This window comes from Streptosporangium sp. NPDC002721, assembly GCF_042888905.1.
In the GTDB taxonomy this organism is placed as follows: domain Bacteria; phylum Actinomycetota; class Actinomycetes; order Streptosporangiales; family Streptosporangiaceae; genus Streptosporangium.
Map to the genome: position 1 here is coordinate 1 of NZ_JBIAQI010000038.1, position 82896 is coordinate 82896.

Below are 82896 nucleotides of genomic sequence, written 5' to 3' on the forward strand. Positions count from 1 at the left end.
TCGTCTTGCCGGCTCCGTTGGGACCCACCAACCCGACGACGTGGCCCGCCGGGATGTCGATGGTGCACTCACGCAGCGCCCAGCGCTTGCCGTACCTCTTGCCCAGTGCCTGGGCGTGTAGGACGGGAGTCACGCTATGTCCTCCTGAGAGGTGGTCCGAAAGGTGGTCATGAACAGCGCCTCGATGCTCTCGTCGTCGAGGCCGGCCCGGCGGGCCTTGGCCAGCCAGCGCCGCAGGTCCTGGCGCAGCGGGCCGTGCGCGGCCAGCGAGGCGTCGGCCAGCGTCTTCGTCACGAACGTCCCCACGCCCGGCCGGGCCGCCGCCAGGCCCTCGTGCTCGAGTTCCCGGTAGGCCTTGAGAACGGTGTTGGGGTTGATCGCCAGTTGCGCCACGACCTCCTTGACGGTCGGCAGCTGGTCGCCCTCGCGCAGCAGGCCGAGCCGCAGCGCCTGCCGTACCTGCTGGACGAGCTGCAGGTACGGCGAGATCCCCGATCTGCCGTCCAGATGGAACTCGATCACTGGTTTCTCCATTTATCTAGCTTGCTAGTACTTTAGACCACTCCATGTTAAAGGATCATAAAGATCGCCGCATCGGCCGTCGGGATCGAGGAACGGGCGACCGTGGCCCGGGGGCCGCGCAAGGCGTGCGGGAGCGAGGTCGTACTCATCGGCGGGGGGGAGACCCGCCGATGGCGGTGGATCTCCTGCGACCACCCGGGGCGGGGGCGGGCGAAGCGCCCGCGGGTCGCCCGGCCGGTCCGGCCCGGCCGAAGCGGCGCCGTCCTGCCCCGGAGGCACGCGCCGCACGCAGGACCTCGCCACGGCGCCGCCCGGCCGGCCGCGGACCAGCTTCCCGGACGAACCCGGACGAGCCCGGTGAGCCTGGACGAGACCACGCGGACTCACGCCGATCGGTTACCCGTGGGCGCGCCCGGCGTTCACGACGCGAGCGTGATCTCGGCCAGCTCGCGCCAGTCCCGCCGCCGGCCGGCGCGGGTCTCCTCGGCGAACACGGTCTCACCGAGGCGGTCCATCGCGCCGGTGGCGATCCTGGGGACGTCCGGGTGCGAACGATCGGGCGTACCGCGCACGCCGTCGCTCGCCGCGAGCAGTCGCGCGGCCTGTTCGTACTGTCCCCGGCGCAGCGCGAGGTCCGCGATCCCGATCAGCACCTCGGCGATCAGCGGCGGATAGGCGTACTCCACGACCGCGCGGAACGCCTCGGTCCGGTACGCGCGGACCTCGTCGAGATCCTCGGTGAGGTAGCCGTACAGGTCCAGGGTCCTGGCCTGGACGGAGTCGGCGCGTTCGGCCCGCGCGGCGGCCAGGTGCCGGCGTGCCTCGTCCGGCTCGCCGCGCCAGCGCGCCAGCTGCGCCTTCGACAGCGCCAGTTCGGCGAGCGCGTCCAGCCAGGTGATCCCGCCCGCGCACCGCTGCGCCTCCGCCATGGCGGCGGCGCTGGACCGCTCGTCGCCGAGCAGCCAGTACAGCTGGGCCTGCCGCGCCCGCAGGCCGACCACGTCCTCGGCCGCGCCCACCTCGACCAGCGCCGCGACCGCCTCCTCGTGGTGCTCGCACGCGCGTGCGAGCTCGCCGCGCATGGCGAGCCGGTCGGCCAGGAAGGTGAGCGCCATCGAGATCCCCCACCGGTCGCCCAGCGTGCGGAACTCGGCGAGGGCGATCTCGGTGTCGGCGTCCACGTCGGTCGCGTCGCCGCCGAGCGTGAGCCGCAACCGGCCACGGGTGAGCCTGGCCTGCGCGCGCACCCACGGGTCGCCGTCGGCGATGAGCGGCTCGAACGCGGGCAGGAAGTCCGTCGGCTCCCGCAGCATCCGCTCCAGCGGCCCGACGAACCCGAGCAGCGGGTTGCGGTACTCGCCGCGCCGGGTGAGCCGGTGCGCCTTGTCGATCCACTCCCGTGCCTGGTACTGGTCGCCGACCCCGGAGGTCATGAATATCGTCACGACGGTGTACGCCATCGCCCGCACCTCGTCGGACACCTCACCGGGCAGCGAGGCCGCCGCGACGCTCAGCTCGGTGCCCTTGGCCCGGTACCCGACGAGGAACCAGTACCAGCCCACGGCCCCGACCAGCCGCATCGCCTCCTGTGCCCATCCCTCGGCGATCGCCCCGCGCAGGCCCGCGTCGATGTTGTCCTTCTCGGCGTCGAGCGTGGACAGCCACTCCATCTGCTCGGCCCGGCGCAGGTGCGGGTCGGCCGTCTCGGCCAGCTCGATGAAGTAGGCCAGGTGCGCCCGGCGCGCCCGCTCGCCCTCCCCGGCCTCGGCGAGCCGGTACGCCGCGTACTCCTTGATGGTGTTGAGCATCCGGTAGCGAGGCGCGCCCTCGCCGTCGGCGATCAGCAGCGACTTCTCGATCAACGCGGTCAGCACGTCGAGCGTCTGCTCCCCGGCGGACGCCTCGTTCCCGCACACCCGTTCGGCCGCCTCCAGGCTCGCCCCGCCGGAGAACACCGACAGCCGCCGCAGCACGCTCCGCTCGGCCTCGGTCAGCAGGTCCCAGCTCCAGTCCACGACCGCGCGCAACGTCTTGTGCCGGGGGAGCGCCGTACGGCTGCCGCCGGTCAGCAGGCGGAACCGGTCGTCGAGCCGGCGTGCCAGCTGGTCGACGGACATGGTGCGCAGCCGTGCCGCGGCCAGCTCGATCGCGAGCGGCATCCCGTCGAGCGCCCGGCAGATCCCCGCCATCGCCGACAGGGTGTGCGCGTCGGAGCCGATGTCCTTGCGCACCAGGTCCGCGCGGTCGCGCAGCAGCCGCACCGCGGGGGAGGACCCGGTCACGGAGGGGGGCGCCTCCTTCGCGGGCAGCGCGAGCGGCTCGACCTGCCACAGCACCTCCCCGGTGATGCCGAGCGGTTCCCTGCTCGTGGCCAGGACGCGCAGGCTCCGGCACTCTCCCAGCAGCCGGTCCGCGAAGGCCGCGGCCGCCTCGATCACGTGCTCGCAGTTGTCCAGGATCAGCAGGATCGCGCGCTCCCGGACCGCGGCGACGAGCCGGTCCATCGGTTTCCCGCCCCGCGCGCCGCCGAGCAACGCCTGCTCACGCAGGCCGATCGCGGTGAGGGCGGCCCGCGCCAGGTCATCGCCCGCCCGTACCGAGGCCAGCTCGACCAGCCACGCCCCGTCGGGCAGCCCGGCGAGCATCGCCCGCGCGGTCTCGGTGGCCAGCCTCGTCTTTCCCGAGCCGCCCGGCCCCGTCAAGGTGACCAGCCGGTGGTCGGCAGCCAGGGCGGCGACAGTGGAGACGTCGTCGTCCTTGCCGACGAAACTCGTCAGCTCGGCGCGCAGGTTCGTCCGGCGGTTCTCCGCCCGCTCGCCCAGCTCGCCCCGCAGCAACGCGGTGTGCAGCGCGGAGAGCTCGGCCGACGGGTCGGCGCCCAGCTCCTCGGCGAGCCGCTCTCGCGTCCGCTGGTAGACGGTCAGCGCCTCGGTCCCGCGCCCCGCCTCGGCGAGCGCCCGCATCAGGGCCGCCACGAACCCCTCCCGAAGCGGATGCGTGGCGACCAGCCCGGTCAGCTCGGAGACGAGCTCCGAGCCACGGCCGAGGCGGATGTCGGCGTCCACCCGGTCCCCGAGCGCGGCGACGTGGAGGTCGTCCAGGCGCGCGACGGCGGCGTCGAACACGTCGCTGTCGCGCAGCGCGATGTCCGCCATGGCCGTGCCGCGCCACAGCGCCAGGGCCGAGCGCAGCAGCTCCGCCCGCGCCGCGGGCTCGGCGGCGCGAGCCTGGGCGACCAGGCGCTCGAACCGGCACACGTCCACGGCGTCGGGAGCCACGGCCAGCCGGTAGCCGCCCGAATCCGCCTCGATCGCACCGTCCGGCAGCACCCTGCGGAGCCTGGACACCAGCGCCTGCAGGGCGTTCACCTCGTCCGCGGGCGGCCGCCGCCCCCAGATCCAGTCCACCAGCCTCCCGCGTGAGACGCTCCGGCCGGGTTCGAGGGCGAGCGCGGCCAGCAGCGCGCGCAGCCGGGTACCGGGAACCTCGACCACGGCCCCGTCGGCGTTCCGGACCCCGAACGGCCCGAGCAGTTCAACTCGCACACCAGTCATTGTGCCGAACCACGGCGACGGCCCGAGCCGCTCGCCGGGCAGGCCCGGCCCTCCCGAACGATCATGGGGCGCCGGGCCGGGCCGCCAGGTTCGATCCCCGTCGGTCTCCGGCGCGGGCGCGTCGCAGGACGGGGGGGCGCCGGCGAATTCGATGCCCGTCGGTCTCCGGTGCGGGCGCGTCGCCGGGCGAGGGGCGCCGGCGAATCGGTGATCATGAACGGCGGGCGCGCCTGCGCGCGAACGCGCGCAGGGTGAGCAGCGCGACGACGGCCACGACCTGCCCGCCCAGGATGATCCTGTTGTAGTCGATCGCGGGCTGCCAGCGGACCTCGCCGTCCTTGATGACGTAGACCCCCGCCGGGACCGCGCCCGCGCCGAACCCGCCGCCGGAACCCTCGGCCGGGTTCTCGCCGCCCTCCTGCCTGCCGCCGCCGCCTCCGCCGCCCCCGCCGACGCGGGCCACGGGGATGACGGTGACCCCGTCCTGCGTGATCGGCTCGCCGAACACGCGGCTGACGGTGGCGGAGTCGCGAACCTTGTCGATCATTCCGATGATGTCCATGTCTTCCCTTCGTCGCGGTGACGGCCGCGGCCGCCGTGGGATCCGAGGCTTTCACCCCCGCCGGACCCGGCGGGCGGAGGGGGCCCGGTGATCTCGCTTGACCTTGACACTGTGACAAGGCCTTCACTGGGGTCAAGGAGGTGGTCCCGATGACCATGTCGGAAATGTCAGAAATGTCGGAACAGGACGAGGGTGTGACCCGGGCTTTCCGGGGGCTGGAGGACGGCCGCCCGTCGGTGCGGCTGCGGGCGGCGCTGGCGGCCGGCACGACCCCCGACCCGCGCTTCGTCGGCAAGCTCGTCGAACGGTGCGCGATCGAGCCCGAATTCTACGTACGCGACATGCTCACGTGGGCGCTCACCCGCCACCCGGCGCCGCTGACGGTCCCGAGGCTTCTCGACGAGGTCCGCTCGGAGCGCGCGCAGGCCCGGAGCCAGGCGCTGCACACGCTGTCCAAGATCAAGGACCGGCGGGTGTGGCCGGCGATCACGCGGGCGCTGCTGACCGACGCCGACGAGGAGGTGGCGCGGAGCGCCTGGCGGGCGGCGGTCGTGCTCGTGCCCGAGGGCGAGGAGCCGCGGCTGGCCGCAGTATTGTCGACACAGCTCGGGCGTGGTGGACGCGAGACGCGGTTGAGCCTCAGCCGGGCGCTGGTCGCGCTCGGTGAGGTGATCTCCCCGGCTCTGCGCGCCGCGACGACGGCTCCGGACCCGCGCGTGCGCGCGCACGCGATCGCCACCGAACGGTTGCTGCGCGACCCGGACGCCGGATTCGAGTTCGCGATCGAGGAGGCGAAGCGCGTCGTGGCCCTCGGAGGGAGCGGCCGGGAGGAGTGACGGGCAGTGTTGATCGGTGATGTGGCACGACGGTCCGGGGTCAGCGCCCGCATGCTCAGGCACTACGACTCGCTCGGCCTGGTGCGCCCGACGGGCCGTACCGTCGCCGGCTACCGGGAGTACTCCGAGGAGGACATCCGGCGCATCTTCCATATCGAGAGCCTGAGGTCACTGGGGCTGTCGCTGCGCGAGGTCGGGCGCGCGCTCGACGACCCCGGCTTCGCGCCCTCGGCGCTCGTCGACGACCTCATCCGCCAGGCGCGGGAACGCATCGCGGCCGAGACGGAGCTGCTCACGCGGCTCCGCCGGATCGGCGCCGCGGAACCCGCGGGCTGGGAGGACGTCCTCCAGGTCGTCGCGCTCCTGCAGGCGCTGGGCTCGAAGAGCGCGGGGAGGCGCCAGAGCGCGGCCCTGTCCTCGGGAGAGGAGGTCTCGATGCCGGTGGAGGCGCTGGTCGAGGCGGCGCTGAGCGAGACGGACCCGCACGTCGCCGGAGCCCTTCGATGGGCCCTGGCGCGGTCGGGCGACGACGGGCTGGCGCTGCTGGCGGAGGGCCTCGGCTCACCGGCGGCCGAGGTGCGCGAACGCGCCGTCCGGTCCATCGCCGAGATCCCGGACGGCGAGGCGACCGCGCTGCTGCGCGGCGCCCTCGCGCACCCCGACCTCGTGGTCCGCAGGTACGCGGCCCTGGCGCTCGGGGGGCGCGGAGGGGCCGACGCGGTCCCGACGCTCGTCGACATGGTCGTCGAGGGGGCGAACGACGTCGACGCGGCCGACGCGCTGGGCGCGCTGGCGGACCGTTCCGCGTCGGCGGACCGGATCGCCGCCGAGCTCGTCGATCGCCTCGCCCGCGACACCGTCGATTCGCCCGCGCGCCGGCGACTGACGCAGGCGCTCGCGGACATCCCGGGAACCACGGCGTCACGCGCCCTCGCGGATCTGTCGCGCGACGAGGACCGCGGCGTCGCGCTCACCGCGACGTACATCCTCGGGATGCGCGACACGCGGTGACGGATCCCCGCCGGGGGCCGACCGGCTCCGCCGGGTTCCAAGGGCCGGCAAAGCGGAACAAGAAGATCTTGAAGGGGAGTTGCGTCACCACGCGGAGTGACGGCGAGGTGAGCGGGCATCTGTCCGGTGGGCAGTCCGGCCGCGCGGGGGCCGCGCCGATCGGCGCCGTCGTCGCGCCGGAGCCTGACCGCCACCGTCCAGTGAACGACGATCCCAGGAGAAGCCCATGGCCAACGTGCCCAAGCAGCCCGTCACCGACGACAGCATCGTCGTTCGCCAGCTCAGCCACTACCAGTTCAGCTGGGTCGCCGGTGAGCCGGGCCGGCCCGGTGCCTACACCCTGCAACTCGTCCTGGACCAGGGCGCCTGGGAGGAGGTCCTGACGCTGGACCCCGACGACGCCGACAATCTCCAGGAACTGCTTTCCAGCGCCGGGACCGTCTTCTACGACGTCCGGCGGCGCACCCTGATGTTCGGCACCACTCCCGTCGGCCGAGGCTGAGCGCGATCCGCCGCCGGCTCCCCGGCGCGTCCGGGGCACGGCCACCGGCGATCCGCCCTCGGGGCTCGCCCCGGGGCCTTTCCGGAACACCGCGGGAGCGCGGCACCGCGCCCGGCCGGCTGAGGAAGGCCGGGGGCGGTGCCGCGCGGGAACGGCGGATCAGGCGACGGCACCGATCCGGTACCGGCCGCCGTCGCCGCAGCAGAACTCGTAGTCCCGGGTCACGTCCCCGTTGATGGTCTGGCCTCCGATGACGTCGTCGGGGTCGAGGTCGTCGACCTCGACGAGGCGGAGCTGGGCGCCGTTGGGGACGCACTTGTCGACCTCGACCCGCTGGTTGACGGCCATCGAGACGTAGGCCGAGCCGGCCGGCCAGATCTTCACGCCGTTGCTCGTGAGGAACACCTCGTCGCGGCCGCTCTCGGTGACCGCGAGGGCCCGGATGCCGTCGAGGAACACGCCGGCGCCGCAGGTGAGCGCGGCCTTCCCCTGTGCCGGGGTCGCCTCGGCGACCGCCGCCGAGGTTCCGGCCAGCGCGAGGCATCCGGCCATCGTGGCCGAGGCCGCGAGCCTCGACAGTTTCCGCCAGGTACGCATGTCGGTTCCCTTCTGTCGCTTACGGAGTTCTCTTCGACTCGCACTCGTGTGCGCTTTCCGTTCCGAACGCCGGTGACGCGCGTTCGCGCCGCGCGTACCCTCCAGTGCCGGTGGCCGCGTGGCCTTGCTTGCTCGCACCAGATCTACGGCACGGTCGCCGGCGCGGACCACGACCGAGCACGCTCCTGTCGGTAACCCTGGAGTTCGTGTCCGTTTTCGACAGGGTGCGCCCCCTGGACAGGCGGCCCTCTCCGGCTCCCGGGGCGCTCGGGAAGGACATTTGTCCCGGGGCGTTCGGGATCGATGGATCTGCTGGAGCGGCCCGTCCGCTGACAGCGTGGAGGGCATGAGACGGATGACGACGAGTGCCGCGATGGCGGCGACGGTGCTGGTGCCGGCGTGCACGGGCGTGCCCGCGGGGCCGGCGCCGGACAGGAGCGACGAGAGCGTGGTCCGCACGGACGCGGGAGCCGTACGGGGAACGGCGACGGGGGAGCACCGGATCTTCCAGGGGATTCCCTACGCGGCCCCGCCGGTGGGGGAGCTGCGCTGGAGCTCGCCCGCGCCGGTGAGACCCTGGACCGGGATCAGGCGGGCCACCGAACCGGGCAGCGTGTGCCCGCAGGTGGGAAGCGACTACGCGAAGGTGACCGGCTCCGACGAGGACTGCCTGTTCCTCAACGTGACGGCGCCACGCACGCCGGGGAGGAACCGGCCGGTGATGGTGTGGATCCACGGGGACGGGGCCCTGGGCTCCGGCGACCTCGGCGACGTGCGCCGGATCGCCACCCGTGGGGACGTGGTGGTGGTCACGATCAACTACCGGCTCGGGGTGTTCGGGGGATTCGGGTACCCGGGACTCGGGGGGTCGGGCACGTACGGCCTGCAGGACCAGCAGGCGGCGCTGCGCTGGGTCCGCCGCAACGCCGCCGCCTTCGGCGGGGACCCGGCGAACGTGACGGTGTTCGGTGTCTCGTGGGGCGCGCTGAGCATCAGCGGGCACCTGACCTCGCCGGGCGGCGAAGGGCTGTTCGACCGAGCCGTCATGCAGAGCGGCGAGGGCATGATGGACATGCTCGCCGGCAGCATGGGCGAGGGCGTCCCCGCCTACCCCTCCTACGCCTGGCGCACGGTCGCGGAGGTCGAGCAGATGGGGACGCACGTGGCCCCACGGCTTGGCTGTAAGGACCTCCGCTGCCTGCGGGCCCTGCCGGTGGAGAGGATCCTCGAGGTGCCGCAGATCATGAACATGTTCCAGACGTACGCCCACGGAGGCGAGACGCTGCCCGGGTCACCGGCCTCGCGGATGCGGGCGGGCCGTTTCCACCGGGTTCCGGTGATCTCCGGGGCGACTCGCGACGAGCACCGGATCTTCGTCGGGCTGTTCCACGACGTGGCGGGCAGGCCGGTCACCGTCAAGCGGTACGGCGAGCTGCTGAGGACCGCGTTCGGCAGGGACGCGGCGAAGGTGCGCGCGGAGTATCCGGTCTCCCGGTACGGCTCCCCGGGGCTGGCGTGGGCCGCCGTGCTCACCGACCGCATGTGGGCCAGGGCCACCTTCGAGCAGAACCGGCTGATCGGCGCGAAGGCGCCGACGTACGCTTACCAGTTCGCCGACCGCCGGGCCCCGATGTTCCTGCCGTTGAAGACGGACTTTCCCTGGGGCGCCTACCACGCGGGCGACATGCCGTACCTGTTCACCGAGAAGGCGGTCACGTTCACCCCGGCCCAGCGGAGGCTGTCGGACCGGGTGATCGCCTACTGGACCAACTTCGCCCGGACCGGCGACCCCAACGGGAAGGGGCTGCCCCGCTGGGAGCGCTTCGACCGGACCGCCCCCGTCCCGTACACCCAGTCGCTGGAGCCGGACGCGATCGGGCCGGTCGACTACGCCGCCGACCACAACCTCGCCTTCTGGGGCCCGGCCGCCTCGGCCGGGCGCGCGACGGAATAGCGGTCCGGTACCGCCGCGAGGGCTGCGGCACCTCGCCGACATGTCGATACCGAACGTTCTATCTGCTAAGCTCCCGGTAACGGCGACGAACACTGGAGGTCAGGTGTCCGAGGCACGCGCGCGACTGCTTGGAACCGCCACCCGGATCTTCTACGCGGAGGGGCTCCACTCCGTGGGAATCGACCGGATCGTCGCGGAGGCGAAGGTGACCCGCGCGACGCTGTACCGGCACTTCCCCAGCAAGGACGAGCTCGTCGTCGCGTATCTGCGGGGAGCCGACCAGGCCATCCGCGACCGGGTCGGCGAGGCCCTCGGCAGCGACCTGCCGGCGGCCGACATCGTGCGAGCCGTCGCCAGGGCGATCGCCGAGGACATCGCGTCGCCCGGGTTTCGCGGATGCGCCTTCCTCAACGCCGTGGCGGAGTATCCGAACCCCGAGCACCCCGTGCACAAGGCCGTCCTCGCGCACCGCGAGTGGTTCCTGCGCACCGTCGTCGACCTGCTCGCGCGAACCGGGGAGACGCCGCCCGAGCCCGCGGGCCGGCATTTCGTCATGCTGCGGGACGGCGCGATGGTGGCGGGCTGCCTGGCCGACCCGGCGGCGGTCCGCGAGACGTTCCTGCAGGGCGTCGAGGGCATCCTGCGGTTCCGCGCGGGCTCCCTGGCCTCCTGACGTCGAGGAAGCGGGCGATGTTCTCCAGGCGGCCGCCTCGGCGACGTCGCCTTCGAGGGCGCGTACCGCCAGATCAAGATCGATGAGGCCGCGGGCGTCCGTCTCACCGCGATCGACGGCGACGGCGACGGCGACGGCGACGTCGGGGTCGGGGTCGGCACCGGCCACGGCCGCGTCAGCAACGCCCTCAGGAACAACGGCGCCGTCGAACCCGACATCCGCGCCACCACCTCCCAGGGCGACATCATCGCCCGCGGCCTCTGAAGGAGCAGGACCATCGCCGAGATCCCGCCGGACCGTCGCCGACGACCCGGCGGCCCGGTCCGGGAAGGGGAGGCCACGTCATGACCGCGGCCACGCGCGCCGGTGCCGACCGGGCACACACCTGATCCGGGAACGGGGAGGTGAGGCCCGGTTCTGTCGGAGCCGATCTCTACGGTGTGCGACATGACGACACCTCCCCCCGTGAGCGGGGCCTGGCCGGGCGTGCGCGCGGCCGTCACCGCCGGCGACCCGGCCCTGGTCGCGGACGCCGTACTGGCCCTGGACGAGACCGGGCGCCGCGAGGTGGCTCGCGAGCTGCCCGGCCACATCGGCGTCGCCAGGAAGGTGAGCGAGGAAGACGACCGGCGCCGGGGCGTGTGGACCGGCGGCGAGGAATGGATCGAGCCCGTGCGGGTCGCCGGCGCGGGCGCGCTCGGCGGGGCGGCGGCCGTCGCGACCTGGCTCTACCGTCGCGACTTCACCCGCTGGCGGCCGCCGCTCGACTCCGGGCCGCTGCTGCGCGTGATCGCCGCGCGACCGCCGGAGTGGCAGGCCGACCTCGCCGTACGGCTGGCCCTGCGGCTGCGCGGCAACCGGGCCCAGGCCAGGGACGACAGCATCCCGCTGGCCCTGGAACTGCTGCGCCGCACCGGCGCCGTCCCGCCCGGGCACGACCCGCTCACGACCGCCTGGGTGTCCCAGCCGCCGGATCTGGAGCACGACCCGCTGGCCGGGCACCTGGTGCCCCGGCTGTTCGAGGCCGAGGGCGTGGGCCGGGCGCTGCGCGAGGACAACGTCGACCCGCCCTCGTGGGACACCGGTCGCCGCACCTGGCTGGGAGCGCTGCGCGCCGAGGTCGCGGCCGGCCGGTTGGCTCCCGAGCCGCTGGTCGACGGCTGCCTGCGCCGGTTGCTGCGCGGTGGCAGCGCCACCGACCTGCGTTTCTTCGCCCGCCTGCACGAGATGCTCGCCCCGGCGCCGAGCGGCGAGCGCACCCGCGACTATCTGCGGCTGCTGCCCGCCGCGCCGGGACCGGTGGCCGAGCTGGCGCTGCGGCAGCTGCGCGGCGCGGGCGGGCTGAGCGGCGAGGAGGCCGGCGAGGCGGTGTCGGCGCTGCTGTTCCGCCCCGAGGGCAAGCTGGTACGGGCCGGGCTGACCCTCCTGGACCGGGCCGTACGCGACGCGGGCAGCGACCCCGGCGACCCCGGCGACCTCGACGAACTGGCCGCGGCGCTCGCCTCGGCGTTCCTGTGCGAGTCCTACGAGGTGCGCGAGCGCACGGTGGGCCTGGCCGTCAAGCACGCCCGGCGCTTCACCCCCGCCGGGGCCGAGGCCGTCCGCGAGGCGGCGAGCGTGCTGCCCCCCGAGCTGGCGGCACGGCTGTCGCAGGACTACGGCGTGGTGGTGGCGGCCGAGCCGGAGGCGGCCGACGACTTCGAGCCCGTGCCGTTGCCGCCGTTCGAGCCGCTCGCCCGCGAGCCGTTCCCGCCGGCGCTGGAGGATCTGACCGCCACCTACAACCAGGTCGGCGACGTCGTCACCTTCGAACGGTGGCTCGACGGCTTCGTCCGCGACCCGTCCAAGCGGCCACGCCCCGGCCGGGGCCGCATCTACGAGCGGCGCCACTGGGTCCACCTCGAGGAGTGGACCGAGGCGCTGCTGCGCGAGGCCGCCGACCCCGGGCAGGAGCCGCCCGTCCCCGAGCCCGACCGCCCTTACGAGTACGCCAGGCACGTCATCGGCGTGCGCGTCGCCGAGGGCGACGGCGAGCGCGACATCGAGGTGGACTTCGGCCGGTTGCCCGCCGAGCTGAGGGAGAGCATCGCCGCGGGCCTCAGGAAGAACGGCACCCCGCTGGGCAACCTGGAGCACTTCACGGAGGGGCCGCCGCTCGAAGCGGAGATCCTGGGCGTGTCGATCATGTCGTCGGGCAGCTGGAGAGGCCGCGACGAGGAGCGGGAGGAGACGCCGGGAGATCGGCTGCCGGACCCGCGTCACGTCTCACCGCCGCACCACGCCCTGCTGGCGCGCTGCGCCGAGGTCCACGCCGCGCTGAAGGCCGGGACGCTGCCGCCGTATTTGCTGGCCACCCCGACCCTCACCTCCGGCCGCCTCGACCCCGCCGAGCTGGTGGCCCGCCTGGAGGGCTACGAGCGGGCGGGCGTCCAGGCTCTCCCGGCCGACCTGGGGCAGGCGCTGCTGCGGCTGCCGCGCGAGGTGGACCCGGAGGTGATCGACCGTGCCGGGAAGCTGACCTCGCGGGAGGGCGCCACGCTGGCGCGCTGGCTGGCCGACCGGCCGGAGCCGCGACTGCGCGTGGACTGGGCACATGCCAACGGCGCCTACACGCACGACCGGCAGAAAGGCGAGCACGCCCCCCGGCTGCACCCCCGGATCCAGATGGAGCCGACGGGATCGGCGCTGATCGACGCGCTGCTGTCGGACCCGCGCCCCTGGACGGGCGAGGGCGACGGCGTGTACATGGAGTCCTGGCGGCTCACGCTCCCCTCGGACCGGGAGGCGGTGGCCATGCACCTGCTGCCGTACCTGCTCGGCATCTGGGAGCGGCCCGGCCACTTCCACCAGTACGTGGCCGCGCTGTTCTCCCAGGACGGGCCGGTGGGGGAGGCGACGGCCCTGCTGATCGCCGTCCAGCTGGCCGAGCTGAGCATGTTCGCCTGGCCCGAGCGCGGCCGGCGGCTGCTGCTGGGCGCGGCCGCCGCCGGCTGCCTGCCCGCCGTGGAGTGCGGGCGGCAGCTCGGGCTGTCCCTGCGCAGGGACGTGACCAAGCCGGGCCCCGTACGCTCGGCGCTGGAGGAGTGCGCGAGACAGGGCGCGCACCGGCAGGTGTGGGAGATCATGACCGGGCTGCTGCCCGTCTACCTGCCAGGACCGGACGAGCGACCGCATTCCGGGCACACCCAGGCGCTCTCCTTCGCGATCGACGCCGCCCGCTGGGCCGGAGCGTGTGACCCGGTCCCCGCGGTCGCGGAGGCGGCGGCCCGCAAGGGGACGAGCGGCTTCGTGCGCGCCGCCCGAGCCCTGCACGAACACCTGCTCGGCCGGCGGGGGCGGGCCACGACGCCGGCGCACGCCACCGGCGGCGTGGCCCGGCCCGGGTAGGGCCGCGAGGAACCAGGCCGCTCCGGCAGGGGGCAGGCGGAACGAAAAAGTACGCTGAGACCGTTCATCCAGCTCGGAACGGGCGGGCGGGGCCGCGACCGCGGGGCGGGGGCACGCGTGCGCGTCCGTCCGGGCGCCTGATCGGATCGGATCGCGGCGGTCGGGTGCGGCCGGGGTTCCTCCGGCAGGGTTGTCATCGAAAGGAGGCCTCGTGATCTCGGCGCTCAACCGGCTTGTCGATCTCGTGGAGAAGCACCTCGCCGAGGAGCTCGACGTCCACGGCCTGGCCAGGGAACTCGGCACGACCGAGTACCACCTGCGCCGGATGTTCTCGTCGCTGGCCGGCATGCCGCTGTCGGAGTACGTGCGCCGCCGCCGCATGACCGTCGCCGCCACCGACGTCGTCCGGGCCGAGGACGACCTGCTGGGCATCGCCGTCCGGTACGGATACGGCTCGACCGAGGCGTTCGGACGTGCGTTCCGCGCGGTCCACGGCTGCGGTCCCGGTGACGCGCGCCGCGACGGAGGCCCCTTGCGCACACAACCACAGCTCAGGTTCCGCCTGACCGTCGAAGGGAGCATCCCCATGGACACCCGCCTCGTCGACCGCCCCGCGTTCCGGCTGGTCGGACACGCGGCCCGCGTTCCGCTCATCCACCAGGGCGTCAACCCGCACATCCAGCGGCACGTCACCGCGCTGCCGCAGGAGGAGCATCTGCGGCTGAAGGCCATCGGCGACACCGACCCGGGGGGCCTGCTGCAGGTCTCCGACGACCTCGACCCCGACGGCGCGGAGGGGAGCGAGCTGACCTACCTGCACGGGGTCGCCGTATCCCGGGACACGCCGGTCCCCGACGACCTCGACGCCATCGAGGTACCGGCGGGCATGTGGGCGGTCTTCCGCACCGCGGGGCCGCACCCGCAGGCCCTGCAGACGACCTGGGCCGCGACCGCGACCGAGTGGTTCCCCTCCAACCCGTGGCGTCTGCGGCAGGGCCCCTCGATCGTCGCGGTCCTCGAGCGCGCGGACGACTTCAGCACCGCGACGTGCGAGCTGTGGCTGCCCGTCGAACCGGCGTGACGGGCGGCGGTCGCGAGATCGGCCCGAGGTGACCTCAACGGCGCTCGGGAGGCGGCGGGAGTCCGCCGTCACGGTCACTCCCGGCGGTGACCGCTGCCCGCCGGTTTCCCGACTCCGCTAACGTGCCCCGACCGCGTCGGACCGGTGAAGGTCCCGGCGGCGGCCGGGGCCGCTGTGTCGTGTCGGCGGCCGTGTCAGCGGCCGTGTCAGCACGGCGACGGCCCGGTGTCAGCGCGGGCGGCGACAGTGACCGCCATGAACGACTCGGCGATCGCGGCCCGGGTCCCGCCGATCACGTGGTCGCGGGACCGGCCCCGCCGGTGGCCCGGCGGTTACCGCCGTCCGAGCCTCCGGGCGACAAGGGACGGCACCCTCCCCCCCGCGCGCTGCTCGTCAGGATCGAGCGGCTCGGTCTCGTCGGCGTGGAGAAGGTCCCGTCCGAGACCCGCCGGCCTGTTCGAGCGGAGCGCGGCGGGCGGGACCCCGATCCGCGAGACCGCCGGGGTCGCGTCGATCGGGCCTGTCCGGCGGGAGTTCCGAATTCGACGCGGCTCCCGAATGGTTCCTGACACGTAATATCGCGAGAAGAGGAAAGGGTCATGAACGAATCCCTCCACACCGTCACGACGATGCCGACCGAGCGCCGGCCCGGCTGTCCCTTCGACCCGCCCGAGGAGCTGATCGAGGCGCGCGAGCACGGCCCGATCAGCCGCTTCCCCTTCCCCGACGGGCACCAGGGCTGGCTGGTCACCGGATACGACCTGGTCAGGGCGGTCCTGGCCGACCCGCGGTTCAGCTCCCGCAAGGAGCTCATGCGCCACCACCCGACCGTCGACATGGGCGACTTCGAGGTCCCTCCGGCGCCGCCCGGCGAGTTCCTCCTCATGGACGAGCCGCAGCACGGCCGCTACCGCAAGCCGCTGGTGGGCAAGTTCACCGTACGGCGGATGCGGCTGCTCACCGAGCGCGTCGAGCAGATTACCGCCGAGCACCTGGACGCCATGGAGGAGGCCGGACCGTCGGCGGACCTGGTGACCGCGTTCGCCAGGCCCATCCCCTCCATCGTCATCTGCGAGCTGCTGGGCGTGCCGTACGAGGACCGGGGCTCCTTCCAGGAGAACATCGACAAGTTCCTCGGCGGGGAGGCCGACGACGCGGAGCTGATGGCGGCCTACACCGCGACCCAGCGGTATCTCGCGGGGCTGGTGGCCGCCAAGCGGGCCAACCCCACCGACGACGTGCTCAGCGACCTGCTCGACAGCGACCTGACCGACGAGGAGCTGCGGGGGATCGCCCTGGTGCTGCTGTCGGCCGGGTTCGACACCACCGCGAACATGCTGGCGCTGGGCACCTTCGCGCTGCTGCGCAACCCGGAGCAGCTGGCGGCGCTGCGCGCCGATCCCACGCTCACCGACCAGGCCGTGGAGGAACTGCTGCGCTACCTCAGCGTCGTCAAGACCCTCATGAGAACGACACTGGAGGACGTCGAGCTGGGCGGCCGGACCATAAAGGCCGGTACGACGGTCATCCTGTCCTACAGCACCGCCAACCGCGACCCCGAGCGCTTCACCGACCCCCACGTGCTCGACCTGCGCAGGCGGGACGGCGGGCACCTGGCCTTCGGCCACGGCATCCACCAGTGCCTGGGCCAGCAGCTGGCCCGCGTCGAGATGCGGGTCGCCTTTCCCGCGCTGATCAACCGCTTCCCCACCCTGCGTCTGGCCGTACCGGCGGAGGAGGTCGCCCTGCGCCCGGAGATCGCGGACGTCTACGGGGTTAAGAGCCTGCCGGTCACCTGGGACGTGTGACGGGACCTCGACGTGTGATCCGGAGGAGCGGCCCGCGAGTGTGAACGGCGGCCGGGGAGGCAGGCATGGGCGAGGCCGGTACGAGCGAGGCCGGGCCGCGCGCCACCTCCCGCCACTTTCATTTTGTACCAGATCCGTGCGCCTCATGAGACATCGAGAAGTGCCCCATACTTGCCCGTTGCGAACCGACCCGACGAAGGATGGGGCGACGGAATTGGGTTACGTGCTGGGTTTCGAGGAGATCGACTCGACGAACATCGCGGACGTCGGAGGAAAGGGGGTGCACCTGGGAGAGCTCTCGCGAATCGACGGCGTCCGCGTGCCGGACGGCTTCTGCGTCACGACGGAGGCCTTCCGGCGGATCGTGGCCGGGGCGCCGTCGATCGACGCCCGGCTCGACCTGCTGTCGCGCGTGGAACCGGACGACCGCGAGGCGATCCGTACCCTGAGCGCCGAGGTCCGCCGCGCCATCGAGGAGGTCGCCGTTCCCGACGACCTCGTGGCGGCGATCGGCGAATCGCTCGCCCGGCTCGGGGAGCGGGGGCTCGGGGAGCGGGGGCCCGGGGAGCGGGACTCCTACGCGGTGCGTTCCAGCGCGACGGCCGAGGACCTGCCGACCGCGTCCTTCGCTGGCCAGCAGGACTCGTACCTGAACATCGCGGGCCTGCCGGAGGTCGTCCGGCACGTCCGGAGGTGCTGGGCCTCGCTGTTCACCGAGCGGGCGGTGACCTACCGGCGCCGCAACGGCTTCGACCACCGCGGGGTGCGGATGGCCGTGGTCGTGCAGCGGATGGTCTTCCCGGACGCGGCCGGGATCCTCTTCACCGCGGATCCCGTGACCTCGAACCGGAAGGCCGCCACCGTGGAGGCCGTCTGGGGGCTCGGTGAGGCGCTCGTCTCCGGCCTTGTCGCCGGGGACGTCTACACGGTGCGCGACGACCAGGTCGTCAGCGCGGCGGTCGCCACCAAGCCGAGGTCCGTCCAGGCGTCACCGGAAGGCGGAATCCGGGACGCGCCGGTCGAATCGGAGCGGCAGACGCGACCGGCCCTGACGGACGCGCAGGTCGTGCGCCTGGTACGGCTGGGCCGGAGCATCGAGGCGCGCTTCGGCAGGCCCCAGGACATCGAGTGGTGCCTGGTCGGCGACGACTTCCACATCGTCCAGAGCCGGCCGATCACCACCCTGTTCCCCGTCCCCGAGACCGGCGACCAGGACAACCACCTCTACGTCTCCGTCGGTCACCAGCAGATGATGACCGACGCGATGAGGCCGCTGGGACTCTCCTTCTGGCAGATGACGACCCCGCGGCCGATGCACGAGGCGGGCGGGCGGTTGTTCGTCGACGTCGCCCCCGTCCTGGCGACGCCCGCGGGCCGGTCGTACCTCCTCGGGACCCTGGGCAAGTCCGACCCGCTGATCCGGGACGCGCTGCAGAGCGTCCTCGACCGCGGCGACTTCGTCCGCCCGCTTCCCGACCCTCCGGATCTTCCGGGCGATGGGCCCGCCGCCGCGCCCGCCGGTGACCCGCCCGCCCCGATCGAGACCGACCCGGCCGTCGTCACCGAGCTGATCCGGTACAGCCGGGAGTCCGTCGCCACCCTGCGGAACGAGATCCGGACCCTGTCCGGGCCGGAGCTGCTCGACTTCGTCCTGGCCGACCTCGCGGAGCTGAGGCGCGTCCTGTTCGATCCGCGGAGCCACCAGGTGATCATGGCGGGGATGGAGGCGGCCTGGTGGCTCAACGACCACCTCGAGGAGTGGCTGGGGGAGAGGAACGCGGCCGACGCGCTCACGCAGTCCGTCCCCCACAACGTCACGTCGGAGATGGGGCTCGCGCTCCTCGACGTCGCGGACACGATCCGGCCGCACGCGGACGTCGTGGCGTTCCTGCGACGCGTCGCCGACGAGGGCCGGGAGGGCGACGGCTTCCTGGACGAGCTGGCCGGGCTGAGCGGCGGGCCGGAGGCGCGTGACGCCCTCCGGAGTTACCTCGACGAGTACGGCATGCGCTGCGCGGGCGAGATCGACATCACCAGAACGCGCTGGAGCGAGCATCCCGCCACGCTCGTGCCCGCCATCCTCGGCAACATCAGGAACTTCGAGCCCGGCGCGGGCGAGCGGCGCTTCGAACAGGGACGTCTGGAGTCACTGAGGAAGGAGCGGGACGTGCTGACGCGACTGCGCGCCCTGCCCGAGGGGGAGCGCAAGGCCGAGGAGACCAAGCGGATGATCGACCGCGTCCGCGCCTTCGCCGGATACCGGGAGTATCCCAAGTACGGCATGGTCAGCCGCTACTTCGCCTACAAGCAGGCGTTGCTGCGGGAGGCCGACCGCCTCGTCCGCTCCGGCGTCCTGCGCGAGAGGGAGGACGTCTTCTTCCTCCGTTTCGAGGAGTTGCGGGAGGTCGTGCGCACCGGCGAGGTGGACGCCGGGCTCATCCTGGAGAGGCGGGAGGCGTTCCGGTCGTACGAGGCGCTCACCCCGCCCCGGGTCCTCACCTCCGACGGCGAGGTCGTCACCGGCCGCTACCGGCGTGACGACGCCCCGCCCGGCGCGCTGGCCGGCCTGCCGGTCTCGGCCGGGACCGTCGAGGGCCGGGCGCGTGTCGTCACGGACATGGCGCGGGCCGACCTCGAGGCGGGCGACATCCTGGTCACCGCCTTCACCGACCCCAGCTGGACCCCCCTGTTCGTCACCGTCGCCGGGCTGGTGACGGAGGTGGGCGGCCTCATGACGCACGGGGCGGTGATCGCCCGGGAGTACGGCCTGCCCGCCGTCGTGGGGGTGGAGGGAGCCACCCGGCTGATCCGGGACGGGCAGCGGATCCGCGTCCACGGAACCGAGGGGTACGTCGAGATCCTCGACATCCTCGACTGAACCGCCGCTTCGGGCCGGGAGCTCCGCTTGCGCCGGGCCCCCGGTAACCGGCACACCGGGCTCCGCTCCGGCCGGTGCGCCGGTTACCGGGGGCGGCAGCTCTGACCCGTCCGCCAGTTCGCGGTGGCGGCGGCGATGACGGTGTCCAGCCTGTCCCGGACGCTCACCAGCTCGCCGATCTGGCCGTCGATGCGATCCCGTTCGGCCGAGAGCCCGTCGAGCAGCTCCGGCGTGGCCTCACCGTTCACGACACACGGCAGCAGATCGGCGATCGACCTGCTCGGCAGCCCGGCGGCGTACAACTGCTGGATCAGCCGGACGCGGTCGACCGCGCTGTCGGGGTAGTGCCGCTGGCCGCTGGGGCTGCGTTCGGAGGCGAGCAGGTTCTGCTCCTCGTAGTAGCGCAGCGCCCGCACGCTGACGCCTCCCCTGGCGGCGAGCTCGCCGATGCGCATCGTGTCTCCCCGATGTGAGCTGGGCAACATCACTTGCCTCTGACGTCAACGTCAGGTTTTAGCGTATCCCCTGACGGCTCACACCCCCGCACGAAGCGGGGGAGCGAGACCGTGACCAGCCTGTCCGACGGGAAACGCGAAAGAGGATCTTCCTATGACCGCATCAGACACGACCGCCGCGGACGTGACCGTCCCCGTCCCCGCTCCCGTCCCCGTCGTCTCGGTGAAGCCGGTGGTGCTTGAGGCGCCGGGGCGTGGAGAGGACCTGCGGGTGAGGATCTCCGCGCCGGTGACCGGGCGGGAGCTGCCGATCATCGTCTTCTCGCACGGCTTCGGCTCGTCGGCGGACGGCTACGGCCCGCTGGCCGACTTCTGGGCCGCTCACGGCTTCGTGGTGGCGCAGCCCACCCACCTCGACTCCAGGACGGTGGGCCTCGCCCCGGACGACCCCCGCACGCCGAGGCTCTGGCGTTCTCGCGTCGAGGACATGAAGCTCGTCCTCGACCGGCTCGACCTGCTGGAGGCCGCCGTTCCCGGTCTCGGCGGACGTCTCGACCGCAGCCGTGTCGCCGCGGCCGGGCACTCCTTCGGCGGTCAGACGGCGGGCAACCTGCTGGGCCTGCGTGTCCTCGATCCGGTGACCGGGAAGGAGGAGGACCTGGCCGACTCGCGGATCAAGGCGGGCGTGCTGCTCGCCACGGCAGGGAAGGGGGGAGCAGACCTGACGCCGTTCGCCGCCGAGCACTTCCCGTTCATGAACCCGAACTTCGCGAACATGACCACGCCGGCCCTCGTGGTCGCCGGGGACAGGGACGACTCGCCGCTGTCGGTCCGGGGGCCGGAGTGGCTCGCCGACCCGTACTTCCTGAGCCCGGGTGACAAGAGCCTGCTCACCCTGTTCGGGGCGGAACACTCGCTCGGCGGGATCGCCGGATACGAGGCCCGCGAGACGACGGACGAGAACCCCGGGCGCGTCGCCCTGATCCAGCGGGTCACCTGGGCCTACCTTCGCCACGCCCTGGGGATCGAGGACGCCGGCTGGGCGGCGGCGCGGAGGGCCCTGTCGGAGAGCGCCGCCCCCATGGGGCGGATCGAATCCAAGCTCGGATCCAAGTGAGCCCCTGAACGGCGGCCCCCGGCGAGCCGGAGGCTCCGAGGCTCACGCCCTGAGCGGGCGCAGGGCGGAGCCCCAGGCGAGGACCTGGTCGAGGACGAGGTTCAGCCGGTCCTCGTGGACGGCGGCGGGCTTGAAGCCGTCCGCGAAGTCGGTGTGGATCGACAATCCGACCTGGTTCGACACGCCGGCCACGCTGAGCATGCCCAGGACGTGCCGCAGGTGCGAGATCGCCCGGGGCGCGCCGTCCACGCCGTAGCCGACGAAACCGGCCACCTTGTTGTTCCATTCCGCGTACAGGAAGTCGAGGGCGTTCTTGAGCGCGCCGGGGTAGGAGCTGTTGTACTCGGGGGTCACGATCACGAACGCGTCCAGGGACGAGATCTTGGCCGACCAGCGCCTGGTGTGCTCGTGCCGGTAGTCGCCGGTGGCCGGGTGCTCGGGCTCGTCCAGGTTGCCCAGGCCGTAGTCCTTGAGGTCGACGAGCTCGTACTCTGCGTCACCCCGTTTGGTCGCCAGGTCGCGGACCCAGTGCGCCACCGCCTCGCCGTTGCGACCGGGGCGGGTGCTGCCCAGGATGATGCCCACCTTCAACATGTCAATCTCCCTCGCTCGGTTACGTGAACCACGGTAGGGAGACTCGATGAGATAGTGAATGCGCTTCTGTCTACCATTTATACGCCAGCGTCTCAGGCCATAGACTCGGCGCATGGACATGCTGAGCGACGTCATGGCCTTCATGCGATGCGGGCGCCCCACCTCCTCCCGTGTCTCCTGGCGGGCGCCCTGGGGGGTGGCGTTTCACGCGCTGCCCGAGTCCGCGGGCTTCCAGGTGGTGCTGCGCGGGTCCTGCTGGCTCATTCCCTCCGACGGCGAGCCCGTCCCGCTGAGCGTGGGCGACCTGGTGTTCCTGCCGCGCGGCGACCCGTTCGGGCTGGCCGACGACCCCTCAAGGCCGCTGGTCGAGTCGGACTGCGGCCCGCATGCCGAGCTGTTCGCCTCGGCCGGTTTCGACGGCGCCGGGGCCGAGACGGTGATCCTGTCCTGCGCCTACCGGCTCGACCTCGACAGGACCCACCCGATCCTGGGCTCGCTGCCCGGCCTGATCCACCTGCCCGCGACGCTCGGCCGCCGTCCGGAGCTGCGGGCCGCCGTCGAGCTGCTGGCCGCCGAGATCGACACCCCGCGCCCCGGCACCGACGCCGTCGTGTCGTCCCTGCTCGACATGCTGCAGCTGTACGTCCTGCGGGCCTACTTCGACACCCAGGACGAGCCCTGCACGCTGTCGGGCTGGGCCGCCGCGCTGGCCGATCCCGTCGTCGGCCGCGCGCTCGACGCCGTCCACCACGACCCGGCCCGCCGCTGGACGGTCGAGTCGCTCGGCGCCCACGCGGGCATGTCGCGCGCCGGCTTCGCCCGCCGCTTCGCGGGCCTGGTCGGGCAGCCGCCGCTGGCGTACCTGACCTGGTGGCGGCTGGCGAGCGGGGCGCGCATGCTGCGCGAGTCCGACGCGTCGGTGGCGGAGGTGGCCGAGCGGGTGGGGTACGGGTCGGAGTTCGCCTTCGGCAACGCCTTCAAGCGGGAGTTCGGCGTGGCGCCCGGCCGGTACCGCCGCGGGGTCGCGGTGCTCCAGGCCCCGCCCCCGAACGGATCCCGGCCGGAGCCGGTCATCCCGGCCACCCCGGCCACCCCGGCCACCCTGGTCACCCCGGCCGCCGCGCCGTCCGCGACCGGCGATCCGGTCGCCGCCCTCGGGGAGCCGAGGTGACCGGAGCGCCGGGCCGCGCGACCGCGTGCCGGTCGGCTGGACGTGCCGGTCGGCCGGACGCGTCGGTCGGCCGGACGTGCCGGTGAACGTGCGTGAACGTGTCAGTCGAAGACGACGACCTGACGCCCGATCGCGTCGCCCCGGGCCAGCGCGTCGAGCCCGTCGTTGATGTCGTCGAGCCCGACCGGCGTGACGGTGTGCTTGATCCGGCCCTGGCCGGCGAGCGCGAGGACCTCGGTGAGGTCGTTGTGGTTGCCCCAGAAGGACCCGGAGAAGGTCCTCTCGCCGGAGACGAACGAGAACACCGGGAACTCGACGTGCTGACCCATCAGGCCCACCGACACGAGGGTTCCCTCGGCCGCCAGGAGCGCGGCGTTGAGTTCGAGTGACTGCGGGGCTCCCGAGCAGTCCAGGGCGGCGTCGATCTCGCCGCGGCCGGTCAGCTCCATGAGGTCGGCCCGTACCTGGTCGGGTGTCTTGCCGCGGGTGTTGACGGTGTGGTCGGCGCCGTTCTGCCTCGCCACCGCGAGCTTGTCCTCGTCGCGGGCGAAGGCGACCACGGTGGCCCCGTCGCCGAGCAGCCGGGCGTACTGCACGCCGTAGCTCCCGAGCCCGCCGATGCCGCTGACGACCACGGTGCGTCCCGGCCCCAGCCTTCCGACGTCGCGGATCTTCTTCATCCCCCGGTACGGGGTCAGCCCGGCGTCCACCAGGGGCGCGAGGTACCGGGGCTCCATGCCCGCGTTCGGATCGATGCGGATGAGGTGGCGGCAGGGAGCCGTGACGTACTCGGCGAAGCCTCCGGGTGGCCCGAAGCCGATCCATCCTCCGCTCCCCGTGCACAGCTGCTCGTTGCCCTCGTGACACTGCCGGCAGGTTCCGTCACCCCAGGCGGGGTTTATGACCACCGGGTCCCCCTCCGACAGGCCGGCCGAGGCGGGAACGTTCGCGCCCAGCTGAGCGACCTCGCCTGCCACCTCGTGGCCGGGGATGTAGGGGAAGTCGAGCTCCAGCGGGAAGTAGCCGTCGGTGAGCTGGAAGTCGCTACGGCATATCCCGGTGGCCCGGACCTTGATGAGCACCTCGCCCGGACCCGGTTCGGGAACCGGGACGTCGTCGATCCGCAACGGCTGCTTGTAGCCGTGCATACGCGCTGCGCGCATTGCAACGCCTCCTCAATCCGATTGGGATAGAAGGTTGTAATGCTCGTATGCAATCCTAAAATAGTGACAATCGCCACAAAGCGGACGAAATATAAAGCAATCTCGGCTTTACCCTCTCGCCGGCCGACGAGGGTGAAAGCGCTTCAGGCGTCCCGCCATCGAAGGAAGGTCGCCGCCTGGCCCACGAGCACGCCGTCCCCGTCCACCAGGTTCCACATCGTCACGTCCTCGATCCAGAACCGGCGGCCGGACCTGGCGATGCGCCGTCCCCGGTAGCCCGTCGCGAAGCCGTCCCGGTGCACGGTGTCCAGGAGCCGTTGGCGGTCCTCCCGGCGGTCCGGCTCCGCCGAGAGCCGGGAGGGCAGGCCGACGAACTCCTCCCACTCGTACTCGAAGCATCGCTGGGCGGTGGCGTTCGCGTAGGTGAAGCGGGGGTCGTCCGCCGCGTCGTGGGCGAGCAGGCCGAAGGGGGCGTCCTCGTGCAGCCAGCGCGTCGCGGTCTCGGGGCCCGTCAGCGGGGTGCCCACGAGGCGCAGGTGGCTGTCCGCCAGCAGGTCGAGGAAGTCGGGGTTCACGTAGCAGCCGTTCTCAGTTCCTATATGCCGCTTTGAAGGATAAAGCACCCAAAAAGCGACCAGGGGTGGGCGGTGATCCTGCCACTCGCGCCCTTCGCCGTCTCCCTCGCCCGCCGAGCCCGCCGAGCCCGCCGAGCCCGCCGGGGCCGCCCCAGGAGGCGGGAGCCCGGCCTCACGGTTCCGGCGATCCCGGCGGTACGGTCCGCGACCCGCCCCGGTGGGTCACCCACCGGGAGTGGTGCCTTCTCGCCCAGGCCGGTTCCACGTACCCGGTGCGCATTCCCCGCCGCGCCTGCGGATCCCGGTACGCCATCCGGATGTGCCCGAGCACCACGAGGGCGACCGCCAGGGCCGTCACGTCGTGCACGAAGATGGCGCTCGTCCGGGAGATCACCGGCAGGAGCCCGCCGAACCACATCAGCAGGCCGGTGAACATCATGATCGGCACGGCTCCGGCCAGCCACCCCGCGTAGATCTTCTGACCGGCGTTGAACTTGCCGGCGGGCCGCCGGTCGGGTGAGGTCCAGCCCCTGAGGGCCGCGCGCAGCCACTCCCCGTCGTACCTCGCCAGCCGGTTCAGCCTGCGAAGGTCGGCGCGGAACGCGGACGAGGCGAGGCCGAGCAGGAACGGCACCGGCAGCAGGATCCCCGACCACTCGTGGACGGTGGCCACCAGGTGGCGGCGGCCGACCAGCTGGGCCAGCGGCGAGAAGTACAGGCAGGCCGCCGCCCCCGCGCACAGCAGCGTGAGCCCGGCCGTGGCGCGGTGGACCAGCCGCTCGGCGCGGGTGAAGCGCGGCACGCGCCCGGAGCGCTCAGACGGAGCGGTCGGCTCCGTCGAGCCAGCCGTCGACGTCATAGCCGTACTCCTCCCAGTAGCCGGGAACGACCTTGTCGGTCACGGAGATCCCGGAGAGCCATTTGGGTGATTTGTAGAAGTACATCGGCGCGGCGTAGAGCCGGACGGGCCCGCCCCGGGGGTGGGAGAGCGGCTTGTCCTGCATTCTCAGGGCCACCAGCATGTCGGGACGGCGGGCCTGCGCGAGCGTGAGGCTCTCGCTGTACACGCCGTCGAAGCAGGTGAACCGGACGGCTCCGGCCTCCGGCCGCACGCCGGCCACGTCCAGGAGGTGCGAGAGGGACACCCCCTCGAAGGGCGTGCCCGGGACCCGCCAGCCGTCGGTGCACTCCACGTCACCGACGACCCGGGTCTGCGGCAACGCGCGCAGGGCGTCCAGCGTGTACGTCGCGGGGCGGTCGACGAGGCCGTCGATCGTCAGCCGGTAGCTCGTCCGGTCCTTTCGTGGCACCGAGCCCGCGACGCTGAAGTAGCGGAAGCCGCCCGGATCGGGCAGGAGCCCGGTCAGCCCGCCGAGGTCGTTCTGGGAGGCGGCCCCGAGGGCCTTCTCCCAGCCGTCCTGCAGGTAGGGCGCGGCCACCAGGCCGGCGGCACCGGCGGCGAGCGTCGAGAGCATCACCCGCCGCGCGATGGGCGGGCCGCTCTCTGCTTCATCTCGTGAATCGGTCACCCCGCCATTCGAGCAGCCGTGACGATGTTGGGCCAACCGCGACGGCAAGCCGTAAGACTTCCGTCAGAATTGCCCGTAGACCGGTGATCTTACGGGTGTCTGTGTCGGGCTCGGTGGCCGGACGCGGTGGATGGCGTGGTGGCCGTGGCCCTGTCCGGGGGGCGGGGCAGGAAGCGGTGAACGTCGCGGTGCCGGGAGGGCCTCCCGGCACCGCGGCATCCGCCCCCGAGCCGGGAGGTCCCCTGTCCGTCAGGACGCGGGCTTCTGGTCGCCCAGGCCCTTGAACCGGTTGTCGATGAAGTCGCCCCAGGTCGCGTCGAGCATCGTCACCTCACCGTCGATCATCTTCCACTGGGGTGCCTTGTGCGGCGGGTAGGCGAACAGCACCGACGACAGGCGTTCGTAGCCGGCCGGCATGGGCTTGGTGTGCACCCGGTGCGTCGAGGGCCGGAAGCGGTCGTTGGAGGCGCTCGTCAGCATCCGGCCGATGTTGCACAGGACCACGTCCGTGCCGGCGATCACCGGCTCCACCCAGGTGCCGTCGTGCAGGACGTACTGCAGCCCCTGGTCGGAGGGCGGCAGCTGCAGCCCGAGCATCTGGATGCCCGAGTGCTCGTGCGCCAGCACCTCGCGGTCGCCCACGTCCCGGTAGCGGATCACCCGCAGGTTCGTGGCCTCGCGCGACAGGTCCAGCTCGGGGGTGCCGGGCGGCATCATGCCGCGGACGACCTCGCCGAACAGGGAGATGAGCCGGAACGCGGTGTCGAACACGCCGCCCGCGGCCGCCCCGAACGCCGGGAAGGCGCGCAGGACGTCACCGGCACCGGGCGGCTGGTCGGCCAGCAGCGCCCCGCTGACGTGGATGAACTCCTTGGGGTCGGGCACGCCGTTGGCCAGGCGCGGGATCTCGGAGTTGTAGGGGAAGAACCCGTGCGTGCCGCCGACGGACAGCTGGGGCACCGACGACTGCGCGTAGTCGGCCAGCCGCGGTTCCGGCGACCGGCACGCCGACGCGAACTCCTCCATCATGGTGCGGACGCGCGCGCCGATGCCGGGGACCTCGGCGGCCATGAAGCCCCAGTCGGTCAGTTGGGCCCTGATGGCCTCCGCCGCCTTCTCCATGTCGGCGTCGAGCTCGTCGGCGCGCACGATGGGAACGCGACCACTGAGTTCCATGGGGGGGACGTCCATTGTCGCTCCACTTCTCTTCGGTCACTTCGGGGTGCGGGCAATATGCGAATTCGGGAAGGGCGGTGCCCTTCACCTGACCGCCGGGCTGACGCGGGGGACACCGGTGGCGGAGCTGAGCCCCAGCCGCTGCGCGACCAGTGCCACCTCCGTCCGGTTGGAGCAGTCGAACTTCACGAGCAGGTTCGAGACGTGCCGTTTGACGCCGTGGATCGAGATGCCCATGGCACGGGCGATCTGGTTGTTGCTCATCCCGCGTAGCAGCAGGGTCAGCGCCGTGTGCTCGCGTTCGGTCAGCCGTTCGGTCAGCTCGCCACCGCCGCTCCCGCCGCTCCCGGCGTTCCTGGACAGCGGTACGACCGGCGGGGCGGGCACGGCGGGCACGGCCGGCGGAGTGGGCGGATCGCTGCTGAGCAGGTGCGCGAAGGCGTCGGACAGTCCGGCGACGTTGACCACGTCCCACAGCAGGCAGCCGTCGACACCGTGGTCGCCGGCCAGGGAGGACAGGTGGCGCGCCTCTTCGGTCCGCATCAGCGCCAGCACCCTGGTCCGGCCACGAGGCGTACCGGCGGCCGCCACCACCTGGGGCACCGTCGCGACCGGCAGCACCACCACGTCGAAGTCCCCTCCGCCGAGCGCCTGGCCGGCCTCTGTCACGCTTCGGCCGACCCTCGCCCTGACCACGTGCGGTACCCGGCGGAGCATCAGCGGCAGCCCGTAGAAGGAGATCTCGTCCTCGGCCAGCCAGAAGACGGACAGGATCCGGCGGCGGCCGGCAGGAGATGACGCGGCGATCCGCTCGCTCGCATTCATCGTGCTCGTGCTCATCGCATGATCCTTTCTGTGGTTGAGCTCATCGCCCGCGCGGGGCGAGAGTGGTGAGGAAGTGCCGGTAGAACCGGTCCGGGTCGACCGACCGGGCGCAGCGGACCGCGCGTCCACCGGCACTTCGCACGATTCGTCCCTGGCTCTCGCTGCGGGTCACGACGTCGCAGCGCACCGTCTCGAAGGTGCAGATGTCCTGGTCGGCGAGATAGGACGTGGTGAGGCTGTCCCAGCAGCAGTAGGGCAGCCCGGTCGTCTCCAGCGTGCCGAAGGTGAGCGCCAGCAGCGACCCGGCCAGGTCGCTCACGTGCTCGCCGTACGTGCGGCCGAAGGTCTCGACGAAGTCGGCGGTCACCGGCACCCGGTTGGTCACGTCCAGCGGGAACATGGTGATCGGCACGTCGGAGTCGAACACGCGCCTGACGGCGTCGGGGTCCCAGTAGACGTTCCACTCGCCGGTGCCGTCGTGGCCGGGCTGGTGGACGTTGCCCGCGACGTCCAGGGCGCCGCCCATGAACACGATCTCCTCGATGCGCGCCGCGAGCCCGGGGTGGTGCTCCAGGCACCAGGCGATGTTGGTCAGCGGGCCGGTGGCCAGCACGGTGACCGGTCCGGGTGCCCGCGCCAGCCAGGCGGCGAGCTGCTCGTGCGCCGGGGGCGCGTCCCCGGAGGGGACGGCGTGGCCGGGCTGGTTGAGCACGGGCAGCGCGTCCGCCCGCAGGGCGTCGATCCGCCAGGCGAGCGGGAAGGGGTTGCGGCCGGGCAGCACGCCCAGCGCCGTCGGTACGTCCAGGCCCATCAGGGCGAGGATCTTGCGGGTGGCCGACAGGCCGGGCTCGGGCAGGCAGTCGGCAGGGGTGACGGCGACACCGCGCAGGTCGACGTTCTCGTACCGGGTCAGCAGCAGGAGCGACAGCAGGTCGTCGGGCGCGCCGTCGTGGTCGAACAGGACGTGGCGGCGGCGCGCGCTGTTCAAAGCGCCGGTCGCGGGGGAGTCAGTCACGGCGCCTCACCAGGTGGAAGGAGAAGTCGGTGCCGCGGTGGTAGTCCTGCGAGAACAGCAGGGGACGCCCCGCGCTGTCATGGTGGGTCTGGATGAGCAGCAGCCACGCGCCGCCGGCCTCGGTGCCGCCGACGCGCTCGGCCTGCGCCGCGTCGAGGGTGACGGCACGGACCTGGGTGACCGCGTACGCGATCGTGTGGCCGTGCTCGGTGAGGAGCTGGAACAGCGACCCGGACCAGTCGACCTCGTCCATCGGGAGCGGGACGAGCCGGCGCGGGAACAGGTCGATCGAGTAGAGCAGCGCGTCGTCCCGGTGGCGGCGCAGCCGCTCCAGGCGCACGATCGTCTCGCCGGGCGCCAGCCGCAGCACCTCGCGCTGGTGGCGGTCCGGTTCGGCCGACGCGACGTCCAGGACGGTGTCGTCGGCGGTGAATCCGCGGCTGGCGAGCATCTCCGTCACGCCCTCCAGGCGGGTCAGCGGGCGGTCCAGGCTCGGCTGCGCGGTGAGGTAGCGGCCGTCGCCGTGGCGCGCCTGGATGACGCCCTCCTGCTCCAGGAGCTTGAACGCCTCGCGGATGCTGGTGCGGCCCGCGTCGAACAGGCTCATCAGCTCGTTCTCCGACGGCAGCTTGTCGCCCGGGCGCAGGCCCTGCTCGACGATGAGGAGGCGGAGCCGGTCGCGGATCCTGACGGCCAGGGTGTGCGGTCGTGGTGTCATGCGGATATCTCCTGCGCCGGGGGACCGTGGAGAGGGGCGAGGCCGAGCTCTCCGGCGGACGGGTAGCTGGGAGCGCAGAAACGTCGCGTGACCGAGACGGCGGCCACCCGGCAGGCGAGTCTGACCCCGGCCGCCAGGCTCACGCCTGCGCGCAGGGCGGCGGCGAGCGCGCCGGTGAAGGCGTCGCCCGCTCCGGTCGTGTCGACAGCGTCCACGCGGGGTGCGCCGACCAGCATAGTGCCGTGATCGTCGCTCACCCCGGCCCCCCGCGCGCCCAGGGTGACGACCACGGCGCCCCCTCTCGTACGGGGGCGCAGCGACTCCGGCGACTCCGGCGAGCCCGTGGCGGGGCCGCCGGTCAGCAGGCTCAGCTCTCCCTCGTTGAGCACCACCACGTCGGCCCGGCCCAGCAGGTCCGCCCCACCGGCACCGAGGAACGCCGGAGCCGGGCTGGGATTGACCAGGACGCGGACCCCGGACGGGACGGCGGCCGCCGCCGCGCACGAGGTCGCCACCGGGATCTCGCCCTGCAGGACGAGCACCGACCCGGCCGGCAGGCGCGCGGCGGCGGCGGCCGCCCGCGCCGGGGCCAGCAGGTCGGCCGCCCCCGGCCAGGTCATCACGATCTGCCGTCCCTCGCCGTCGACGTAGACGAAGCTGCGCCCGGTGGCCACACCCCCGGCGATCGCGCAGTCGCCCACCTCGACGCCGTCGGCCCGCAGCGCCGCCAGCGCCGCCCGCCCGTCGGCGTCGTCGCCCAGGCAGCCGGCGAAACGCGCGGGCGCGCCGAGCCGGGCCGCCGCGACCGCCACGTTCGCCGCCTTGCCGCCGTGCGCGGTGGCGTACTCGGCGGCGTTGACGCTCTCGCCGGCCGCCGGCAGGTGACCGCCGAACATGTAGAGGTCCAGGGTGTAGGCGCCGAGCGCGAGCACGGTCACGCACCCAGCCCCAGCGCGCACGGGGCGATGCTGTCGGCGTCCACCGAGACGCGCACGTCGGGGTGGCGGTGCGCCAGCGTGACCGGGAGCAGCACCTCCGGTTCGGTCGTCAGCAGCAGCACGCGGACGATGTAGCGCTTCCAGGCGCCGCCGTCGGTGATGAGGTGCAGCCGCCGGGCCGAGAGGATCTCCGCCATGCCCAGCGTGATGGCCATCGGGGGGATGGCCTGGGTGTAACCGCCGGTCAGGCGGTGTGAGAGGGCCACGAGCGTGTCGTCGAGCAGGGTGACGACCCGCGTGGTGGAGGCGGCGAACTCCTCGACGCTGTACTGGTGCCAGCGGGTCGCGGGCGGCTCGTTGAAGGCCAGGTGCCCCCGGTAGCCGAAGCCCGCGAAGCACGTGTCGGCCCCGCCGACCTCGCGCAGGCGGGCACCGTAGGCGTCGGGGTCGAGGACGTCCGGGTAGACGACGTTGGCCGGGTGCGGGCGCAGCCCGGGGTCCAGCAGCCCGTAGAGGTTGCGGTCGCAGTAGCCGCGGAAGCTGAACGGGTGCGACGGATCGACGGGGCGGCCCTGCCGGTCGAGGAACTCGTCCATGTGGAAGGCGTGCACGTCGGCCCAGCTGATGCGCTCCTGGTTGCAGATGCGCGCCAGCAGCGGATAGTGCGCCTTGGGGCCGACGGGCAGGATCCAGCGGGTGGGCTCGCCGCGCAGGTTGTTCTCGCGCAGCTCGTCGGCCATCTCGCGGGCCAGCCGGTGGTAGAGGGCGGCGGTGTCCGGATACACGGTCACCGGGTGCCGCGCGATCGCCGTGAGCGCCGCGACGGGCATGCTCAGGTGCTCCTCGGTGAGCTCGCCCGAGGTACGGGGATGGGGGTAGGTGTGGGCCTTGGTCCTGATGACGGTCACGTCACTCCTCGTGGGGTTTCGGGGAAAGGAACCGGGACAGGACGTTTCGTGTGACGCGCCGGACGTCGCCGTCACAGCAGGCGAGGCTGGCCACCCAGTTGACGGACCCGGCGGCGAAGACGGCGCCGCCCGCCGGGGTCAGGCGCAGCGTCATGTCGGCGCGTACGGCGTCGGCGCCGAGGTGATCCTCCTCCGGCGCGTTCTGGTAGTGGCCGCTGTGCCCGCCCGCGGACGTGGCGAGCAGCAGGGTGCCGGGCGGGGTGCCGAGGCCGGGGTCGGCGCGGTCGATCTCGTCCCCGGCGGCGCCGCCGAGGGCGAGCCCGTGGCGGCCGACGACCGGTTCGGAGATCCCGGCGAACACCCAGGCCGCCTCGGCGCGGTAGCTGCCGGGCAGGCGGGTGAAGCCGGGCGCCGGGCCCCAGCCCTGGGCGGCGAAGCCGACGCCGAGCAGTTCCTGGGGCGGCAGGCCGCGCTCGCGCCACAGCCCGCCGAGCTCCCCGGTGGAGGTGAGGACGTCCTCGCCGGGCTCGTTGTCCCACCAGGCGCCGGTGCGGCCGCGGCGTACCTCGATCGCGTGCGGGTGGCGCGGGTCGACGCCGGTCACCCAGTAGAAGCCGTTGCCGCCCAGGTACATGAGCCGCCCGCCGCCGGACACGTACGCCGCGACGGCCTCGCGTTCGGGCGCGCTGACGTACTCGGGGTGGCTGCCGGTCAGCACGACGCGGTAGCGCGCCAGCAGGGCGGCCCCGCCCGCGTGCACGTCCTCGTCGGTGAGGACGTCGAAGGCGAAGCCCTCGGCGCGCAGCCAGCGCAGCAGCAACAGGTCGGCGGCGAAGTGCCGGGGCGCCCCGGTCATCCACCACCGGTAGCCGGGCGTGTGGTTGAGCACCGGGCGCCGCCCGGAGGAGTGGTAGACGGGACCACCCTCGCTCCGCTGGTCGTAGAGGGACAGGCCGAGCTCGCGGTGCTCGTTGAGGTAGGCGTCGGTGCCGGACAGCTCGATGCGCCGGTCGGTCACCGTCGAGTAGTCGCCGAAGTACTCGGCCTCGCTGGACTGGCGGTGGTTGGCGTAGGCCAGGTAGGTGAACGTCGGCAGGACGACCGCGACCGGGCGCGCCGGGCCCGCAGGGCTGTCAGGGCTGTCAGGGGTGTCAGGGCTGTTCGGGCTCTCCGGGCGTACGACGAGCGGGACGACGTACGAGTCGCCGCCGGCGCGCACCCGCACGCCGAGCACGGTCGAGCCGGTCCCGGCGGGCACGGTCACCGCGCACGTCCGCGGCCAGCGGGCGTCGTCCAGGTCCTCGGGGCTGAGCTGCAGGGCGGTGCGGGTGCCGTCCCCGCCGGGGCCGGCGAGCCCGGCGAGCGGCCGGTTGACGGCGCGGGCGTGGCGGCCGTCGCCGCTGACGTCCGGGACGGCGGGGGCGCCCGGATCGGCGGCCGGGTCCCACAGGGCGACGAGGCTCGCGCCCAGGTGCCGGACCAGGGCCGGGCCGGTGGTCAGGCCCGTCAGGGTGTCGCAGTCGCCGGGGGTGAGCTCGGTCCCGGCCAGCAGGGGCAGCGCCAGGCGCCCTGCGTACAGGCCGGAGTGATCCGCGCCCGCGCCGAGGCGCAGGGTCGCGGCCGCCGGGGGCAGCGGCAGGTCCGCCCCGTGCGCGACGGCGTCGTCGTGCGCGCCGCCCCGGACGGCCAGGCGCAGCCGGGTGCCGGACGGCTCCGCCGCCCAGGCGGCCACCAGCAGGGACCACGACCCGTGAGGGAGGGCCGGGCCGGACCGCACGCGCAGGGAGCCGGACCGCGTCTCGACGGCGGCCTCGGGGCGCCCGGTCTCGTCCAGGGTGACCAGCAGCCGCCAGCCACCGGTGTCCAGCTCCGCCACGACCTGGCGCGCACCGGCGTCCCGGCACCCGTCTCCGTGCCCGTCTCCGTGCCCGTCTCCGTGCCCGTCTCCGTGCCCGTCTCCGTGCCCGTTTTCGTGTCCGTCTTCGCGCCCGTCCCGGCGCCCGTTTTCGTGTCCGTCTTCGCGCCCGTCCCGGCGCCCGTTCTCGTGTCCGTCGCGGCGCATGTGCGGGCGCAGCCACACCGCGACGCTGCCGCGGGCGGGCGCGGGGACGCCCGCGGCCTCCAGGTGGGAGCCGGTGCGGATGCGCCGCGGCTCGACGGTGACCGGCGTCGCCGGGCCGAGCACGGCCTGGCTCACCAGGTCGGTCAGCTCGACCTCCCCGGCCCCGGCGGGCCCGCTCGCGTGCACGGTCACGTGCTGTCCGGGCGAGGCGGACCAGCGGTCCAGGTAGGCCAGCAGCCGGGTCCGCCGCACGTGCGCCACGGTCACACACCTCCCCGCCGGTAGGGCAGGCCGACGTAGGCGGGCATGCGCAGCCGTTGGGCGACCGTGGCCAGCACCAGCAACGTGGTCAGGTACGGCGTGGCGTAGATGAGCTGGGTGGGCACCGAGCCGGTGCTCTCGAAGATCACGAAGGCGGCGGCGCCGAGCAGGGCCGTGCCGGCCGCCAGGCGGGGCCGCCGCCGCGCGAGGGCGATCGCCGCCGTCCACGCGAGTATCGCGCCCAGCAGCAGCAGGGTGTGCACGGCGCTCGCCTGGCGCAGCTGCACGGCGTCGGCGTAGCCGAACAGCAGCGCCCCGCCCGCCGTGCCGACCGGCCGCCAGTTGCCGAAGATCATGGCGGCGAGCCCGATGAAGCCGCGCCCACCGGTCTGGCCCTCCTGGTAGAGGCCCGAGGAGACGGTGACGAGGTAGGCCCCGGCGAGACCGGCCAGCCCGCCGGAGACCAGCACGCCGCAGTAGCGCATGCGCTGGACCGGCACGCCGAGCGAGTCGGCCGCGGCCGGGTGCTCCCCGGCCGAGCGCAGCCGCAGCCCGAACGCGGTGTGCCACAGCACGACGACGCTGACCGGGACGAGCACGACGGCGGCCACGGTGAGCCACGACACCTCGTGCAGCAGCCCCCGCAGCAGGCCGGCGGCGTCCGCGAGGAGGAAGACGCCGCCGCGCTCCAGGTCGCCCAGCAGGTCGGCGGTGCCCGCGCCGCCCGCCAGCAGCGGCACGCTGACGGTGCCGACCTCGCCGGTGACGGGCGGCGACTGGGTCGCCCCGGCGCCGGGCAGGCCGGTGAACACGACGACGCACAGGAAGCGCGCCACCCCCGCCGCCAGGATGTTGACCGCGATGCCGCACACCACCTGGTCGACGCCGAAGGTGACGGTGACGACGGCGTGCAGCAGGCCGGCGGCGGCGCCGCCCAGGACTCCGGCCAGCACGCCCGCCCAGACGCCGTGGAAGTGGCCGGCCCAGGCCCCGCACACCGTACCGATGATCATCATGCCCTCGATGCCGAGGTTGGCGACGCCCGCGCGCTCGCTCCACAGCCCGCTCAGGCCGGCCAGCCCGATCGGCACCGCGAGGCGGAGCGCGGCGCCGACCACGCCGGAGCCGGTGAGCGCCTCGCCGGTGAGGACGCGGACGCCCGCCACCGCCGGCAGCACGAGGAGGGCGATTAGCAGCAGCCGCCGCGCCGTCGCGTTCACGGGACCCGTCCCGGTGCCGGGGCCGGCGCGGTGTCCGGCTCGGCCCGCTCGCGCACCAGCCGCGCGGCGCGCCGGCGCCCGGCGCGGCGCACCACCTCGTGCGCGACCACGACACTGATCACGATGACGCCCTGCATGATCGTGACGATCTCCTTGGGCACGCCCTCGATGTCGAGGATGAGCGCCGACCGCTCCAGGAAGCCGAAGAGCAGGGCGGCCAGCGCGATGCCGAGCGGGGTGTTGCGGCCGAGGAGGGCCACCGCGATGCCGGTGAAGCCCGCCCCGGCCGGGAAGTCCAGGCCGAAGTGGTGGGCGGTGCCCAGCAGGTGGGGCAGCCCGGCCAGCCCGGCGATCCCGCCCGAGACGAGCATCGTCACGACGGTCATGCGGCGCGGGTCGACGCCGTGGACGCGGGTCGCCGCGGCGTTCAGCCCGCCCATCCGCAGGTCGTGCCCGAACAGCGTCCGGGTGAGCAGCAGGTGCACGGCCACGCCCAGGACGACGGCGCCGAGCACGGCCCCGCCGAGGCCCGCGCCGCCGGGGAGCGTCACCCCGATCAGGGCGAGCAGGCCGTTCAGGTCGGGCACGTGGGCCGAGGGCGGCAGCTCGGCGGTCGACCCCGTCGTGCTGCCCGCGGCGAACACCTCGGCCAGCAGGTACGCCACGACCGCGGTGGCGACGTAGTTCAGCAGCAGCGTCGACAGCACCTCCGAGACGCCGCGCCACACCTTGAGCAGCGCGGCCAGCGCGGCCCACGCGGCCCCGGCGAGCACGGCGACCGCGCACATGACGGCCACGTGCAGGGGCGCCGGCAGGTCCAGGCCCGCACCGGCGGCCGCGGCGAGCAGCGCGGCGAGGCGGTACTGGCCCTCCACACCGATGTTGAACAGGTTCATGCGGAACGTGACGGCGACCGCGAGACCGGCGAGGAAGTAGACGACCGACCGGTTGACGGCCGAGACGACCGAGTCCGGCCGCACGCCGAACTCCAGCATCGTCAGGTACGTCCTGCCCGGCGAGGCGCCCGCCGCGGCCAGCAGCGCCGTGGCCACGGCGAGTGCCAGCAGCAGCGCGAGCGCCGGCGCGGCGAGCGCGCGCGCCACCGCCCGGATCCGGGCTCTCGCCGTGTTCACCGTGTTCACCGTGTTCACCGCGTCCCCGTCATCAGCCGGACCAGGCGCGCCGGGGTGAGCTCGCCGGACGGCAGGGCGGGCGTCAGCCGGCCGCGCAGCATGACCTGTACGCGGTCGCTCAGGGCGAGCACCTCGTCGAGGTCGGCGCTGACCAGCAGGACGGCCAGGCCCGCGTCGCGGGCGTCGCGCAGCAGACCCCAGATGACGGCCTGGGCGCCGACGTCCACGCCGAGGGTGGGGTGGGCGGCCAGCAGCACCTCCGGACGGCCGCGCAGCGCCCGGCCGACCACGAGTTTCTGCTGGTTGCCGCCGGACAGCGCGGCGGCGGGGACGTCGGGGGAGGGCGCGCCGATGCCGAGGCGGGCGCCGATCTCCCCGGCCGTCTCGCGGGCGGCCGCGCGGTCCAGGCGCCACCGGCTGCGGCGGCGCAGGTCCTCGCTGCCCAGCATGACGTTCTCCCACAGCGTGGCGGGCAGCGCCAGCGCGTGACGGTGGCGGTCCTCCGGGATGCACGCCAGCCCGAGCCGGCGGCGCCGGCGCACACCCAGCCGGGTGACGTCGCGGCCGCCGATGTGCACGGTGCCGGCCGTGATCTCGCGGGTGCCCACCAGCGCCTCGATCAGCTCGGACTGCCCGTTGCCCTGCACGCCGGCGATGCCCAGGATCTCGCCCCTGGACAGCTCCAGGGCGGCCCCCTGGACGGCGTCGGTGCGCAGGCCGTCCAGGCGCAGCACGACGGGACCGTTCCCGGTGCGCCGGCTCCGCGTGGCGGGCGGCAGGTCGCCACCGGCGATGAGCCGGGTGAGCACGCCCGGGTCGGCGTCGCCGGTGGCGAACTCGCCCACGGCGGTGCCCGCGCGGATGACGGTGATGTGGTCGGAGACGCTGAGCACCTCGTCGAGCTTGTGCGAGATGAACAGCACGGCCAGGCCCCGCGCGCGCAGCTCGGCGAGGCTGGCGAACAGGCGCGTCACCTCGCCGGGCGCGAGCACCGTGGTGGGCTCGTCGAGGATCAGGACGCGCGCGCCCCGGTACAGGGCCTTGAGGATCTCCACCCGCTGCCGCTCGCCCAGGCCCAGGTGCTCGATCCGGGCGCCGGGATCGACGGCGAGGCCGTAGCGCTCGCCGAGGTCGCGCAGGGCGCGGGCGCTCGCGCGGCGGTCGAGCAACCCCATGCGCGAGGTCTCGGCGCCCAGGACCACGTTCTCCAGCACGGTCAGGTTCTCGGCGAGCAGGAAGTGCTGGTGCACCATGCCGATGCCGGCCGCGATGGCGTCGGCGGGCGAACGGAACCGCACGGGGACGCCGTCGACCAGCAGGTCGCCGGAGTCGGGCCGCTCCTCGCCGTACAGGACGCGCATGAGGGTCGACTTGCCGGCGCCGTTCTCGCCCACCACGGCGTGCACCTGGCCCGGCCGCACCAGGAGGTTCATGTCGCGGTTGGCGGTGACGCCGGGGTAGCGCTTGGTGATGTGGCGCAGCTCGACCAGGGGAGCGCCGGAGGTCGTCTCGGGACGCGTCATGGCACGACCGGCACGTCGATCTCGCCCGCGATGATCCGCTTCCTGATCTCGTCCAGCCGGGGCCGGATGTCGGCGAGGTCCTCGCCGGTGGTGGCGTAGCCGACGCCGTCCTCGTCGAGCCCGAACTCGCGCACCCCGTAGACGGCCTTGCCCGCGGCCTCCTCCTCGATGACGCTGCGCACCGCGACGTCGATCTGCTTGGTGGCGCTGGTGAGGATCACGCCGGACAGGTCCTGGCCGACGGTGCGGCGCTGGTCGACGTCGACGCCGATGGCCCACTTGCGCGCCGCCTTGGCCGCCTGGAAGACGCCGAGCCCCGACGCGCCGGCCGCGTGGTAGACGACGTCGGCGCCGCTGTCGTACATACCGCGGGCCGCCTCCCGCGCCTTGTCGGGGGAGGAGAACCCGCTGAAGTCGGGCGGCTGCGTCATGAAGACGCTCGACAGCCGGATCTTCGGGTCGATCGCGCGGGCGCCGGCGGCGTATCCGGCCAGGAACTTCTCCTGGGGCGGCGTCTGCACGCCGCCGACGAAGCCGATCCGCCCGGTGGCGGACTTCAGCGCCGCCGCGGCCCCGACCAGGTAGCTGGCCTGCTCCTCGCGGAACACCACGTTGGTGACGTTGGGCAGCTTCACCGTCGCGTCGTCGATGATGACGAAGTGCGTCTTCGGGTACGCGGGCGCGACCTTCGCGAGCGGCTGGGCGTAGAAGAAGCCGACGGCCAGGACGGGGTTGTGGCCCGTCTCGGCCAGGAGGCGCAGGATCTCCTCCAGGTCGGAGCCGGCCGCGTTCGGGCTCAGCTCCTTGACCCCGACGCCCAGCTTGGCCCTGGCCTGGTCGACGCCCGCCCCGGCGGAGTCGTTGAAGGACTTGTCGCCGCGCCCGCCCCGGCTGTAGGCGACGCCCACGCGCAGGTCGGAGCCGGTGGCCGCGGGCCCGTCCGCCCCCGCCTTCCGGGCGGCGTCCTGCGAGCTTCCGCAGGCGACGAGTGTGAACAGAAGGCAGACAACGGTCGACAACCGGGTGAACAGGCGGGTCATGACGCACCTCCCAAGCCGGAACTTCAATCAGAATGCGTACTCATCAGACAAGTGTCAATGCTTCTCTGATAAGTGCTCCAGCCATACGGCGACGCCGTCGTCGTCGTTGGACGCGGTCGTCTCGCGGGCCGCCGCGAGCACCGCCGGATGGGCGTTGGCGACCGCGACCGCCGTCCCCGACCAGGTCAGCATGGGCAGGTCGTTGGGCATGTCACCGAAGGCGATCACGCCCGCGCGGTCGAAGCCGAGCCGGACGGCCATCGCCTCCAGGGCGGCCGCCTTCGTCACCCCGGAGCGCGTCACCTCGCAGAACACGTCCGCCGACACGGTGACCTCGCACCCGGGGAGCAGCACGCCCACGCTCTCGTAGTACTGGCGGGCCGCCCCGTCCAGCTGGACCATGATCTTGCCGACGCCGTGCCGGTCGATGGCCTCCTCCAGCCTCGGCACCCGCCGGGCGTCGCCGGCGAGCGCGGGGGACAGCTCGAAGGCGTCCTCCAGCCACAGCTCCAGGTGGCACTCGGCGCCCAGCCGGATGCCGGGGAAGCGCTCGCGCAGCGCCGTCAGCGCCGTCGCCACGTCCGCCTCGGCGAGCGGGTGGTGGTCGACCACCTCGTCCCGGGTGAAGTCGTAGACGACGGAGCCGTTGCCGCAGACCGCGATGGTCGTGCCGGTCGCGCCGGTCGCGCCGGTCGCGCCGTCCAGGGCCGCGGCCACGTGCCGGGTGTCGCGGACGGGCCGCGCCGTCGCGATGACGAACACGTGACCGGCCGCCCGGACGCGGCGCACGGCCGCGCGGGTGCGTTCGGACAGCTCGCCGCGCGAGTCGAGCAGCGTGCCGTCCAGGTCGCAGACGATCATTCGGCGTTCCACGGGCGGCACGCTCCTCAGGGCCGAAGGGCTCCCGTGGCGGGGGCCCGGCTGGTGGGTCACAACCCGGACGGCCTCACGGCCGGTGGGCTCTCGCGACGGAGGGGCGCTGATGGATTCACACCCCGGCCGGTGGGTTCCCGCGGCGGGGAGTCCGGCTGGTGGGTCACAACCCGGACGGCCTCACGGCCGGTGGGCTCTCGCGGCGGAGGGGCCGGCTGGTGGGTCACAGCCTGGTCGGCCTCGCGGCCGGTGGGCTTCTGCGACGGAGGGGCCGGCTGACGGGTCGCGACCCGGCCGACCGGGGACGCCACGACGTCGGCCGCGCCCGCGGCGAGGATGCCGTCGATGGTCTCGGCCACCCCGTGCCGCGCGGCCAGCCCCTGCACCACCACCAGGCCGTCCTCGCGCACGTCGCCGACGCGCCAGGACCGCGGGGGCAGCGCCGGCGCGACGCGCGGCAGCTCGCGCGCCGACGTGCGCACCGTCAGCAGCACGTGCGCCGCCCCCGCCCGTACCGAGTCCAGCAGCCGGGCCACCCGCTGGATCCGGGCGCGCTTGCGGGCGTCTCGCCAGGCGTGCGGCCCGGCGACGAGCCGCGGCGCGCAGGTGCGCACCGTGTCGAGGACTCGCAGGCCAGGCGGGAGGGACACGCCCGGTTCGAGCACCTCGATGACGGCGTCCGCGAGCTCGGGGATCTTGGCCTGGCTGGCGCCGTAGGAGTGCACCACCTCGGCCGCCAGCCCCCGGCCGCGCAGGTACTGCCGGCCGATGTCGGGGAACTCGGTGGCCACGCGGGCGCCCGGGGGCAGGCCGCCGGGACCGCCGTCCGGTACGGCCAGCACCAGGCGCCACGGCTCGCCCGCCGCCACCGGCTCCACGATCTCGACCTTGGCGCCGGTCTCCTCGATCCAGTCGGTGCCGGCGACCCCGAAGTCGAAGGCGCCCTTCTCCAGGGCCGGCGGGATCTCCCGCGGCTTGAGGAAGACGACCTGGATCGGGCCGCCGTAGTCGACACTCGCCCGGTAGCTGCGGCCCGAGGCCCGGCGCACGCCGATCCCGGCGGCGGTGAGAAGGCCCAGAACCGGCCGCTCCAGAGCGGACCCCTTGGGCAGCGCGAGCGAGATCATGCGGTCAGCGTCTCCAGGTGGGCGGGGCGTCCCCCCAGGGGGAGCGCATGGCGAGGGCGCGCAGGGCGACGTCGATCATGCCGCTCTCGGCGCCGCCGGCCGCCAGGGCGCGCAGCCGGGCCGCGTCCAGCCAGCCGGCCTCGACGAACTTGTCGTGTTCGATGCGGGGCCGTTCCAGGTCCCCGGTGACGGTGGCGAGCACGTCGATCTCGCGCCGGAGGGTGCCGTCGCCGCCCTCCCAGTCGAACACCTTGACCAGGTCGCCGACCCGGTCGAGGTGCCAGCCGGTCTCCTCGGCGATCTCGCGGGCCAGCGCCGCGCACAGCGTCTCACCGGCCTCCACGTGCCCGCCGACGATGTCCCAGCAGCCGGGGAAGAGCCGGACGTGCGGGGCGCGGCGCTGCAGGAACGCCTCGCCGCGCCGGTTGACCAGGACGGCGCCCACCACGCAGCGCACGCCCTCGGCCGCGGCCTCCCGCTGGATCGTGTCGAACTCCCGCGGATGCGGCGCGCACCGTCGCGGCGGCGGGCCCGCCGCGGGGCCGCTCACGCCGTCTCCCGCGGGTGTGGCGCGCACCGTCGCGGCGGCGGGCCCGCCGCGGGGCCGCTCACGCCGTCTCCTGGTGGGCGTAGTACGTGGCGTACAGGGCGGCGAACGGCCCGTCGCGGCACAGCAGCTCGTCGAAGGGGCCCTCCTCGGCGATCCCGCCCCCGTCGAGGACGAGGATCCGGTCGGCCCGCCGGATGGTCGACAGCCGGTGCGCGATGACCAGGACGGTCCGGCCCGCGAACAGCCGCGTCAGCGCGTTCTGGATGCCCCGCTCGGTCAGGGGGTCGACGCTGGCGGTCGGCTCGTCCAGGAGCACGATGTCGGGCTCGCGCACGAACATCCGCGCCACCGCGATGAGCTGCCGCTGCCCGACCGACACCCCCCGGCCGCCGTCGGCGAGCCGGTCGTGCGGGGACATCGGCATGCTGCGCGTCCACACCCGGCGCCCGATCCGGTCGATGGCGCGCTCGACGTCGGCCGGGCCGGCCCCGGGAAGGCCGTAGGCGATGTTCTCGGCGAGCGTGCCGGCGAACACGAACGGGTGCTGCGGGACGACGCCGACACGCCGCCGGTAGGCCGTGAGGTCGAGCGCGCGGACGTCACGGCCGTCGACGAGCAGCTCGCCGCCCTGGAAGTCGTACGCGCGGGCGATGATCTTGGCGAGGGTGGACTTGCCGCCCCCGGTGCGGCCGACGATCGCCACCGTCTCGCGCGCGGCGATCCGCAGGTCCAGGCCGTCGAAGACGGGGGCGTCCGCGCCGTAGCCGAAACGCAGGCCGCGCGCCTCGATCTCACCGTCCAGGCGGGCCACCGGCTCCCGCCCCCGCCCGACGGCGGACGCGCGGTCGTCGATCAGCGCGAACACCCGTTCCGCGGCGGCGAGCCCCTGCTGGAACAGGCTCCAGAACGCCGCCGCCTGGGTGACCGGCTGCCACAGCATGCCGAGCGCCTGCAGCGCGAAGTACCACTCGCCGGGCGAGAGCCGGCCGAGCGTCGCGAAGCGCCCGCCCTGGTAGAGCACGACGGCCGTGGCCAGCCCCGCCAGCAGGGTCAGCACCGGCAGGATGACCGCGTAGATGAGCCCCTGGCGCACGTACACCCGGTACGACAGCCGGTTGACGTCGTCGAAGTCGTCGTAGACGGTCCGCTCGCGGCCGAAGCTCTTGGCGACGGCGATGCCCATCATCGATTCGTGCACGTTGGCGTTCACCCTGGCCATCACCCGCCGGGTGGCGGTCGCCGCGGTGCGGGCGATCCGGCGGAAGGCGAGCGCCGTGCCCAGCAGGAACGGCAGCGCGGCCAGGATGATCAGCCCCAGGCTCGGATCGGTCCAGAACACCACGCCGCCGAGCAGCAGCACCAGCAGCGACTGGCTGAGCAGGTTCAGGGTGAGCGTCATCACCGAGCCGAAGCCCTCAGTGTCACCGGTGACCCGGCTGAGCACCCGCCCGACGGAGTTGTCGTCGTGGAAGGCGACGTCCTTGTCCAGCGCGGCGTCGGCGGCCTCGCACTGCAGCCGGTAGACCATGTCGCCGACCAGCCGGGCGGTGACGGCCTGGCGCGCCCAGTTCATCACCCACGCCAGCACCGCGGCGGCGACGACGAACAGGCACAGCCACAGGCCCAGCCCGGCCCCGCCGCCGACCTCGTCGATCAGCCGCGCGATGACGACGGGCACCGAGGCGGTGAGCAGGGCCGACCCCACGACGAGGACGGCGCAGCCCAGCATCGTGCCGCGCCGGGCGCGCAGGTAGGCCAGGATGCGGCCCAGGAGGCGGCGGTTGCCGTACACGCGGTCGTACGAGTCGGCGTGCAGCCCCGCGAACAGGTCAGTCACTGTAGATCTCCCGGTAGAGCGCGCAGCGCGCCATCAGCTCGTCGTGCCCGCCGAGGTCGACGACGCGCCCGGCGTCCAGCAGCAGGATGAGGTCGGCGCGCCGGATCTGGCCCGGCCGGTGCGAGACCAGCACGGTGGTGCGGCCGGCGGTCGCCCGCTCGATCGCCTCGGTGACGGTCGCCTCCGTGCTCGCGTCGATCGCGCTGGTCGCGTCGTCCAGGGTGAGGACGCGCGGGTCGGTGAGCAGTGCCCGGGCGATGGCGAGCCGCTGGCGCTGGCCGCCGGACAGCGTCGTGCCCCCCTCGTTCAGCACGGTGGCGTAGCCGTGCTCCATCGCCTGGACGAACTCGTCGGCGCAGGCCAGCTTGGCCACCCGCATGACGTCCTCGTCGGCGGCGGTCCCGGCCGACGCGCCGAAGGCGATGTTGTCCAGCACGCTCTTGGAGAACAGGAAGATCTCCTGATCCACGTGGCCGATCTGGCGGCGCAGCGCGCCCGGCTCCCACTCGCGCACGTCCCGGCCGTCGATCAGCACCCGGCCCTCGTCGGCGTCGTACATGCGGCCGACGAGCTTCAGCAGCATGCTCTTGCCGCTGCCGGTCGGGCCGACGACGGCCAGCGTGCGCCCGGCGGGCAGGTGGAAGGACACCTCGCTCAGGATGTCCTCGCCGTCGTGGCGCAGGGTCACCCGGTCGAAGGTGATCGCGCCCTCGACGGCCGTCGTGACGCCGGTGGTCTCCTCCAGGTCGCCGGGCCCGTCGATGATCTGCCGCATCCGGGCGGCGGCGGCCAGCCCCTCCTGCACGACCGGCACGGCCTGCTCCGAGAGGGTGACCGGCTGCGCCAGCGACACCAGCCAGCCCAGGTAGGTGACGACCTGCGCGAGCGCCAGCTCGCCCTGGCCGTACAGGTACAGCGAGTGCAGGGCGCCGACGGCCATCGCGACGGCGAAGCTGAGCGCGGGCAGGTAGACGGCCTGTGCCCGGCCGCGCCGCACGAAGGCGTCCCGGTAGGTGGCGGCGGCCCGCCGGAACGCGAGCCGCTCGTGCTCCTCCTGGGTGGCCGCCTTCACGGTGGCGATGCCGGTCAGGGTGGTGGAGAAGCGCTCGTTCAGGTCGGCGAACGTCTCCCGGATGCGCATCGTGAGCGGCTGCAGCCGCCGCAGGTGCCGGCGCAGCGCGATCGCGAACACCACGACCAGCGCGCCGGGGGCGAGCAGGAGCCGGGCGTCCATCGAGGCGATGAACACGATCGGGACCCCCAGGGCCAGCAGCGCGTTGAACGCGGTGGCGACACCCGGGCTGAACATGTAGTCGACGAGCCGCGCGTCGTTGATGGCGCGGGCCATGATGTCGCCGACGCGCTGCTGGTCGTGGAACGACATGCGCTTGGCGAGCAGGCTGCGATACAGCTCGTCGCGCACGTCGCGTTTGACCCGCTGGGCGACGACCTCCATCGAACCGTGCGACAAAAGGTCGGCGGCGAAGCGGCCGGCCGCCAGCAGCGCGGTGGCGACCGCCGCGGCGGCGAGCACGCCGAGGTCGGTACGCCCGCCGGTCGCCTCGGCGAACGCCGTGCCGATCTGGACCGGCACCAGCGTCGTGCAGACGTTCGCCGCCACCGCCGCCACGGTGAACACAAGCAGCAGCGGCCGGTGCACGCGCAGCCGGGCGGCGACCCACCCGAACACGGCCGGTGACGCGACCGGCCGTGTCCCGCCGGCCCGGCCCGCCGGTCGCGTCTGGCCCATGAGCCCCCCTCCGTGGTCACCGGCCGGCCTACGCGGAGGCGTGGACCGCGTCCGTCAGCTGTCCCGGACCGTCCCCGCCGGCCCGGCCGATCTCCTCCATCACCCGGTCGGCCAGCACGGAGGCGGCGAGCGCGTCGGCGACCGACGGCGTGTCCTCCGGGCGGGGGGCGCCGTCGCGGCAGGACGCCACGAACGCCTCCAGCTCCGGCCCGAAGCCGCTCCGGCCCCAGCCGTGGTCGAGGTTCTTCGTGCCGTGCAGCTCCTGGCCCAGCGGCAGGCCGTCGGCCAGGTCGAGGGTGACCCGCTCCAGGGACGGGGCGCTGTAGCGGCTGCCGTCCATGCCCTGCACCATGACGCCCACGAGGAACCGCTTGACGTGGTTGCCCATCCGCAACGTCGACAGGGAGCCGTCGCGGTGCCGGATGAACACGTTCACCTGGAAGCGGTCGCCCTCGCCCGGGATGACGTGCGCGTCCACCTGGGTGGCGGGGGAGGGGGTGAACCAGCGGGCCAGGTCCAGGGCGTGCACCCCGTTGTGCCGGATCCACGCCTCCAGCGTCGTGTCCACGCCCCACTGCGGGGCCGAGGGATGACGGCTGTAGAAGTCGATCGTCACCGAGCACGAGGTCGCCCGGGCGTCGAGGCTCAGCTCGTGCAGCCGCCGCAGCGTCTCGGCGTAGCGGAAGTTGAAGCCCACCTGGACGTGCCGGCCGCCGCGGTCCACGACGTGGTGCAGATCCCGCAACGCGGGCGTCGAGGGCCCGGCCGGTTTCTCCACGAAGCAGTTGACGCCGCCCTCCACCAGCCGGCGGGTGAGCCGGTACGACGGCTCTGGCGGCACCGCGATGACGGCCGCGTCCACGGTGTCCAGGTCGAGCGCGTCGATCGAGTCGACGCAGACCGCGGCCCCGGCCTCCTCCTGCAACTCCTTGGCCAGGGACAGGTCGGGGTCGACGCAGGCCACGATCTGGTGGCCGCGCACGCGCTGGAGGAACGGCAGCAGGTTCTGGCGCATCTGCCGGCCGCAGCCGACCAGGGCCAGGCGCGGGCGGTCAGTCACGGCCGGCCTCCACCTTCGCGCCTGTCGCGATCCACTGCTCGAAGGCGCGGCGCGCCCGGCCACGAAGCTCCTCCGGGTCGATCTCCCGGTGGGCCAGGCTGACGAACGACGGGTGCCCTTCGAGGAGCAGGATGCCGGCGCCGGTGAGCGCGGCGAGCAGCGCCTCACGCCTGACCTTGTCGCCCAGCAGCGCGTCGTCGTGGTAGACCAGCTCGAACATCCCGCCGCCGAGGACGGGACGGGCCCCCACCAGGGCCGCCACGCCGGCGTCCTCGGCCGCCGCGGTGAGGGTGGCCGCCACCCGCGTGCCGATCCGGCCGATCTCGGCCCAGCCGTCCGGCGCGTCGCCGATGGGCTTTTCCAATATGTCGCGTGTCGCCAACGCCGCGTACACGGCGATCATCTCCTTGGAGAACGTGCCGCTGAGCCGGGCCCGCTGGGCGTCGGCCAGCAGCTCGGCGTCGCCCACCACCAGGCTCAGCGGGGCCCCGTTGGCCAGCGCCTTGCCGATCACGACGAGGTCCGAGCCGATGGCGTGGTCGTGGTCGTAGCCGAGCGGTGAGACGCGGCCGCCGGTCTTGGTCTCGTCGAAGACGGTCAGCAGGCCGGCCTCCCGGCACATCGCGACGGCCCGCCGCAGCACCTCGGGGGTGGTGAACGAGGCCAGGTAGGCGTCGAAGACGAAACAGCCCAGCCGGTCCCGGTATCGTTCCAGGATCTCGGCCAGCGACTCCAGCCGCAGGTCCACCCAGTTCAGGGCGGGCTCGGTCTCGCCGATGCCGCGCATCGCCTCGGTGTAGCGCAGTTTCCCGCGCAGCGGCGAGTGCAACGGCTCGTGCCATTTGAGGGAGTTGGCGATCTGGGAGTCGTGCCAGCCGATGTAACCGCTGCGCAGCACCCCCAGCCGGCCGTTGCGCATCGCGGCCAGCCGCAGGGTCGCGGTGACCGCCTCGGACGCGGTCTTGAAGAACGCGCCCCGGTCGCCGGTCCGCTCGCCGAGCAGCCGCTCCAGATACTCGGAGTGGAAGGTCGTGTAGCCCGGCATCATCACGCCGTTACCGAGATAGCCGCACAGAATTTCATTGAAGAGTTCGTCCGAGTGGCCGATTATCACCGGCCCGTATCCCATGACGAAGTCGATGTACGTCTTCCCGTTCGCGTCCGAGACCTCACCCCCCTTTCCCCGCGTGAACAGGAGCTGGCGTCCTTCGGACCGGAACTTACGAGTGATCTTCGAGTGGGCTATTCGCTCATTTTGCGACAAGATCTTCTCCCTCCCCGGATTTCGTGAATAAGATCATGCGCTTAATTTCCGAGACCGTAGCGGCGGGCTCCGATCAGGGTCAAGGTGAACTTTTTTCTAGGTTTACAACGCCGTAATACGACTGCAACGGTCGAAGTGGTGGGACGAGCCGAACTCCGATATGGAGGCGATGTGGACCACGGACCGAGCCGGCGAATTCCGATATCCGAAATACCCGGAACGGTGCAGCCGGATATTGTCGGGCGCAGTAAACGCCTGTGGCGGCTGCCCGATGGGCAGTGCCTCGTGCAGATAGTCCCCAGCCTGCGTAGTTTCACCTACCAGCGCGACGAAATGGTGGAACGCACCGGGCCGCTGCGGCTGACTTTCTATGAAAGGGCCGCGGCCCGCATCGAGGCGGCCGGGGTGGCGTGCGCGTTCCGTGCGCGGGTCGGCCCGGACACCTATCTCGCCGACTACCGCCCGGCCCCGCCCTTCGAGGTCATCGTGAAGAACCGGTCCACCGGGTCGACCACGCGCAAGTACCCCGGCCTGTTCGAGGACGGCGCGCCGCTGCCGCGCCCGGTCGTGAAGTTCGACTACCGGGTCGACCCGGAGGACCAGCCGATCGGCGAGGACTACCTGCGCGTCCTCGGGCTGCCCGTCGAGGAGATGCGCGAGCAGGCCCTGACCGTCAACGAGACGCTGCGCTCCTGGCTGCACCCCGTGGACGTCTGGGACATGTGCCTCATCTTCGGCGTCACCGCCGAGGGCGGCCTCACCGTCATCTCCGAGATCTCCCAGGACTGCATGCGGCTGCGGCACGAGGACGGGTCCTCGCTGGACAAGGACCTGTTCCGCAACGGCGTCGACGCCGACGAGATCGTCAACCAGTGGAGTCGCATCCTCGATGTCATCAGATGACGGCTCGGACGGCGGCAGGGTGGCACTGATCACCGGTACCAACCGGGGCAGCGGCCTGGCCATCGCCGAGGAACTGCGCGGGCGCGGGTTCCGCGTGTTCTCCCTGAACCGCTCCCTCGCCGGCGCGGACTGGCTCGGCGAACGGCGCTGCGACGTGTCCCGGCCCGCGGAGATCAGGCGGGCCGTCGCCGGCGTCCTGGCCGAGGCGGGGCGGCTGGACGTCTGCGTGTCCAACGCCGTCGACCGGGTCCTGGACCCGATCGCCGACCTGCGCGAGGCCGACTGGGAACGCCTGGTGGCGATCAACCTCAGCGCCGGCTTCCACCTCCTCCAGGCGGTGCTGCCGGCGCTGCGGGCCCGCCGCGGGATCTTCGTCGCGATGGGCAGCCACGCCGGCACCCGCTACTTCGAGGGTGGCGCCGCCTACAGCGCCACCAAGGCCGGGCTGAAGGCGCTGGTCGAGACGCTGCTGCTGGAGGAGCGGCGCAACGGCGTGCGCGCCTGCCTCGTCTCGCCCGGCGCCATCGCCAACCTCGACGGCGACGACGACCCGTACAAGATGAGCACGCGTTCGGTCGCCCGCTGCGTCGGCAGCATCGTCGACTCCTGGCCCACCGACCTCGTCGTCGGCGAGATCGAGGTGCGCCCCGCCGAGCTGGCGACGCCGCCGATCATCGGCATAGACCGGCTGCTCCACGTCTGACACGCGGTCCGGGACCCGGTCCAGTACGCAGTCCGACATGCGAAGGAGGAGGCATGATCTCGCTCGCCCTGCCGACGGGATCCCTGGAGCGGCGGGCCCTGGAGCTCTTCGCGGCCGCCGGCCTCGACGTGCGACGGTCCTCCGAACGTTCCTACCGGGGCACCATCGAGTACGCGGGCACCGTGCGGGTCGCGTTCTACAAGCCGCGCGAGATCCCGCTCGTCGTCCAGAGCGGCTCCTTCGACGCGGGGCTCACCGGCGCCGACTGGGTCGAGGAGACCGGCGCCGAGGTCGAGGTGGTCGAGTCGTTCGACTACTCCCGCAACACCGAGAGGCCGTGGCGGCTCGTCCTCGCCGTGCCCGCCGACCACCCGGCGACCAGCGTGGCCGACCTCGGCGACGGCGTCCGCATGGCCACCGAGTACCCCAACATCGGCCGCCGCTTCTTCCAGGACGCCGGGCTGCGCGCCGAGGTGGTCGTCTCCTACGGCGCCACCGAGGCCAAGATCCCCGAGCTGGCCGACGTGATGGTCGACGTCGTGGAGACCGGGCACTCGCTCCAGCAGAACAACCTGCGCGTCATCGAGACGATCCGCACCTGCGGCGCCCAGCTCGTCGCCAACCCCGCCGCTTACGCCGACGAGGAAAGGCGCGCCGTCATCCGGAGGATCGCCCGGCTGCTGCGCGGCGCCTGGACCGGCCCGGCGAACGTGCTGCTGACGGTCCGCGCCCCCGCCGACCGCCTGCCGGAGGTCACCCTGGCCATGCCGGGGCGCTCGTGGCGGGCCGGGGCGGAGCTGGCCGACGAGAACATGGTCGTCCTGCAGGGTGTGCTGTCCAGCCGGGACGTGCCGGAGACGATCGACGTCCTGCTGTCGGCCGGCGCCGTCAACGTCACCGAGACCGGGATCGGCATCCTCGCCACGAACGCGACGTGACCACGGGACAGGGGACGCCCGCCTGCCCGCGCCTCGTCGCGATCCGGGTCGTCCGGGTCGTCCGGGTCGTACCGGGTTGACCGGCACGCGAGGGCACGATGACCATTGAGCGGCCCTGACATCATGCGAAGGAGAGACCGTGAAGTCTGAGCCAGCCCCGGACGCGCCCGCGCAGCACGGGCGGCGCTCGCGGTGGGCGACCATCGGCGTCGTCTACCTCGGCGGCGTCGTCGCCGCCATGAGCCTGGGCAAGTTCGCCCCCGTCGGGCCGGCGGTGACCGACCAGCTGTCGCTGTCCCTGTCACAGCTGGGCTGGGTCATCTCGGCGGTCGTCGGCGTCGGCGCCGTCTTCGGCCTGCCCGGCGGCTACCTGATGCGCCGCTTCGGCGCGCACGGGTCGCTGCTGTACGGCCTCGTCCTGATCGCCGTGGCGAGCGCGGCGAGCGTCCTGGTCGGCGACTTCGCCGGGCTGCTCGTCGCCCGCGTCGTCGAGGGCTTCGGCTACCTGCTGGTCACCATCGCCGGGCCGGTGCTCGTCCTGCGCCTGGCCGACGAACGCAACCGCAGCGCCGCCCTGTCGATCTGGGCCACGTTCGTGTCCGTGGGCCTGTTCGCCAGCACGCTCGTCGGCGGCGCGGCCGGCGACGCCTTCGGCTGGCGCGGCTGGATCGGCCTGCTCGCCGGTCTCACCCTCCTCATGGCGGCGGCCGTATGGCTGGGGCTGCCCCGCCCGGGGGCCGGTCCGCGGGCGGCCGCCGGGCCCGTCCCCCGGCTGCGCGCGCTGCGGTGGCCCGGCGTGCTGGCCGCCTCGTTCTGCCTGACCGCGCTGGTGACCATCCCGGTGATCGTGCTGCTCCCCACGCTCCTCATCGAGCAGCACGGGCAGTCGGCCGCCACCGCGGGTGCGGGCACCTCGGTGATCTCGCTGCTCAGCGCGGTCGGCGGGCTGCTCGCCGGCATGCTGCTGCGCCGCGGCACCCGGGTCGGCGCCCTCGCGCTGCTCGGCCTGCTCGCCGTGCCCACCGCCTGGCTCGTGTACGGCGGCGACGGCCCGATCGCCGGCGTGTTCGCGGGCGCCGGGACGCTCTCGCTCGCCAACGGGTTCCTGGCCGCCCTCGTCTTCGCCGCCCTGCCGCTGATCCTGGAGCGGCTCGACCACGCCGACGTCGGCAGCGGCCTGGTCGCCCAGGCGGGCAGCCTCGGCTCGCTGCTCGGCCCGCCGATGTTCGGCGAGGTCGCGGCCACGTTCGGCTTCGCGGCGCTCGCACCGGTCATCGCCGGCGGGCTCGTCGCCGCCGTCGCCGCGCTGCTGCTGGCCGGCCGCCGCGTCGTGGAGCGTCCGCCGGGCGCCGCCTGAGCCACCACTCGCACCCGAGAATCCGGAGAACCGAGAATCCGGAGAACCCGGAGGAACGGCCGGAGAAGCGGCAGGCCCGGCGCCCACACGCGTGACGAGAGCCCGCCCGGGGAGGCCGAAGGCCGTCGTCGATCGCCAGGCTCGGCAGTGCCGGGCATCACCTCGCGGGGCCGGAGGTTCGGCGCGGCCCCGCGCGCTTCCGGCGGCCGCGCTCTGTCCGAGCGCGCTCTGTCCGAGCGCGTTTCATTCGAGTGTGCTTTGCTCGGGTGTGCTTCGTCCGGACGGGCTGCCTTCGAGGGTGGCGAGGAAGCTCTCGGCGGCGTCGTGGACCCGGTCACGGTCGCCGGTGGCGAGCAGGTCGAGCAGCAGTCCGCGGATCGTGGCGATCACGAGGGTGGCCGTGCGCGTCGCCGTCGCCGGGTCGATGTCCGGCCCCTGCGCGTCGCGCAGGGCGTCCATCCAGTCGGCCACGACGTGCTCCAGGAAGTCCGAGAACTGCCGGGGAGCCTGGAGGGCGCGCCCGTAGACCGCGAAGAACAGCCTGAACTCCGCGCCCTGGTCAGGGGCGGAGGCCCGTTCCCAGACCGCGCGCACGGCCGTCGCCAGGCCGGGCCGCTCTCCGGCCGCCTCACTGGTGGCCTGGAAGATGCGCTCCCGCAGGCGCCCGAGGACGGCCTGGAGCATCTGCTCCTTGGTCCCGAAACGATGCACCAACGTCGTGGGCGAGACCCCGAGGGCGGCGGCGACGGGCCGCCACGACAGCTCGGAGAACCCGTGCTCGACCGTGTAGTCGACCACCGCGTCGAGCAACTCGGCACGCCGCTGGTAGTCGACAGGCCGCCCCGCCATCACTGCCTCCGGATGTGTGTCTCGGCTTGACTTTTCTAGTACGACCGTACAAAGAATAGTGTCCGGCTTCAAGAGGCCGCCCGCCGCGGATCCGCCCGGCGGGCGCCCATGTCCTGGAGGTTCCCCATGCGCGTTTTCGTCACCGGAGCGTCGGGCTGGATCGGCCGCGGGCTCGTTCCAGAGCTGACCGCCGCGGGTCACACGGTCGTCGGGCTCGCCCGCTCCGACACCGCGGCCCGGGCACTGCGAGCCGCGGGGGCCGAGGTCCGGCCGGGATCGCTCGACGACCTCGACATCCTGCGCGACGCCGCCGCGTCGTCCGACGGGGTCGTCCACCTCGCGTTCAAGCACGACATCGCCTTCGCCGGCGACTACGCCGGGGCCACCGACGCCGATCGCGCGGCGATCGAGACCTTCGGCGAGGCTCTCACCGGCACCGGCAAGCCCCTCGTCATCGCCTCCGGCATCCTCGGCGTGCTCGGGCTCCCGCCCGGGGCCGTCGCCACCGAACGCGACGGGCCGGCGGACGCGGGGGACCGCGAGGGTCCGATCGGCGGCGGGGGCGGGCGGATGGGCAACGCCCACCACACCCTCGCGCTCGCCGGCCACGGCGTCCGCTCCTCTGTCGTACGTCTCCCGCCGGCCACGCACGGCGACGGCGACAACGGGTTCATTCCGGCCGCGGTCAGGTTCGCCCGCGAGAAGGGCGCCGCGGCCTACGTCGGCGACGGCGCCAACCGCTGGCCGTCCGTCCACCGCGACGACGCCGCGCGCCTGTTCCGCCTCGCGCTCGAGTCCGCGCCGGCCGGGTCGGTGCTGCACGCGGTCGGCGACGAGGGCGTCCCGATCCGGGAGGTCGCCGAGGTCTTCGCGTCACACCTCGGCGTTCCCGCCGTCTCCGTCACCCCCGAGCGGGCCGGGGAGTACGTCGGCTGGCTCGGCGGCTTCTGGGGAGTCGACGGCCCCGCCTCGGCGCGGATCACTCGCGACCTGCTCGGATGGCGGCCGACCGGTCCGGGACTGATCGCCGACCTGAAGGAGGGCCACTACTTCGCCTGAGCGCGTCCGGGAACCACTTCCCGCCGGTATCCCACAAACACCGGAGGGGCAGGTCAGGTGGCTCCCGGCCGTCGCGACGGCGAACTCGCGGTCCTCGTCACCGGCCCGGCGTCAGCCGCGCCACGATCTGCCGCCACCTCGATTTCCGGGCCGAATCCGGTGAACCTCACCGGTTGTAGAGCCTGCGTGCCCACAGGTAACCGGCCAGGGCGATGCCCGCGCTCCACACGGCCGCCTCCAGGAAGCCGGACCCGGCCGGACGCCCGGCCAGCAGCGCGCGCAGCGTCTCGATGACAGGGGTGGCCGGCTGGTGCTCGGCGAACCAGCGCAGACCAGCCGGCATCGACTCGGTCGGGACGAAGCCGCTGCCGAGGAACGGCAGCAGCATCAGCGGCATCGGCAGGTTGCTGGCCGTGGCCACGTCCTTGGTCACCATGGCGAGCGCGACCGACAGCCAGGTGATCGCGAAGGTGAACATGGCCAGCACGCCGATCACGCCGAGCCAGTCCGGCACCGAGGCGGCCGGGCGGAACCCGATCAGCAACGCCACCACGGTCACCACGGCGATCGCGAGGAACGTCTGCACCATCGCCCCGAGTACGTGCCCGGTGAGCACCGAGACACGGGCGATGGCCATGGTCTTGAACCTGGCGATGATGCCCTCGGTCATGTCGGTCGCCACCGAGATCGTGGTCCCCTGCGCGGCTCCTACGATCGTCGTGACCATGATGCCGGGGATGAGGTATCCGGCGTAGGCGGCGCGGTCGGCGCCGATGCCCGCGCCCATGGTGCCGCCGAGGACGTAGACGAACAGCAGCAGGAACACCACGGGCACGGACGCGAACGTGAGGATCAGCGTGGGGTAGCGCCAGATGTGTTTGACCTGGCGCCGCAGCATCGTCGCCGAGTGGGTGATCGCTCTCATCGGGAGGGCTCCTGGGTCGTGGACTCCTGGGTCAGGGTGAGGAAGACGTCGTCCAGGTCGGGGGTGTGCACCGACAGCTCGGCGACGTCGACGGCATGCGCGTCCAGCCACTCCAGGAGTCTCCTCAGCGTCCTGACTCCGCCGGAGTCGGGGATCTGGACGGTGAGCGCCGCGTCGTCGCAGGAGGTGGCGCCGAGATGGCCGGCCGCCCTGCGGTAGCCGTCGGGGTCGGCGAAGCGCACGAGGACGTGGCCGCCGGGGACCATTCGCTTGAGCTCCCCGGGGGTGCCCTCGGCCACCAGCCGGCCCTGGCTGAGCAGCGCGATTCGGTCGGCGAGTTCGTCGGCCTCCTCCAGGTACTGGGTGGTCAGGAAGATGGTCACGCCGTCCTGCCGGACGAGGTCCCGGACGATCTGCCACATGGTGCGGCGGCTGCGCGGGTCCAGGCCCGTGGTCGGTTCGTCGAGGAAGATGAGCTCGGGCGTGCCGACCATGGTCATGGCGAGGTCGAGCCGGCGGCGCATGCCGCCCGAGTAGGTGACCGCGGGCTTGCGCGCGGCACCGGTGAGGTCGAAGCGCTCCAGCAGTTCGCGGACGCGCCCGCGGCCCCTGGCGCGTCCGAGGTGGAGCAGGTCGGCCATGAGCCGCAGGTTCTCCTCCCCGGTGAGGAAGCTGTCGACCGCGGAGAACTGGCCGGTGACGCCGATCGCGGCACGCACCCTGTCGGGTTCCCCGGCCAGGTCGTACCCGGCCACCCGGATCTCGCCCGCGTCGGCCTTGATGAGGGTGGACAGGATCTGCACCACGGTGGTCTTGCCCGCGCCGTTGGGGCCGAGCAGTGAGAAGACGGTGCCCTGCGGAATGGCGAGGTCGATGCCGTCCAGGACGCGGTGGGCGCCGTAGGACTTGCGCAGCCCCGTCACCGAGACGAAGTTCCGCGTGGTTCCCATCGCGTTCACCCCCGGTCCCGGGTGACGGGCAGGCCGCGCACGCCGTACACCTGCGAGGGGTCGGTGCGCGGTGACAGCTCTTCGGCCGGTACGGCGAGCCGCAGCGTCGGGAAGCGGATGAGCAGCGCGGGAAACGCGACACGCATCTCGACGCGGGCGAGCTGCTGGCCGAGGCACTGATGGACGCCGTGGCCGAAGGCGAGATGCCCGGCGGCCAGGCCGGGGTCGTCGCGCGGGGCGGTGAGCGAAGGGGCGGGATCGAAGGGACAGCCGGGTGCGCGGTCGAGAGAGGGGGTGACCGGCTCATCGCGATAGTACGTGTTCATCACAATTGAAAGCTACGTTGCTTTCAGAAATTCTGTCAATCGATCAATTCTCATAACTGCAGGTAGAAACCGCTCAATTGGTGCGTTGACGATGAAGCTGAATGCAATGAAGTGTTGCGTTGTGTGGCGCCGAACGCAATGATGGTGTGATGTCAGAAGGAAGGTTGACCCGGCAGGACCGCCAGCGCATCGCGACCGGTCTCGCCGAAGGCCGCTCCTACGCCGAGATCGCCAGGCGGCTGAGCCGGCCGACCTCGACGATCAGCCGTGAGGTCGGCCGCAACGGTGGCCCCGGCGACTACCGCCCCGAGCGGGCACACCAGGCGGCGGCGCGGCGGGCGCGGCGCGACACCACGGCGCGTTCGGCCGGACCCCGCGACCGCGAGGTCTTCGAGGTGGAGGAGGGGGCCGTCGAGATGGCGGTCGGGATGGGCCTGCCGAGAATGACGGCGCGAGTGCTCATCGGCCTGTGGCTGAGCGAGGACGGCAGGCTCACCGCGGCCGAGCTGTCACGCGGGCTGAAAGTCAGTCCCGCCTCGATCTCCACGGCGGTGGGCTACCTGACCCGGCAGGGGCTGATCAGGCGCGAACGCGATCCGCAACGGCGGCGCGACGTCTACGTGGTCGACGACGACGCCTGGTACCACTCGACGCTGATCGGCTCGCGGCAGACGCTCGCGGCGGCGGAGATCGCGAAGGCGGCGGGGCGGACGCTCGGGCTCGACACGCCGGTGGGACGCCGCCTGGCCAGGGGCGGTGCGTTCCTGGAGCGGATCAGCCTGGACGCCCTGGCGTCGGCCGAACGCTGGCGCGACCTCCCGTCGTGACCGGACCGAGGGGATCGTGCCCCGGATTTAGCGTGCCGTGGTTCGACCGGCCCGCCCGGCGCCCACGGGGCCCTGCCCGGCCCGCGTGACGCCACCCGCGCCACGGCGGTCAGCGGATCTCGCCCGGCCCGGCCGCCGTGGCCCGCAGCAGATCCCGGACGAGCTCGAAGTCGATCTTCTCCGGCCTGCGGAAGCGCAGGCAGCCCCTGCCCATGTCATGGCCCGCCAGCCGCTCCGCGAAGGCCTCGCGGACATCGTCGCGCAGCAGGTAGAAGGAGACGTACTGCTTCTGGCTCGCGAAGCCGATCTCCCCGGTGCCGTCCCGCTCGTAGACGGGCATCCCGTACGCCATCACCTCGGTGAATCCCGGCAGCTCCGTACGGCACAGCTCGCGCAGCCGGACCAGAGCCTCCCTGCGTTGCCCCGGCACCTCGGCGAGGTAGCCGTCCACGTCTTCCGCCCGGCTTTGCACCATGATCCGAGCGTACGTGAAACGGGACCTCGGCCGACACCCCGAACACGTCCCGGGACGAACGGCCCGCGAGCCTCGGCCTCACCGGACGCCGCGAGACGTACGGCCACCGTCGTCCGCGGGCGATCGGACAGGAAGCGGGGTGTCCGGTGACGTGACCTTCGCGGCCGGGTCGCGGTCATGGCGAGACCGGGTCGCGGCCGGGTCGCGGTCATGGCGAGGCCGGTGCCGTCGCGCCGGAGGTCAGGGCCGCCTGCACGATGCGGATCGCCTCGCCCGGGTCGATGCCGAGACTGGCGATCACGGCCGCGTAGTCGGCGGCGGCCCGGCGGGCCCGCTCCAGGCCCTCCTCGCCGGCGGCCGACACGAACGAGCCCGCCCGCCCGCGTGTCTCGATCAGCCCCGCCTCCTCCAGCTCCCGGTAGGCCCGGCCGACCGTGTTGACGGCCAGGCTGAGGTCGGCCGCCAGGTAGCGGATGGTCGGCAGCCGGGTGCCCACGGCCAGCGTGCGCTCCTGGATCTGCCGGGCGAGCTGGGCGCGCAGCTGCTCGAACGGCGGCACCGGCGAGGCCGCGTCGATGACGATCATCAGACGCTCATGACCCGCTGGGCCACCGTCACACTCGGCGGCATCCTGGACTGAAGGACGACGAACGCGGCCAGGCCCAGCAGCAGGTAGGCGACCGCGCCGACGCTCCACCAGCCGGGCGCGGTGCCGAACAGCAGCACCATGGGCAGCGACCACTGCGCGCTCGGTACGGAGAGCTCACGGGCGTCCTCGACGCGCATGATGACGTCCGCGGTGAGCGATTCCTCGTCCTGCGCCACGACCGGGCGCCGTAGCAGGTGGTGCAGTTGCATGGCGGTGATGGCCGTCACGCCGAGCAGGCCGATCAGCAGCACGACGGCCAGTTGCCGCACGGTGGGGTCGGGAACGGCCAGCGCGCTGCCGGCCAGCACCATCGCACCGGCGAACGTGACCGCCACGAAGACGGCGTAGGGCCGGCCGAGCACGGCCTGCCAGCCGGGCTGGACGAGATGGGCGGCCCTGCGAGACAGCGTCGCGCCCGCCCGCCGGTCGACGCGCCGCACCCACCGGTCGAGCAGCGACTGCGCCAGCAGCAGTCCGGCCACCAGCGCGGTCAGGGCCAGCAGCGGGGGACGCGGCTGGCGGCCGCCGAAGGCGGAAGTGGCGGCGAGCGAGCTCGCGATGATCAGCACGGCAAGAATGATATGAGCGGCGAGGCGGGCGCGTCTGCGGACCGCCAGCCGGCTGGCCAGTAGCGGGGTCGGCCGGGCACCGGTCAGGCCGTGCTGGGCCAGCCACTCGCCCGCCAGCCGCAGGTCGGCCTCACGTGCCGGCGAGCCGGGGTCCGGTGACGGTTCGAGGGTCATGGCGCCTCCTTTGTCGCAAGTTTTGTAGCAATATAGTGCGTCAAAGCTTGCGACAAAGTCAACGTCCTGCCGGGGCTCCCGCCGTCCCGGTGGCGCGAGCCCCGGCACGGCGGCGGCCGCGGCCGGCGTCTCGGCCGGGGTGTTCGTCTGGGTGCTGGCCACGGCGAGCGGCATCGCGGCTCTGCTGACGGCCTCGGCCGTGGCGTTCACCGTGGTCAAGGTAGTCGGGGCCGGCTACCTGCTGTATCTCGGGATCAAGGCCTGGCGTTCGGCTCTGCGCGAGGGCGGCCACCTGCGGCTGGATCTGCCCGACCCGGGGAAGCGCGGCCTGTCGGCGGCGTTCACCGAGGGGCTGCTGACGAACATGCTCAACCCCAAGGTGGCGCTGTTCCTCATCGCGCTGGTGCCCCAGTTCGTCTCCGGTGACGCCGGGCTGGGCGACGCGCTGGTGCTGTCGCTGATCGCGGTGACGGGGACCGTGCTGTGGTTCCTCCTGGTGGCCAACATCGTGGGAGCGCTGCGCCGTCTGTTCGCCAGGCCGGCCGTGCGCAAGGCCGTGGACGGGCTCACCGGAACCGTGTTGATCGCACTCGGCGTCAACCTGGCCGTCGCCGGCCGCTCGTAGAGAGACCGGCGTAGCCCGTACCGCGAGAGGCCACCGGGCGCTCGCGGCACGGGCGACCGTCAGCCCGTCAGCCCGTCAGCCCGTCAGCGCGTCGCGCCGACCGGCCACGGGCCGGGGGCGCTCGCAGGTGCTGGTGACGGTCACCGCCGTTGTGGAGTGTGCCGAGGACAGCAGGGACTCCATGATGTCGAGCACGTGGTAGGCCAGCGTTCCGCTCGCGCGGGGCTCCTGGTCCGCCGGGGTGGTGGCGAGGTCGGCGAGGCCCACGCCGCGCCCGGCCTCGACGTAACCTGCCGTGGCGGGAAGGGTCTGCCAGCCCTCCTCGCCCGTTCTCGCCAGGAGTACGGGGCCGTCGAAGTGGTTGGGGTCGGAGATGGAGAGCGAGCCTTTCTCTCCGTGCACCTCGATGGGGGGCGCGTTGGTGGCCGCCCCCTCGAAGCTCATCACCAGCGTGGACAGTGTCCCCGAGGCGTGGATCAGCACGCCGGTGACGTGGGTGTCGACGGAGACGGGGATCGTCTCGTCGCGGCGGGGGCCGGTGGCGATGGTCCGCTCGGCCCGGGTGCGGCTGGCGGCGCCGACGACCGTCGTCACCGGCCCGAGCAGCGTGACCAGGCTGGTGACGTAGTAGGGGCCCATGTCCATGAGCGGGCCGCCGCCGGGGGCGTAGTAGAAGTCGGGGTTGGGGTGCCAGCGCTCGTGGCCGGGCGTCAGCATGGTCGCGGTCGCCGCGACGGGCCTGCCGATCAGGCCGTCGTCGATCGCCCTGCGTGCGGTCTGCGTGCCGGTGCCGAGCACGGTGTCGGGTGCGCAGGCGACCCGTACTCCGGCGTCGGCGGCCGCGCGCAGCACCCGTGCGGCGTCGGCGGTGGTCGTGGCGAGAGGTTTCTCCGAGTAGACGTTCTTGCCGGCCGCGATGGCCCGCAGGGTGATCTCGGCGTGCGCGGCGGGGACGGTCAGGTTCAGTACGACGTCGACGCGCGGGTCGGCCAGGAGTTCCGCCACGCTCAGCACGTCGACCTCCGGATGTTCGCGCACCGCCTGCCCGGCCCGTTCGAGGTCCAGGTCGGCGACGGCGACGAGCCGTAGTTCGGTGAGTCGTTCGATGCTGCGGAGGTACTGGCCGAAGATGAATCCGCACCCGACGACGCCGACGTTCATCGGCAGGCCCACAGCATTCCCCTTTCGATGATGGTGCGCACGTTGTCGTCGCGCAGGATGTCGAGGTCGTGTCCCGGGGTGGCGACGAAGATCTTTCCGTCGCCCCAGTCGCGGGTCCAGATCGCCGGTGAGGTGACCTCCCTGTGCCAGGGGTCCCAGGGGCGGACCTTCTGGGTCGTGGTGGCGAGCACGTCGACGTAGTCGTCGGTCAGCACCCAGTACTGCTCGGTGACGAGGTCGAAGTCGGCGATGCCCGCGGTGATCGGGTGGTTTCCGGCCTCGGGCAGCACGGTGACGGTGTGGGGGACGTAGTTGTCGGCTGGCGAGCCGTCTCGTTCGGCGGGGTCCTTTCCGGGGTGGCAGGCGAACTGCCCGCCGATGAGGTGCAGGTAGTCGGAGGAGGCGCGGAAGGCGTCGGCGATGCCGCCGTGCCAGCCCGCCATTCCGGTACCGGCGCGGATCGCCGCTTCGAGCCCGCGTAGTTCGTCCGGTTCGATCGTGCCCATGGTGTAGCACTGCACGATGAGGTCGACGCCGGACATGAAGGTGGGGTCGGCGTACGGTGCGGGGGAGTCCGCCCGGTGTACTTCGAATCCATGCTCCTGGAGGAAGGGGACGAAGAGCTCGGTGGCGGCCACCGGGGCGTGTCCTTCCCAGCCGCCCCGGACCACCAGGGCCCTGCGCGCGTGATCGCCTGTCATGCTTTCTCACCTATCGATCGGTGGACAAACGATTGCAATCTTCACATTTCACGGCTGGTGTCACCAGGGTTGAGGCGGAGCGGTTCCGTGGGGGGCGACGGGGCCGGTGGAGGTCGCGCTCGCGTCCTGCCCAGGTCCTGCTCGCGTCCTGCCCGCGTCCTGCCCGGGTCCTGCCCGGGCAGAACCCGGGCAGGACCCGGCACGATCGCGGCCGGATCGGGATTCGCCGTGACGCGAGGGTGAGCCCGCGTACGGCTTCGTCCCGGCCGCGTCCCCGCTAGTTCTCGGCCATCACGGTGAAGGTGAATCCGGCGCTCGTCGAACGGCGCGGCGGGACGTCGAACTTGATCCGGCGCGGCACCTCGTTCCTGCTGAGGCCGAGTTCCCGCGCGACGAGCCGATCCGGGCGGAGCGGGACCGGGTCCTCGAAGAGGACCTCCACCTTGACCGGCCACGCCTCGTCGAGCCGTACCGGCGGGGCGTCCAACCGCCAGGCCCCCTTCCAGTCCAGGGTGAAGCGGTTGCGCCGGGCGAACAGCGGATCCAGCAGTTTGGACGCCACCAGCTCCGGATCGTTGGTGTGATAACGGTCGAGCTCGGCCGGATCGAAGGACCTGACCGGTGCTCGCTCGTGCACGGTGAGCTTGCTCGTCCAATCGCAGGACACGCAGCGGACCAGCAGCCAGACGTCCAGCAGCTTGCCGTTGGCGTTGACGCGGAACCTGCCCTCGCCGGTGGTGGCCGACTCCGACGGGCAGTCCACGCACCGCAGCGACAGCAGGGGCAGCCTGGTCCGGCGGACGAACCAGGACAGCACGATATGAGGTTGTGAAGACATGATCTCTCTAGACCTGACACGAGGCCGATTGCGCGCGGCCTCAAACGCCGTACGACCGGGCGCGTGCGGGCAGCCCGGCGGAGCCGACGGGAGGGTCGGCTTGAAGGTGAGCGGAAGAAGGTGTCAGGTCTGAAGAGCAGGCGGGGTCACGCGGTTCTGTCCTCTGTTTTCACTGCGATGGGGCCGCAGGCAATCTAGGGGACAGCGGAAGGAGGGCTCAAACGGTTTTCCGGCGGCGGTGGTCCCCGCCGGTCCGGGTCAGCGCGGGGTGAGGACGTCGAACTCGTTGCCCTCGGGGTCGGCGAGGCACGTCCACGGGACGTCGCCCTGGCCGAGGTCGAGGTCGGTGGCGCCCAGGGCCCGCAGCCGGGCCACCTCCGCCGCCAGGTCGTCACCGGCGTACGGCCGCAGGTCGAGATGGACGCGGTTCTTCACGGTCTTGGTGCCGGGCGTGCGGAGGAACTCCAGATACGGGCCGACCCCCTTGGCCGAGCGCAGCACCGCGTGGTCGTCGGTGACCTCGTGCAGGGGCCAGTCCATCGCCCGGCCCCAGAAGCGGGCCATGGCCCGGGGATCGGCGCAGTCGGCCACGACCGCGGCGATCGGCCCGGTGTCGCGGTAGACCTCCCGGGGCTCCAGCACGCAGAACTCGTTGCCCTCCGGGTCGGCCAGGACCGTCCACGGCACGTCGCCCTGGCCCACGTCGGCGGGCGTCGCGCCGAGGGCCCGCAGGCGCGCGACCAGCTCCGCCTGGTGGGCCGCGGAGGTGGTGGCGAGGTCGACGTGCACGCGGTTCTTCACCGTCTTGGGTTCCGGGACGGCGATGATGTCGACGCAGACGGCGACGGGGTCGGGGTAGGCGAAGCCCTCCGGTTCGAGGTTGGTCACGCCGGGTTCCTCGCTGGAGATGGTCCAGCCGAGTGCCTCCGCCCAGAACCGGCCGAGTGCCGCGTCGTCCTGGGCGTTCATCGCAATCTGAACAAGCCGCAATGCCATGTCGCCGATCTTATGCCCGACGGACGAATCGGGATGAAACACGCACCTCCGGCGGTGAACCGCCGGAGGCTCTGAGCGGGTACGGGACCCGGCCGTCACCCGGGGCCACCGTCACGAGCGGGCCCGATCCAGGACTCCGGGACGCCGGCCAGGGCGCCGGCGATCACCGCTGCCGCGACCCCCGGGAGCTCACGCGTCGCAACGGGCGCGGGCGCCCGATCGTGACGCGGTGCCGCCCGTCCGCCCGTCCGCCCGTCCGCCCGTCCGCCCGTCCGCCCGTCCGCCCGGCCGGACGCCGGACGGGTGGCGAGCGGCGGGCGGTGGCAGGTCTCGGGGCCGCGTCCGGCTTCGGGGGGAGGTCGCGTCACGCGACGGCGGTTCCCTCCAACTCGACCATCAGGTCGGGGATCGCCAGCCGTGTCACCCCGAGCATCGTGGTGGACGGCGCCGCCCCGGTGGCGCCCAGCCGTGCCGCCAGCACGCCGTAGTGCTCGAAGAGCCGGTCGGCGTCGGTGGTGTAGACGTTGAGCCGGACGAGGTTCGCGAGGGACATGCCGGCCTCGCCGAGCACGGCCTCCAGGTTGTCGAGGCTCAGCGCCAGCTGCGCCGCCATGTCACCGGCGTGCCGGGGCTCGCCGTCGCCGCCCATCGCGGCCTGCCCGGCGCAGTACAGGGTCCGGGTGTGCCCGGAGACGAGTTCGCCCTGGTTGTATCCCATCCCCGCCGACCACGCCCACGGGTTGATCGCCGTTCGTTCCACTGTCATGTCAGCTCCGTTCGGTTCGTCGACATCACGTATGCCGATCGGCTCGGTGGCCGTCGTCTTGTTCGTGACGATGATCAGCTTCCCGGCAAATCACGACATCTTGTGTCGTGTATTTCAGTAGGGTTTTCGTGTGCGTGCTGACCGGTTGGTCTCGCTGGTGTTGCTGCTGCGGCAGTACGGCCGGCTGTCGGCGACGGCGCTGGCCCGCGAGCTGGAGGTGTCCACCCGAACCGTGCTGCGCGACATCGAGGCGCTGTCGGCGGCCGGTGTCCCGGTCTACGCCGAGCGCGGCCGGCACGGCGGGTTCGCGTTGCTGCCGGGGTTCCGGACCGAGCTCACCGGGCTGAACCACGACGAGGCCCTCGCCCTGCTGGTCGCCGGATCGCGGCGCGGCGCGCAGGCGTTCGGCCTCGGCTCGGCGCTCGCCTCGGCGATGCTCAAGGTGGTCGACGCGCTGCCCGAGAGCTACCGGGGCACCGCGGCCGGAGCGGCCGAGCGGCTGCTCATCGACCCGGAGACCGACCTCCTCTCTCGCCGGCTGGTCGACGAGGAGGTGCCCGACGCCGTAGTGGCCGAGGTCCTGCGCGCGGTGTTCGCCGGTCACAGGCTGCGCATCCACTACGCGGCCGCGGACCAGGGCCCGAGGTGGCGCACGGTGGACCCGATCGGCCTGGTCACCGTACGCGACCGGGGCTACCTGCTGGCCACGAGGTCCGGCGCGGACCGCACCTACCGGCTGTCCCGGATCCTGGCCGCCGAGGAACTCGCCGAACCCGCGCAGCGACCGGACCGGGTCGATCTGGACCGGGCCTGGCAGGAGCGCGGCACGCGGTTCCGGGCCGGCGGCGACCAGGTCACCGTGCTGGTACGGGTGGACCCGGCCCGGCGGGAGGACCTGGTGGGCACCGCGCTCGCCGTCCACGCGGAAGAAGACGGGGAGGCCGACCCGGACGGCTGGCTGCGGCTGGAGGTGACCTTCCAGGACCCGAGACACGCCGAATGGGCGCTGTGGCAGCTCACCACGAACGCCGAGGCCCTGACCCCGCGGTGGTTGCGCGACTCCCTGCGCGATCGCGCCACCGCGATCGCCAGCCGCTACGGAGCGTCGTCCTGAGAGCCGTCGGGGACGCGCCCAGCCCCGGACGCCCGGCGGGCCCCTTCCGGCGAAGAGGAAGCCGACTCTGCCGATCATGACGGTGAGCGCGACGGAGTTCTTCGGTTCCCTCGTCGCCGACCGGATGCGCGAGGTGTCCGAGGGCGCCGAACGCGGCGAGGTCTTCGACCGGTGCGGCCACAGCCTGGCGCTCGAGGCCGAGGACCGGCCGGCCGCCACCCTCCGCGACTTCATGCTCGGACGCTGAGGGGGCGGCTTCATGCTCCGGCTGAGGGGAACGAGCGTCGTGCTGGCCGGGTGGTCAGCGGACGGTGCGGAAGAAGGCGCGCACCTCGTCCACGAACAGGCCGGGGACCTCAAGGGCGGCGAAGTGCCCGCCGCGGTCGTACTCGGTCCAGCGGGTGATGTGGTTGAGCGGTTCGGCGAAGGAACGGAGCGCGATGTCCTCGGCGAAGTTGGCCACGCCGGTGGGCACCCGGGAAGGCGTGGGCCAGTTGCCGCTGTGCATGGACTCGTAGTACAGCTGGGCCGAGGAGGTGCCGGTGTTGGTCAGCCAGTAGAGCATCGCGTGGGTGATGACGTGGTCGGCCCCGATCGAGCCCGCGGGGTGGGCCCAGTCGTGGAACTTCTCGCCGATCCAGGCGAGCTGGCCGACCGGGGAGTCGGCCAGGCCGAAACCGAGCGTGTGCGGGCGGGTGGCCTGGATCTGGAAGTAGCCGTTGCCGTCGGACAGGAAGCGGTTCATCCGCTCGAGCCTGACCCGCTCGGCGTCGGTGAGCGCCGTGTCGGCGGGCACGTCGCCGAGCGGGATGAACCCGATTGTGGCCGCGTTGACGTGCACGCCGGCGACGTGTTCGGGGTCCACCCGCCCGAGGTCGGGTGCGATGACCGCGCCGAAGTCGCCGCCCTGCGCCCCGTACCTCTCGTAGCCGAGCCTGGCCATCAGCTCGGCGTAGGCGGTGGCGATGCGGCGCGCGTCCCAGCCGGCCGGGGCCGGCCCGGTGAACCCGAAGTTCGGGTGTGAGGGGATCACGAGGTGGAAGGCGTCGGCCGGGTCGTCGGGGTCGGTCAGCGGCTCGATCACCTCCAGGAACTCCGCGACCGACCCGGGCCAGCCGTGCGAGACGATCAGCGGGAGCGCCTGCGGGTGGCGTGAGCGGACGTGCAGGAAGTGCAGGTCGATCCCGTCGATCCGGGTGGTGAACTGCGGGTGCCGGTTGAGCCGCTTCTCCGTCGCGCGCCAGTCGTACGTCGTGCTCCAGTACTCGGTCAGCTCCTTCAGGTGTTCCAGCGGCACGCCGCGGCTCCATCCGGCGTCCGGGACCTGGACGGGCCAGCGGACGGCGGACAGGCGCCGCCGCAGGTCGTCCAGCTCGGACTGCGGGACGTGGACCTGGAACGGCTTGATCTCGCTGTTCAACACGACTCCTCATCTGTCGGCACGGGGCGTGCGGCCGCGTGCGCGGGTGGTGTCCTGGCCGGGCGTGTCCGCCTCGCGGGGCTCGGCCACGAGCCCATGCCTGTGTTTCCGGCGAGGGGCCCGCGGGCACCGCGCCGTCAGGCCTCCGCTCCGGTCGGCGGCGATCACTGAGACGAGCATGTCAGCCAAGGAGGTCAGTTACTGTCCTCCTTGCGACGCACAATGGGGGGCATGCTTGAGACGTCCGCTCGTCTGCTCCGGTTGTTGTCGTTGTTGCAGCAGCACCGGGACTGGACCGGCCCGCAACTGGCCGAGCGGCTGGGGGTGACGGTGCGCACCGTGCGCCGTGACGTCGACCGGCTGCGCGAGCTCGGCTACCCGGTGCACGCCACGATCGGGAACGTCGGCGGCTACCGGCTGGGCGCCGGGGCCGCCATGCCGCCGCTGCTGCTCGACGACGAGGAGGCCGTGGCGGTCGCGGTGGGGTTGCGCACCGCGGCCGACGGCACGGTGGCCGGGATCGAGGAGACATCGGTGCGGGTCCTGGCGAAACTGGAGCAGATCCTGCCTCCCCGGCTGCGGTACCGGGTCTCGACGCTGGACGCGGCGATCGTGGCCCAGCACCGGCCGGGCGCGGTCGTCTCGGCCGAGGTGCTGACCACGATCGCCGCGGCCTGCCGCGACCACCGGGGGCTGCGGATGGACTACCGCAGCCATGACGGCACCGAGAGCACCCGCACGGTCGAGCCGCACAAGCTCGTCCACGCCGGGCGCCGCTGGTACCTGGTGGCCTACGACCTCGACCGGACGGACTGGCGGACCTTCCGGGTCGACCGGCTGCTGCCCCGGACCCCGGCGGGCCCTCGGTTCAGCCCCCGCGAGCCGCCCGCCGACGACATCGGCGACTACGCCTCCTGGGCCGTGGGCGTCGATCGGTACCGCCACCGGGCGCGGTTCACCATGTACGCCCCGGCGGCACGGGTGGCCGAACGGGTCTCGGCCGACACCGGGGTGATCGAGGCGGTCGACGAGCGCAGCTGCACCCTGTGGGTCGGCTCGGACTCCCTCGACGGGCTCGCCCTGCACGTGACCCTGCTCGGCTTCGACTTCACCGTCCACGAACCGGCCGAGCTCGTCGAGCGCTTCAGGGCACTGCACGCGCGCATCGGCCACGCGCTCGCCCCACCGGCCGGATGACACGCGCTCGCCCCGCCGATTCGGTGGCACACGCTTGTCTCACCGACCTGATGACGCGTATCGGCCCCGCCGATCCGATGGCACGTGCTCGGCCCGCAGGCCGGATGAGCGGGGCGTCGCCGCGGCCTCACCGGCCGGGGCCGTCGGTCAGGTGACGGACCGCGCCACCAGGGCCATGGCCTGCCGCATGGCGTCGCGTACCTCGTCGGGCCCCTCACCGCGCCGCAGCGCGTCGAGCGCGGACGCGCTGAGGGCGCCCACCATCGCGCCGACCAGGGCGGAGGCGGTGGTCGCGTCGAGCCTGTCGGGGAACGCCCGCTGCAGCGCCCGGGCCAGGTCGGCCTGCGCGGTGAGGTAGCGCTGCAGCAGCCGGGCCTGCAGCGCCGGTTCCGAGGCCGCCAGCCGCGCCCGGAGCGCCGCCAGGCCGCTGGGCAGGTCGCTGTCCCAGGCGTTGAAGATCATCTGTTCCGTGGCCCGCACCAGCACCTCGGGCAGCGGCTCTCCGCTACGGCGCCCGGCGATCGCCTCCAGTGCCAGGTCGACGCGCACGTCGGCGTTGGCCAGGAGCACGTCCTCCTTGGTCTGGAATGGGAAGCCTGGACGGACGGGTCGTCCTCATCACCGGAGCGGGGTGCGGCATCGGGCGGGAGGAGGCGGTTCCCGGCATGGGCCAGGAACCGCCCGCGGACCGGTTCGACCCCCTGCACCCGGCCGCCGTCGCGCCCGTCGCCGCCTACCTGGCCGGCCCGGCCTGCCCGCTCACCGGCCAGGTGCTGTCGGTACGGGGCGGCACGGTCGCGGTCAACCACGGCTGGTCCCTCGGCGGCCACATCCACAAGGACGGGTTGTGGAGCGTGGAGGAGCTGGCCGGGAAGGTGAAGGAGCTGCCGGTGGACGACCCTCTCGACAAGCTCGCCCGGGCGCTGACCGGCGCGCTCGGCGCCACCGGGCGCGCCGAGCTCCAGGATATGATCAACGCCCTGCTGGACGGGGCGGGCCGATCCGGCGCGGCCTCCGCGTGAGGCGACGGCACGCACCCCGGACCGCGTGCGCAGGCTCGCGGTCCGGGCTCTTCCGCGCCGTACGGGAGGCTCTGCGTGGCTGACATCGACGGACCTCGTTCAGCGGATACCGCGGCAAGGGATGGAGCCTCCCCGAGGGCGAGAAGCCGTCGGAGAACCCCAACGACCTGGGAACCCTGACCCTCCGCGAGACCGAGCGGGGCTGGCTGATCCACGACTACCGCGGCAGCAGGCGCTACTCCAGCTGCGGAGGTTGAGCCGGCGCGATCACCGTGATCGGCCCGCCGTTCACCGGCCCCGGACCGTGATCGGCCCGTCGTCCACCGAATCCGAACCGGACAGCCTGGGCGGCGATCTCCTGGGTACCCACCATGGCGGACAAAGTCAACATGTCCGCGGGCGCGGGAGACGGTGGGGCGGCGTGACGCTCACCGTCCGCCGGACCATGGTCGTTGGGTGAAGGGCGAACGATGGCTGATCAGAGCATGAGCTGGTTGTACAGCGCGATCCGGCGGGAGGCGCGGTATGTGCGCGAGCAGATGGCCGGGCTGGGCACGCGGGATTCCGAGCAGCGCTTCGAGGCGCGCCAGATCGCCAAGGCGACCCTGGCCGCGGTGCTGGCCTGGTTCCTCGCTGACCGCCTGCTGCCGCGCGAGACGGTGTGGATCGCTCCGGCCACCGCTGTGATCATGGTGCACGCGACGGTGTACCAGACGCTGACCAACGGGGTGCGGCGGGTGTGCGCGGTGGCCGCCGGTGTCATCCTGGCCGGCAGCGTCGGCCACCTGATCGGTCTCAACGCGTTCAGCCTGGTGCTGGTCGTGCCACCGGCGCTGGTGGCCGCGCGCTGGCGGCGGATGGGCCGGCACGGCACGGACGTGGCGACCACCGCGGTGTTGATGCTGTCGTTCGGGGCCGGCTCCCAGGAGCGCTACCTGCTGGCCTACGTGGTGGCCACCGGCATCGGCGCGCTGTCCGGAGGATTGGTCAACGCGATGGTGTTCCCGCCGCTGTACCGGCGCCGCCCCTACGAGGCGGTACGCCGGCTGAGCAAGGAGGCCGCCGCGCTGCTGGAGGCGGTGGCCGGCGGGTTGCGCGAGCGCTGTGACCTGTCGGACCTGCCCGGCTGGCAGCGCCACGCCGCCCGGCTGGACGCCCACCTGGCCCGGGCGAGCGCGGCCATCGCCGACGGCGCGGAGAGCCGCCGCTACAACCTGCGCCGAACCCGCGTCCCCGAGACGAACGATGACCACGAAGGGCTGCTGGAGGCGATGAGCGAGATCGGCGTGCACATCCACGCCCTGGTGCGGGCGCTGGCCTACGCCGATCAGCGCCAGCGCCGGCGCGGCGACGGCCCGCCGTGGATCAGCGACGAGTTCGCCCGCGACTACGCCGCGCTGCTGGACCTGCTCGCCCAGGCGCTCGAGGCCCAGATGCGCACCACCGACGAGCCCGCGAGGCTGAACGCGGTGATCTCCGCCGCGCTGGAGCGGGCCGGCGCGATCCAGGAGCAGATGACCGAGGAGGTCCGCACCGGCCAGCTGGACCAGCCGCACGGCTGGGCGGTGACCGGAAGCCTGCTCACCGACGCCGAGCGGATACTGACCATCCTGACCGCCCTGCACGACACCGCCGAGATCGCCGAGGCGGCCGGTATCACCGGCACCGCCGACGCCGACGCCGTGGCGTGAGGCCGGCCGCGCCACGATACCCCGGCTGACCTGCGAGAACGAGGTATCCTGCTAGGGATCCGGGTGCCTCTTCGCAAAGGGGAAGACACGTGGCGACGCTTCTGTCGATCAACGTCGGCCTGCCCGAGGACGTCCCGTGGCACGGCACGACGGTGCACACCGGGGTGTGGAAGCGGTCCGTGACCGGGCCGCGTACGGTACGCCGCCTGAACGTCGACGGGGACGGCCAGGGAGACCTCAATGGGCACGGCGGCGAGCACCGCGCGGTGCTGGTCTACCAGATCGACTCCTACCGGCACTGGCAGCGGGAACTGGGCCGCGACGACTTCGTCTACGGGCAGTTCGGGGAGAACTTCACGGTCGACGGGCTGCCCGACGACGAGGTGTGCGTCGGCGACCGCTACCGCGTCGGGGAGGCGGTGTTCGAGGTCACCCAGCCCCGGGTCACCTGTTACCGGGTGGGCCTGCGGATGAACGAGCCGCGGATGGCGGCCCTGCTGGTGTCCCACCGGCGTCCCGGGTTCTACCTCCGGGTGATCACCGAAGGGCGGGTGGAGGCGGGCGACGAGATCGTCAAGGTCGCCTCAGGGCCGGAGGCGATATCCGTCGCGGAGATCGACGCCCTGCTCTACCTGCCGGGACACCCCCGCGACCGGCTGGAGCGGGCGCTGCGCATCCCCGCGCTGAGCGAGGGCTGGCGGGCCTCCCTGCGCGCCCTGCTCGACCGGCCCGACGGCGAGGGCGCGGAGAAGGGATCGGCGGGCAACCCCGGGCTGACACCCGCCGCGGCCGGGCCGCCGCCCGCCTGGCCGGGATTCAGGCCGCTGCGGATCACCCGGATCGACGCCGAGAGCCGCAGCGTGTTCTCGCTGACCCTGGAGGCCGACGACGGGAAACCGCTGCCCGCCGCCCTGCCGGGCCAGTTCCTCACCGTACGGCTGCGCCCCGAGAACGGGGGCCCGCCGGTCGTCCGCAGCTACTCGCTGTCCGGCCCTCCCGGCACCGGCCGCTACCGGATCAGCGTCAAGCAGGAGCCCAGGGGCGTCGCCAGCACCTACCTCCACGCCCACCTGCGGGCCGGTGACCTTCTCGAAACGGCGGCGCCGCGCGGCACGTTCACCCTGGAGGAGGGCGACGCGCCGGTCCTGCTGCTGTCGGCGGGCATCGGCGCGACCCCCGTCCTGGCCATGCTGCACGCCCTGGCCGCCACCCGCCCGGCCCGCGAGGTGTGGTGGCTGTACGGCACGCGCGACGGCACGGAACACCCGTTCGCCGCCGAGAGCGAGGCCCTCTGCGCCCGGCTTCCCAACGCGCACGAGCACGTCTGCTACAGCCACCCCGCGTCCGGCGACCGCGAGGGAGCCGACTACGACACGGCGGGACGGCTGTCGGTCGACCTGCTCGGCCGTCTCGGCGTCCCGCACGCCGCCGACGCCTACCTCTGCGGCCCGCCCGCCTTCATGCGCGACCTGCCGCCCGCCCTCCTCGCCTCCGAACTCGCCCCCGCGAGCGTGCACACGGAGGTCTTCGGCGCGCAGGCGGCGATGACGCCGGGAGTGACCCCGGTGGCCGCCCGGCCCCCGCACCCGCCCACCGGCGCGCCGGGAACCGGGCCCGCCGTCACGTTCGCGCGCAGCGGCCTCACCGTCCCATGGAGCCCCGCCTACGAGAGCCTGCTCGAACTCGCGGAGGCGTGCGACGTGCCGACCCGCTGGTCGTGCCGTACCGGGGTCTGCCACACCTGCGAGAGCGGCCTGCTGTCCGGCACGATCGGCTACTCGCCGGAGCCGGTGGAGGCCCCCGCCGACGGCAACGCGCTGATCTGCTGCTCGCGCCCTCGCGAGGACCTCGTCCTCGACCTCTGACGCCCTGTTTCGCCGCCGGGCCCGGACACGTTCGTACAGCGTACGGCGGATGGTAGGCAAGGGCCTCGGAGAGTCCGACGGTGGCGAGGGGAGCGAGGGGGCGAGTTCCGCCGGGCAGGCCCGCACTCGGGCTGGGTTCGCTCCGGTGCGGGTGATGTTCCGTACTCCGCCCTGACGGGCTGGTTGTCCCCTTTCAATGGCCATGATGCTGTTTTTTGCGTCTTTCGTGAGACTTGACCAGATTGACCATTTGAGATGACAGGTAGGGCCGTAAATGGCTCTATGTGGTCTTGTAAGTAATTCGACGTGTCAATACATGTGCGTTCGCTCCGCGCGAAACCGGTGTCGGGTCACCTCTCTGTCAACCTTTCAGTCAACCCCGGTACCCGTGCTGAGCATCGGCCACATCGGAGGAGCGGTGTGAAGTCAGACCCTCCGCGATCACCATATTGAGCGGGAAGTCATGTCGTCCCATAACTGGTAACCGGGCGGACATTTAATCGGCAACCTGGCGACGTACTATGCGTGTTGTAGATCATCTTTCGCTAAAGGGGGCCTTGGTGATTTACGCCGCTGACGTGGCATAACGGCGCGTCCACGCGGGACGGCGGGGCCTGATCCGCCACGGGGGCGGGTGTTCTCACGGGGGTGAGGTGTACGAATGAGCGAGCCCGGCGCGCGGGGCGGCCACGACGCCATCGCGATCATCGGACTGTCCTGCCGGTTCCCCATGGCCGGGAGTCCCGCGCAGTTCTGGACCCTCCTCAGGGACGGCGTGGACGCCGTCACCGGGCCGCCCGGCGGCCGCCCCGGTCAGGCCGGCCCGCGCGGCGGGTTCGTCGAGCGGATCGACCACTTCGACCCGGCCTTCTTCGGCGTCTCCCCGAGGGAGGCGGCCTTCATGGACCCGCGGCAGCGGCTGATGCTGGAGCTCGGCTGGGAGGCGCTGGAGGAGGCCAGGATCGTGCCGGCGAGCCTGCGCGGCAGCCGTACGGGAGTCTTCGCGGGCGCGATCTGGGACGACTACGCGGCCCTCGCGGGCGGGCGGGACGCGTCCGCGCTCACACCCCACGCCATGACCGGGCTGCACCGCGGCGTCATCGCCAACCGCCTCTCCTACACGCTCGGCCTGCGCGGCCCGAGCCTCACCGTCGACACGGCGCAGTCGTCCTCGCTGGTGGCCGTGCACCTGGCCTGCGAGAGCCTGCTGTCCGGCGAGTCCGTCCTCGCCCTGGCCGGGGGCGTCAACCTGATGATCGGCCCCGACAGCGCCGAGGTCTCCGCGGCCTTCGGCGGGCTGTCCCCCCGGGGCCGGTGCGCGACCTTCGACGCCCGCGCCGACGGGTACGTGCGCGGCGAGGGCGGCGCCGTCGTCGTGCTCAAACCCCTGGCCGCGGCCCTCGCGGACGGCGACCGGATCCACTGCGTCATCCGTGCCACCGCGACCGGGAACGACGGCGGCGGCCGTACGCTCACCACCCCCGAGGCGGCGGCCCAGGAAGAGGTCGTCCGGCGCGCCCACGCCCGCGCCGGGGTGCGCCCCGAGGAGGTCCAGTACGTCGAGCTGCACGGCAGCGGCACCCCGGTCGGCGACCCGATCGAGGCACGGGCCCTCGGCGCGGCCTTCGCGGGAGGACCGGGGGTGTCCGGGACGCCGGGGACGCCGGGGACGCCGGGGACGCCGGGGACGCCGGGGACACCGCTGCGGGTCGGCTCGGTGAAGACGAACATCGGCCACCTGGAAGGCGCGGGCGGCATCGCCGGGCTGGTGAAGACGGTGCTGTGCGTCGCCCACGGCGAGCTGGTGCCGAGCCTGCACTTCGAGACGCCCAACCCGGACATCCCGCTGGAGGAACTGCGCCTGCGGGTGCAGACCGAGACCGGCCCGTGGCCCGCCGCGGACCGCCCGAGGGTGGCCGGTGTGAGCTCCTTCGGCATGGGCGGCACCAACTGCCACGTCATCCTCGCCGAGGCCCCGGCCCCGGGCTCTCCGAGTTCTCCGGGGTCTCCGGACTTCCTGGGCTCCGGCGTCTCCTCACGCCCCGCCGCTCTTCCGGACACCGCCGGGTCCTCCGCGAGCCCCACCGGCGCCGAGCCCGTGGCACGCGGGGACCTTCCCGGTGTCTGGCCGGTCTCGGCCCGTGGCGAGGAAAGCCTCAGGGCGCAGGCGGGCCTGCTGCTGGACAGGCTGGAGCGCGACCCGGGGCTCGACCTCGCCGACCTCGGTCACTCGCTCGCCACCACCAGGACCGCCTTCGAGCGCCGTGCGGCGGTCGTCGCGCCGGACCGCGAGACGCTGCTGCGCGCCCTGGCCGGGCTGGCGCGCGGCGAACCCGCGCCCGGCCTCGTCCGGCGAGCCGGTACGGCGGGTGCCGGGCGGATCGCGTTCGTCTTCCCGGGCCAGGGCTCGCAGTGGAACGGGATGGCGGCCAGGCTCATCGAGACCGCCCCCGCCTTCCGGGACCGGCTCGCCGACTGCTCCCGGGCGTTCGCCCCCCACCTGGGCTTCTCCCTCATCGGCCGGCTGGCCGACGGTGAGCCCCTGACGGGCGACGACGTCGTCCAGCCCGCGCTGTTCGCCCAGATGGTCTCGCTGGCCGCCCTCTGGCGCTCCCACGGGGTGCGGCCCGACGCCGTCGTGGGACACAGCCAGGGCGAGGTCGCCGCCGCGTACGTGGCGGGCGCGCTGTCACTGGACGACGCCGCGCGTCTGGTCGCGCTGCGGGGCCGGGCGATGTCCGCGATCGCCGGGCGCGGGGGCATGCTGTCGGTGGCCCTGCCCGCCGACGAGGTCCGGGCACGGCTGGTCCGCGCGGCCGGGCGGCTCACGGTCGCCGCCGTGAACGGCCCGGCGTCGGTCGTGGTCTCCGGGGACCTGGACGCGCTCGACGAGCTGCGGGCCGCCTGCGAGGCGGACGGCGTCAGGGCCCGCCGGGTCGCGGTCGACTACGCCTCGCACTGCGAACACGTCGACGCGGTACGCGAACGGCTGCTCGGCGAGCTGTCCTACCTCCGGCCGGGAGGGGCGAGCGTCGCGTTCTACTCCACCGTCACGGCGGAACCGTTGGACACCCGCACGCTGGACGCCTCCTACTGGTATCTCAACCTGCGGCGGCAGGTCCGCTTCGAGGAGACGGTCCGCGCCCTGGAGGCCGCGGGCCACGACCTCTTCGTCGAGGTGAGCCCGCACCCGCTGCTCACCGGGGCCGTCCGGGACACCCTCGGGGCCGGGGGCACGGTCGCCGGCACCCTCCGCCGCGACGAGGGCGGCATGGACCGCTTCCTGACCTCGCTCGCCGAGGCACAGGTCGCGGGCGCCTCCGTCGACTGGGAAACGATCTTCCCCGGCGGGCGGCCGGTGGACCTGCCGACGTATCCGTTCGAGCGGCGCCCCTACTGGCTGGACACGCGGACCGGCCCGGGACCGTCCACCGGTGGCACTTCGTCCCTCCCCGCCGCTCATGACGCTTCCCCCGAGCCGGTACGGGACCTCAAGCCGGTACGGGACCTCACGGGCGTGGTCCGCGCGCAGGTGGCCGCGATCATGGGCCACTACGAGGCCGGCGCCGTGGAGATGGACCGTACCTTCAAGGACCTCGGCTTCGACTCCGCGATGTCGGTCGAGCTGTGCGACCGGCTCGCCGCCGCCACCGGACGGCCGGTACCGGGCACCGCCGTCTTCGACCACCCCACCCCCTCGGCTCTCACCGCCCACCTGAGCTCGGCAGCGGCCGCCCCCGCGACCCCGGCCGCCGCGACGCCCTCCACCGATCCGGTGGTGATCGTGGGGATGGCGTGTCGTTTTCCGGGGGGTGTGGTCTCTCCGGAGGGGTTGTGGGATGTGGTGGTGTCGGGGCGGGATGTGGTGTCGGGGTTTCCGGTGGATCGGGGGTGGGATCTTGAGGGGTTGGGGGAGGTGTCGGCCTCTGGTGCGGGTGGGTTCTTGTATGGGGCGGGGGAGTTCGACGCGGAGTTCTTCGGGATCTCTCCGCGTGAGGCGTTGGCGATGGATCCGCAGCAGCGGTTGTTGCTGGAGACGTCGTGGGAGGCGGTGGAGCGGGCCGGGATCGACCCCTCGTCGTTGCGCGGCAGCCAGACCGGCGTCTACATCGGCGCGATGCCGACCGACTACGGCCCGCGCCTGCACGAGACCGAGGGGGAGACGGCGGGCTACGGCCTGACCGGTACGACGTCGAGTGTGGTGTCGGGGCGGGTGGCGTACGTGCTGGGGCTGGAGGGTCCGGCGGTGACGGTGGACACGGCGTGTTCGTCGTCGTTGGTGGCGTTGCATCAGGCGGTGTCGGCGTTGCGGGCGGGGGAGTGTTCCCTGGCGTTGGCCGGTGGGGTGACGGTGATGGCCAATCCGGGGATGTTCGTGGAGTTCAGCCGTCAGGGTGGGCTGGCTCCCGATGGGCGGTGCAAGTCCTTCGCGGCCGCCGCCGACGGCACGGCGTGGTCCGAGGGCGCCGGCGTGCTGCTGTTGCAACGGCTGTCGGAGGCCCGGCGCCTGGGACGCCCCGTGCTGGCCGTCGTCGCCGGCAGCGCGGTGAATCAGGACGGGGCGTCGAACGGGTTGACCGCGCCGAACGGTCCGGCGCAGGAGCGGGTGGTGCGGCGGGCGTTGGCGGACGCGGGGGTGGCGGCGTCGGAGGTGGACGCGGTCGAGGCGCATGGGACCGGGACGCGGTTGGGTGATCCGATCGAGGCGAAGGCCCTGTTGGCGTCGTATGGGCAGGGTCGTGAGCGGCCGTTGTGGTTGGGGTCGGTGAAGTCGAACATCGGTCATGCGCAGGCGGCCGCTGGGGTGGCTGGTGTGATCAAGATGGTGATGGCGATGCGGCACGGGGTGTTGCCGCGGACGTTGCATGTGGATGAGCCGTCGCCGCACGTGGACTGGTCCTCGGGTGCGGTGTCGTTGTTGACGTCGTCGGTGCCGTGGCCGGAGATAGACCGTCCGAGGCGGGCGGGGGTGTCGTCGTTCGGGATCAGCGGGACGAACGCGCACGTGATCGTCGAGCAGGGGCCGCGGCTCCCCGGGCTCCGGGAGGCCGACGGGGAGGCCGGGGAACGCGGGGAGGGGCTGGAGGCAGGGGAGACGGCTCGTCCGGTGCCGTGGATCGTCACCGGCAGGAACGACCGCGCGCTGCGCGAGCAGGCCGCGCGGCTGCGCGAGCACCTGGCCGCACACCCCTCGGCCACCCCGGCCGGCATCGGGCACGCCCTGGCCACCACCCGCGCCAGGCTCACCCGGCGCGCGGCCCTGGTCGCCACGGGCGTCCGGGACTTCGACCGCGGCCTGGCGGCGCTCGCCGCCGGACGTGAGACGCCGGGCCTGGTCACGGGTACGGCCTCCGGCGGGCTCGGCTTCCTGTTCACCGGACAGGGGAGCCAGCGGCACGCGATGGGCCGCGAGCTGCACGCGGCCCATCCGGTGTTCGCCCGCGCGCTGAAGGAGGTCTGGGACGGGCTCCGGCCGCACCTCGGCCGTTCACCGGCCGGCATCGTGTTCGGCGACGCGCCCGACGAGCTTCTCGACCGGACCGAGCACACCCAGACCGCGCTGTTCGCGCTGGAGGTGGCGCTGTTCCGGCTGCTGGAACACTGGGGCGTCCGCCCGGACGTCCTCGCCGGGCACTCCGTCGGGGAGCTGGCGGCCGCCCACGTCGCCGGGGTGCTCTCGCTGCCCGACGCGTGCGCGCTGGTCGCCGCCCGAGGCCGCCTGATGGGCGCGCTGCCGGAGGGCGGGGCGATGGCGGCCGTGGAGGCGTCGGAGGAGGAGGTGCTCGGCCTGCTGGCCGGGCACGAGCACGAACTCGCGCTCGCCGCGGTCAACGGCCCGGCCGCGGTCGTCGTCTCCGGCGACGAGGCGCCCGTGCTCGGCGTGGCCGCGCACTTCGAGGCGCTCGGCCGCAGGGTCCGCAGGCTGAGGGTGAGCCACGCGTTCCACTCGCCGCGCATGGACGGGATGCTCGACGCCTTCGCGGAGGTGGCCGAGGGGCTGACCCACGGGCGGCCGCGCGTCCCCGTCGTGTCGACCGTGACCGGCGGGCCGGTCGTCTTCTCCGCCGACCACTGGGTACGCCAGGTGCGCGAACCCGTGCGGTTCGCCGACGCCGTGCGGGCCGCGCACGCGGACGGGGTGCGGACATTCCTGGAGCTCGGGCCCGACGGGGTGCTCTGCGCGATGGGGGCCGAATGCGCGCCGGACGCGGTCTTCGCGCCGGTGCTGCGCCGTGGCGTACCCGAGACGACGACCCTGGCCACCGCGCTGGCGACGGCCGCCGTGCGCGGTGCGGACGTCGACTGGGGTACGTTCTTCGGCGGCGCGCGTCCCGCCGCGCTGCCGACCTACGCGTTCCGGCGCCGTCGCTACTGGCTGGAGACGCCGCGGGCCGGCTCGGGCGAGCACCCGATGCTGGAGGCTCCCGTCGAGTCGGCCGCCTCGGGGGAGACGCTGTTCACGGCCCGGCTCTCCCGCCGCTCGCACCCGTGGCTCGCCGACCACGAGGTGGCCGGATCGGTCGTCCTGCCCGGGGCGGCGCTGCTGGAGCTGGCCTGGCACGCGGGCGCGCGGACGGGCTGCCCGGGGGTCGAGGAGCTCACCCTCGAACGACCGGTGACGCTGCCCTCGGAGCCCTCGGGCGGTCACGTCGAGGTCCAGCTCGTGGTCGCCGCCCGTGACGCCGAGGGCCGCAGGGCCCTCACGCTCCACAGCCGCCCCCGGGACGGCGAGTGGACGAGGAACGGTTCCGGGCTGCTGGGTCCCGCTCCCGCTGTCACCAAGACGATGCCGTCCGGCGTGGACGCGGGCATCACGCGCGACGCGATCCCGCCGGTCACCGGAGACGTCACTGGAGACGTCACCCCGGATGCCGGTGAGGACGCCGGTGCCGTCTACGACCGGCTCGCCGACCGGGGCTACGCCTACGGTCCCGCCTTCCGTGGCCTGCGCACCGTCCGCTACGAGGGCGCGGAGGCGTACGCCGAGGTGAGGCTGCCGGGGGGCCTGGCGCGCGGTGGCTTCGGGTTGCACCCCGCGCTGCTGGACGCGGCCCTGCACGCGTGGGCCGGTCGCCCGGCGGCCGGTGACGGACCGCCCGAGCTGCCCTTCGCCTTCGACGGCGCGTCGCTGGTCACGACCGGCGCGGAGACCCTGCGGGTGCGCCTGGCGCCCGCGGACGGCGGCGGGGTCATGCTGACCGCCTCCGACGAGGAGGGCAGGGTCGTCCTGTCGATCGACGAACTGGTGCTGCGCCCGGCCCGCCCCGGCCCGGCGGCGCCGGTGAACGCGATGTTCCGGCTCGACTGGCCCTCCGTGCCGCCCGGCGGGTCACCGGTGGGGCGGATCGTCACGCTGGGAGAGGACCTCGCCCTCGGCCCGGTCCTCGGTCCGGTTCCCGGTTCGGGGCGTCCCGAGGTGGTGGTCGCCCGGTGTCCTCGATCCGGTGACGTGCGCGCCGTCACCGGGCGGGTCCTGGCGCTGGTGCGCGACTGGCTCGCGGAGGAGCGTCTCGCCGCCGCCAGGCTGGTCCTGGTGACCCGCGGCGCGGTCGCCACCGAGGCGGGGCAGGACGCCGACCCGGTACAGGCCGCGGTGTGGGGGCTGGTGCGTTCCGCGCAGACCGAGCATCCCGGGCGTCTGGTGCTGGTGGACACCGACGACGGCTCCGCGGATCTGCTTCCGGCCGCGCTGCCTGCCGTGCTTCCGGCCGCGCTGCCTGCCGTGCTCCCGGCCGTGCTCCCGGCCGTGCTGCCGGCCGCGCTCGCGACCGGCGAGCCGCAGCTCGCGCTTCGCGGCGGCACGGTCCGCGTCCCGCGCCTGGCCAGGGCCGCCACCCCGCGCCCCGGCTCGCTCCCCCTGCCCGACGGGGACGCCCTCCCGGCGTCCGGCCGGGGGGTCCCGTGGCGGCTCGAGGTCGTCCGGCGGGGCACGCTGGACGGGCTGGCCCTGCGGCCCTGCCCCGAGGTGGACGGACCGCCGGCGCCCGGCCAGGTCCGGGTCTCGGTGCGCGCGACGGGCGTGAACTTCCGTGACGTGCTCGGCGCCCTGGGCCACTATCCGGGCGATCCCGGCCTCCCCGGCATCGAGGCGGCCGGAACGGTCATCGAGGTGGGGCGGGGAGTCACGGGGATCGCGCCGGGCGACCGGGTGATGGGCGTGTTCTCCGGCGCCTTCGGCCCCGTCGCGGTCGCCGACCGGCGGGCCGTCGCGCCGATCCCCGCGGGCTGGACGTACGCGCGGGCGGCCGCCACGCCCATCGCCTACCTGACCGCCTACCACGCGCTGGTCGAGCTGGCGGGGCTGCGGCGCGGTGAGTCCGTGCTGATCCACTCCGCGGCGGGCGGGGTGGGCACGGCCGCCGTCCGGCTCGCCCGGCACCTGGGCGCGGACGTGTACGGCACCGCCTCCCCGGCCAAGCACGACGCCACCGGCCTGCCCCCCGGGCGGGTCGCCTCGTCGCGTGACACCGCCTTCGAGGAACGGTTCCGGGCGGCCACCGGCGGCCGCGGCGTGGACGTCGTGCTCAACTCCCTCGCGGGGGAGGCGACCGACGCCTCCCTGCGGCTGCTCGCCCCCGGGGGCCGCTTCGTCGAGCTGGGCAAGACCGACCCGAGGGACCCGGCCGGAGTCGGCTACCACGCCTTCGACCTGCTCGAACTGCTCGAACGGAAACCGGACCGGATCGGCCGCATGCTCCGCGAGCTCGCCCCGCTGTTCACCGACGGGACGCTCGAACCGCCGCCGGTCACCGCCTGGGACGTGCGCCGGGCACCCGAGGCGTTCAGGTTCGTCGGCCAGGCCAGGCACACCGGCAAGGTCGTGCTGACCGTCCCGGCCGGGCTCGACCCGCGGGGCACGGTCCTGATCACCGGCGGCACCGGCGCGCTCGGCCGGGCGCTGGCCCGGCACCTGGTGGACGCCTACGGCACGCGCCACCTGATCCTGGCGGGGCGCCGCGGCCTCGCCGCCGACGGCGCCGCGGACCTGCGGCGGGAACTGGCCGGGCTGGGCGCCACGGTCACCTTCGCCGCCTGTGACGTCGCCGACCGCGCGGCCGTCGCCGCGCTTCTCGGCACCGTCCCCGCCGGGCACCCGCTGACCGCCGTCGTGCACGCCGCCGGTGTCCTCGACGACAGCGTGATCACCGAACTGACCCCCGGACGGCTCGACACCGTGCTCCGCGCCAAGGTCGACGGCGCCCTGCACCTCCACGAGCTCACCGCGGGCGCGGACCTGTCGGCATTCGTCCTGTTCTCCTCGGTCATGGCCACCCTGGGCGGCGCCGGGCAGGCCAACTACGCGGCGGCCAACGCGGCACTCGACGCGCTGGCGCAGAGCCGGCGGGCCCGTGGCCTGCCGGCCACCGCGCTCGCCTGGGGCCCCTGGCGGCAGGCGGAGGGCATGGCCGGTGGCCTCGCCGCCGCCGACCTGGCCAGGATGGCCCGTTCCGGGTTGCGGCCCATGCCGACCGCCGACGCGCTCGCGCTGTTCGACCTGGCCATGGCCGGGGACGAGGCGGTCTCCGTACCGGCCGCGCTCGATCTGGGCGCGCTGCGTGCGCGTGGCGGGGAGACACCCGCGGTGCTGCGCGGGCTGCTGGCCGCGCGGGCCGGGAACGGGACGGCCATGCGGGCCGGGGGCGCGGGGTCTGTTCCGGTCGAGGAGAACGCCGGTCCCACGCTGCGCGAGCGGCTCGAGGGGGTGGCTCCCGCGGAGCGCGAGGGGCTCCTGCTCGACCTGGTGCGTACGCACGCCGGTCTGGTGCTCGGGCACGGCGCCGCCGACGCGATCGACGGCGAGATGTCGTTCAAGGACCTCGGGTTCGACTCCCTGACCTCGGTCGAGCTGCGCAACCGGCTTGGCGCCGCCACCGGTCTGCGGCTGCCCGCCGGCCTGCTGTTCAACCACCCCAGTCCCGGGGCCCTGGTCCGCCATCTGCGCGAGCGGTTGTTCCCCACGGAACGGGCCCCGGAACCGCCGGTCCCACCGGCGACCCCACCGGCACCGTCGCCCGGCCCGGACGTCACCGAGCGACTCCGCACGGCCAGCCTCGACGACCTCCTCAGCTTCATCGACAAGGAGCTCACCCATGGCGAATGACGAGCGGCTCGTCGAGTATCTGCGCCGGGTCACCATCGAGCTGCAGGAGACCCGGCAGCGCCTCCAGGAGGCGGAGTCCCGCCGCCCCGATCCGGTGGTGATCGTGGGGATGGCGTGTCGTTTTCCGGGGGGTGTGGTCTCTCCGGAGGGGTTGTGGGATGTGGTGGTGTCGGGGCGGGATGTGGTGTCGGGGTTTCCGGTGGATCGGGGGTGGGATCTTGAGGGGTTGGGGGAGGTGTCGGCCTCTGGTGCGGGTGGGTTCTTGTATGGGGCGGGGGAGTTCGACGCGGAGTTCTTCGGGATCTCTCCGCGTGAGGCGTTGGCGATGGATCCGCAGCAGCGGTTGTTGCTGGAGACGTCGTGGGAGGCGGTGGAGCGGGCCGGGATCGACCCCTCGTCGTTGCGCGGCAGCCAGACCGGCGTCTACATCGGCGCCATCGCGCAGGACTACGCGGCTCCCCTGTACTCCCCGCCGGAGGGCTTCGAAGGCCACCTGCTGACCGGTACGACGTCGAGTGTGGTGTCGGGGCGGGTGGCGTACGTGCTGGGGCTGGAGGGTCCGGCGGTGACGGTGGACACGGCGTGTTCGTCGTCGTTGGTGGCGTTGCATCAGGCGGTGTCGGCGTTGCGGGCGGGGGAGTGTTCCCTGGCGTTGGCCGGTGGGGTGACGGTGATGGCCAATCCGGGGATGTTCGTGGAGTTCAGCCGTCAGGGTGGGCTGGCTCCCGATGGGCGGTGCAAGTCCTTCGCGGCCGCCGCCGACGGCACGGGCTGGTCCGAGGGCGTGGGGGTGCTCGTCGTCGAGCGTCTGTCGGACGCGCTGCGCAACGGTCGTCGGGTGCTGGCGGTGGTACGGGGTTCGGCGGTGAATCAGGACGGGGCGTCGAACGGGTTGACCGCGCCGAACGGTCCGGCGCAGGAGCGGGTGGTGCGGCGGGCGTTGGCGGACGCGGGGGTGGCGGCGTCGGAGGTGGACGCGGTCGAGGCGCATGGGACCGGGACGCGGTTGGGTGATCCGATCGAGGCGGAAGCCCTGTTGGCGTCGTATGGGCAGGGTCGTGAGCGGCCGTTGTGGTTGGGGTCGGTGAAGTCGAACATCGGTCATGCGCAGGCGGCCGCTGGGGTGGCCGGTGTGATCAAGATGGTGATGGCGATGCGGCACGGGGTGTTGCCGCGGACGTTGCATGTGGAGGAGCCGTCGCCGCACGTGGACTGGTCCTCGGGTGCGGTGTCGTTGTTGACGTCGTCGGTGCCGTGGCCGGAGACGGGTGGGCCGAGGCGGGCGGGGGTGTCGTCGTTCGGGATCAGCGGGACGAACGCGCATGTGGTGTTGGAGCAGGGGCCGGTGGTCGAGGTTCCGGAGGCTCCTGAGGGTTCTGGGGAGGTCGGTCCGGTGCCGTTGGTGGTGTCGGGTCGGTCGGTGGGTGCGGTGGGGGAGTTGGTGG

General features: G+C 73.2%; 66 protein-coding genes and 3 pseudogenes. 26 read left to right on the top strand and 43 right to left on the bottom strand.

Translation table 11 applies throughout. From position 1 onward, the window contains the following. The 4 genes and pseudogenes from ACFYWM_RS39030 to ACFYWM_RS39045 all read right to left on the bottom strand — a co-directional run. Window positions 1–133 (bottom strand): annotated as a pseudogene (locus ACFYWM_RS39030) (ABC transporter ATP-binding protein); the annotation flags it as partial. Continuing rightward, a complete protein-coding gene (locus ACFYWM_RS39035; protein ID WP_389925064.1) occupies window positions 130–522 on the bottom strand; it encodes a GntR family transcriptional regulator in 393 nt (130 codons plus the stop codon). The pseudogene ACFYWM_RS39030 and the gene ACFYWM_RS39035, both read right to left, overlap by 4 nt. 419 nt (window positions 523–941) lie before the next feature. Further along, window positions 942–4076, bottom strand: a complete 3135-nt coding sequence (locus ACFYWM_RS39040) for a BTAD domain-containing putative transcriptional regulator (protein WP_389925067.1) — start codon at window positions 4074–4076, stop codon at window positions 942–944. Window positions 4077–4287: 211 nt separating this feature from the next. Next, a complete protein-coding gene (locus tag ACFYWM_RS39045; RefSeq protein WP_389925070.1) occupies window positions 4288–4638 on the bottom strand; it encodes a spore germination protein GerW family protein in 351 nt (116 codons plus the stop codon). A gap of 173 nt (window positions 4639–4811) precedes the next feature. Here ACFYWM_RS39045 and ACFYWM_RS39050 point away from each other — a divergent pair, with 173 nt between their 5' ends. The 3 genes from ACFYWM_RS39050 to ACFYWM_RS39060 all read left to right on the top strand — a co-directional run bounded on the left by ACFYWM_RS39050 (window position 4812) and on the right by ACFYWM_RS39060 (window position 6987). Beyond that, window positions 4812–5474, top strand: coding sequence for a HEAT repeat domain-containing protein (locus ACFYWM_RS39050; protein ID WP_389925241.1), 663 nt, complete (start codon window positions 4812–4814; stop codon window positions 5472–5474). 6 nt (window positions 5475–5480) lie between these two features. Further along, complete coding sequence (locus ACFYWM_RS39055; protein ID WP_389925073.1) at window positions 5481–6485, top strand: HEAT repeat domain-containing protein; 1005 nt, start codon at window positions 5481–5483, stop codon at window positions 6483–6485. A 226-nt stretch (window positions 6486–6711) separates the two neighbouring features. Then, window positions 6712–6987: a hypothetical protein gene (locus tag ACFYWM_RS39060; protein ID WP_389925076.1), complete on the top strand. Its 276-nt coding sequence runs from the start codon at window positions 6712–6714 to the stop codon at window positions 6985–6987. 159 nt (window positions 6988–7146) lie between these two features. Here the strand turns inward: ACFYWM_RS39060 and ACFYWM_RS39065 are convergent, their stop codons facing one another. Continuing rightward, complete coding sequence (locus ACFYWM_RS39065; RefSeq protein ID WP_389925079.1) at window positions 7147–7584, bottom strand: hypothetical protein; 438 nt, start codon at window positions 7582–7584, stop codon at window positions 7147–7149. 346 nt (window positions 7585–7930) lie between these two features. Between ACFYWM_RS39065 and ACFYWM_RS39070 the strand changes: the two genes are divergently transcribed. The 6 genes from ACFYWM_RS39070 to rph all read left to right on the top strand — a co-directional run bounded on the left by ACFYWM_RS39070 (window position 7931) and on the right by rph (window position 19365). After that, entirely contained in the window at window positions 7931–9538 is a 1608-nt protein-coding gene (locus tag ACFYWM_RS39070; protein ID WP_389925081.1) for a carboxylesterase/lipase family protein, read from the top strand. 103 nt (window positions 9539–9641) lie between these two features. Continuing rightward, a complete protein-coding gene (locus ACFYWM_RS39075) occupies window positions 9642–10211 on the top strand; it encodes a TetR/AcrR family transcriptional regulator (protein ID WP_389925084.1) in 570 nt (189 codons plus the stop codon). 447 nt (window positions 10212–10658) lie between these two features. Next, on the top strand, window positions 10659–13598 hold the full coding sequence (locus ACFYWM_RS39080) for a hypothetical protein (protein ID WP_389925087.1): 2940 nt from the start codon (window positions 10659–10661) through the stop codon (window positions 13596–13598). Between the two features lie 211 nt (window positions 13599–13809). Further along, window positions 13810–14679 (top strand): GyrI-like domain-containing protein, encoded by an 870-nt coding sequence (locus ACFYWM_RS39085; RefSeq protein WP_389925090.1) that lies wholly within the window; start codon window positions 13810–13812, stop codon window positions 14677–14679. Between the two features lie 599 nt (window positions 14680–15278). Further along, entirely contained in the window at window positions 15279–16487 is a 1209-nt protein-coding gene (locus ACFYWM_RS39090) for a cytochrome P450 (RefSeq protein ID WP_389925093.1), read from the top strand. Between the two features lie 178 nt (window positions 16488–16665). Beyond that, window positions 16666–19365 carry a rifamycin-inactivating phosphotransferase gene (gene rph / locus ACFYWM_RS39095; protein ID WP_389925096.1) on the top strand — a complete coding sequence of 900 codons (2700 nt, stop codon included), beginning with the start codon at window positions 16666–16668 and terminating at the stop codon, window positions 19363–19365. 83 nt (window positions 19366–19448) lie between these two features. Here rph and ACFYWM_RS39100 read toward each other — a convergent pair whose 3' ends face one another. Beyond that, on the bottom strand, window positions 19449–19820 hold the full coding sequence (locus tag ACFYWM_RS39100; protein WP_389925099.1) for a MerR family transcriptional regulator: 372 nt from the start codon (window positions 19818–19820) through the stop codon (window positions 19449–19451). Window positions 19821–19974: 154 nt separating this feature from the next. Here ACFYWM_RS39100 and ACFYWM_RS39105 point away from each other — a divergent pair, with 154 nt between their 5' ends. After that, window positions 19975–20937 carry an alpha/beta hydrolase family protein gene (locus tag ACFYWM_RS39105; protein ID WP_389925102.1) on the top strand — a complete coding sequence of 321 codons (963 nt, stop codon included), beginning with the start codon at window positions 19975–19977 and terminating at the stop codon, window positions 20935–20937. A 42-nt stretch (window positions 20938–20979) separates the two neighbouring features. On the opposite strand, the gene ACFYWM_RS39110 is transcribed toward ACFYWM_RS39105, so the two are convergent. Next, window positions 20980–21531, bottom strand: coding sequence for an NADPH-dependent FMN reductase (locus tag ACFYWM_RS39110; protein WP_389925104.1), 552 nt, complete (start codon window positions 21529–21531; stop codon window positions 20980–20982). A 112-nt stretch (window positions 21532–21643) separates the two neighbouring features. On the opposite strand from ACFYWM_RS39110, the gene ACFYWM_RS39115 reads away from it, so the two are divergent. Next, complete coding sequence (locus ACFYWM_RS39115) at window positions 21644–22702, top strand: AraC family transcriptional regulator (RefSeq protein ID WP_389925107.1); 1059 nt, start codon at window positions 21644–21646, stop codon at window positions 22700–22702. A 101-nt stretch (window positions 22703–22803) separates the two neighbouring features. Here ACFYWM_RS39115 and ACFYWM_RS39120 read toward each other — a convergent pair whose 3' ends face one another. The 22 genes from ACFYWM_RS39120 to ACFYWM_RS39225 all read right to left on the bottom strand — a co-directional run bounded on the left by ACFYWM_RS39120 (window position 22804) and on the right by ACFYWM_RS39225 (window position 47249). Beyond that, window positions 22804–23865 (bottom strand): NAD(P)-dependent alcohol dehydrogenase, encoded by a 1062-nt coding sequence (locus ACFYWM_RS39120; protein WP_389925110.1) that lies wholly within the window; start codon window positions 23863–23865, stop codon window positions 22804–22806. A gap of 143 nt (window positions 23866–24008) precedes the next feature. Continuing rightward, window positions 24009–24440 (bottom strand): MEKHLA domain-containing protein, encoded by a 432-nt coding sequence (locus ACFYWM_RS39125; RefSeq protein ID WP_389925112.1) that lies wholly within the window; start codon window positions 24438–24440, stop codon window positions 24009–24011. 172 nt (window positions 24441–24612) lie between these two features. After that, on the bottom strand, window positions 24613–25299 hold the full coding sequence (locus tag ACFYWM_RS39130; RefSeq protein ID WP_389925115.1) for a cytochrome b/b6 domain-containing protein: 687 nt from the start codon (window positions 25297–25299) through the stop codon (window positions 24613–24615). Next, window positions 25256–25969, bottom strand: coding sequence for a molybdopterin-dependent oxidoreductase (locus ACFYWM_RS39135; protein ID WP_389925118.1), 714 nt, complete (start codon window positions 25967–25969; stop codon window positions 25256–25258). The genes ACFYWM_RS39130 and ACFYWM_RS39135 overlap by 44 nt, the downstream gene beginning before the upstream one ends. Before the next feature lie 249 nt (window positions 25970–26218). Next, on the bottom strand, window positions 26219–27160 hold the full coding sequence (locus tag ACFYWM_RS39140) for a 2OG-Fe(II) oxygenase family protein (protein ID WP_389925121.1): 942 nt from the start codon (window positions 27158–27160) through the stop codon (window positions 26219–26221). A gap of 69 nt (window positions 27161–27229) precedes the next feature. Next, window positions 27230–27985, bottom strand: a complete 756-nt coding sequence (locus ACFYWM_RS39145; protein WP_389925123.1) for a response regulator transcription factor — start codon at window positions 27983–27985, stop codon at window positions 27230–27232. 25 nt (window positions 27986–28010) lie between these two features. Further along, on the bottom strand, window positions 28011–28985 hold the full coding sequence (locus tag ACFYWM_RS39150) for a nucleoside hydrolase (protein WP_389925125.1): 975 nt from the start codon (window positions 28983–28985) through the stop codon (window positions 28011–28013). Next, a complete protein-coding gene (locus ACFYWM_RS39155) occupies window positions 28978–29703 on the bottom strand; it encodes a GntR family transcriptional regulator (RefSeq protein ID WP_389925128.1) in 726 nt (241 codons plus the stop codon). Before ACFYWM_RS39155 ends, ACFYWM_RS39150 begins: the two co-directional genes overlap by 8 nt. Beyond that, entirely contained in the window at window positions 29700–30662 is a 963-nt protein-coding gene (locus tag ACFYWM_RS39160) for a PfkB family carbohydrate kinase (RefSeq protein ID WP_389925131.1), read from the bottom strand. The genes ACFYWM_RS39155 and ACFYWM_RS39160 overlap by 4 nt, the downstream gene beginning before the upstream one ends. Beyond that, a complete protein-coding gene (locus ACFYWM_RS39165; RefSeq protein ID WP_389925134.1) occupies window positions 30638–31549 on the bottom strand; it encodes a 6-phosphogluconolactonase in 912 nt (303 codons plus the stop codon). Before ACFYWM_RS39165 ends, ACFYWM_RS39160 begins: the two co-directional genes overlap by 25 nt. 1 nt (window position 31550) lies before the next feature. Next, window positions 31551–33878, bottom strand: a complete 2328-nt coding sequence (locus ACFYWM_RS39170; protein WP_389925137.1) for a N,N-dimethylformamidase beta subunit family domain-containing protein — start codon at window positions 33876–33878, stop codon at window positions 31551–31553. Continuing rightward, window positions 33875–35092, bottom strand: coding sequence for an ABC transporter permease (locus tag ACFYWM_RS39175; RefSeq protein WP_389925140.1), 1218 nt, complete (start codon window positions 35090–35092; stop codon window positions 33875–33877). The genes ACFYWM_RS39170 and ACFYWM_RS39175 overlap by 4 nt, the downstream gene beginning before the upstream one ends. After that, window positions 35089–36225 carry an ABC transporter permease gene (locus tag ACFYWM_RS39180; RefSeq protein ID WP_389925143.1) on the bottom strand — a complete coding sequence of 379 codons (1137 nt, stop codon included), beginning with the start codon at window positions 36223–36225 and terminating at the stop codon, window positions 35089–35091. Before ACFYWM_RS39180 ends, ACFYWM_RS39175 begins: the two co-directional genes overlap by 4 nt. Before the next feature lie 14 nt (window positions 36226–36239). After that, on the bottom strand, window positions 36240–37748 hold the full coding sequence (locus tag ACFYWM_RS39185) for an ABC transporter ATP-binding protein (protein WP_389925146.1): 1509 nt from the start codon (window positions 37746–37748) through the stop codon (window positions 36240–36242). After that, complete coding sequence (locus ACFYWM_RS39190; protein WP_389925149.1) at window positions 37745–38788, bottom strand: BMP family protein; 1044 nt, start codon at window positions 38786–38788, stop codon at window positions 37745–37747. Before ACFYWM_RS39190 ends, ACFYWM_RS39185 begins: the two co-directional genes overlap by 4 nt. 54 nt (window positions 38789–38842) lie before the next feature. Beyond that, entirely contained in the window at window positions 38843–39661 is an 819-nt protein-coding gene (locus ACFYWM_RS39195; RefSeq protein ID WP_389925151.1) for an HAD family hydrolase, read from the bottom strand. Window positions 39662–39717: 56 nt separating this feature from the next. Beyond that, entirely contained in the window at window positions 39718–40788 is a 1071-nt protein-coding gene (gene hisG, locus ACFYWM_RS39200; RefSeq protein ID WP_389925154.1) for an ATP phosphoribosyltransferase, read from the bottom strand. Window positions 40789–40792: 4 nt separating this feature from the next. Further along, on the bottom strand, window positions 40793–41338 hold the full coding sequence (locus tag ACFYWM_RS39205; protein WP_389925157.1) for an NUDIX hydrolase: 546 nt from the start codon (window positions 41336–41338) through the stop codon (window positions 40793–40795). A gap of 58 nt (window positions 41339–41396) precedes the next feature. Further along, complete coding sequence (locus tag ACFYWM_RS39210) at window positions 41397–43175, bottom strand: ABC transporter ATP-binding protein (RefSeq protein WP_389925160.1); 1779 nt, start codon at window positions 43173–43175, stop codon at window positions 41397–41399. Beyond that, complete coding sequence (locus ACFYWM_RS39215) at window positions 43168–44925, bottom strand: ABC transporter ATP-binding protein (protein ID WP_389925163.1); 1758 nt, start codon at window positions 44923–44925, stop codon at window positions 43168–43170. The genes ACFYWM_RS39210 and ACFYWM_RS39215 overlap by 8 nt, the downstream gene beginning before the upstream one ends. Before the next feature lie 28 nt (window positions 44926–44953). Next, entirely contained in the window at window positions 44954–45985 is a 1032-nt protein-coding gene (locus tag ACFYWM_RS39220; protein WP_389925166.1) for a Gfo/Idh/MocA family protein, read from the bottom strand. Further along, window positions 45978–47249 carry an aminotransferase class III-fold pyridoxal phosphate-dependent enzyme gene (locus ACFYWM_RS39225; RefSeq protein WP_389925168.1) on the bottom strand — a complete coding sequence of 424 codons (1272 nt, stop codon included), beginning with the start codon at window positions 47247–47249 and terminating at the stop codon, window positions 45978–45980. The genes ACFYWM_RS39220 and ACFYWM_RS39225 overlap by 8 nt, the downstream gene beginning before the upstream one ends. Before the next feature lie 222 nt (window positions 47250–47471). Between ACFYWM_RS39225 and ACFYWM_RS39230 the strand changes: the two genes are divergently transcribed. The 4 genes from ACFYWM_RS39230 to ACFYWM_RS39245 all read left to right on the top strand — a co-directional run bounded on the left by ACFYWM_RS39230 (window position 47472) and on the right by ACFYWM_RS39245 (window position 51150). Then, window positions 47472–48152, top strand: a complete 681-nt coding sequence (locus ACFYWM_RS39230; RefSeq protein WP_389925170.1) for a phosphoribosylaminoimidazolesuccinocarboxamide synthase — start codon at window positions 47472–47474, stop codon at window positions 48150–48152. Further along, window positions 48139–48855, top strand: coding sequence for an SDR family oxidoreductase (locus ACFYWM_RS39235; RefSeq protein ID WP_389925173.1), 717 nt, complete (start codon window positions 48139–48141; stop codon window positions 48853–48855). Before ACFYWM_RS39230 ends, ACFYWM_RS39235 begins: the two co-directional genes overlap by 14 nt. Window positions 48856–48908: 53 nt before the next feature. Beyond that, window positions 48909–49793, top strand: coding sequence for an ATP phosphoribosyltransferase (gene hisG, locus ACFYWM_RS39240; protein ID WP_389925174.1), 885 nt, complete (start codon window positions 48909–48911; stop codon window positions 49791–49793). 139 nt (window positions 49794–49932) lie between these two features. Further along, window positions 49933–51150, top strand: a complete 1218-nt coding sequence (locus ACFYWM_RS39245; protein ID WP_389925177.1) for a CynX/NimT family MFS transporter — start codon at window positions 49933–49935, stop codon at window positions 51148–51150. A gap of 243 nt (window positions 51151–51393) precedes the next feature. Here the strand turns inward: ACFYWM_RS39245 and ACFYWM_RS39250 are convergent, their stop codons facing one another. Continuing rightward, entirely contained in the window at window positions 51394–51999 is a 606-nt protein-coding gene (locus tag ACFYWM_RS39250) for a TetR/AcrR family transcriptional regulator (RefSeq protein ID WP_389925180.1), read from the bottom strand. A gap of 126 nt (window positions 52000–52125) precedes the next feature. On the opposite strand from ACFYWM_RS39250, the gene ACFYWM_RS39255 reads away from it, so the two are divergent. Further along, on the top strand, window positions 52126–53058 hold the full coding sequence (locus ACFYWM_RS39255) for an SDR family oxidoreductase (protein ID WP_389925183.1): 933 nt from the start codon (window positions 52126–52128) through the stop codon (window positions 53056–53058). A gap of 166 nt (window positions 53059–53224) precedes the next feature. Here the strand turns inward: ACFYWM_RS39255 and ACFYWM_RS39260 are convergent, their stop codons facing one another. The 3 genes and pseudogenes from ACFYWM_RS39260 to ACFYWM_RS39270 form a co-directional block, all read right to left on the bottom strand. Continuing rightward, window positions 53225–53983 carry an ABC transporter permease gene (locus ACFYWM_RS39260; protein WP_389925186.1) on the bottom strand — a complete coding sequence of 253 codons (759 nt, stop codon included), beginning with the start codon at window positions 53981–53983 and terminating at the stop codon, window positions 53225–53227. Further along, on the bottom strand, window positions 53980–54933 hold the full coding sequence (locus ACFYWM_RS39265; RefSeq protein WP_389925188.1) for an ATP-binding cassette domain-containing protein: 954 nt from the start codon (window positions 54931–54933) through the stop codon (window positions 53980–53982). The genes ACFYWM_RS39260 and ACFYWM_RS39265 overlap by 4 nt, the downstream gene beginning before the upstream one ends. Window positions 54934–54938: 5 nt before the next feature. After that, window positions 54939–55142 (bottom strand): annotated as a pseudogene (locus ACFYWM_RS39270) (cytochrome P450); the annotation flags it as partial. A gap of 266 nt (window positions 55143–55408) precedes the next feature. Here ACFYWM_RS39270 and ACFYWM_RS39275 point away from each other — a divergent pair. Continuing rightward, window positions 55409–56086: a helix-turn-helix domain-containing protein gene (locus tag ACFYWM_RS39275; protein WP_389925191.1), complete on the top strand. Its 678-nt coding sequence runs from the start codon at window positions 55409–55411 to the stop codon at window positions 56084–56086. 109 nt (window positions 56087–56195) lie between these two features. On the opposite strand, the gene ACFYWM_RS39280 is transcribed toward ACFYWM_RS39275, so the two are convergent. The 3 genes from ACFYWM_RS39280 to ACFYWM_RS39290 form a co-directional block, all read right to left on the bottom strand. Continuing rightward, complete coding sequence (locus ACFYWM_RS39280; RefSeq protein ID WP_389925193.1) at window positions 56196–56561, bottom strand: iron chaperone; 366 nt, start codon at window positions 56559–56561, stop codon at window positions 56196–56198. 208 nt (window positions 56562–56769) lie between these two features. Further along, window positions 56770–57147 carry a GntR family transcriptional regulator gene (locus ACFYWM_RS39285; RefSeq protein ID WP_389925196.1) on the bottom strand — a complete coding sequence of 126 codons (378 nt, stop codon included), beginning with the start codon at window positions 57145–57147 and terminating at the stop codon, window positions 56770–56772. Beyond that, on the bottom strand, window positions 57147–57953 hold the full coding sequence (locus ACFYWM_RS39290; RefSeq protein WP_389925199.1) for a hypothetical protein: 807 nt from the start codon (window positions 57951–57953) through the stop codon (window positions 57147–57149). Before ACFYWM_RS39290 ends, ACFYWM_RS39285 begins: the two co-directional genes overlap by 1 nt. A gap of 118 nt (window positions 57954–58071) precedes the next feature. Between ACFYWM_RS39290 and ACFYWM_RS39295 the strand changes: the two are divergent. After that, window positions 58072–58578: pseudogene (locus ACFYWM_RS39295) on the top strand (LysE family translocator); the annotation flags it as partial. 75 nt (window positions 58579–58653) lie between these two features. Here ACFYWM_RS39295 and ACFYWM_RS39300 read toward each other — a convergent pair. From ACFYWM_RS39300 to ACFYWM_RS39320, 5 genes are all read right to left on the bottom strand, one after another. After that, window positions 58654–59751: a Gfo/Idh/MocA family protein gene (locus ACFYWM_RS39300; protein WP_389925202.1), complete on the bottom strand. Its 1098-nt coding sequence runs from the start codon at window positions 59749–59751 to the stop codon at window positions 58654–58656. Next, the gene (locus ACFYWM_RS39305; RefSeq protein ID WP_389925205.1) at window positions 59736–60440 is read right to left on the bottom strand and encodes a ThuA domain-containing protein; all 705 of its coding nucleotides are present in this window, start codon (window positions 60438–60440) and stop codon (window positions 59736–59738) included. Before ACFYWM_RS39305 ends, ACFYWM_RS39300 begins: the two co-directional genes overlap by 16 nt. A gap of 277 nt (window positions 60441–60717) precedes the next feature. Beyond that, window positions 60718–61257, bottom strand: coding sequence for a DUF1062 domain-containing protein (locus tag ACFYWM_RS39310; protein WP_389925207.1), 540 nt, complete (start codon window positions 61255–61257; stop codon window positions 60718–60720). Between the two features lie 279 nt (window positions 61258–61536). Then, window positions 61537–62274: a VOC family protein gene (locus tag ACFYWM_RS39315; protein ID WP_389925210.1), complete on the bottom strand. Its 738-nt coding sequence runs from the start codon at window positions 62272–62274 to the stop codon at window positions 61537–61539. 364 nt (window positions 62275–62638) lie between these two features. Next, window positions 62639–63034 (bottom strand): RidA family protein, encoded by a 396-nt coding sequence (locus ACFYWM_RS39320; protein ID WP_389925243.1) that lies wholly within the window; start codon window positions 63032–63034, stop codon window positions 62639–62641. A 136-nt stretch (window positions 63035–63170) separates the two neighbouring features. Between ACFYWM_RS39320 and ACFYWM_RS39325 the strand changes: the two genes are divergently transcribed. Together ACFYWM_RS39325 and ACFYWM_RS39330 are read left to right on the top strand one after the other, a co-directional pair. Continuing rightward, window positions 63171–64154 (top strand): helix-turn-helix transcriptional regulator, encoded by a 984-nt coding sequence (locus ACFYWM_RS39325; RefSeq protein WP_389925213.1) that lies wholly within the window; start codon window positions 63171–63173, stop codon window positions 64152–64154. A gap of 76 nt (window positions 64155–64230) precedes the next feature. Then, complete coding sequence (locus ACFYWM_RS39330) at window positions 64231–64401, top strand: hypothetical protein (RefSeq protein WP_389925216.1); 171 nt, start codon at window positions 64231–64233, stop codon at window positions 64399–64401. Between the two features lie 54 nt (window positions 64402–64455). On the opposite strand, the gene ACFYWM_RS39335 is transcribed toward ACFYWM_RS39330, so the two are convergent. Further along, complete coding sequence (locus ACFYWM_RS39335) at window positions 64456–65577, bottom strand: epoxide hydrolase family protein (RefSeq protein WP_389925219.1); 1122 nt, start codon at window positions 65575–65577, stop codon at window positions 64456–64458. A gap of 228 nt (window positions 65578–65805) precedes the next feature. On the opposite strand from ACFYWM_RS39335, the gene ACFYWM_RS39340 reads away from it, so the two are divergent. Next, complete coding sequence (locus tag ACFYWM_RS39340) at window positions 65806–66771, top strand: helix-turn-helix transcriptional regulator (RefSeq protein WP_389925222.1); 966 nt, start codon at window positions 65806–65808, stop codon at window positions 66769–66771. A 147-nt stretch (window positions 66772–66918) separates the two neighbouring features. On the opposite strand, the gene ACFYWM_RS39345 is transcribed toward ACFYWM_RS39340, so the two are convergent. Then, a complete protein-coding gene (locus ACFYWM_RS39345) occupies window positions 66919–67341 on the bottom strand; it encodes a TetR/AcrR family transcriptional regulator (RefSeq protein WP_389925224.1) in 423 nt (140 codons plus the stop codon). Between the two features lie 17 nt (window positions 67342–67358). Here ACFYWM_RS39345 and ACFYWM_RS39350 point away from each other — a divergent pair, with 17 nt between their 5' ends. From ACFYWM_RS39350 to ACFYWM_RS39370, 5 genes are all read left to right on the top strand, one after another. After that, window positions 67359–67793, top strand: coding sequence for a hypothetical protein (locus ACFYWM_RS39350; RefSeq protein ID WP_389925227.1), 435 nt, complete (start codon window positions 67359–67361; stop codon window positions 67791–67793). Between the two features lie 470 nt (window positions 67794–68263). Further along, window positions 68264–69484, top strand: coding sequence for an aromatic acid exporter family protein (locus ACFYWM_RS39355; protein ID WP_389925229.1), 1221 nt, complete (start codon window positions 68264–68266; stop codon window positions 69482–69484). Between the two features lie 89 nt (window positions 69485–69573). Beyond that, window positions 69574–71349, top strand: a complete 1776-nt coding sequence (locus ACFYWM_RS39360) for an MOSC domain-containing protein (protein WP_389925232.1) — start codon at window positions 69574–69576, stop codon at window positions 71347–71349. 661 nt (window positions 71350–72010) lie between these two features. Further along, the gene (locus ACFYWM_RS39365; RefSeq protein ID WP_389925235.1) at window positions 72011–81451 is read left to right on the top strand and encodes a type I polyketide synthase; all 9441 of its coding nucleotides are present in this window, start codon (window positions 72011–72013) and stop codon (window positions 81449–81451) included. Then, window positions 81441–82896: type I polyketide synthase (locus ACFYWM_RS39370; RefSeq protein ID WP_389925238.1), on the top strand; the 1456-nt coding region annotated here is incomplete at its 3' end. The genes ACFYWM_RS39365 and ACFYWM_RS39370, both read left to right, overlap by 11 nt.

Coding starts and splice junctions, on each gene's coding strand:
- ACFYWM_RS39040 (WP_389925067.1), bottom strand. CDS start 4,076: ATGACTGGTGTGCGAGTTGAACTGCTCGGGCCGTTCGGGGTCCGGAAC.
- ACFYWM_RS39045 (WP_389925070.1), bottom strand. CDS start 4,638: ATGGACATCATCGGAATGATCGACAAGGTTCGCGACTCCGCCACCGTC.
- ACFYWM_RS39050 (WP_389925241.1), top strand. CDS start 4,812: ATGTCGGAACAGGACGAGGGTGTGACCCGGGCTTTCCGGGGGCTGGAG.
- ACFYWM_RS39060 (WP_389925076.1), top strand. CDS start 6,712: ATGGCCAACGTGCCCAAGCAGCCCGTCACCGACGACAGCATCGTCGTT.
- ACFYWM_RS39065 (WP_389925079.1), bottom strand. CDS start 7,584: ATGCGTACCTGGCGGAAACTGTCGAGGCTCGCGGCCTCGGCCACGATG.
- ACFYWM_RS39070 (WP_389925081.1), top strand. CDS start 7,931: ATGAGACGGATGACGACGAGTGCCGCGATGGCGGCGACGGTGCTGGTG.
- ACFYWM_RS39080 (WP_389925087.1), top strand. CDS start 10,659: ATGACGACACCTCCCCCCGTGAGCGGGGCCTGGCCGGGCGTGCGCGCG.
- ACFYWM_RS39090 (WP_389925093.1), top strand. CDS start 15,279: ATGAACGAATCCCTCCACACCGTCACGACGATGCCGACCGAGCGCCGG.
- ACFYWM_RS39100 (WP_389925099.1), bottom strand. CDS start 19,820: ATGCGCATCGGCGAGCTCGCCGCCAGGGGAGGCGTCAGCGTGCGGGCG.
- ACFYWM_RS39105 (WP_389925102.1), top strand. CDS start 19,975: ATGACCGCATCAGACACGACCGCCGCGGACGTGACCGTCCCCGTCCCC.
- ACFYWM_RS39110 (WP_389925104.1), bottom strand. CDS start 21,531: ATGTTGAAGGTGGGCATCATCCTGGGCAGCACCCGCCCCGGTCGCAAC.
- ACFYWM_RS39115 (WP_389925107.1), top strand. CDS start 21,644: ATGGACATGCTGAGCGACGTCATGGCCTTCATGCGATGCGGGCGCCCC.
- ACFYWM_RS39120 (WP_389925110.1), bottom strand. CDS start 23,865: ATGCGCGCAGCGCGTATGCACGGCTACAAGCAGCCGTTGCGGATCGAC.
- ACFYWM_RS39130 (WP_389925115.1), bottom strand. CDS start 25,299: ATGACGTCGACGGCTGGCTCGACGGAGCCGACCGCTCCGTCTGAGCGC.
- ACFYWM_RS39140 (WP_389925121.1), bottom strand. CDS start 27,160: ATGGACGTCCCCCCCATGGAACTCAGTGGTCGCGTTCCCATCGTGCGC.
- ACFYWM_RS39145 (WP_389925123.1), bottom strand. CDS start 27,985: ATGAGCACGAGCACGATGAATGCGAGCGAGCGGATCGCCGCGTCATCT.
- ACFYWM_RS39155 (WP_389925128.1), bottom strand. CDS start 29,703: ATGACACCACGACCGCACACCCTGGCCGTCAGGATCCGCGACCGGCTC.
- ACFYWM_RS39185 (WP_389925146.1), bottom strand. CDS start 37,748: ATGACGCGTCCCGAGACGACCTCCGGCGCTCCCCTGGTCGAGCTGCGC.
- ACFYWM_RS39190 (WP_389925149.1), bottom strand. CDS start 38,788: ATGACCCGCCTGTTCACCCGGTTGTCGACCGTTGTCTGCCTTCTGTTC.
- hisG (WP_389925154.1), bottom strand. CDS start 40,788: ATGATCTCGCTCGCGCTGCCCAAGGGGTCCGCTCTGGAGCGGCCGGTT.
- ACFYWM_RS39215 (WP_389925163.1), bottom strand. CDS start 44,925: ATGGGCCAGACGCGACCGGCGGGCCGGGCCGGCGGGACACGGCCGGTC.
- ACFYWM_RS39235 (WP_389925173.1), top strand. CDS start 48,139: ATGTCATCAGATGACGGCTCGGACGGCGGCAGGGTGGCACTGATCACC.
- hisG (WP_389925174.1), top strand. CDS start 48,909: ATGATCTCGCTCGCCCTGCCGACGGGATCCCTGGAGCGGCGGGCCCTG.
- ACFYWM_RS39250 (WP_389925180.1), bottom strand. CDS start 51,999: ATGGCGGGGCGGCCTGTCGACTACCAGCGGCGTGCCGAGTTGCTCGAC.
- ACFYWM_RS39255 (WP_389925183.1), top strand. CDS start 52,126: ATGCGCGTTTTCGTCACCGGAGCGTCGGGCTGGATCGGCCGCGGGCTC.
- ACFYWM_RS39260 (WP_389925186.1), bottom strand. CDS start 53,983: ATGAGAGCGATCACCCACTCGGCGACGATGCTGCGGCGCCAGGTCAAA.
- ACFYWM_RS39265 (WP_389925188.1), bottom strand. CDS start 54,933: ATGGGAACCACGCGGAACTTCGTCTCGGTGACGGGGCTGCGCAAGTCC.
- ACFYWM_RS39275 (WP_389925191.1), top strand. CDS start 55,409: ATGTCAGAAGGAAGGTTGACCCGGCAGGACCGCCAGCGCATCGCGACC.
- ACFYWM_RS39280 (WP_389925193.1), bottom strand. CDS start 56,561: ATGGTGCAAAGCCGGGCGGAAGACGTGGACGGCTACCTCGCCGAGGTG.
- ACFYWM_RS39285 (WP_389925196.1), bottom strand. CDS start 57,147: ATGATCGTCATCGACGCGGCCTCGCCGGTGCCGCCGTTCGAGCAGCTG.
- ACFYWM_RS39290 (WP_389925199.1), bottom strand. CDS start 57,953: ATGACCCTCGAACCGTCACCGGACCCCGGCTCGCCGGCACGTGAGGCC.
- ACFYWM_RS39305 (WP_389925205.1), bottom strand. CDS start 60,440: ATGACAGGCGATCACGCGCGCAGGGCCCTGGTGGTCCGGGGCGGCTGG.
- ACFYWM_RS39315 (WP_389925210.1), bottom strand. CDS start 62,274: ATGGCATTGCGGCTTGTTCAGATTGCGATGAACGCCCAGGACGACGCG.
- ACFYWM_RS39330 (WP_389925216.1), top strand. CDS start 64,231: ATGACGGTGAGCGCGACGGAGTTCTTCGGTTCCCTCGTCGCCGACCGG.
- ACFYWM_RS39340 (WP_389925222.1), top strand. CDS start 65,806: ATGCTTGAGACGTCCGCTCGTCTGCTCCGGTTGTTGTCGTTGTTGCAG.
- ACFYWM_RS39350 (WP_389925227.1), top strand. CDS start 67,359: ATGGGAAGCCTGGACGGACGGGTCGTCCTCATCACCGGAGCGGGGTGC.
- ACFYWM_RS39355 (WP_389925229.1), top strand. CDS start 68,264: ATGGCTGATCAGAGCATGAGCTGGTTGTACAGCGCGATCCGGCGGGAG.
- ACFYWM_RS39365 (WP_389925235.1), top strand. CDS start 72,011: ATGAGCGAGCCCGGCGCGCGGGGCGGCCACGACGCCATCGCGATCATC.